This is a genomic window from Roseovarius lutimaris, assembly GCF_900115165.1.
Taxonomy (GTDB): Bacteria; Pseudomonadota; Alphaproteobacteria; order Rhodobacterales; family Rhodobacteraceae; genus Roseovarius; species Roseovarius lutimaris.
This window is the reverse complement of the sequence record NZ_FOVP01000008.1, coordinates 56,804-168,977: the sequence shown is the minus strand read 5'-3', so window position 1 is coordinate 168,977 and position 112,174 is coordinate 56,804. Positions and strand designations below refer to the sequence as shown.

The window sequence follows — 112,174 nt, the reverse complement described above, 5'->3', positions numbered from 1 at the left end:
ATGCATTCTGGAAGGAATACGGCTGATGCTTATCGGTGCACGAATTGCCAAGAATGCTGCGTTAACAATCAAGGTCCGCTATCACGAACCTGCATTGCAGCGTTGGATCGTTCGGCGAATGTCGGTAAAAGGCCGATCATGTTGTCGGCCAGGTATGAAAGTCTGGGCATCTCGCTGCACCGCAGAGGTCCGCTGAGTGCTTGAGCCCAAAATGTCTATTGTTGTTGTCGTGAATCTGCCAACTCGACACCCTCGTTTTCCAGTTGCATACTCTTAGACTAAGGCGATTTGGCAAAGTGGATCAATTATGACCGGCGAAACAAATCTGGATGAATTAATTAAGTCCCTATCTGCGGTTCTCGTCGAAGGTTTGTATGTTTTTGTGACGCTTAAACCCGATCAGAAACTGGCAAGTATTGAACCTCGGATGACCTTCAGAGAAGCAGAAGGTATCACCTATATCCTATTGAAGTCTGAAGCGGAAACGCATGGGCTATCATACGAGTTTCCGTGTCGGATGATAACACTAAACATTCATTCGTCCCTTGAAGCTGTCGGATTTATGGCTCGGATTTCAACAGAGCTTGCAAAGCATGACATGGGCGTAAATCCTGTCTCAGGCTTCTTCCACGATCATCTGTTTGTTCCAGAAGGCCGCCAGCACGACGCGATGAACGTTCTACGGAAAATGTCAGAAAGCTGACTTCTTACGCAAACGGCAGCTTCGTCCCGCTGACCGACGTCTAAGCCGACAAAATGCTGCGCGATGCACGAATGGCCGGTCTCGTGACGTTGCAACGCAGCGATAGACGAACTGGCCAAGGTCCGTTCTGGGCCGGTCACGTCGATAACAACGACCACGGTTCTCAAATTTGCAGCGACCGCTTCCTGCGCCTTGCAACTTTAGCATCTCCAGTCGCTCTTGGGCATTGACAGAAGCTATCATGGACGGGCCGGTTCCGTCCTACCCGCCTTCATCCTTATTTGACCAGCAAGCATGGACTGCACGCAAATGCCCACTTTTCACATCTGCGTTTCATCACTGTTGCGCCCCTTGGCGCGACCCTTGGATGAAGGGTCCAATGTCATGATTTTCGCAGTCAGCTTGCGGCGTGTTTTCGCGATGCGCTCACGCAGGCCTTTCGGCAGTTGTACCGCGATCTCGACAATGGTCTGATCCGCCTGCTTGATGTCCTCGACTGCCGAAGCAACCTGTGCTGCCGCGGTGGCTTCAGCTTCCTTGCGTGCCCGACGACGCAGGACGTTGAACGCCATACGGAACGCCTTTCGCGCTCTCGCGATGCCTTTTGACGGCTCGTGGCCCGGTCCTGTCGGTTCACGTAGCATTTCAGGCATGGCCGTGGCGTCGCCGTCACTGACAGGGTCATCCGCCGATCCCTTTGCAAGGGCTTCTGAAAACCGGATGATATCCCCGGCCTCGCGGGCGCGAGATGCTGTTTCACGGCGCCTCTTTTCCACTTTGGCGGCCTCTTCCGCCAGGCGCTTTTCCTCCATCTGACGCCATTTTGCGGGACGGACATGGCGGCGCTTGGCCGGTGGTTCTTTACCGTTGGCGAGTGCGTCACGAATAGCCTGCTTGCGCCGCTCACCTCGCACCAGCCCGATATCCTCAAACTGAGCGCCAACGCTATCCTGCGCTGTCTCATAGTTGCGGATCAGTGGATGAACGGAAGGTTGCAGCATACGACAATCAACGCCGTATTTTCGCACAGCCGCGCGCGGCAGGATCACGGCATGGATGTGATAGGCCTGCTCATCGCGATCCGCACGGGCATGTATCACATCATCGCCAAAGTTCGTTTGGAGCCAGTCAATCGCCAGGCGCTCGAAGTCGTCCTCGCGCTGCGTGTTGAAGAGTTCGTCGCTATCCTCGGTCGCTTCGAACCACTCCTTGTTCGCCGTCAGGATCACCTCACGTAGCGGCCCATGACGAGATGCGCGCCACGGGTCTCTCGGGCCTTCCGCAAGCCGTTGTTTGATAGCCTTACGATCCTTGCGCCGTTCCAGATAGTCGAGTTCAGCCGCAAACATCTCTTGCCTTATCTCCTGGATCTCCAGCTGCGCCGTCTCTGCCCAGTCGTTCTCGCCGAGCAGACGCTGGTTCAAACCCGAGCGCTTCCGATCGACATGACCGAGATCGCCGCCTTTCCGCAGCCGATGCGCTTCATAGCCTGCGAGATCGCCGGGTGTCATGCCCTCGAAACGCAGCACGACCGGATATTCCTTTTTCGACATTCCTGACCTCCAAAAGCTGAGGTTCAGGACTTGGTGCTATGTGGAATTTGTCGGAAGAAGATTTCAGGTGAAAGCGTTTGCGGCAGGTGCGGGGCCATTACTCACTAAACAGGACGAATTCTGGCACCTGCGGTGCCTGCCATTCGTCCTGCCCGTTCGCCCGGGGCTCCGCCCCGGAACCCCGCGCCTTCGGCGGGACCAAAGAGGCGCACCGCCCCCTCTGGACACCCCAAGGCAGGGTCGTCGTTCGCCACTCCCCCTGCACCCCCTGGCGCCTACCCGGCAGGCTTGGGGACCGTTCCGCACGCCCCAAGACCCCCTGATCCCGGGGGAGCGTCGTTCCGCACTCCTCCCCCAAGCCCCCACCTGCTCGCGCTGCCCACGCGGGATCGAAAGGGGGCTGCCCTCTCGACGCTCTCCCCCGAATACCTGGCAGTGGAAACACCACCCCCTTGGGGTTCGCTACCCAGAGGTTGAACCGCTCAAACATTAGAGGTTTGGCCGTAATCCCGTGCTGCACGCGCGTTGTTGACGCGCAGCACGGGATTACGGCCTTCCGGAATTGATCCAGCCGGGCGTCATCACCCTAACTCTGAATGGAGACGTCAATGCAATCCACATCAAACCTCACGTCCTGGCAGGTCGGCCTCACAACTGGCGATGTCGTCCGGTTCCGTTTTCCCGTCGATGATCCTGACAACCCCGACGCGAAGGCAAAGCGCCGCCCCTGCCTCGTGATGGGCGTTCGCTGGTTTGGCGGGCGAAAGTTCGTCGAGATCGCATACGGCACCGGAGCAATGACCCGGCAAATCGCGGCTTTGAGATTCACGTCAAGGGGGGACGGGCAAAGGCACAAGCCGGTCTTACCTGCCGTACCCGTTTCATCGGCACGCGCGCCATTATCGTGAGCGTTAATCACCCCGGATTTGAGCCGGACCCGGAAACAGGGACCCCCATCACGGGTCACCTTGAGGCAAAACTCGTGCAGCGACTTCTGTCCGTCAAAGCCACGCGACGGGCACACGGAAACACAGCACCATCGGCAATCAACGCACAACGTCTGCGGGATCAAAACCGGGAACGGCAACAAGCGGCGCGCGGTTTTCCGGAGCGGAACCGCGGTTCGCGTGTTGCCACCCCCTAAACCAAAGCAAGGAATATAAAATGCATCATCCAGACCCCCATACATGCGACACCATCGAGGGACGCGCAGCGCAGGCCTTCGCTGCCTCGCGCGACTGCGTTACCGCTCTGAACACGGATATCATCCCGAGCTTGCAGCCAAGGGAGCGAAGCGGCCCCAAGCGCCTGATCGCCGCCATCGAACACCGCCGCATCTTCGATAAGGAAACCCTGAGCGAACTCGATGTGCTTATCGAAAAAGTCTTCCGCCTGATCCTCGACGGCTCGACAAATGTCGAACAGTTCGTCGCCGATGAATGTCACACCGACGGCGGCGGCACGATAACGCAATTGCATCGGGCCCCAGAAGCAGAAGCGCTCGCGCGCGCTTTACCCTTTCTGCTTGAGTTCAACCAGGCGCTTTTGGATGTTCATGATCTGATGCACGCCATCCGCGCGGTCGACGAATTGCGCCAGCGTATCTGATCAAGATCTGTGCGGACGTCAGTCCGCTCAGGCGGGCACGCCAACGTTCAACTCTCTTTTTGTTGCTTTGTTGAAGGCGTGTCCGGCTCTGATCCTGCGCGGCCCTCTTTGCGAGGCCGCGCAGGACAGACCCGCGCCGCTATTCGTATCCGGAACAGGGGTTCTCTGACGCGGCTCATGGTGGGCCCGCGCACCACGAAAGGTGATCCCCAATGAAACACTCAACAAACATAAATGCCTTGCTCCGGCATATGAACAGAGCCAGCGATTTTTTGCGCTGGCTTCAGGATGAGGGCGATGCTCTCATCCTGAAGCCAGCCTCCTCGGCGGCGAGTCCTGGCAGAAGCGTGCCCTGGCGGTGGTCGTCACAGCGCGAAAGGGCGGTAATATTGCGGCCCGGCGTAACACCCTTGCTGCATTGAACCGCCTCTTAAATGGAAGTTACGCCAGTCTGCTTGAAGGCCAGGAGGCGTGGCTGTTCTCAACGCTGCACCCGGACGATCCGAGTGCAACCCGCGCGATGCTCTGTGCGGAAGCACTCGACCGCGGTCTGCGTGCGCTGGAAGCATTGCGTCTCGCAGGCATCACAACCCTCGGAGACGTGGCATGATGGCGGTCGCAGAGAAAACCACACTCCGCCAGGCCCGCGATCTCACGCGGCTTGTCGCACAATGGAACGCTCTATCCGCCACGATCATGGGTTTTTAAGGTGAGGGCGTGACAACATAAAATGTGACGGGGCCGCCGTTGGCGGTCCTGTCACTCACGGCCCCGAGCCGACCTTGGCCCCACTGTCCGAATGCTGCGGTGCGGCCCGTCGAAGCAGCCGTTCGCGCATGGCGCAGCATTTGCTCGACTAAAACGTCGGTGTGCGCACATAGCAGCCACTTACTTGCACGAAGTGAATGTCCGCTATGTTAGGATTTTTCCCTGCAATCATCCTTTACAGAAGATCGGAGGCCTTTGCATGCCAAAGTCTGTGGCCGCTTCAAAAGCAGCAGCCATCTGTAATAGCAACCCTTCCTGAAAATGGTCGCCGACAAGCTGAAGGCCGATTGGCATACCCTCGGGGGAAAAACCACAAGGTACTGCGACTGAAGGCAATCCGGTATAGCTAAATGGGATCGTGAATTGCCGACCACGGCCAAAGTCCTGTGCGGCGGCATTCAGAAGCGGTGCCGTTGTTGGCAGTGATGGTGTCAAAATGGCATCAACCGATTCGAATACCTCCTTGATCTCTGCCAGCACGCCGGGTCGCTCTGCGATTCGCGCCTCATACTGCTCTCGCGTTACCGCCGATCCATCCGCAATGTTGGACGTGACGATTGGTCCGAATAAACGTTCGGCATCAGGGGTCGAACGAAACTGATCGCCAAGTATCTGATTGAATTCGTAAAGCAGGATTTCGCTGAACAACGCAGCATAGTTAAGCTGGCCCTGAAGCAACGGAACCTTGATATTCACAATCTCAGCGCCAAGGCTAGCAAAGGTATCGGCTGCCGCGCGAACAGATTCTTCGACCGGCGCATCGATATCGGTAAGTGAATAGTTCTCTACCAAACCAATCCTCAGACCCTTCACGCCCTTGTCAAGGTTTTTAGTGTAGCTGAGCCGAGGTTGGGCGAGTGAAGAGTTTGGATCATTGGGATCAAAGCCTGCCATCACATCAAGAAAAATTGCCAGGTCGCGAATATTCCGCGCAAGCGGCCCGGCGGTATCAAGACTGTGAGAGCGAGGGTAAACGCCGTTGAGACTGACGAGACCGGATGTCGGACGAATGCCCGCAATTCCAAGCCAAGAGGCGGGAACTCGGATTGAACCACCGGTGTCGGTGCCCGGCCCCCCAAGGCAGAGACCTGCTGCGATTGCCGCTCCTGTCCCGCTTGATGATCCTCCGGGGGATCGCTCCAAATCCCAAGGGTTATGGACGTCGCCAAACGTCGAGTTTGTGCCTGACACACCTGCCGCAAAAGCATTCATGTTGGTTTTGCCAATGATAACGCAGCCAGCATCTTTCAATTTTCGGATGATCGTGGCATCGCTATCGGACATCCGGTCTGCAAATGCCTCAGATCCGACGGTGGTGAACGTCCCGGCGACTTCAAACAGATCCTTGACCACGATGGGTATGCCGTGAAGAGGGCCGCGGTCCTGACCTGCAGCAAGTTCAGCATCCCGCTCTTCGGCGGTCGCAAGGGCTTCGTCATTTAGGATTGATATGAACGCGTTCAGCTTTGGCTCAAACTCGGCGATACAATTAAGATAGGTTTGCGTCAGTTCGCGACATGACAGCGATCCTGAACGAAATGCCTCACCCGCTGCAGTCACGGACTGAGGCAGACCCGGGGTAGGCTGGGCATTTGCCGTCCCCGAAAGACCGAAACCTCCGGCTCCAACTGCAAGTGCTACTCCGCTGACCCCCGCCAACATCTCACGACGGCTCCATTCGTTGTTGCCATTGTCATTCATTCCCAGCTCCTCCTTTTATTTCCTTCGTTTTGGTTGTGTACCTGAGTTGGAGATTAGTTCACCTCGACGTCTTGATCTGTAAGCCGGCTGACACAACTGAAAATGTTTTCATCTCGCGCTCGCGTCTGATTAAAGAAATGCGATAGTCTTAATGTTAGTAGGTTTTTGCGCGGATCGCACAGCCCACTTAGCGGAGGCGAGGCTGCCAACCTCTGATCCGTTGAAGAAGGAAATATTGAGATGTGCGAATATACTCTGAACCCAGAGAACAGTCTTGGTCCAGTACTTAGCCCCAGTGATATCACAGCTATCGCGGCCATTGGTCGAGAGGCTGTGTTTGAAGCTGGCGACCCCATCGTCGAACAACACGAAACTGCCGCGCAGATCCACATCCTGATGTCGGGTCTGGTCAAAACCTCCTATGTCAACGCCGCGGGCGGCGAAACTGTCATCCGCATCCATCTCAAGGGCAGCATAATCGGACTATCGACACTTACGTCACTGCGGCACTTCGATGCGACTTCGCGGGCGATGAGGCTCAGCCGGACCATCATGGTGCCGACGTCGGCTTTCCTTTCATTGCTCGAAGTACGCCCTTCGCTTAGCGTCGCGCTGATTCGTCTGTTGGTGGGACGGTTGAGTGACATGCACTTCCGAATAGGGGAGCTTCAGCACCAAACCGTTGAGCGACGCCTGATACATCTACTCGTGGCACTAAGTAGTCCGAATTCGAGCACGCCTCGACCGCTGAAACGAACACTGATTCCATTCACTCATGAGGAATTGGCTCAGATGATCCAATCCCGAAGACCTACTGTCACCGCCACCTTGGCCCGGCTAGCCGATCGGCAATTGGTGCAGACGTTGCGGCGGTCGTTAGTGGTCATCGACCGCGCTGCGCTGATCGCATCACTGAATGGCGGGGAAAGCACCCCAGGATAAGGGTGGATAACGTCCTATATGCGGAATGATCTGTAGATTTAGCATCAGGTCGTTGTCGTGTCGGGCATTCCACGAACTGCTCAACGGCGAGTTGTTTTACACTTTACGCGAAGCCCAGATCTTGATCGAACGTTGGAGACATCACTACAACACAGTTAGACCGCACAGCGCCCTGCGCTACCGCCCACCCGCGCCAGAGAGCGTGATGCCGATAGGGCCAGAGGCCAGCCATGCACTACACCTAGTACCTGGAAAGCTGGTGGACTTCGCAAAGCCCGCTTCCTGCGCTTTGCTGCCTTTGGTGGACGGTGCAGCATGAGTGGGTGGGACTTTGATCCCCTGAACGGCCACTTTCCCGCTTCTGAGGCGAAAGCCGAGCACTTGCAACGAATTCACATTTCCCGCCCCGACCGACGTTCGCAGCGATGTGATTTCGCCAGCCTTGCATACGCCGCAACAGCGTTGAAGTCCCGCTTTTTGCAACGCCGGAGCCGGACGCAGCACCGGGCCGATTTCGATCACGCAGCACTTCACGATCTGTCTTTATCAAAAATGGCCCGCGTGGATATCACCACGCGGGCCTTAGATGTCGAACTTGCCGAGGCATCTGTCTTTCACGCTGTGGTTGTTTCGTGTCCACAGCCGAAGGAGACGAGAATGCACCTCACGAACCTGATCGACCTCATCGCCGAAGTTGCCGCCAAGCGGGTTGCCAAGGAAGGCAAGCAAGAGGAGGACACTCCGGACGCCGTGAGGATGTTATGGCGGATGATTCGGGCGGCAAGATGGAACGGATGTCATAATTTCACCCGTTTTCTCGGGTTTGGACGGGTGCTGGACAGGGCTGCATAAGATCCGCAAGATGACCTGCCTGCGCGATAGAAGGAGTGACGACGAATGATCGAGACGAAACAGCCCAAACGCGTGGCCATCTATGCCCGGTATTCCACCGATATGCAGAACCCCAAGTCGATCGACGATCAGGTCCGCGAGTGCCGGGCGCACGCCGAACGGGAAGGCTTTTCCGTCGTTCAGGTGTATTCCGATATGGCACTCAGCGGAGCCATCAAAGGGCGGCCTGGCGTTGAGGCCCTGCAAGCGGCCATGCGCGCTCAGCAATTCGATATCGTGCTCTTCGAACATCTCGACCGCCTGTCGCGCGACCTTGAGTTTCTGATGGGGTTTTACAAGGAAGCGCGTCACTGCGATACGGAGATGCACCAGTTGCGCCGCGGCAAGTTGGGCATTTTCGACATCGGCATTCTCGGCACTTTCGCGCAGATCTTCCTTGAGGAGCTTTCCCTCAAGACGCATCGGGGGCTTGTCGGCAGGATCGAAGCCGGCAAGAGCGCGGGCGGCTTGTCCTACGGCTACAAAACGCAGCGGGACGACGCCGGTAATGTGATCAAGGGCGAACTTGTGATTGATGCCGATGAAGCCGCGATTGTGCGTCGCATCTTCACGGAATACGCCGCAGGCAAGTCGCCGCAAAAGATCGCCGCTGATCTCAATGCAGAGGGCGTCGTTGCGCCACGCGGTCGCGGGGCCGGCAGCGGGCACTGGAAACAGAATACCATCTATGGGAACCGCGCGCGCGGCACAGGCATCCTCAATAACGAGCTTTATATCGGCAGACGCATCTGGAACCGCTCTCGATATACCAAGCATCCTGAGACCGGCAAACGCCTGTCGCGCCCGAACCCGCAGGATGAATGGAAGCTCTTTGAAGCATCGGATCTGCGTATTGTCGATGAGGGCCTCTGGACCGCCGTAAAGGCGCGGCAAGAGGCGATCGACCTCACCCGCAAAACGGCCGAACGCGAAGGCCGGTCCGGAGCCGGGGCCGCACAGAGCACCCGCCGCCGAAAGTATCTTCTGTCAGGTCTTCTGACCTGTGGGGCCTGCGGCGGCAATCTCACCGTGGCTGGCAAAGGCCACCGGCGACGCTATTATTGCGCCAATGCCAAGGAGAAGGGAGAGGCCGTCTGTCATGGCATGCCGGGCCTCAGCGAGACCGACGCCGCCGACGCGATCCTGAGCTGCCTGCGCAGCAGCCTTATGCAGCAGGAGGCCTATGAGCAGTTCCGCGCCCGCTTCACGGAAAAGATGCAAGCGCAAGAGCACGACAGCGGAGACGCGTTGCGTCGGCACGATGCGCAGATCAAGGCAAAAGAAGCCACGCGCGCCAATGTGCTCAAGGCCGTCGAGAACGGCGAATACTCGTCGGGGCTGATCGCGCATTTCAACACGCTCGATGCGGAACTCGACGCGCTCAAGGCCGGGCGCCCGGCACTGGTGCCCGTCCCGATCGATCTGCCCGACGATCTGCCTGGGCTTTATCGCAGCTATGTCGCGAACCTCACCGCGACGCTCACGGACGAGGAAGTTTCCGGTCCAGCAGCGGACGAACTACACAGCCTGCTCGAGGGGGTCGTGGTGTCGTGGAACGCCGGCGAGGCGGTTCATGAGCTTGAGCTTCGGGGTAAGCTATTGGAAATGCTCATAAAGACAAAGCCCGCCGGAAAGGCGGGCTTTATTGCGAATGCGCGTTCGCTAAAACTGGTTGCGGGAGTAGGATTTGAACCTACGACCTTCAGGTTATGAGCCTGACGAGCCGCTTTAGCCGAAAGCAATTTTCAGTCCAAACACGAGACGTTGATAGTAACGTAGATCAGATAACTGATGATACTACTATGGCACTGATAAATAGTCACTTTCTCAGTTGACAATACTCCCGCCGGAGGCGTCCGGCGGGACAGGCACGATCAACGGCCGCGAATGCGCGGATCAAGTGCGTCGCGCAATCCATCGCCTAGATAGTTGATGCTGAGCACGGTGAGCGAGATTGCAAGGCCCGGCCAGAACACCCGCTCGGGATAATCCTGAAGATAGACCGTGGCATCGTTCAGCAATCGCCCCCAGGTCGGGAAGTCGGGCGGAAACCCCAGCCCCAGAAACGACAGCGCGCTTTCGGTGATGATCGCATTGGCAATCCCGAGCGTGGCCGAGACCATGATCGGCGACATCACATTGGGCAGGATATGCCGGGTGATCAGGTTGTAATTCGTGGTCCCGATCGAACGTGCCGCAAGAATGAACTCGCGCTCCTTGAGGGCCAGAACATCGCCGCGCACGATCCGCGCCGTGGGCATCCAGCTTGTCACGCCGATGGCCACCACGATCAGGATGAAAATGCCTTTCTCCGGGCCAAAGGCGCCGTTGAGCGTTTCGCGAAACAACAGCACCATCACCAGCAAGAGCGGCAAGAGCGGCAGCGACAAAAACAGGTCGGTGAGCCGCATCAGCGGCCCGTCAAGCCGTCTGAAAAACCCGGCCAGCACGCCGACAAGGCTGCCAAGCCCGAGCGCCAGAAGCATCGCCGTCAAGCCGACTGCGATAGAGGTCTGCCCGCCCGCCATCATCCGCGCGAGGGTATCGCGGCCCAGTTGATCGGTGCCAAAGGGATGCGCCCAGCTTGGCCCCTGATTGCGCGCGCGGACGTCGATAAAGGTGGCGTCGATCCCCCAGAGCCAGGGCCCGACAAAGACCGCCGCCATGATGACGAAAAAGATGAACGTCCCGATAAGGGCGCCGCGATGGGTCTTGAACTGATCCCAGACATCGCGCCACTGGCTGTGCGGTGGGGCGGTCGGCTCCGGGTCGGTCAGGGCGGTGATGGGCTCGGGCGCATCAGTCATAGCGGATCCTCGGGTCAAGCACGCCGTAGAGGACATCGGCGACAATATTGAAAAGAACGATCAGCACCGCCAGCATGAAGGTGACGGTGTGTACCATCGGCAGGTCATTGGCCTGAATGGCGGTGATCAAAAGCTGGCCAAGGCCGTTTACCTTGAAAATCTGTTCGGTGATGATCGCCCCGCCAAAGATCTGGGGCACGCCAAGCGCGATCACCGTGATCACTGGAATCATCGAGTTGCGCAGCACATGCACCATCACCACGGTCATCTCCGACAGGCCCTTGGCGCGCGCGGTGCGCACGTAATCCTGATTGAGATTGTCGAGCATCGAAGCGCGCATGAAGCGGCTGATCTGGGCGGTGGTTTGCAGCGCCAGCACCATCACCGGCATCACCATCTGCATCAACTGCTGTTTGAACGTCGCCCAATCGACCACCACAAGCGTGGTGTCATAAATCGACGGTAACCAGCCAAGCTGAACCGAAAAGATCACGATCACCAACACCCCCGAGAAAAACGGCGGCACCGAATAGCCGACCATGGTGATGAAGGTGCCTGCCTGATCAAACAGCGAATATTGCCGATAGGCCGAGTAAATGCCGATAGGTAATGCAATCAGAACGCCGACCACATAGGACATCGCCACCACCCAGAGGGTCTGGGGCATGCGTTGCACGACCACATCCATGACCGGGCTGCGAAATTGCCAGCTGAGCACGCGTTGCTCGCCGCCCGCAAGATCTGTGCCAAACAGCCAGTCGATAAATACCATCGGCTCGATCACGAAAAACTGCCACATCCATTTGAAGAAACGGATATGCGTCGGCTCGCCCAGGCCAAGCGCAAGGCGCATTTTTTCCTTGACCTCGGGCGGCACCGTCAGGGGCACTTCCGCCATCGGATCGCCGGGGGCAAGTTCGAGCAACAGGAAGATGACAAGGCTGATGAACAAAAGCGTCGGGATGGCAAGGACAAGCCGTCGGATTGTATAGGTCAGCATGCGCGGCGCCTTTGTAATTCAGTCGTCTTCGGGGGGCAAAAGGGCAACCGCCCCGGCATTGCAACCGGGGCGGCGCAGGGTCAGGTCACTCTTTGATGCGATACCAGTCGGCGGCATTCCAAAGCTCGGTATCCCATGTGTTCAACTCGACGCCACCAAGCGTATTCGAGCGCGCCGAAACCCGGCCACGATCCACCAGCCCCAGGATGACATAGCTGTCCTTTGTCAGCATATCATTGAGCTTTTTGGCGATCTCACCGCGCTTGCCAAGATCTGCCGTGCGGCCCAATTCCTTGATCAGCTCGTCATAGGCCGGATCGCAATAGCGGTTGATGTTTTCGCCCTGCCATTGGCTTTCGGGGCGCGGCGCCTTGTTGCAGGTCCGCGAGGCCAGATAGGATTGCGGATCGGTGCCGTCAAAGTTGTTGGCGTACATTTCAACGTCGGCATAGAACTTCTGAAAGGTGTCCGGGCTGCCCGGATCACCGCCGAAGAAGACCGATGCCGAAATGTTGCGAAGCTCGGTTTCCACCCCGATTTCGCCCCACCACTGCTTGATTAGCGCCTGAAAGTCCTGACGCACAGCATTGGTCGAGGTCTGAAACAGCAGCGACAGTTTCTTGCCATCCTTGTCGCGGATGCCATCGCCATTGCTGTCGGTCCAGCCGGCCTCTTCCAGAAGCGCCTTGGCACCTTCAACGTCCTGTTCCAGGCAATCGGTGTTATCCGAGGCATAGGCCGCCGGGGCAGGCACAAGGTTACAGGTCGCGCGCCCGGCCTTGCCATAGCCGATTTCGACCAGAAGCTCGCGGTCGATCGCCTTGCTGAGCGCCTCGCGGACGCGCATATCGCTCAGGATGGGGTGCGGGTGCTTGGCGGTTGCGCGCTCGCCCTCGGGCAGATCCGGCGAGGGGTCGGTCAGGTTGATCTCGATTCGCTCGACCAGCGTGCCAAAGGCCGACAGGGCCACGCCCTTGCCGGCCGCTTCCATGTTGGCAATCACATCGGGGGCAAGTTGCAGGTTCCAGGCATAATCGAATTCGCCGGTCTCAAGCACTGCGCGGCCCGCCGCCGTCGCATCGCCGCCGCCCTTGAAGGTCATGGTGGCGAACCGCGGCTTGGCCGGGTCGCGGTAATTGGGGTTGGCCGAGAGCGAGATCACGTCATTGGGGCGAAACTCATCCACCTTGAACGGGCCGGTGCCGATAGGCGAAAAATTGGCATCGGTGCATTCGGGGGCCTTGGCGCCAAGACAATCGGCAAATTGTGCCGCCTGAATGATCGGCGCCTGACCGCCCATGAAGGGACCATAGGGGTTGGGCTGCGGTTCGGCGAAGTGAACCGTCACGGTCAGGTCATCGACCACCTCGACCGACTCGACGCCCTCAAATTTCGCCAGTTGTGCACAGCCGCCATCGGGGTGCATGCAATATTCGGCGGTAAACTTTACATCATTTGCCGAAAACGGGCTGCCGTCCGACCAGGTCAGATCCGGCTTTATCTTCCAGGTGATCGACTTGAGATCGTCAGAAACGCCGCCGTTCTCGACGGTGGGAATCTCTTCGGCGAGAAAGGGCACCATCTCTCCGGCCACGTTGTAGCGGCCAAGCGGCTCAAGAACGAGACTTGCCGCTTCGCGTTCCTTGGTGCCCCCCGTCAGATAGGGGTTCATGATCGACGGCGCCTGCCAGTAGATCAGGTTCACATGGCCGTCGGCGCCGCGCTCGGCCCAGCCCGCGCTTGCAAGGCAGGTGGTGGCGGTGGCGCCGAGTAAAAGGGATTTCAGGGTCATCGGGTGGTCAATCCTCCGTTGTTGGACAGCGCGTTCAATTGGCCGTCTCGTTAAGTCGCACCCTCCCGCAAGGCGGGGCGGGGGTGGCGGTCGTCACGGGGAACGGTCGCACCGGTTGTGTCCGGCGCTGGCGCTGCATCCCCAGACAGCAGGGGCATCACAAACCGGATCGGTATAAAAAGCAAGCACCTCTTCGCGCAATTGCAGAACTTGCCGGTATGTGTGCCTGTTCGTTTGACAGCGGGCGCGCAAACTGAGTAGCGTTTGTGCAATCTCCTTCCGAGTGCAAAGGGCAAGGCGCATGCTTGATCACCCAATCGCCCGAATTGAAAACCTGCGGGTCAGTTTTCTGACCAAGGATGGCCCGGTCGTGGGGGTCAAGGACGTCTCGTTCGATGTCAACGCGGGCGAAACCGTCTGTATCGTCGGCGAATCCGGCTCTGGCAAATCGGTGTCATCGCTGTCGCTGATGCGACTGATCGAATATGGCGGTGGTACGATCGCGGGCGGGCGGATGCTGTTTGATCGCAAAGAGGGCGGCGAGATTGATCTTGCCCAGACCGATCAGAGCCTGATGCGCACCATTCGCGGCAATGAAATCGGGATGATCTTTCAGGAACCGATGACCGCGCTGAACCCGGTGTTTACCGTCGGGCGCCAGCTTGCCGAGGGGCTTCGGGTGCATCGCGGCATGGACAAGGCACAGGCGCGCGCGCGCTCGCTTGAACTGCTCAAAGAGGTTCGCATCCCCGAGGCCGAGCGTCGCCTCGATCAATACCCGCACGAATTATCCGGCGGCATGCGCCAGCGGGTGGTGATAGCCATGGCGCTTGCCTGCGCGCCGCGCCTGCTGATCGCGGACGAGCCGACAACCGCGCTTGACGTGACCATTCAGGCGGAAATTCTGGCGCTTATGGATCGGCTCAAGCGCGAAACCGGCACCGCCGTCATTTTCATCACCCATGACATGTCGGTGGTGGCGCAGATGGCCGACCGCGTCGTGGTGATGTTTCGCGGCACCAAGGTGGAAGAAGGCCCCGTCGAACAGATTTTCGAGGCGCCGACCCATGATTATACCAAGGCGCTTTTGGCCGCCGTGCCCAAATTGGGCGAGATGCGCGGCACCGCCTATCCCGAACCGATGAAGCTTTTGGGGCATGATGCCAGTGCCGTCAAACCGATTGTTGGCAGCGAGGATTTGTTACTTGAGGTCAAAGGCCTGACCACGCGATTTTCGGTCAAGGGCGGGTTTTTCCGCCGCACGATCGCCAATGTCCACGCGGTCGAGGATCTGTCGTTCACCCTCAACCGGGGCCGCACCCTGAGCCTTGTGGGCGAATCCGGCTGTGGCAAATCCACCGCCGGGCGCTCGATCCTGCGGCTGGTCGAGCCATCAGCCGGCGAGGTTGATCTTGACGGCGTCGATATCATGGCGCTCGATGCGGCGGCCCTGCGCCGGGCGCGGGTCGATATGCAGATGGTGTTTCAGGATCCGTTTGCCTCGCTCAATCCCCAGATGAAGCTGGCCGATCAGGTGGCCGAACCGATGCGCAACTATGGTCTTGTCAGCCGCTCCGAGATGGATGACCGGGTGGCGATGCTGTTTGACCGGGTCGAGCTGCCGCGCAGCTTTCTGCGCCGCTTTCCGCATGAGTTATCCGGCGGGCAGCGCCAAAGGGTGGCGATTGCCCGCGCGCTTGCGCTCAACCCGAAACTTATCGTCGCCGATGAGGCGGTCTCGGCGCTGGATGTCAGCGTTCAGGCGCAGGTGCTCAACCTGATGATGGAATTGCAGGCCGAGCTGGGCCTGAGCTATCTCTTCATCAGCCATGACATGGCCGTGGTCGAGCGCGTCAGCCATGATGTGGCGGTGATGTATCTTGGCCGCATTGTCGAACGCGGCCCGCGCCGCGCGGTCTTTGAAGACCCGCAACATCCTTATACGCAGGCGCTGCTCAAGGCGGTGCCGATCGCCGATCCGCGCCGCCGCAAATCCGAGAAGGATCTGAATTTCAAACCGATCCCCTCGCCGATCCACCCGGTGGATCATGACCCGGGCCCCTCGGTCTATCACGAGGTGACGCCGGGCCATTTCGTATTGACCTCTGACAGCGGATATTAGAATGACAACGCGCCTAAGCCCCTATGAGTTAATGGAAAAGCTGGTCAGCTTTCCCACCGTCAGTCGCGACAGCAACCTGCCACTGGTGGATTGGGTCGAAGGCTATCTCAACAGCCATGGCATCACCGCGCATCGCCATTATGACGAGACCGGCGAAAAGGCGGCGCTGTTTGCCCATGTCGGCCCCGAGGTGGCGGGAGGCGTTGTCCTGTCGGGGCATACAGATGTGGTGCCGGTCGATGGCCAACCCTGGGCCGGTGATCCGTTCACGGTGGTTGAGCGGGACGGCAAATATTACGGGCGTGGCTGTTGCGACATGAAGGGCTTTGACGCGCTCGCGATCTGGGCGCTGGTCGAGGCACATCAGATGGGCGTCGCGCGGCCTCTACAACTGGCGCTGAGTTACGACGAAGAGGTCGGCTGTGTCGGCGCGCCGCCGATGATCGAGCGGATGCTTGAGGTGCTGCCAAAGGCAGAGCTGGCGATTATCGGCGAGCCCTCGATGATGCAAACGGTGACCGGCCACAAGGGCGGGATTGGCCATAATGTGCATGCCATCGGCTTTGAGGTGCATTCCTCGCTGATGCATACCGGGGTCAATGCGATCATGGCCTCGGCACCGCTGATTGACTGGGCGAACCGGATGAATGCCGAAAACCGCGCGCGCGTGCCCTCCGAGCTTGCCGCGATGTTCGAGCCCCCCTGGACAACCGTGCATGTCGGCATGATCGAGGGCGGCACGGCCCATAACATCACCGCCAAGGATTGCCGCTTTGGCATGGATTTCCGGGTGGTGCCGGGCGAAGACCCCGAAGAGTGGAGCGCGCGTTTCATGGCCGAGGTGGCCAGGGTCGAGGCCGCGATGCAGGCGGTTCACCCCGAGGCGCGGATTGATGTCACACCGAAATTTCTGGTGCCGGGTCTCAAACCCGAAGAGGGCGGCGCCGCCGAGGCGTTCGTCCGCCAGATCACCGGCGACAATGCCAGCCATGTGGTCAGCTATGGCACCGAAGCCGGGCAGTTTCAGGAGCGCGGCTATTCGGCGGTGATCTGTGGCCCCGGAAATATCGCGCAGGCGCACCAGCCCGACGAATTCATCACCAAGGCCCAGTTCGAGGCCGGGCACGAGTTCATGCGTGGCCTTCTGGCCCGGCTGAACCGGGCCGGGGCCGCCTAGGGTTTATTGCGCTTGGGGGGCGTAGAGCCGCCAAAGCCCGGACGGCCCTTGGGCGGGCCGCCTTTGCCAGCGGGCTTTTTACCCGGACCTTTGCCAAATGGCTTGCCGCCGCCCGGTTTGCCCGGTTTCGCGGCCGTGCCCGGCGGGGTAAAGCGGCGGCTGGAATCGGTTGCGGGGTTGTGCTTTGGTTTGGCGGGATCTGCGGTGCGATCCGCGGCTTTGGCATAGGGTTTTCCGGCGGGTTTTCCGGCGGGTTTGCCAAAGGGCTTTCCGCCAGCCTTGCCAAACGGCTTGCCGCCCGGTTTGCCCGCCGCCTTGTCATAGGGCTTTGACGCTGGTTTTCCCTTGGCGGCCCCTGCCGGTTTGCTGTCCCAGACCTTTTTGGCCGCCTTATGGGCGGGTTTGTCGCCGGTCTGCTTGCGCAGCGGCGTGACCGCGCCTTCTTCCACCGCCTTGGTCATCGGGGTGGATTTGGGCTTGTCAAAGCGCGCCTTCTCCGCGCGGGGCTTGTCACCAGATTTATCGGTCGCCGGTTTTTTATAGGCCGGTTTCTCCGAGGCGGGTCTTGCTGCGGGGGCCGCATCGGCGCGCGGTTTATAGCGTGCGCTGTCGCCGTCATTGTCACGTGCTGGGCGGGCATCGCGGCGCGGGCCACGGTCATCGCGCGGCGGGCGCGGGCCAGAGCTGCGACCAAGATCGGGCGCGCCCTCGACGCGGCGCACGTTCACGCCATCCTCAAGCTTGCCGTCGGCCCCAATCGCGGCCCAGAATCCTGTGGCGCTGGCCTCGGTCAGCTCAACAAATGTCTCGGTGGGCTGAACCCGGATCGCGCCGATGCAATCCTTGTCCAGATTGCCCGCGCGGCACAAAAGCGGCAGCAACCATCGCGCCTCGGCCCGGTCATTGGCACCAACCGAAAGGGCAAACCAAGTGCTCGGCCCAAAGGGCTTGTGCTCTTTGGCGGGCGGGCGGCTGTCGGGCGGGCTTAGCTCTTCGGGCGCGGACCAGCTTGACTGATAAAGCCGCAGATAGGCCGCCGCGATGCGCTCGGGGCTGTGGTTGGCCAAAAGCTGTGTGGCAAAGGCCGCCTCGGTGGGCGAGGGCTCTTCGGTCCAGACCGGATCGGACAACAGCCGCTCGTGATCGCGCGCCTCGATATCCTCGGGCGTCGGCGGGGTCGTCCACTCGGCGGTGATCTTGGCGAATTTCAACAGCCGCTCGGCCTTTTTCAGGGTCTTGGCCGGAACGATAAGGGCCGAAATCCCCTTGCGCCCGGCGCGCCCGGTGCGCCCCGAACGGTGCAAAAGTGCCTCGGAGTTGCTTGGCAATTCGGCGTGAATGACAAGTTCGAGATTGGGCAGGTCGATGCCGCGCGCCGCCACATCGGTGGCCACGCAAACCCGCGCGCGCCCGTCGCGCATCGCCTGAAGCGCATGGGTGCGTTCGCTCTGGCTTAGCTCGCCGGAGAGCGAGACAACCGAAAAGCCGCGATTGGCAAACCGCGCGGTCAGGCGCGCCACGGTGGCCCGGGTATTGGCAAAGACGATCGCGTTTTGCGCATCATGATAGCGCAGCAGGTTGATCACCGCGCTTTCGGCATCCTGCGGCGCGACGCGCAGCGCCTGATAGGTGATATCGGCGTGCTGCTTGGTGCCCGATTGGGTGCTCACGCGCACGGCGTCGCGCTGAAACTGTTGCGCAAGCTTGGCGATCATCGGCGGCACGGTGGCCGAGAACATCAGCGTGCGCCGGTCCTCGGGCGCGGCGGCCAGCATGAATTCCAGATCCTCGCGAAAGCCAAGGTCGAGCATTTCATCGGCCTCGTCCAGCACGACCGCGCGCAGCGAGGTCATGTCAAGCGAGCCGCGCTTGATGTGATCGCAAAGCCGCCCCGGCGTGCCGACGACGATATGTGCGCCCCGGTCCAGCGTGCGGCGCTCGTCGCGCATATCCATCCCGCCGACACAGCTTGCAACCCGCGCGCCGGCCTCGGCATAAAGCCAGCTCAGCTCGCGCATCACCTGAAACGCCAACTCGCGCGTGGGCGCCACGATCAGGGCCAGCGGCGCTGCGGCGCGGGGCAGGGTCTCGCTTTCGCCCAGAAGGGTCGGTGCGATGGCAAGCCCAAAGCCCACCGTCTTGCCCGAGCCGGTCTGGGCCGACACCAGCAAGTCAGAGGTGGCAAGGTCTGGGTCTGTGACCGCCTCCTGCACGGCTGTCAGGGTGTCATAGCCGCGCGCGGCAAGGGTTTTGGATAGGCTGGAGATGATCATTGATGGGTCTGCTTTGGTAGGGGGAAGGGGCGCATATGGGCGCAAGCCGCGACCCATAACGGACATGTGCGCGGATGTATATGGCCAAATGCCCGCAGGGGGCCCGCGCCCCCCTTGCCGCGACGCCGCGTTTGCGCCACGCTATGGGCAAACCTCACAGATATCAGGAGATCATGCGTCATGGCCGTCAAGAACCGCTTTGCCGAATTACACGATGAGATCACCGCCGTACGGCGCGACATTCACCAGCATCCCGAGATTTTGTACGACACCCATCGCACAAGTGCGCTGGTGGCCGACAAGCTTCGCGCCTTTGGCTGTGACGAGGTGGTGACCGGCATCGGGCGCACCGGTGTGGTAGGCGTGATCAAGGGCAACAGCACCGGGTCAGGTAAGGTGGTGGGGTTGCGCGCGGATATGGACGCGCTGCCGATCCATGAAAACACCGGCGTGGAGTATGCCAGCAAGACGCCCGGCGCGATGCATGCCTGCGGGCACGACGGGCATACGGCGATGTTGCTTGGCGCGGCGCAATACCTGGCGGAGACCCGCAATTTCGATGGCACCGCCGTGGTGATCTTTCAGCCTGCCGAAGAAGGCGGCGCAGGCGCGCGCGAGATGTGCGAGGACGGATTGATGGAGCGGTTCGGCGTGCAGGAAGTCTATGGCATGCACAACTGGCCGGGGCAGCCGATCGGATCTTTTGCCATTCGTCCGGGCAGCTTTTTCGCCGCCACCGATCAGTTCGATATCGAGCTTACGGGCAAGGGCGGCCATGCGGCCAAGCCGCATGAGACCGTCGATACCACTGTGATGGCGGCGCATCTTGTCACGATGCTTCAGACCATCGCCAGCCGCAATGCCGATCCGGTGGATCAGGTTGTGGTCTCGGTCACCTCGTTTCAGACCTCATCGAATGCCTTCAACGTTATCCCGCAAAAGGTGCATCTCAAGGGCACGGTGCGCACCATGAGCGCCGGGATGCGTGACCTTGCGGAAACGCGGCTTAAAGCGATTGCCGAAAGCGTGGCGGATGGTCTTGGCGGGCGTGCCGAGGTCAGCTATTACCGGGGCTATCCGGTGATGATCAACCACGAGGAACAGACTGAATTTGCCGCCCAAGTGGCGCAAAAGATCAGCGGCGCGTGCAATGAGGCGCCGCTTGTCATGGGCGGCGAGGATTTCGCCTTTATGCTCGAAGAGCGGCCCGGCGCCTATATCCTGATCGGCAATGGCGACACGGCAATGGTGCATAACCCGGATTACAACTTCAACGACGAGGCGATTCCCGCAGGCTGTAGCTGGTGGGCGGGCATTGTCGAAGACCGGATGCCCGCGACACATTGAGGGCGGGCAGGGGGCGCTGCCCCCAGCCTGAGAAAATTCGGCGAATTTTCTCAGGCTCCCCCGGAGTATTTCTGGAAAGATGAAAGTCGGGCGGGGGCTGTTGCAAGCTCCGGCCCGGGTTCAGGTGCCGAAAACGCGGGCGAAGATCGTGTCGACATGTTTGGTGTGATAGCCAAGGTCGAATTTTTCCTCGATCTCTGCGGCGCTCAGCGCCTTGAGAACGTCAGCGTCGGCCAAAAGCTCGGTTTTGAAATCCTTGCCCTCTTCCCAGACCTTCATCGCGTTGCGCTGCACCAGCTTATAGGCATCCTCGCGCGACACGCCGGCCTGGGTGAGGGCGAGAAGCACGCGTTGGCTCATCACCAAACCGCGGAATTTGTTCATGTTGGCCAGCATGTTGTCGGGGTAGATCACCAGTTTTTCGACAACATTTGTCAGCCGCGCCAGAGCGAAATCAAGCGTCACCGTGGTATCCGGGCCGATGGTACGCTCGACGGAAGAATGCGAGATATCGCGTTCGTGCCAGAGGGCGACATTTTCCATTGCCGGGATCACCGACATGCGCACCAGGCGGGCCAGACCGGTCAGGTTTTCGGTCAGCACCGGGTTGCGTTTATGCGGCATCGCCGAGGAGCCTTTTTGCCCGGCCGAGAAGAATTCTTCGGCCTCAAGCACCTCGGTGCGTTGCATGTGGCGCACTTCGATGGCGATGTTCTCGATCGAGCTTGCGATCACGCCAAGCGTGGCGAAAAAGGCTGCATGACGGTCACGCGGAATGACCTGGGTGCTGATCGGTTCGGGGGTCAGGCCAAGTTGGGCGCAGACATGTTCCTCGACCGCCGGGTCAATATTGGCGAAGGTGCCGACTGCGCCCGAGATCGCGCCGGTGGCGATCTCTTCGCGCGCGGTTTTGAGGCGGCGCAGGTTGCGATTCATTTCGGCGTAAAACCGTGCGAAGGTCAGGCCCATGGTGGTCGGTTCGGCGTGGATGCCGTGGCTGCGCCCGATGCGCACCGTGTCTTTATGTTCCTGAGCGCGGCGTTTCAGAGCGGCCAAAAGCCCCTCCAGATCCGCAATCAGGATATCGGCGGCGCGGGTCAGTTGGACATTAAAGCAAGTGTCAAGCACGTCCGAGCTTGTCATGCCCTGATGCACAAAGCGCGCCTCGTCGCTGCCGACATGTTCGGCAAGGTGAGTAAGGAAGGCGATCACGTCATGTTTGGTCACCGCCTCGATTTCATCAATCCGGGCGACGTCAAAGGTCACGTCCCTGGCTTTCCAGACCGCCTCGGCATTGGCGCGCGGAATGACGCCGATATCGGCCATCGCGTCGCAGGCATGGGCCTCGATCTCGTACCAGATGCGGAATTTGGTTTCGGGCGACCAGATGGCGACCATGTCGGGGCGGGAATAGCGGGGAATCATCGGCGATCCTTGCAAATACAGTGACAAACGGGGTTCGTCGCGCTTGTAATGCGTCAGGCTGCGCGCGGCAAGCCGGGCCTTGTGCGGCAAAGCGGCTGGGGAATGCAATTTGGGGATGCGGGCCGGATTCGCATCGGCTAAGACTGCCGCATGACCGAGATTTTACAGACAAGCCTGCCCTATGCGGCAAATCTGGCACGCCCCTTGCCGGGGATCGCCCCCCTGCCTTTGGCCGAGTGGCTGATGGTGGATGAGGCCTTTGGCGCGCAAATGCAAGAGCGCGCGCGGCTGTTGCGCGATCAGCGCGCCGATGTGCTTGCGGTAACGCCCCAAGGCGCGGCGGCGGCGCAGGAATTGCTGGACTATGTGCTGGCCTGGCTGGCCGAATATGCGCCGGGCTATGACATCCGCGCGGATCAGGCCACACGCCCCGATGGCATCAAGGTCAAGCTGGATCACGGCGATCCGATGGGCACGCTTGGGCATCTGGTGCAAGAGGATCTGTGCCTGTTGGAAAAACAGGGCGACGAGCATGTCTTGACGGCTGCCGTGCTGTGTTTTCCGGCAAGTTGGCGGCTGGCCGACAAGATCGACCGCCCGCTGACGTCGATCCATGTGCCGGTGCCCGAATATGACGCGGGCCTTGCGCGGCGGGTGCAGCGGCTTTTTGACGGGGTGCAGGTTGATCGCCCGCTCTGGCGGTTCAACGCCCTGCGCTACGCCGACCCGAAGCTGCATCAACCGCGCGCGCGTCTTCAGTCACGTGTCACGGGCGGGGCGGATTATCCCTATCTGCGCTCAGAGCGGCAATGCGTGTTGCGCCTGCCCAGGACACGGGCCTGTGTGTTCTCGATCCACACCTTTGTGCTGGACGAACGCCTTCAGGTGGCAAGCGGCGCGGCCTCGCGCAGAAACGTATAGGTCAGAAGCGCGGCGCCGATCGGGGGCGCGTGCAGGAACAAGGTCACCCCGAAGGTCACAATCGTCAGGCGTATCGGCACAGAGGCCTCTGGCAGGATCAGCTGTGCATCGTCCACATCATCCGGCGGGCGGCCCTGGCGCGGGGGCGCGGTTTTCGCAGATTTACCCTTGGTGGCAGCCTTTTTTGCCTTCGTGCGCGTCGCCCGGCGGGCGCGGTCCATGGGCATATCGCCCGAGGTGCTTGCCAGCAATTCGAATGTGTCATCCATCAACCCGCTGGCAATCGGTTGATTGGCTGCACCGCGCAGAACCGCATCAAAGGGCAGGTAGTCGCGCACCCGTTCAACGATGCGACGCAGCAGCAGGTCATAGGTCTCTGCCTTGATCGGGGTCGGGCGCCTTGCGTCTTTGGGGCCGACCGCGATCACAAGGTAGTGCGGCGCGTTTTCTGAGAGCGACGGCAACCAGCCAAGGGCGATGCGCAGGGTTTCGCGATCAATCAACGCAATATCCTCGCCATCCCAGGTCAGGCTTCGCACCTGCGTCGAGAGGTGTTGCAAGGCGATGTCGAATTCCTCGACGATGTCAGGGAAATCCATCCCTGGCAGGTCGTGATATTCCAATGCGGCAATCTGGCCGTGGGGGTGTCTGCTCATGGTGTGGCCTGTTGATCTTGGGGTTGAACAAGGGGAACCGGTCAAACGTGGCACAAAAGAGAACGTCTTGTGGCGAGGCGCGGCTAAGCGGAGGGGCGCCTAGCCCCCGTCGATGCGCGCCGCCATGATCGCAATCGCCTTTTGATAGACGCTTGCGGCATTCCATTGCTGGATGACGGCGAAATTGGGCTGGCCCTCGCGATAGCCCTGGCCGGGCTGCCAGCCCTTCTGGCGCAGGAAATTCGCGGTCGAAGCCATGGCGTCGGCAAGGTCATAGAAATCGATCCGCCCGTCGCCATTGGCATCAACGCCATAGGTCAGGGCGTTGCCGGGCAGAAACTGGGTATGGCCCAGCTCGCCGTGTCTGGCGCCTTTGGTCTGGGCGGTGATCGCGCCCCTATCGACCAGCTTGAGCGCCCCAAGGGCATGCGGGCGAAAGAAATCGGAACGGCGGCAATCATAGGTCAGGGTCACGATCGCCGAGACCACCTCGCTGTCGCCCATAAAGCCGCCAAAGCCGGTTTCCATGCCATGAATGGCAATCAACACGCCGGCCTGCACGCCAAAGCGCTTCTCAAGCGCGGCATAGAACGCCGCGTTGCGGGCCTTGCGTTTGCGCCCCTGGGCCACGATCGTGTCGGCGCCGCGCACTTTCATGAATTTATCGAGCGAGTAGCGAAAGCTTTTCTGATTGCGATCCGCCGCGATGGTGCGGCTGGCATAGCGGGCATCTGCAAGTGCCGCCAGGCCGCGTTGCCCGACGCCCTCGCGTGCGGCCTCTTTTGCAAAAGCGGCTTTCCAGCCGGAAAACCCGTCTGCCGTATTTCCACAGGGCGCGGCCGTGGCGGCCCCTGCAAGACCAAAGCACAGAGAGAGCCCCATCAGAACGGGCCGGATTATATAGTTTGGCGACATCACAACACTCCTGTAAAAACCAATCGCCGCAAGTCTAGCCGATTGCCGGGGTTGCACAATGGCTCTGCCTGGGGAAGAGGTCGCCATGGGTTATCCCAACAGGCTCTGAAGGGCGCTCATCGCACTTGCGGTGGTCCCAAAGGTCTGAAACGTGATGAACGTCCCGGTCAGCGCCGCCGTCTGCGCCGTCAACCGCAGGTTTTCACCGCGCAGCAGGTTGAAAACAGCAAGGGCGGCCGCCATCGGCAGGGCAAACAGCCCCAGAGTGATGGTCAGCAGCCAGACCGAGAGGCGCAAGGGCGTGGTCTTTTCACGGATATCATCGGTGCTGTCGGGCCGGGCAATCTGATCCTCGCGAAAGGTTGTGCGCAGAGCGCCCTCAATCGGGTCATCGCACGTCAGACGGGCCTGAAGCACATGGTTGGTTTCCTCGATGCCAGGCAGGGTGTGGCGCCGTGGCATGGCCTTTGGCGTCTCCATGACGACGTCGCATGCAAGATCCTCATTGGCCGGTTCTTCCTCGGGCAGGGTCGTGGCCATTTCAAAATCGGCGCTGCTCAGGAGAGCCCGCGGGTCAATCCACTGAACATAGTCGGGCGACAGGCTGCGGTGCAGGGTCTGAAGCACATGCGCCATGATCGACTGGTTGCAGCGCTGGTCCTGATCTTCATCCGGGTCAAACCGGGTCAAGGTCAGTGCCAGAAAATGCGCGGCAGGGCGACCAAGGGCGGCCACGTGGTAGTCGGCCTTGATATCAATGCAGAGCTCGAAATCAGCCGTGCGTATCGTCACCGTGTCATCCGAAAGGACCGAAAACCCGCCAACCTGCGCGTCAAGCCTGTCCAATGTGGCGCAAACTCGATTTCCGATCATCACGATGTCAAGTGTTCTCGTACCGAGAAATACTAGCCCTGACGTAACCCTGTGAGTGGTTCTGGTCATGGTACAATCCGTCCATAGGTTATCAACCCTTCAAGGAATAACCGCCAAAGTTGTATCTCTTTTGTTTCAAATATGAATAGTTTGAGGCAATCACCCGATTTTGGTGGTTTTGGATCGAATTTGGTAACAGTCCCGTGAAAAAAAGAGAGCGTCCCGTGTCGGGGGCGCTCTCAGGGTGTGATATCGCGGCTAATTTGTGGCCGCGGGCCGCCTTAGCAGCTGTAGTACATGCCGAACTCGACCGGGTGGGGTGTGTGCTCGTACTGATGCACCTCTTCCATCTTGAGGGCGATATAGCCGTCGATCTGATCCTTGGTGAACACGTCACCGGCCAGAAGGAAATCGTGATCGGCGGCAAGACACTCAAGCGCTTCGCGCAGGCTGCCACAAACGGTGGGGATGTCCTTGAGTTCTTCGGCGGGCAGATCGTAAAGGTTCTTGTCCATCGCTTCGCCGGGATCAATCTTGGATTTGATACCGTCAAGGCCAGCCATCAGCAGAGCCGCAAACGCCAGATAGGGGTTGGCCGCCGGATCGGGGAAGCGGGCCTCGACGCGCTTGGCCTTGGGCGATTCCGTCCACGGGATACGAACGCAGCCCGAGCGGTTACGGGCCGAATAGGCGCGCAGAACCGGGGCCTCGAAACCGGGGATCAGGCGCTTATAGCTGTTGGTCGCCGGGTTGGTGAAGGCGTTCAGCGTTTTGGCGTGCTTGAGAATGCCGCCGATGAAATACAGCGCTTCCTGGCTCAGGTCGGCATATTTATCGCCTGCGAAAAGCGGCTTGCCGTCCTTCCAGATCGACATGTTCACATGCATGCCTGACCCGTTATCACCATAGATCGGCTTGGGCATGAAGGTGGCCGATTTGCCATAGGCATGGGCGACGTTGTGGATCACGTATTTGTATTTCTGGATCTCGTCGGCCTGTTTGGTCAGCGAGCCAAAGATCAGGCCAAGCTCATGCTGACAGCTGGCCACTTCGTGGTGGTGCTTGTCAACTTTCATGCCAAGGCGCTTCATGGTGCTGAGCATTTCGGCGCGGATATCTTGCGCGTCATCCACCGGGTTGACCGGGAAATAGCCACCCTTAAGGCCCGGGCGGTGACCCGTGTTGCCCATTTCATACTCGGTATCGGTGTTCCAGGACGCATCAACCGCGTCGACTTCATAGGACACCTTGTTGATCGAGTTCGAAAAGCGAACGTCGTCAAACAGGAAGAACTCGGCCTCGGGGCCAAAGAAGGCGCTGTCGCCGATGCCAGAAGATTTGAGGTAAGCCTCGGCTTTTTCGGCGGTGCCGCGCGGATCGCGGGGATAGGATTCACCGGTGTCGGGCTCAACAACCGAGCAATGCACACAGAGCGTTTTCTCCGCATAGAACGGATCAACATAGGCGCTTTCGGTGTCGGGCATGAGTTTCATGTCGGAGGCTTCGATCGACTTCCAGCCGGCGATTGACGAGCCGTCAAACATGAACCCTTCGTCAAGGAAATCTTCGTCGACCAGATCGGCGACAATGGTGACGTGCTGCAACTTGCCGCGCGGGTCGGTAAAGCGGATGTCGACATATTCGATGTCTTCATCCTTGATCAGCTTGAGAACTGCGTCCTTGCTCATTCTCTTGTCCTTTTCTTACTGGAGTAGGGGTTACAGCGCGTCCGAGCCGGTTTCGCCGGTACGGATGCGGATGGCTTGTTCGACCGGGCTGACAAAAATCTTGCCATCGCCGATCTTGTCGGTTTTTGCCGCGTCGATGATGGCTTCGATCGCAGCATCGACCTGATCATCGTCAAGCACGACGTCGATTTTCACCTTCGGCAGGAAATCAACGACGTATTCGGCGCCACGGTAAAGCTCTGTATGGCCTTTCTGACGGCCAAAGCCTTTGACCTCGATGACCGAGAGGCCCTGAATGCCCGCATCCTGCAAAGCTTCCTTTACCTCGTCGAGTTTGAACGGTTTGATGATCGCTTCGATCTTTTTCATCGGCTCGGGCCTCCTCGGCTGTCGTTTCGCGATGTGCAGATCACTTCTCAGGGGTATGCTCAATCGGTTAGGGTCGGGAATGTGGGTGAAAACGGCGGTGAAAATCTACGTCGCCCAAAAAATAGGCAGTATGCGCATAAAATGCGCGAAATTGAATCGCAGGGATTGATGACATGACCGAATTACTCACCGCCGCCCAGATGCGCAGCCTTGAAACAGCCGCAATCGAGTCGGGTGAGGTGACCGGTCTGGAGCTTATGGAACGCGCCGGGCGCGGCGTGGTCGAGGCGGTGTTCGAGGAATGGCCAGCGTATCGCAACGCTCCTCAAAGTGTCGCAATTTTATGCGGACCCGGCAACAATGGTGGTGATGGGTTTGTCGTGGCGCGGTTGCTGTATGGAAAAGGCTGGCAAGTAGGTGTTTTTCTTTGTGGTGACCCCGAGAAACTCCCGCCGGATGCCAAAACAAATTACGAACTCTGGGTGGCCGACGGTCCGGTGGCGGAACTTTCGGAAAAAGCGCTCCGGGCGATGCCTTATACGCTTTACATAGATGCCTTGTTTGGCACGGGTTTGACGCGACCACTGGAGGGCGCCGCCAAGGATGTTATTTCACATATGGCGGGCCGCAATGGCGATGACTTCAGCGATGCTCTCATTTGCATTGATGCACCGTCGGGTTTGTGCACGGATAGTGGCCGTATTGTCGGGAGCGACAGCTCTGGCTTTGCAAATGATATCAATCGTTTTGCCAAACTCACGGTAGCTTTCGACAGTCCCAAAGCCGGGCACTTTATTGGCCATGGTCCGGGTTTGTGTGGCAAGCTTGTTGTCAAGGATATCGGGCTGCAGAACTGGCGGTGTTTCCAGCCAAGCAAGAATGCCAAGCCCGGCAGCAGGCCCTTTGTCCTGCGCGACGGGAAAGCCGTGGGCATACTTCGCCCGCAGATGTTGGAACTCATTGGGCCTGACCGTCTCGTCGATGATATTCGCTATCGGTATCAGCCTGGCTGGCCTTGGGACAGTTTGGGAAAAGCAGGATGGGGCAATCACAAATACTCTCACGGCCATGCACTGATCCTTTCCGGCGGTGCAGGCAAGACCGGCGCGGCGCGGCTGGCGGCGCGTGGTGCGCTTCGGATCGGGGCAGGGGTGGTGACGCTTGGCGTGCCGCCCGTCGCGCAGATGGAGGTGGCAGGGCAGATCACCGCGCTGATGTTGCGGCGGATCGAGGATGCGTCGGCCTTGACTGCGGTGCTGGCGGACAAGCGGATCACTGCGCTTTGCCTGGGGCCCGGGATGGGGATAGATCAGCGAGGCGAGGCACTGGTCAAGGCGGCACTGGAGGCGCGTGGGTTTCACCCACCCTACGAGGGACGGTCGGTTGTATTGGATGCGGATGCGTTGACGCTGATTTCGCAGGATGAGGCGCTGTTTGGGATGTTGCACGAGCGGTGCATTCTGACCCCGCATGCAGGGGAATTCGCGCGGTTGTTTCCCGATATTGCGGCGAAACTAACTGCACCTGCGGTCAGCGGACCGGCCTATTCCAAGGTCGATGCAACCCGCGAGGCGGCGAAGCGGGCGGGCTGCGTGGTACTATTCAAGGGGCCGGATACGGTTATTGCGGCCCCCTCGGGCGCGTGCAGGATAAGTTCGGCGCATTACGCGCGCGCCGCACCCTGGCTGGCGACCGCCGGCTCGGGTGACGTTCTGGCAGGGTTTATCACCGGGCTTTTGGCGCGGGGATTTGCGCCGATGCAGGCAGCAGAGACTGCCGCCTGGCTGCACGTGGACTGCGCGCTTGCATTCGGCCCGGGCCTGATTGCCGAGGATCTGCCCGAAACCTTGCCCGCAGTCTTGCGCGCGCTTGAGGTTTAGGGCGTGGCGCGTTCATTGGAATTCACGCGACATGCTCTGACGTATTGAGTTCGCATGTTCGAGGCGCTCAAAAGCGGGTCCGCTACGACAGCCATGAGCAGTTGCAGGCAGATCTCAACGACGTCTTGGCGGCATAGAATTTTGCGCGACGCCCGAAGACATGCGGCAGCCTCACCCCATACGAATACATCTGCAAATTCCGGACATCAGAGCCGGAAAGAGCCAAACTCGATCCACCCTATCAGATGCCGGGACTGAACACCTAGCGTTTGTGGCGGGTTTTCTTGATGGTCTTGTTGCCGCGCGGCCCGGTGGCGACCGGGGTGTTGACGCGGTTTTCCGTATCAAGCTTGCGCCAGCGTTCCAGACGGCCCGGATCAAGCGTGCCTGCCGCAACGGCGGCCTGCACCGCACAGCCTGGCTCATGCGCGTGGGTGCAGTCGCGAAACCGGCACTCTGGCGCAAGCTCGGCGATCTCGGCAAACAGCGTGTCGAGTCCGGCGCCGACATCGCTGACGTGAAGCGAGCGCATGCCGGGTGTGTCGATCGCCAGCCCGCCACCCTTGACCGCGTGCAGTGAGCGCGAGGTGGTCGTGTGGCGCCCCTTGGCGTCATCCTCGCGGATGCCGCTGGTGGGTTGCGCCGCCGCGTCGTCCTTGGCGGCAAGGGTGTTGAGCAGGGTCGATTTGCCCACACCCGACGAGCCGACAAGCGCCACGGTCTGACCGGGCGCGCACCATGGCGCGAGGGCGGTGGCGGCCTCGGGGTCTTTGGCGTTGAGCGTGACCACCGCGAGCCCGCGTTGCAGGGCCGCCGCGCGGCTCTGGTAGCTTGCGGCATCCTTTGCCATATCGGCCTTGGTCAAGAGGATCACCGGCGTCGTTCCGGCCTCATTGGCAAGGGCAAGGTAACGCTCAAGCCGCGCCGGGTTAAAATCGGCGTTGCAGGAGGTGACGATGAAGAGCGTGTCGATATTGGCGGCAATCAGCTGCGGCGCGCGGGTGCCCTCGGTGCGCCGCCGCAACAGTGATTTCCGCTCGAGTCGGCGGCTGACGGTGTCGGTCTCCGGATCGACAAGAACCCAGTCCCCGACGGCGAAATCGGTGGTGCTGGCATGGGCGGGCAGGTTGAGCTTGACAGCGCCCGAGGGCGAAAAGGCAGTGACCCGCGAGCGATGCACGGTCGCGATGCGCATCGGTGCAAGCGCGGTCTCATCGGGCGTTACCTGATCCTCAAACCCCTTTGACCAGCCGAGGGCGGCCAGGGAATTGGGAGAGGGGGGGCGGGTCTCTGTCATGTCTGATGCATGAATGCGGCGCCACTTGGATGCAAGCTTTTGTTGCGCAAGGGGCCGCAGGGCGCGGCGCATTCTGGCAGGTGTGGAGGCCTCCGGCGGGAGTATTTTGGCCAAGAAGAAGCCCGGGACAGCCGATTTTCTTTAATTTATCCGGGGTGCCCTTAAAATTGCATCTTTCTGTGGTATGTCATCTGGCAGAGGCAGGCAAAGGGAGCGATGCAATGAACGTCAATCAGATTGTCACGATGGTGATGCGCATGGTCATGCGCCGCCTGTTGCGCGGCGGCGTCAATGCCGTTGGCAAGAAGATGAACCGTGGCGGTGGCGCCGCCGCTGGCCCCGATGGTCGCAAAACCGCACAGCGCACGCGTCAGGCGATGAAGCTTGGCCGCAGGATCGGACGGTTCTGAGGCGCGCCTAGCTTTTGAAATGCTTGCTGAGCTTGAGGCCCTGACCCTGATAATTCGAGGCAATGCCCGCGCCGTAGAGCTGATCGGGGATCTCATACATTTTCTCATAGACCAGCCGCCCGACGACCTGACCATGTTCGAGCACGAAGGGCGCCTCGTGGCAGCGCACCTCAAGCACGCCGCGTGAGCCGCTGCCGCCGGCCGCATCATGACCGAAACCGGGATCGAAGAAACCCGCGTAGTGCACCCGGAACTCACCCACCATGGCCACATAGGGCGCCATTTCGGCGGCATAGTCCGGCGGGATATGCACCGCCTCGCGGCTGACAAGAATATAGAACGCGCCGGGATCAAGGATGATATGGCCCGCCTTGGCATGGACCTCTTCCCAATAGTCCGAGGGGTCGTAATGGGCGATCTTCTCGAGGTCGATCACCCCGGTATGGGGTTTGGCGCGATAGCCGACAAGGCTGCTGTCGCTGGGGCGCAGATCGACCGAAAAGCCAAGGCCCTCGTCGATCACGGCGGTGCCATCGACCAGCGGGCTTGCGGCATGAAGCGCGCGCAGGGCCGTATCATCCAGCGTCGCATGGCCCTGGCGAAAGCGGATCTGATTGAGGCGCATGCCGGGACGCACCAGCACCGAGAAGGAGCGCGGGCAGATTTCGGCGTAAAGCGGGCCGGCATAGCCCGGCGGCACGCGGTCAAATTCGACGCCACCATCGGTGATCATCCGGGTCAGAAGATCAAGCCGCCCGGTCGATGATTTGGCATTGGCCACCGCCTGCACGCCCTTGGGAAGGGCCAGAGACTCCATCAGGGGCACCACATAGACACAGCCCTTTTCCAGAACCGCGCCCTGGCTCAGGTCGACCTGGTGCATTTCAAACTCGGCCAGCCGCTCGGCCACGGTGCGCCCGGAGCCGGTGAGGAACGAGGCCCGCACCCGGTAGGCCACGGCGCCAAGACGCAAGTCAAGGCTGGCGGGTTGCACCTGTTCGGGCAGGATGCCGGGTCTGGCACCAAGCGCGCCATCGGCGATCATGGCCTTGATTTGCTGGCTGGAAAGAACCCCGGTCATCTTCGCCCCCTATGGCAGCCCCGCATCTTTGGCGCGGTGCCCTGGGGGGGGCAGATGGGCGGGATCGTCGGTTGAATTGGTCGGGCTAGCAGGACTCGAACCTGCGACCTTCCGTCCCCCAGACGGACGCGCTACCAGGCTGCGCCATAGCCCGACGATGTGGACGTCATACTGGTTTTCAGAGCGGGGACAAGGGCTAATTCCCACTTTTTAGTCCCGGAGTTGACCATCTTGCGATTTCGCAGCCCCAAGCGCCGAGAGCCGGGCCAGCACAGGCCCGAGACGTGCGGCGGTTTCGGGTGAAATCGGGTGTGGCAGGTCGGCCAGGGCGGCAAGCGGGCCGGGGTCGGCGCTGACCTTGTCTGTTGCATCCTCGGGCAGGTCCGGTTGGGGCAGGGGGGTGGGCTCTTTCAGGGCCGCAGCCTCGGGCTCCGGTTCTGGCTCTGCTGCCGGTTCCGTTGCGGCTTGTGCCTCTGGCTCCGGGGGCGCGGTTTCGGCTATGATCTCACGGTCGGGGTCGGTCACTTGCGGGGGTAAGTCTTCGGGCTGTTGCTCTGATCCCGTATCCGTAGTGTCGTGATTTGCGTCATCGAGGGCGTGCGGGGGCGTTTCATCGGGCAACCGCGCATCCTGCGGGATCGGGCTGTCGGTCTCGGCGGGCGAGGCGGTATCCTCTGCTTCGGCGGTCGCTGCAGTCTGGTCTTCCGGGGCGTCGAGGATTTCAGGCGGTGCCGGGGCGGGTACGGCAGGCGGCGCATTGCCCCCGCGTTCGAAATTCAGCACCTTGGCAGGTTCAGACCGCTCTGGTGCCACGTCGAGGGCGATATTGCTGGCTTCGCCTTTGGTCACCTCATCCAAGGGCTGCGACAGATCCGAGACATGGCGCACCCCCTGTTCGCGCAACAGCTTTTGAGCGCCCTTGATGGTCATGCCCTCATCGTGCAGCAACGCCTTGATCCCGCCCAGCAAAAGCATGTCGGCGGGGCGGTAATAGCGGCGGCCGCCCGCGCGCTTGACCGGCTTGATCTGCGAAAACTTGCTTTCCCAGAACCGCAGCACATGCGCCGGAACCTCCAGCCATTCGGCAACTTCACTGATCGTGCGAAAGGCGTCGGCGGATTTTGCCATCGGCTCTGTGCCCCTCAGCTTTTGTTGCCGGCCGCGACGCGATCTTTCATCAGGTGCGACGGGCGGAAGGTGAGAACCCGGCGGGGGTTGATCGGAACTTCTTCACCGGTCTTGGGATTGCGGCCAACGCGGGCCGTCTTGTCACGCACGGAAAATGTGCCAAAGGACGAAATCTTGACTTGCTCGCCGCTCACCAGAGCGTCCGACATGTGATCAAGCACGCTTTCGACAAGCTGTGATGCGTCGTTGCGTGACAGGCCGACCTCTCGGAAAATGGCCTCACTCAAATCCATGCGCGTCAATGTCTTATCAGTCATCAGGTCCCCCCTGTTTTTGAGCAACCTTAGGGCCGAAGGATTTTCCGAGTCAATGTCAACGACTTACACAGCGGGGTTAAAGCGCGCTTTTTTGCGCATTTTCGGTGATTTACAGGCGCAGAAGCACCGAGCCCCACGCCAGACCGCCGCCAATCGCCTCTGAGAGCACGAGATCGCCTTGCTTGATCTTGCCGCTCTCCACCCCCACCGACAGCGCCAGAGGGATCGAGGCCGCCGAGGTGTTGCCGTGATCCTGCACCGTGACGATCACCCGATCCATCGGCAGGCCCATCTTTTTGGCGGTGCCCTGGATGATGCGAATGTTGGCCTGATGCGGAACGATCCAATCGACATCGCTGCCGCTCAGCCCGACTTTGGCAAGCGCGGTTTCGGCGGTCGAGGTCAGCTTTTCCACGGCCTGACGGAACAGCGGATTGCCCTGCATGCGCAGCTTGCCCGAATCGCCGGTCGAGGACACACCGCCATCGACGTAAAGCATGTCGCGATAGCGCCCGTCGGAATTGAGATCAGCCGACAGAATCCCGCGATCGGCATTGCTGCCGGTGCCGTCCTGAAGGCCAAGCACAAGCGCGCCGGCGCCATCACCGAACAGCACACAGGTCGAGCGGTCGGTCCAATCCATGATCCGGCTGAAGGTCTCGGCGCCGATCACCAGAAGGCGCTTGGCCTGACCGGCGATCAACAGGGCGTTGGCATTGGCCAGCGCATAGATGAAACCGGCGCAGACCGCCTGAACGTCAAAGCCAAAGCCGCGCGTCATGCCAAGCTCTTTTTGCACCATGGTGGCGACTGAGGGAAAGGTCAGATCGGGGGTCGAGGTGGCCACGATGATGCCGTCGATGTCATCAGCGGTAAGCCCGGCGTGCTCAAGCGCGGCGCGCGCGGCGCGCACCGCCAGATCGGACGTGGTCTGGCCTTCGGCGGCAAAGCGTCGCCGCTCGATGCCTGATCGGGTGCGAATCCATTCATCCGTTGTGTCGAGGGTCTTTTCAAATTCCGAGTTGGGAACAATACGATCCGGCAGGTAATGCCCGACCCCTTCCACAACGGCACGTACAGTCATTCAGTCTCACCGTCGATTACATTATCCGAGGGCGCATCCTGATCCAGAGAGGCCGCAGATGCAACCCGCGCCGCAAGCCTTTCGGAAAACCCTGATTGCGCAAGTTCAAACGCCAGCTTGATCGCCGAGGACACGCCGGTCGCATCCGCCGCACCATGCGATTTCACAACCGTGCCGTTCAGCCCAAGAAACACGCCGCCATTGGCGCGCCGCGGGTCGATCCGCTTTTTCAGACGTTGCAGGACAGGGTAGGCGACCACAGCGGCCAGCCGCGACAGCAGGGAATGGGCAAACGCCTCGCGCATCAGATCGGCAAACAGCTTTGCGATACCTTCGCCGGTCTTGAGGGCCACATTGCCGGTAAACCCATCGGTGACAATCACGTCACAGGCCGTGCCCGGAAGGTCGCGCCCCTCGACAAAGCCGATAAATTCGAACTCCGACGTGCGGGCATTGGCTGCGATAAGGTCATAGGCCTCTTTCAGCTCGGTGCGTCCCTTGTGCTCTTCCGTGCCGACATTCAAAAGCCCGATCCGCGGCCTGGCAAGACCAAAGCCGTTACGGGCATAAGAGGCCCCCATCAGCGCGTATTGCATGAGATCCTTGGCATCGGCGCGAATATCGGCCCCGCCATCAAGCATGATGTTGAACGACTGCGGATTCTGCGAGGGCCACATGACCGCAATCGCAGGCCGATAGATACCGGGTAGCTTGCGCAGCCGCAGAACCGACATCAGCATCAAAGCCCCGGTATTACCGCAGGATACGCAAACCGTCGCCTCGCCCGCGCGCACACATTCAAGCGCCGACCACATCGATGTCTCGCGGCCGCGGCGCACAGCATGCGCAGGCTTGTCTTCCATCGTGACGACTTCGGGCGCGTCGCGTATCTCGACACGCGCGGCCAACCCTTTGCGCTTGGCAATAAGGTGTTCGAGGTCGTCCTTGGGACCGTGCAGGATAAAGCCGATATCAGGATTGCGTCTGGCAGAATCGGCAATACCGGCGACAACGGTCGCCGGCCCCTGATCGCCGCCCATGGCGTCAACCGAGATGATGGTGCGCCCTGCACCCGCCTTGGATTGATCCCTGCGAGCGGTCATGCAGCAATTCGCCTTTTTATCGCTTACGCCGCGTCGTCATCCAGATCGATTTCGTCGGCCATGGCCACGACTTCGCGGTCGGCATAGTGGCCGCAGGATGCGCAAACGTGGTGCGGGCGCTTGAGCTCGCCACAGTTGGGGCATTCGTTGGGGTTGCCTGCAACCAATGCGTCATGTGCGCGACGGTTGTTGCGGCGTGATTTCGATACTTTGTTCTGTTGGACAGCCATGTCTCAACCTCAATTCCTGTGGGCCGATCCGGCCCTGTTTCACGAGTGTTCGCGGCTCATAGTCTGTTACGAGCCGCCGGTTCAACCCTAAATTCCGATGAGAGCGCGAAAATACAGCGATTTGTTGCCGGAGCAAGCGATTCTTGGTGCTATTCGTCGTTTTCCATTTTGTCGCGCAGCGCGGCCAACCCGGCAAAGGGTTTGGTGTCTTCATCCTCAAGCGGGGTGATGCCATCCTCGGCCACGGTGATCTGGCCGAGTTCGGCGCCGTCGCTGCGCGGGTAATCCGGCAGCGAGAGCGCAAGCGCCTCGATCATCACGCGATTGAGGTCGATTTCGTTGCCAAGCGGTTCGATCGTGTCATCCTCGGGCATTTCCACCTCGTCGCCGGGGGCGACCTCGGGCTCTTGCAGTTCTGCCAGGAAACGGCGGGTGATCTTTTCATCAATCCGGCTTGTGACCGGATCGAGCGTGACAACACAGGGCTGCACCACCGTGGCGCCAAGATCGGCAAGCAGCAGCCAGTCGCTGCGCCCCTCGGCCGTCAAGGTGCCACGAAAGCGCAGCTTGCGCAGCGCCGACAGGTCCAGCTCTTTTGCGATAAGCGCCATTTCGGCCTTGTCCGGGGCCAGATCAAACGCCACGGGCCGCTTGATCGAGAGGTCAGAGACACGGAGCACGCTTTGTTTTCGAGGCGTTTGCGACATAGTCACCCTTGCTTCCTTTCTTGAACCATTGCACCACCTTGTTGTAAGCGGGATAAAAGCCGCGTTAGGCCAAGACAAGAGGGCAGAGATGACAGCTATCAGAAACCGGGTGGTCAGCGCCATGGCGCTTTGCTGTCTTATCGTTGTGACCGCCTGTTCGGCGACCTACAGAAACCATGGCTATGCGCCGCTTGACGAGGATATGCAAAACCTTGTCGTGGGCGTCGATACCCGTGCCACGGTGGACGATACGGTTGGGCCGCCGTCTCTTTCAGGGATGCTGGGGGATGGAAATTACTATTACGTCCGCAGCCGCGTGCGCGAATTCGGCATGTTCCGCCCCGAGGTGGTCGAGCGTCAGATCCTGGCGATTTCGTTCAACGAGGATGACACGATTGCCAATATCGAGCGCTTTGGTCTTGAGGATGGCAACATTGTGCCGCTGTCGCGCCGGGTGACCGATTCGTCGGTGATCAGCAACGGCTTCTTGCGTCAGATGCTTGGCAATATCGGCAATATCAACCCGCTTGACGGTTTGAACTAATCGCGGATCGGCATGAGAATGCGGTAACTGCTTGTGCTATGCCTCGTACCTGACGAGGATCAGACTGGCCTTAATGGGTGGGATCATGGCGCATTCTCAAAGCACAAGATACCGGGTGCGCGTGGCGCAGGATGGCCGCGATATCCGTGCTGCACAGCGCCTGCGCCATCTGGCCTTTGCCCCGGTGGTTGAGGCCGATCTGGATTGCGATGCGTTTGATCCGCTTTGCACCCACTTCCTGATCGAAGAGCAGAGCGGCGGGCGGCTTGTCGGTTGTTTTCGGATGTTACCGCTGTCGAGCGGCGTCGAAATCAACCTGAGCTATGCCGCGCAATTCTATGATTTGGCAAAGCTTTCCAGGTTTGTCGGGCCAATGGCAGAGCTGGGGCGCTTTTGCAGCCTCCCAGGGGTGCAGGATCCCGATATCCTGCGCCATGCCTGGGCGGCGATGACGCGCCATGTGGATCGCACCGGGGTTGAGATGCTGTTTGGCTGTTCATCCTTTCAGGGCACCGATCCCGCGCCTTACCGCGACAGCTTTGCCTTGCTGCGCGATCGCCACCTTGCGCCCGAGGTGTGGCGCCCTCGGGTGGGCGCGCCAGGCGTGTTCCGCTTTTGCGAGGGGCTCGGCGGGCATGAACCCGACCCCAAACAGGCGCTGCGACATATGCCGCCTTTGCTGCGCAGCTATCTGGCAATGGGTGGGTGGGTGAGCGATCACGCGGTTGTCGATGCGCGGATGAATACGCTTCATGTCTTCACCGGGGTTGAAATCAAGGCGATTCCGCCGATGCGCAAGCGGCTTTTGCGCGCGCTTGCCGCGACCTAGGGCGCGCTCGGCGCACAAAGCGCGCCGACCTCCGCCTTTCGCTTGACGCCCCCGAGGCCCCGAGATAGCCCGCACTCATGGCACGCGCACCTCTTCTTCAGCTCACCGATATCTCGCTTACCTTTGGGGGTGAGCCGATATTTCATGACCTTTCGCTTGTGGTTCAACCCGGCGACCGTGTGGCGCTTGTCGGGCGCAACGGCTCTGGCAAATCCACCCTTCTCAAGGTGATGGCGGGGCTGGTTGAGCCCGACAAGGGCGTGCGGGTCGTGACCCCGGGAATCAGCGTTGGCTATATGGAGCAAGAGCCTGATATGAAAGGCTTTACCACGCTTGGCGACTATGCCGTCAGCGAGTTGGATGCCTCCGAGATGTACCGTGTCGAGATGGCGGGCGAAGGCTTGAAATTCGACCCCGACCGCCCGGTTGCCACCGCCTCGGGCGGCGAGCGGCGGCGCGCCGCCCTGGCCAAGCTGATGGCCGAAGCGCCGGATCTCATGCTGCTCGACGAGCCGACCAACCATCTTGATATCGAGGCGATCGGTTGGCTTGAAGCCGAGCTCAAGCAGACCCGCAAGGGCTTTGTCCTGATCAGCCACGACCGCGCCTTCTTGCGTGAACTTACGCGTGCAACCCTCTGGATTGACAGGGGAATGACACGCCGTCAGGAAACCGGATTCGAGCATTTCGAGGCCTGGCGTGACAAGGTTTGGGAAGATGAAGACATGCAGCGCCACAAGCTTGATCGCAAGATCAAGTCCGAGGCCCGTTGGGCCGTCGAGGGAATCAGCGCCCGTCGCAAGCGCAATCAGGGCCGGGTGCGCGCCCTGCAAGACCTGCGCGCCGAACGCTCCAGCCAGATCAAACGTCAGGGCACTGCCGCAATGGCGCTTGAGGCGGGGCCGTCTTCGGGTCGCAAGGTGATAGAAGCGATAAATATTTCAAAAGGATACGGCGATAAGCTCATCCTGAAAGATTTCAGCATAAAGATCCAGCGCCGCGACCGCGTGGCCTTTGTCGGTCCCAATGGTGTGGGCAAGACAACACTTTTGAAAATGCTGCTGAAAGAGATCGAGCCCGATGAGGGGACGGTGACCACAGGCACCAACCTTGTGCCCGCCGTCTTTGATCAGGCCCGCGCGCAGCTTCACCCGGAAATGTCGCTTTGGGAAAGCCTCACCGGGGACGTGGATATGCGCGTTTCGGGGCAGGCGGATCAGATCATGGTGCGCGGTGTGCCGCGCCATGTGGTCAGCTATCTCAAGGATTTCCTGTTTGACGAACGCCAGGTCCGCGCGCCGGTCAAGTCCCTCTCGGGGGGCGAAAAAGCCCGGCTTTTGCTGGCCAAGCTGATGGCGCGGGAAAGCAATCTTCTGGTGCTCGATGAGCCGACCAACGACCTTGATATCGAAACGCTGGACCTGTTGCAGGAATTGCTTGACGATTATGATGGCACCGTTCTTCTGGTCAGCCACGACCGCGATTTTCTTGATCGCGTCGCCACCACCACCATCGCGATGGAGGGCGACGGGCGCGCCACCGCCTATGCCGGCGGGTGGAGCGATTATCGCGCACAGCGCAATGCCGGCGCATCAGGGATTACGGATAAAAGTCGCGATAAATCAAGGCAGAACAAGCCAGAGTTAAAGCAAGAGAAAGCCACCAAACCGCAACTGTCCTTCACCGAAAAGCACCGTCTTGAAGAATTGCCCGCCGTGATGGAGCGGCTTCAGGCCGAGATCGCCAAGCTGGAAGAGCTTTTGGCCGATGCCGAGCTGTTCACTCGCGAGCCGATCAAGTTCAAAAAGGCGACCGAGGCCTTGACCACACGCCAGGCAACATTGGCAGAGGCCGAGGAAGAATGGCTTGCCCTGGCTGAAAAGGCCGAGGCAGAGGGTTGATTTTCGCGTAGATTCCCTAGCTCTTGAAACGGAACAGACCGAAACAGGAGCCCGCGCAGATGAAAGACAGGATTCGCCTGCTTTACGAAGGCCGCAGCAAGCGCGCCACGCGGTTCCGCTATGCGTTGCTGATCTTTGACGCGGCCACGATCCTGTTTTTTCTGGCCACGGCCACCATGGCGTTCACGCCGGGGCTGCTGGCGATAGATGCGGTGGTGGCGATTCTGGTGCTGGCCGATATGATCTGTCGGTTCTGGATTGCGCCCAACAAGATACGCCACCTGCGCCAGATTTACGTGATCGTGGATATCGTCGTTCTGGCCTCGCTGATTGCGACGCCGTTTCTGGGGCAGGAGCTGGCGATGCTGCGGCTGTTGCGGGCGCTGCGGCTTGTGCATTCCTATCATCTGTTGCGCGATCTGCGCCGCGATTCAGCCTTCTTTCGCCAACGCGAGGATACCATCGTTGCCTTGATCAACCTGTTGGTCTTTATCTTCACGATGACGGCGGTGGTGTTCATTCTGCGTGGCGGTCAAGAGCCGGGCCTTGAGACCTATGTTGACGCGCTCTATTACACCGTCGCCACGCTGACGACGACCGGATTTGGCGATATCACCATGACAAGCGGCCTTGGGCGGCTTTTGTCGGTGGCAATCATGGTGGTCGGGGTAGCGCTGTTCCTGGGGTTGGCCAAAGCGATTTTCACGCCCGCCAAGGTGCGCTACAAATGCCCCGATTGCGGGCTGACGCGCCATGACCCGGATGCGATCCACTGCAAGCATTGTGGTCACGAGCTTAAGATCGAAACCGAAGGGGCCAGTTGAGCCGACTTATCGCATCCGCAATGCCCCATCCAGCCGGATCACCTCGCCATTGAGATAGCCGCATTCGACGATAAACCGGGCAAGCGCGGCATATTCCGCCGGATCGCCTAGCCGCTTGGGGCAGGTCACATCCTGCGCCAGGCCGTCCTGTACCTCTTGCGGCAGCCCCTTGAGCATCGGCGTGAGAAAAATCCCCGGCGCAATTGCCATCACCCGGATGCCGTCACGCGCCAGATCGCGCGCCATCGGCAGGCTAAGGCCCACGATCCCGCCCTTTGAGGCCGCATAGGCCGCCTGGCCCTTTTGCCCGTCAAACGCCGCAACCGAGGCGGTGTTGATGATCACGCCGCGCGCGCCATCGGGGGCGGCTACGTTTTGGGCGATTTCGGCGGCGGCAAGGCGGGCGACGTTGAAGGTGCCCACAAGGTTGATGTCGATGGTGCGTTTGAACGCCGCGAGGCTGTGCGGCCCGTCGCGGCCAAGGGTCTTTTCGCCGATGGCGATCCCGGCACAGTTCACGGCGGCGGTGATCTTGCCCATGGCGGCCTTTGCGGCGGCAATAGCCGCACTTACCGAAGCCTCGTCGGTGACATCGGTTTCAACGAAAGTGGCGCCGATTTCGGCGGCGACGGCGCGACCGCGCTCGCCGTCGCGATCAAACAGCGTCACCTGAGCGCCCATCTCGGCAAAGTGGCGTGCGGTGGCCTCGCCAAGGCCGGAGGCCCCGCCAGTGATGATTGCGGCTGTGTCCTGAATGCGCATGGCGGTTTCCCTTCAGTAAATGAACATATGTTCAGATAACGCTTGCGCGCGCCCCTGTCAAAGGCGGCGTTCGCGCAGGCGCGTGATCAGTCCAAGCCCCAGCACCGTGAGCAGGATGCGATAGATATGGTGCAGCGTGACAAAGGCGGGATTGGCATTGAGGCTAAGTGCGACAAGCGCCATTTCGGTCACCCCGCCAGGCGCAAAGCTGATCAGCAGAACATCGACCGGCTCTGCGGTGATCCGGTGCAGGACAAAAGCAAAGCCGCCGCCAAGCGCCAGCATCATCGCCACCGACACGACCGACAGGCCCGCGCCGCGCAGGATCATTGCGGGGTTTAGCCCGGTAAAGCGCATGCCAAGCGCCGTGCCAAGCACCATCTGCGCCATATTCACCAGCCATTGCGGGATATCGAGGCCAATCACCCCGGTCAGCGACAGCACCGCCGCAAGCGCCATCGGCCCGGTCAACTGCCCGGCGGGCAGGCGCAGCAGATGCCCAAGCCCAAGCCCCGCCAGCCCGGCAATCGCGATCACCGGCAGATCGGACCAGGGCACATCGGCGCGCGCCAGTGTCATGCCTGCAGAGCTTCCGACCGGGGCGCCAAGCCAGAGCGACAGGCCGATCGGCACCGCCGTCACCACCACGATGACACGCAGGAATTGTTGCAGCATCAGCCGGGTCATATCCGCGCCCGCCGCCTCGCCGAGGGCGATAGATTCGTATAACCCGCCGGGCGTGCTGGCGTAAAAGGCGGTCACCGGATCATAGCCGCCCAAACGGCGAAAAATGGCATAGCCCATGCCATGCGCGAGCGCGACAAACACCGTCAGCGCGGCAAAACTATAGATGAAATCATGCGCTTCGGTGAACAGCGCCGGTGTCACCTGCGCCCCGATCATCAGCCCGATAATGGCAATGAACGCCAGCCGAAGATGCTTTGGAAACCCATAGCCCACAGGCAGGCGATGCGGCAGCACCGTCGCCACAAGGGCCGAAACCGCCAGCGGCCCAAGCATGAAAGGCAAGGGCACGCCGATGATCTGTGCCAGCCCGCCAGAGGCGGTCGAGAGGCCGAGCAGGCCAAGGGTTGTGATCAGGTGGCGCATGGCCCCAGTTCAAGCATCGCGCGCGCGCCGCTGCAAGAGGGCGCGCGCCTGTCAGGCAAAATCGACAAACCTGTTGAACGGCATTTCACGCAGCCGCGTGCCGGTGGCGGCAAAGATCGCATTGGCCAGGGCAGGCGCGGCGGGGGGCACCGGCGGCTCGCCGATGCCACGGATATTGTCGGCGTTCTCAAGGCCGCGCACCACGATCTCGGGGCATTGATATAGCCGCATGCCGGGAAAGCTGTCGAAATTCTCCTGCTCGGCGGCGCCATCCGAATAGGTGATCTCGCAATTCATTGCATGGCCAAGGCCAAAGATCACACCGCCTTTGACAAGCCCTTCGAAATTGACCGGATCAAGGATACGCCCGACATCGGCGGCGACATAAACCCGGTCGATCCTGATCCCGGCATCGGTATCGCTCACCTCGATCACCTGCGCGCAGGGCACCCCGAAGGACAGGCAAAAGGCAACACCGCGCCCACGCCGCGGCCCAGGTGTACCACCCCAGTTCGACATTTCGCCAACTGCCTCAAGCACCTTGCGTGAGGGGGTATGATTGCACAGGCGCAGCCGTTCGGCCAAGGGATCGGCCCCCGCCGCATGGATCAGCTCATCAAGAAGACAATCGTGGAAAAACCCGTTTGACGAGGCCCCGACCGAGCGCCACGAACTGATCGGCGCCAATTCCGGCGCGCGGTATCCGGTGACGCGGTAATTGGGGATGTCAAAGGGCTGATCCCAGGCGCCGGCCACGATCTGAAGGTCGGGCCCCGGCACCGGCAGGCCTTGGCGGCCCATCTGCGAGGTCATGACCGAGGGCATGGCGATGCCAAGGTCAAAACTCTCGACCTGTCCGCCCTTGACCCGGCCCCGACCGCGCGCCATGGCGATCTGGCGCGGATAGTCATGGGTCATGTCCTCTTCGCGCGAATAGGTCAGCTTGATCGGCGTGCCGGGCATCGCCATCGCCAGCCTGGTGGCATGGCGCACCACGTCATCCTCTAGGCGGTGGCCAAAGCTTCCGCCGATCATCAGGGCGTGAATATGCACGTTCTCCGTCTCAACGCCCGCGATGTGCGCGACGTTTTTCTGAACGAAACGCGGGATCTGCGTGCCGGTCCAGACGTCAACCCGGCCTTCGCCGACAACAACCGTGGCATTGACCGGCTCCAGCGGGGCATGGGCAAGGTAGGGCGCGCGATATTCAAATCTCAGGTCGCTGTCTTCGGCCAATGCCGCGTCAACATCGCCGACGTTGCGAAACCGGCTGTCCTGCTGATCGGGCGTGAAGCTCTCGCTGAGCGCGCTCCAATGACCCGCCATGTCAGCGGGGTAGGGCGCGGGGCCCCAGTCGACATCCACCGCCAAGGCGGCCTGAAACGCGCGCCAGGTGTTATCGGCGATCACGCCGATGCCGCCGGGCAAGGGCACGATCTTGACCACGCCGCGCATTTTCTCGGCCTCGGTGGCGTCAAAGCCAAGCATCTCGCCGCCCTGTGCCGGGTTGAGCCTGATCGCGCCGTGCAGCATGCCGGGCGGGGATTGGTCGATGCCATAGTTCTGTGTGCCAGTGGATTTCGCCACGATATCAACGCGTTGCATCGGCTTGCCAAGCAGGCGCCACTGATCGGGCGCGCGCAGGGTGACGTCTTGCACCGGATCAAGCGTGGCGGCGGTGCTGGCAAGCGCCGTATAGGGCACGCGCGTGCCATCCGGCAAGATCACCGCGCCGCGCTCGGTGATCAAGGCGGCCACGTCAAGCCCGTGGATCTGCGCCGCTGCCGCCTTGAGCGTTTCGCGCGCCACCGCCCCGGCCATGCGCAGTTTTTCATAGCCATCGGGCACGGTGGTTGAGCCGCCGGTGATTTGCAACCCGAGAAACTTGATCGGCGCATCCATCACAGAGCGCGTCGTTGTCGCAAGAAGGCTGTCGTCGGTCGAGCGGAACGGCACCGCATCGCCCGCGAGCGCGGTGTTGTAATAGGCCGGGCTTGGCGCGCCGGGATCGGTCCTGATTTGGTCAAGTTCGACATCAAGCTCTTCGGCGATAAGCGCTGCCTGAACAGATGTTGCGCCTTGCCCCTTGTCGGCGCGCGGGGTGATCAGGGTGATGCTCTGCGCGGTGATCAGCACATAGGGCGTCAGCGCCGCCGCGCCCTCGGGCAGATCATTGAGCAGCGGATTGTCGTGCGGGGTCTTGTATTTATAGACGCCAAAGGCGACGCCCCCGGCAATGGCCGCAGAGCCGATCAGGAATGTGCGCCGGGCGATGGTTTTGAGGCGTCCCATGGCTTATCCCTCGCTCAGCTTGGCGGCGGCGGTCTTGACCGCCTCGCGGATGCGCGGATAGGTGCCGCAACGGCACAGGTTGCCCGACATTGCGTCGTCGATCTCGGCGTCGCTCGGGGTTGGGGTCTCGGCCAGCAGGCTGGCGGCCTGCATCATCTGGCCCGACTGGCAATAGCCGCATTGCGCGACCTGATGCGCGATCCAGGCGGCCTGAACCGGGTGCGGGGCCTCGGGCGTGCCAAGCCCCTCGATGGTGGTGATGGCGCCCCAGACACCGCCCGCGGGCACCTGACAGGATCGTACCGCCTCGCCGTCGATATGCACCGTGCAGGCGCCGCATTGCGCGATGCCACAGCCGTATTTCGGCCCTCTCAGGCCCAATTCATCCCGCAAGACCCACAAAAGCGGCATGTCGGGTTCCAGGTCGTTGATCTCATGCTCGGTGCCATTGACGGACAGCTTCATGCTCTTGCCTTTTCTCGCGGTCTCTTCACGGCAAAATATAAACTGTTTGGTTTAGGTGTCCAGCGTCGAAGGTCTCGCGCTGCCAGTGCCGGTGCCGGTGCTGTGCGCGGGTGGGGGGCTCTCGCGCCACGGATTTGCTCAGAGCTTTTTGCCCAATCCAAGCTCACCTGACGAGAGGACAGGGGAGGCGTCGATATTTTGCGCATCCAGCATGTCCGCGACGCGTTCAAGCGACGACACAAGTTGCGCCTGCTCCCAATCCGCAAGCCCGGCAAAGGCGCGGACATAGCGTTGTTGAAGCGCATCAGGCGCCTTTTCAAGCGTGCTATGGCCAAGGTCGGTCATCAAGACGTTGATCTGGCGGCGGTCAAGCTCGGAGGCTTCCCGTTTGACCATGCCGCGCGCCACCAGCTTGTCGACCAATGTCGTGATCGTCGCCTGGCTCACGCTCATCTGCTTGGCCAGGGTCTTGGGTGTGGCGCTGGTCTTGTCGTCGACGATCTGCATGACCCGAAGCTGTGCCGGTGTCACCCCCACGGCCTGCGCAAGATCGCGCGCATAAAGCTCTGTCGCGCGCAGGATGCGTCGCAGGGCGATCAGGCTTTCGTCGGTACGGTCGTATGATTTTTCTGTCATGACCTATCTTTGCACGAAGCCTCGAAATCCTTCAATCAGTGAAATACCTGCGTAGGTGTTTCGTAATTGTAAAGTTAATGCGGGAGTGATGATTTATTTAGTGAATTATTAAAATCGCCAATAATGCGCTTATAACGGCATAATGCCGCATTTCTGAGGAAAAGTAGTTTTACTGTTGAAGTAATTCGGAGGCTATACTATTTTATAAATCGTAATAACCAAGGAGCGCGCGAGCAAATGCCGAAAGACAGCTATACTGACCCAAAGTCTAAACCAAACCTGCGCAAGCCCGATGCAAGTGACGGCGCCGCAATTTGGGAGCTGATTCGTGCCTGCAAGCCACTTGATGAAAACTCGATGTACGCCAATCTGATTCAGGCCGACCATTTCAGCGATACCTGCGTGGTCGCCGAGCTGGACGGAGAGATCGTTGGCTGGATATCGGGCCATATGATTCCGGGTGAGGACGCCTTTTTTGTCTGGCAGGTCGCCGTGAGCGCCGATGCCCGCGGCATCGGCCTTGGCAAGACCATGCTTCTGGACCTCGTCAATCGCGATGAGACCAGGGATGCCACGACTCTCAAGACCACAATCACCAAGGATAATGACGCCTCCTGGGGGCTGTTTCGTAGCTTTGCCAACGACATTGGCGGTGAGCTGACGGATGCGCCCCATTTCAAAAAGGACGCGCATTTCGACGGCGCCCACGACACCGAACACATGGTGAGCATCACCCTGCCGCGCAGGATGAAGCTCAAGCGCGTCGCCTGAATACCCCCCCCCTCTCACGACGTACCCTCAAAAAGGGAAAGGACACCCCATGACCAAAGACATGGCACAGAATACATCTATCTATAACCGCCGCGAGAGCGAGGCCCGCTCTTATTGCCGCAATATGAAGGCGACCTTCACACAGGCGCGCGGTTCTGAACTTTTTGATGTCGACGGCAACCGCTATATCGACTTTCTGGCGGGCTGTTCATCGTTGAACTACGGGCATAATGATCCCGACATGAAGGCCGCCCTGATGGATCATATCGCTGGCGACGGCATTGCCCATGGGCTTGATTTTCACACCGATGCGAAAGGCGCCTTTCTCAAGGCGTTTGAAGAGAGCATCCTTGCCCCGCGCGGCATGGATTACAAGGTGATGATGACCGGCCCGACGGGGACCAACGCCGTTGAAGCGGCGATCAAGCTGGCGCGCAAGGTGACCGGTCGTCGTAATGTGATCGCTTTTACCAATGGGTTTCATGGCATGACCATGGGCGCTCTGGCGCTGACCGGCAACGCGTCCAAACGCGGCGGCGCCGGCACCGGCTCGCTCAGCGATGTCACCCATATGCCGTTTGAAGGCTCACTTGGTGAAGATATCGACACGCTGGAATTGATCGACGCAATGCTGTCGAACCCGTCGTCGGGCATCGACGCGCCTGCGGCCTTTGTGTTTGAGCCGATCCAGGGCGAGGGTGGGCTTAATGCCGCCTCCGATGCATGGATGCAGGGCATCGAAAAGATCGCCCGCAAGCACGGCGCATTGCTGATCGTCGATGATATTCAGTCGGGCTGCGGTCGCGCGGGCACCTACTTTTCCTTCGAGAGCGCGAAGATCGAACCGGATATGATCACCCAGGCAAAATCGCTGTCGGGCTTCGGCCTGCCGTTTGCGGCCTTGCTGATCAAACCCGAGCATGACATCTGGAAGCCGGCCGAGCACAACGGCACGTTCCGCGGCAATACCCATGCCTTTGTGACGGCCCGTGTCGCGATGGAGAAATTCTGGTCGGATGACCAGTTTGAAAAGGCGATTGCCGGCAAGGCTGTGGTGCTGACCACTGCGCTCAACGACATCGCCGGGCTTGTCGAGGGCGCCAGCCTCAAGGGCAGGGGCCTGATGCAAGGCATAGATGTCGGCTCGGGCGATCTGGCGGCTGCGATCTGCGCAAGGGCCTATGACCTTGGTCTTGTGATCGAGACCTCGGGGGCCAACGACGAAGTCATCAAGTACCTCGCCCCGCTCACCACCTCGCCTGAGATCATGCGCGAAGGCTTTGATATCCTTGCGCAAGCGACCAGCGACGTTACAAATGAAATGAAAATGGCTGCGGAGTGATAGCAAAATGATCGTACGTGATTTCAACAAACTACAGGGCACGGACCGCCATATCGCCGATGCAAAATGGACGTCAACGCGCATGTTGCTGGCGGATGACGGAATGGGCTTTTCGTTCCACATCACAGTTCTCGAAGCGGGCTCGGAACATACGTTCCACTACAAGCACCACTTTGAAAGCGTCTATTGCATGAAGGGTAAAGGCTCGATCACCGACATTGCCACCGGCGAGACCCATGAGATCAAGCCCGGTGTGATGTACGCCCTGAACCTGCATGACAAACACATCCTGCGCGCCGAAGAAGAGCTGCACATGGCGTGCTGCTTCAATCCGCCGGTGACGGGTACGGAAGTACACCGCGAAGACGGATCCTACGCGCCAGCAGAGGAGCTTGCCTACTAAACCGGCAAGACAGACTATGACCCATACTGTCGAGAAAATCGGCGGGACATCCATGTCCCGTGTGAATGAGCTAAAGGATACCCTGTTTATCGGGTCCCGTGAGAGGGACGACCTGTATGGTCGCGTGTTCGTGGTCTCTGCCTTTGGCGGGATCACGAACCTGCTCCTCGAACATAAGAAAACGGGCGAGCCCGGCGTTTATGCCCTGTTTTCCAATGCCGATACCGACCACGGCTGGCATGAGGCGCTGACCCGTGTCGAGGACGCGATGCACAAGCTACAGCGCGAGGTGCTGACCCATCCGGCCGACATCGAGCAGGCCGACAGCTTTGTGGCCGAACGTATCCTTGGCGCGCGCAACTGTCTGATCGATCTACAGCGGCTGTGTACCTACGGCCATTTCCGCCTGTCGGAGCATATGTTGCAGATCCGAGAGCTTTTGTCAGGGCTGGGCGAGGCCCATTCGGCCTTTGTCACCACGCTTTTGCTGCACCGCGCAGGCGTGAACGCCCGCTTTGTCGACCTGTCGGGCTGGCGCGACGAGGGCGATGTCACCTTGGAAGAGCGTATTTCCAAGGCGATGAACAACATCGACCCGCATACCGAAATGCCGATCGTCACCGGCTATGCGCAATGCGCCAAGGGGTTGATGCGTGAATTCGACCGTGGTTATTCCGAGGTGACATTTTCCAAGCTCGCCGCGCTGACAGGCGCGCGCGAGGCGATCATTCACAAGGAATTTCACCTGTCGTCCTGTGATCCCAAGATCGTGGGCGAGGGCGTTGTGTGCAAGCTTGGGCGCACCAATTACGACGTTGCCGATCAACTCTCGAATATGGGGATGGAGGCGATCCACCCGCAAGCCGCCAAGACCCTGCGTCAGGCGGATGTGCCGCTTCGGGTCACCAATGCGTTTGAGCCCGACGATTCCGGCACCCTGATCGACGACCAGCCGGCCGATGTGCCCGCGGTCGAGATCGTGACCGGCCTCGATATCGTGTCGCTGGAAGTCTTTGAACAGGATATGGTTGGCGTCAAAGGCTATGATGCGACGATCCTTGAGATCCTGACGCGCCATGACGTGCGGATTGTCTCGAAGGTCTCGAACGCCAATACCATCACGCATTACCTTGATTCCTCGCTCAAGACGATGCGGCGGGTCGAAAAGGATATCGCCAAGGCCTTTCCCGCCGCAGAGATTTCTACCCGGACGCTGGCGATGGCCTCGGTCATCGGGCGCGATCTGAGCGGTCTGTCGGTGCTGACACGCGGATTGGTCGCGATTGCCGATGCCGGCCTCTCGGCCATCGGGGCAAGCCAGGGGCCGCGCAATGTCGATGTTCAGTTCATCCTCGACCGCGACGCGCTGCAACCGGCCATCAAGGCCATGCATAGCGCCTTCATCGAGACCAATGAACCCTGCCTCACCCGCGCCGCCTGACAAGGCGGGCGGGATTTATCCGGATTGAGGGGCAACGGGCAAACCTTGCGCCAGGCGGCTGTTTCTGCGGGCGTTGCCCCCGACGCCGACCGTTTGATTATGGGCTGCCTCAAGCCTGTTTCTAACGATCTGCCTAGGGCCACTTGAAAGCTACCTGACCCCGGCGTTTAAAAGCGTTGGGTCTTTTTTTATGCGAGTGCCCGCAAAATTAGCCGAATAGCAATCGGAACGATTTGCAGCGCGGTTCCGCCTGCAATGAACAACAGGCCGCGTCGCGCCCCGCGCGAAGATGCAAGCAAGTTTTGCACCATTGGCAATTGAAGTTTCTCTTCATTGGTTCCGCCAACCACACGAGAAAGCCCAATATTAATTGCGTCGGCTTCCTTCAAAATGACTGCGCGGGCCGTTATCCAAGCCCCGGCCAGCGTAATCGCCAAACCTAAACCCGTAAGAATGTCCGAAGTAATGGTTTCCATGCTCAATTCCTTGTAGTTTCCGGGAACTATGTAGCGCAGCCGATGTGCCAGGGTCTTTCGCTAATGGTCGTTCGGCGGGTCGCTTCGAAGTTTTATCACAAGCTTCGCCATAACCGCAGTTAGTCCTGAAGCCATACGCCATACCTGAAAAAGTTCTTCATGAAGTTCTTCCAAGTCGGCAATCATCACGTCGCGGCCTTCGTCGGTTTGTATCTTGAAGTTGTGACGCTCATAGAAGCCGTGGTTTAGGCGGTTTCGCGCTTTCAAAGCCGACGCAAAGCGTTCCTCTAAGTGTTCATCGAAGGCAACTTTGCCTCTAAGAACCCCAAGTAACCGTCCAAGTGTATGCGCTTCGATTTGGTCAAGTGCTTTCCGGGCGTTCACCGGGTCGGGCGTCAAATGCCAACCGTTTTCTATCGCACTTACCGAAAGCAACAACGTTCCAAGTTCCGTTTCGAAAAGTTGCGCCGCTTCGGCGGTTATGCCGAATTTTGCATAGAGTTCGTCGCGTGTTGCCATGTTTGCCCCGATCACGTTTCGGCGATCTTAGCGGGCCGGAAAGCTTGTGGGCACCCTGAAATCATCGCGTGAAAACTGACATTAGATCGACAAAAACCCACTAATTGGGAGTTTATTCGGCAATTTTAATGGCAAGTGGCGGAGAGACAGGGATTCGAACCCTGGGATCCCTTGCAGGATCAACGGTTTTCGAGACCGCCCCGTTCGACCACTCCGGCACCTCTCCGCGGGGGTCTGGTGGGGGGCGTTTAATTGCCTTTGGCGGGGGGGGCAAGGGGTTTTGCGTTGTTTGTCGGGATAAATTGCCTAGGTTGGAGACAGCCGCATTTTCAGACTCCCAGAGAAGGACAGACCGCAATGCTTGTGACCCCGATACGCCAGATGCCGCGCCTGGCGAGGATCGTGTTTCTCGGGGCGCTGATCGTGCTGATCGGCCTTGTGCCGCTGCGCGCGGCCGACCGGGACCGGCTTGAGGCGTTTCTTGAGGTGACGGGATTTGGCGTGGCGCTTGACAGTATCGCGCTCGCCGCCGCCGATGCGCCTGCGATGCTTGGCCTTTCGGCCAGCGATTTCGGCCATGACTGGGCGCGGGTGGCCGGCGAGGTGTTTGATACCGGGCGGATGCGCAGCACTGGCCTTGATATCCTCTCCGAGACCCTGAGCGACGAAATGCTGATTCATGCGGCGGATTTTTACGCCTCTGACCTTGGCCAGCGGCTTGTGGCGGTCGAGAATGCCTCGCATCTGGTCGAGGATGACGACGCTAAGCGCGCCGAGGGCGAGGCCTTGCTCGCCGAGACCGAAGCGGCGCGCCTCAAGGTGCTGCGCGACATGAACGATGCCGTCGACGGGGCCGGGTCGGGCGTGCGTGCGGTGCAGGAAATTCAGCTTCGCTTTTTGCTGGCGGCCTCTTATGCGGGCGTGCTTGAGAGCGGGCTGGACGAGGGCGCCTTGCGCGCCGTTCTGGCCGAGGGCGAGGATGAGCTGCGCGAGGCCTTGCAGGCCTCGGCCCTGGCGAATGCGGCCTATACCTATCAGGAACTCGGCACCGACGATCTTCGCGCCTATGTCGAGGCGTTGCAGCATCCGCTTATGGCGCAGGTCTATGAGCTTATGAATGCCGTGCAATACGAGATCATGGCCGGGCGTTTCGAGGTTCTGGCGGCGCGGATGGCCGATATGCATCCCGGTCAAGAGCTATGAGACAGCTTGCGCGCATCACGCGGCGGGCACTTTTCGGGGGGCTGGCCGGTCTGGTTTTTCTGGCAGGCCCCGCTCTGGCGGACCGTGCCGGGGATGTAAGCCGCCTGATAACGGCGCTGCGGTTTGAGGAAACCATCGAGATCATGCGCGACGAGGGGCTGCGCTATGGCGGTGAGGTGGGCCAGGAAATGCTGGCCGAGGGCGAGCTTGCCCGATGGGATGCGATTGTCGCTCAGGTCTATGACCGCGATACGATGCAAACCAAGGTGACCGAGGGGTTTACTGCCGCCCTTGACGGGGTCGATCTGGCGCCGCTTCTGACCTTCTTCGAGGGGCCGGGGCAGGAGATCGTCGCACTGGAACTGGCGGCGCGCAAATCGCTGCTTGATCCGGAAGTCGAGACGGCGACCGAAAAGCTTTACAGCCAGATGGTCAAGGACGGCGATGTTCTGGTCGAGCGGGTGGATGTCTTTATCGACGACAGTGACCTGATCGAGCGCAATGTAACCGGGGCGCTCAACGCCAATCTGGTGTTTTACACCGGGCTTGCCGACGGCGGTGGGTTTGATCTGCCAGAGGCGGATATGCTGGCCGATATCTGGGCCCAGGAAGAGGACATGCGCAAACAGACCGAGATCTGGCTCCGCTCGTTTCTGGTACTGGCCTATCAGCCACTGGCGCGCAGCAAGCTTGAGGCCTATATCGCCCTTTACCAGAGCCCCGCCGGGCGCGATCTGAACCGGGCGCTGTTCGCGGCCTATGACGGGATGTATGAGGATCTGTCCTATCAGCTTGGTCGCGCCGTGGCGCTTCAGATGCAGGGCGAGGATTTATAGGCGATATCGCGCAAGGATTGGGGTGATGACCCTTGACTTTCACCCGGCTTTCCAGAATAAGCGCGCAACCCGGCGGGATGATCTTGCCGGGTTTGTTTTTGAATGACGCCCGAGGGGGCGCGCAGTTCGAGGTGGCCACAAGGCCAGAAACGCCCGGAATTTCGGGGACCACAGAGCGCGGAGACGAAAGAAGGAAATGCAATGTTTGCGGTCCTCAAGACCGGTGGCAAGCAATACAAGGTGTCCTCAGGGGACATGCTTCGTGTTGAAAAGCTTGCAGCGGATGCCGGTGAAAAAGTTCAATTTAACGAGATTCTGATGCTGGGCGGCGACGCACCTGTTGTCGGCGCGCCTTTCATCGAGGGCGCCGCGGTTCAGGCCGAGGTCGTTGATCAGGTCAAGGGTGACAAGGTCATCAATTTCGTCAAGCGTCGTCGTAAGCACGGCTCGCAGCGGACCCGTGGCCACCGTCAGCAGCTTACTCTGCTGCGCGTGACCGAGATTCTGGCCGATGGCGCGGAAAAGTCCGGCGTCAAAGCCGCCATGGGCTCTGGCTCGGTCTCAGCAACGGCACTGGCCTCGGCTGAAAAGCCTGCCAAGAAAGCCGCCGCGCCCAAGAAAGCCGCGAAAGCAGCCGCCGGGGGCGACGATCTGTCGAAGATTTCTGGCGTTGGTCCGGTGATTGTGAAAAAACTGCATGGTGAAGGCATCACAACCTTTGCTCAGATTGCCGAATGGACCGACGCGGACGTCGATGCAATCGAAGAGAAACTGTCGTTCAAAGGTCGTGTGGGTCGTGAAGACTGGATCGCACAGGCCAAAGAACTGGCTAAAGGCTAAGGAGAGACCAGATGGCACATAAAAAAGCAGGCGGTTCATCCCGTAACGGTCGCGATTCTGCCGGCCGTCGCCTTGGCGTCAAGAAATATGGCGGCGAAGCTGTGATCCCGGGCAATATTGTCGTGCGTCAGCGCGGCAACAAGTTCTGGCCGGGGCAGGGCGTTGGCGAAGGTAAGGATCACACGATCTTTGCCAAGGTCGAAGGCGCTGTGAAGTTTCATAAGGGCCTCAAGGGCCGCACCTTTATTTCGGTCCTGCCAGTGGCGGAGGCCGCTGAATAAGCTGACCTTAAGGTTGTTTTGAACATCAAGGGGATCGGCGATACCGCCGGTCCCTTTTCATTTTGCGCAGGAGGCAACCCGAGATGGGCGTTGCCGTGATCAGTTTTCTGGCGTTTGGCGCGTCTCAGGTGGGCACACCGGGGCCGGCCAATATGGCGCTATTGGCCACGGGCGCGCGCTTTGGCTTTCGCGCAGCACTGCCGTTTGTGGCAGGCGTGGCGCTTGGAAAACAGCTGATCATCTGGCCCATCGGCTTTGGCCTGATGGGGTTGGCGGCGCAGGCACCGGGCGTCTTCGCGGCGCTGAAATGGGTGTCGGCGGCCTATATCTGCTGGTTGGCCTGGAAGGTGGCGCATCTGCGTCTGGATGGTGGAAAACCGGTTGAAACGCCGCCAGGCTTTGTCGCCGGGTTGATTGTGCATCCGCTTAATCCCAAGGCCTGGGCGATGATTGTCACGGGATTTACCAATTTCGTGACACCGGGCACCCCGGCCTTGCAGGCGACTGCCTGGATTGCCATCTGTCTATTTGGCTTACAGGCCATTCTTCATCCGATCTGGACCTATGGAGGAGACCGGATCGCCCAGACCGTGGCGGGGACCACGGCTGAGAAATATCTGATGTGGACCTTGGCGGCGCTGACCGTTGCCTCGGTTCTATTCGTGCTCTTTGGAGGAGGAAGCGCATGAGGCTTGAGACGATTGTAAACCAGCCGGTGATCGAAACCGAACGGTTTGACCTGCGCCCGCTTCGGGTGTCGGATGCCGGGCTGATCGAGATGAACGCAAGCGATGCGCGCGTGGCGATGAACACCAGCAGCATCCCGCACCCCCTGCCGCCCGGCACCACCGAGGCGATGATCGCGCGCGCGCAGGCCCCCGACCGGACCGAGGATTTCTGGGCGATGGACGCCAGCAAGACCGGTGGATCAGAGCTTATGGGGCTGATAAGCCTTGTACGGGTCGATCAGGCGCAATCAGAAGTCGGATATTGGGTGGCGCCCGCCTATTGGAATACCGGCGTCGCCTCGGCGGCGGTCGAGGCGCTTTTGGCGGCCAATCCGCATAACGCGCGGATGACCTTTGCCAGCGTGTTTCAGGATAATGCCGCCTCGGCGCGGGTCTTGACCAATTGCGGATTTCAGTATCTTGGAGATGCCGAGACATTTTGCGTCGCCCGCGGCGCAAAGGTCGCGACCTGGACCTATAGCAGAAAAGCGGATTAAGGCCCCATCGGCCTTTGCGTAAGGATGACAGATGAAGTTTCTCGATCTTGCCAAGGTCTATATTCGCTCTGGCGGCGGTGGCGGCGGATGTGTCAGCTTTCGGCGTGAAAAGTTCATCGAATACGGTGGCCCTGATGGCGGCGATGGCGGCAATGGCGGCTCGGTCTGGGCCGAGACGGTTGACGGTCTCAACACGCTGATTGATTTCCGCTATCAGCAGCATTTCTTCGCCAAAAGCGGTCAGCCGGGCATGGGCCGTCAGCGCACCGGCTATACCGGCGATGACATCGTGTTGCGCGTGCCTGTGGGCACCGAAATCCTTGACGAGGATATGGAAACCGTCGTCGCCGACATGACCGAGGTTGGCCAACGCGTGCTTTTGGCCAAGGGCGGCAATGGCGGCTTTGGCAACCTGCATTTCAAGACCAGCGTCAATCAGGCCCCGCGCCGCGCCAATCCGGGGCAGGAAGGCGTCGAGCGCACGCTCTGGCTGCGCCTCAAGCTGATCGCCGATGTCGGGCTTTTGGGCTTGCCGAATGCAGGGAAATCCACCTTTCTGGCCGCCACATCGAATGCGCGGCCCAAAATCGCCGATTATCCCTTTACCACGCTGCACCCCAACCTTGGGGTTGTCGGTGTCGATGAGGTTGAATTTGTCGTGGCCGATATCCCCGGCCTGATCGGGGGCGCCTCCGAGGGCAAGGGGCTTGGCGATTTGTTTCTTGGCCATGTCGAGCGCTGCGCAGTTCTGTTGCACCTGATTGATGGCACCTCGGAAACCGTTGCCGAGGATTACCACACCATCATCAACGAGCTTGAGCTTTATGGCGGTGATTTGGCCGACAAGCCCCGCGTGACCGCGCTCAACAAGGTCGACGCGCTTGATGATGAGGAACGTGCCGGGGTCCGCGCGCTGCTTGAAGAGGCCTCTGGCGGGCCGGTCATGATGATGTCGGGCGTGTCGCGCGAAGGGGTTACGGATGTGTTGCGCGCCCTGCGTACGCAGATCGACGACGACCGCCTGCGCCACAAGATCACCACCGAAGAAGACAGCGCGCCGTGGCAACCGTAAGCAAGGCCAAACGACTTGTGATCAAGATCGGCTCGGCCCTGTTGGTGGACCGGGTCACCGGCGATTTGCGCGCCGATTGGCTGCGGTCGCTTGCCGAGGACGTGGTGCGCCTGCGCGCGCGCGGCACCGATGTCATTCTGGTCTCGTCGGGCTCCATCGCGCTTGGGCGCGGGGTGCTTGGCCTGCCGGCAACAGAGCTGTCGCTTGAACAAAGTCAGGCCGCGGCGGCGGTCGGGCAAATCCGGCTGGCAGGGGCCTATGACAAGGCGCTTGGCGCGCATGGCATCATCTCGGCGCAGGTGCTTGTCACGCTTGAGGATAGCGCGGATCGGCGTCGTTACCTCAATTCGCGCGCCACGCTGGAACAGCTTTTGCGCCTTGGTGCGGTGCCGATCGTCAATGAAAACGATACCGTCGCGACCGATGAAATCCGCTATGGCGACAATGACCGGATGGCGGCGCAGGTGGCGGTCACGGCGGGCGCCGATCAGCTTATCCTGCTGTCGGACGTGGATGGGTTCTATACGGCCAACCCTGCACAAGACCCCGACGCCACGCGCTATGACGTGATCGAGATGATCACCCCAGAGATCGAGGCGATGGCCGGTGATGCCGGGTCGGGCCTCTCGAAGGGCGGCATGAAAACCAAGCTCTTGGCGGCCAAGACTGCCACGGCGGGCGGTTGTGACATGGCGATCACTCAGGGCGCGGTTCTGCACCCGATCAAGGCGCTTGAAGAGGGGGCCGCCGCCACATGGTTTTTGGCCCAGGGCGACCCCCAGCAAAAGCGCAAGGCCTGGATCGCGGCGATGAAGCCCAGAGGCCGGGTCGTGGTCGATGCCGGGGCCGCAAAGGCGCTGCGCTCGGGCAGCAGCCTGTTGCCCGCCGGGGTGCTTCTGGTCAGCGGCAAATTCGGCCGCGGTGACCCGGTTGAGGTTGTCGATGAGGCCGGGCGCACGCTGGGGCAAGGGCTGACCCGCTACGATGGCGCGGATGCACAGAAAATAAGCGGCTTGCGCTTGGACCAGATCGAGCCGGTGCTTGGCCATGCGGCGCGTGGGCCCTTGATGCATCGCGACGACATGGCGTTTTAGGTGCCAAACCCCGAAGAGGAGAGTGTGACATGACAGAGCATCAAGATATTGCCGCGCTGATGGCCGATATCGGCGCGCGTGCCAAGGCCGCCGCCGCCGATCTGGCCGTGGCCAGCCCCGAGGCCAAACGGGCCGCGCTTGAGGCCGCCGCCGATGCGGTCTGGGACGGGCGCGCGGATATCCTTGCCGCCAATGAAAAGGATTTGGCCTATGGCCGCGACAAGGGGCTGAGCGAGGCGATGATGGATCGCCTTGCGCTGGACGAGAGCCGCATCAAGGGCATCGTCGAGGGCTTGCGCGCGGTGGCCGCCCAGGATGATCCGGTGGGCGAGGTTCTGGCCGAATGGGATCAGCCCACCGGCATTCATATCCGCCGCGTGCGCACGCCCCTGGGGGTAATCGGCGTGATCTATGAAAGCCGCCCGAATGTGACGGCGGATGCCGGGGCGCTCTGTCTTAAATCCGGCAATGCGGTGATCCTGCGCGGCGGGTCTGAAAGTTTTCACTCATCAGGCGCGATACACGCCTGCCTCGTTACGGGGCTGCGCGCCGTCGACCTTCCCGAGGATGCAATTCAGCTTGTGCCGACCCGTGACCGGGCGGCGGTGCAGGCGCTTTTGACGATGACCGATACGGTGGATGTGATCGTGCCGCGTGGTGGCAAGGGCCTTGTCGGCCTTGTCCAACGCGAGGCGCGGGTGCCGGTCTTCGCCCATCTGGAGGGCATCGTTCACATCTATATCGACAAGGAGGCCGACCCCGAAAAGGCGCTCCGCGTGGTGATGAACGCCAAGACCCGGCGGACCGGCATCTGTGGCGCGGCCGAGTGTCTTTTGATCCACCGCGATATCATTGGCACCATCGGCCAGGGCGTGGTGCGTGCGCTTCTGGATGCCGGGGTCGAGGTGCGCGCCGATGCGAGCCTGCGCGCCATTGAGGGCACGACGGCGGCCACCGAGGAGGACTGGGGGTGTGAATACCTTGACAGCATCATCGCCGCCAAGGTGGTCGATGATCTTGACGCCGCGATCGCCCATATCCGGCGCTATGGCTCAAACCACACCGATTGTATCATCACCGAGGATGACGCCACCGCGAACCGGTTCTTTGCCCGTCTCGACAGCGCGATCCTGATGCGCAATGCGTCGACCCAATTCGCCGACGGGGGCGAATTCGGCATGGGCGCGGAAATTGGCATCGCCACCGGCAAGATGCATGCGCGCGGCCCGGTGGGCGCGGCGCAGCTGACCAGCTTCAAATATCTGGTCGACGGCGATGGAACCACGCGCGCCTAGAACCGAAGCCGCAGCTCGGTCTCGCCGTGGTCCACCTGCGCCGAGCGCCCAAGCGCGGCCAGCCGCTCTGGCAACAACAGAAACTGCACCTGCGCCGGGGTCACCTCGGGCGCGGGCGCCATCGCCCCAAGGCTGTTCCACAGCTGGTCATTGATCTGAAGCCGCCCGCCGGTGGCGCTGATCTCGAACTGTCCCTCGTGTTGGGTGACCGAGAGGGTGCCGCCAAAGGGGATGGTCTGTTCCGCGCACAAAAGGCTTAACACTACCACCTGTGCAAGGGGCTGGGTCACTGTCCCCGACAGGCCATAGTCAAGTGCGATTCGCCCGGTGCGATAGACCGTGGCCAGAATAGCGCCAAGGTCTTCACTGCGCAGGCTCTGACGCGCAGAGGCGGTGCCAAAGGCCAGCCGGAACAGCCGAATGCGCGCATTCGCATCCGCCGCACTTTCCGAGATAAGCACCATTTCGGGTGAGGTGCCCATGCCGGAAAGTTCCAGCAATTCCAAGCCGTTGGTGACAGCCCCCATCGGGCTTATCAGGTCATGGCAGATACGAGAGCCTATCAATGCGGCCAGGGTCTGACTATGGTTGTTCAAAGCTATTCTCCGAAGCGAGGTACGACATGAGCGATATGAACTCGATACTGGAACCCGGGATGTTTGTCCGCCACCCCCAACAGCCTGATTGGGGCACCGGCCAGGTGCAATCGAATATCGCGGGCCGTATCACCGTTAACTTTCGCGAGGTCGGGAAGGTGGTGATTGACGGCGCGCGGGTGGAACTTGTTGTCGTCTTTGATCCCTGATCATGGTTAGCAAAAGGTTAACATCGCCCCGCCTTTTCGACCAGATGCGCCTTTAACGCGTGTTGTCATTGCTGGGGCGCTTGCCTAAACCCTCGCCAAAGCCACCAATCCGAGAGCGAAATGCCCGCCAGCTCCCCAATTTTTCGCGTCAAGCTCGCCACAACCCCGCAAGAGTTGCGGGCCGCGCAACGCCTGCGCTATGAGGTGTTTGTCGAGGAGTTGGGCGGCACCGGCCCGATGGTGGATCACGCCGCGCGGCTGGAACTTGATCGTTTTGATACCTATTTCGACCACCTGCTCTTGCTAGATGATGCGCAGGGCGGCGCTGTTGTCGGGGCGTATCGGTTGTTGCGCGATGATCAGGCCCGGCGCGCCGGTCAGTTTTATTCAGAGGATGAATATGATCTCTCGATCCTGCGCAACAGCGGGCGGCGGCTGATGGAGCTGGGGCGCTCCTGTCTGGCCAAGCCTTATCGCGGCGGGCCGGGCATGTATCATCTCTGGAATGGTCTGGCCGCCTATATCACTGATTATCAAGTGGAAATCATGTTCGGGGTGGCAAGCTTTCATGGTACGGAGCCCGCCACATTGGCGCGGCCGCTGTCGCTCTTGCATCACCGCTATCTTGCGCCGCCCGAAATCCGCGTGCGCGCCCGTCGCGAGTATTTCCAAAGCATGAACCTGATTCCCGCCGACGCTCTGGACCGGCGCGCGGCGATGCTCGAGGTGCCCGCCCTGATCAAGGCCTATCTCAGGATGGGCGGATATGTCGGCGAGGGCGCTTATGTCGATCATCAGTTCAACACCACGGATGTTTGCCTTGTGATGGACACAGAGCGGCTGAATAGCAAAAGGAAATCCATTTATTCCAAAGGGCTTGCACGGTGAGTTTCACCTGGAATTCGCCGGACCCGCCTGCGGTGGTCCGGCTTGGCCCCATGGGCGTTGCGCGCGCGGTTTTACGCGGTGCGATCCTGGTTTGCATTCTTCTCATCGGGGTCGTGCTAACTGCGGTGATACGGTCGATAGAACAGCCTCTTTACAAGCTGCACCGCCCCTGGACGCCCCATATCACCCAATCGGTGTGCCGGATGGCCTTTGTCGTGCTCGGCATGCGCCACGAGGTGGCAGGCGCACCGATGCGCCATGCCGGAGCTGTGGTGGCTAACCACGCATCATGGCTTGATATTTTTGCTCTCAATGCGCGCAAACGGGTGTATTTCGTCTCCAAGTCCGAGGTGGCGAAATGGCCGGGAATCGGGCTTTTGGCGCGGATCACCGGGACGGTGTTCATCAACCGTGATCCCAAACAGGCGCGTGCCCAGACCGAGATTTTCGAAAGCCGACTTCGGGCGGGGCACAAGCTGTTGTTCTTCCCGGAGGGAAGCTCGACCGATGGATTGCGCGTTTTGCCATTTAAATCAACGCTTTTTCAGGCGTTCTTTAGCAAGAACATTCGCCATGACATCTTTGTTCAGCCGGTTACGGTGATTTATCACGCGCCCGACGATCAAGACCCGCGGTTTTACGGCTGGTGGGGCAACATGACCTTTGGCGCTCACGCGTTACAAGTGTTGGGCGCGGCGCGGCAAGGAAAGGTGAAGGTCGTCTACCATGACCCTGTTAAGGTTGACGAATTTCCGGATAGAAAGGCATTGGCCGCGCATGTCGAAAATGCTGTGCGCGCGGCCATGCCAAAGGATCGGCAGGGCCGTTAAACCTCGGCCATTGCCGCGACCAGATTGCCAAGCGCCGCGACCGGATCGTCATGTTGCCAGATTTCATCGCCAAAGGCGAAAAAATCCGTGACCGGGGCAAGCTGTCGTACAAGACCCGCGTCAAGCGCGCCTTCGGCCACGACCGGCAATTCGATCATCTTCGACCACCAGTCAAAAAGCTCGTCCTCGGCCCGGCTGCCATCGCCCAGTGCCGAGGCGCCGACAGGGCCGAAACTGATGTAATCGGCGCCCGCTTCGCCGGCACTTATCCCGTCATGACGCGAGGTGCCACAAAAGCTTCCGATGATCGCATCCTCGCCCAACTCCTTGCGCGCAAACCGTACCGTGCGGGCGCCATCCAGCAGGTGCACCCCGTCAAGCCCAAGCCGTTCCACCATCAACACATGCGTGTCGATCACCAGGGCAATGTCGCGCGTGTGCGTCACCTCGCGACAGGCATCGGCGGCGCGCGCGATGCGATCTTCGTCGCGGCTCGCCAGGGCAAGGCGCACACAGGCCACCTCTTGCGAATCCAGAACCCGCGCGAGGGTCTCTGGAAAGCGGCCAAGCTCAAACTCGGGCGGAGTAATCAGATAGAGTTGCGGCTGCTCGGTCTCGGCCATGTTGGGGCTCCTCAAATTTCCGCCCGTATAGCGCGGAAAAATCGCTTTGGCTATCACCGGCATTGGCTTTCACCGTTCCAAAAATACTCAATCTCCCGCGCCATGCCCTGATCCTGACGTTTTGCGGGGAAAACCAGCGCGTTGCCCCCCTAGCAAGTGGCGGTCGGCGCGGCTATCTTGGGGCAAACCGGTGTAAAAGGGGCGGGTGTTTGGTGATTTCACAGCTGGCAGAGGGGCTGACGCGCGGGATCGAGGGGGTAGGCGACCGGGTGTCGGGCGCCCTGTTCGAGCCGGTGATACGCCTTGGCGTCACCGGGCTTGCACGCGCGGGCAAGACGGTGTTCATCACCTCGCTTGTGGCCAATCTGATGGATCGCGGCCGGATGCCGGGGCTTTTGGCCGCCTCTGAGGGGCGCATCAGTGCCGCCTTCCTTCAGCCACAGCCCGATGACACCCTGCCACGCTTTGATTTCGAGCATCATCTGGCCGCTCTCACCGCGACTGAGCCGCATTGGCCCGAAAGTACGCGTGCCGTGTCTGAACTGCGCCTGTCGCTGCGGGTGCGCCCGACCGGCCTTTTGGCGGGGGTGACCGGGCCGCGCACCGTGCATCTGGATATCGTCGATTATCCCGGCGAATGGCTGCTTGATCTGGCGCTTCTGGATAAATCCTATGACGCCTGGTCGGCCGAGGTTCTGGCGCGCCTCGCCAAGCGGCCAGAGGCGGCGGCCTATCTTGCGGCGCTTGGCGGGGTCGATTCCGCCGCCCCCCTGCAAGAGCCGGTGGCGCAGGGGCTGGCGCAGGGGTTTACCGCCTATCTGGATGCCGCGCGCAAGGCCGGATTTTATGACTGCACGCCGGGGCGCTTCTTGCTGCCGGGAGAGCTTGCCGGGTCGCCCGTGGTCACCTTTGCACCTTTGCCCGAGGGGCCTGCGGGCACGCGCAAAAGCCTGCGCTCCGAGATGGCGCGCCGCTATGACGCCTACAAGCGCGAGGTCGTGCGGCCGTTTTTCCGCGATCATTTCGCGCGCATCGACCGGCAGGTGGTGCTGGTCGATGCGCTCGATGCGATCCACAAGGGCCCGCAGGCGGTTGAGGACATGCGCCGCGCCATGGCCGAGATCCTTGCCACATTCCGGCCCGGCAGAAATGCCTTTCTGACCCGGCTCTTGATCGGCAAACGGGTCGAAAAGATCCTGTTTGCCGCGACCAAGGCCGATCACCTGCACCACAACCAACACCCGCAGCTGACCGCGATTATGGCGGCGCTGACCCGCGAGGCGCGCGATCGTGCCGATTTTGCCGGCGCCGACACCGAGGCCATGGCGATTGCGGCGCTGCGCGCCACCGTCGAGGAACAGCTAAGCCATGAGGGCCGCGATCTCGATTGCGTGCGCGGGCGGCTGTTGGAGACCGGCAAGCAGGCGGTGCTTTATCCCGGTGCCTTGCCGCAGGACCCCGGCGCGCTCTTGTCGGCCTCGCGCTCCGGCGCGACACGCTGGCTTGATGGCGAATATAACGTGATGCGCTTTGCGCCGGCGCGGCTAAACCTGCGGCCGGGCGAGGGGCCGCCCCATATCCGGCTTGACCGCGCCGCAGAGTTTCTGCTTGGGGATCGCCTATGAGTATCGTTGTTCCGGTAATGGAGCCGCGCCCGGCGCGGCTCTGGCATCTGCCGCGCCTCGCGGTGATCCTGTGGCGCTTTACCCGCGCGACGCCCTGGCTGCCACAGGTGCGCACGCGGCGCGAAGATCTCACCACCTTCGTCAAAGTGATCCGCTGGGGTTGGGTGCGGGTGCTCAAGGACGGGCGCGGCGTGGCCGGCTTTATTGTGCGCGACGGCCGCCGCATTCATGCGCTTTATGTCCATCCCGATCGTCGCAACCGGGGCATCGGGCGCGCGCTTTTGGCCGAGGCCAAGGCCGAGGCGCAGGCGCTCGATCTATGGGTGCTTGAGGCAAATACCGGGGCGCAGGCGTTTTATGCGGCCAACGGGTTTATCGAATACGGGCGCAGTCCGGGCTATGGCAATGACGAAAACCTGCCCGATATCCTGATGGTCTGGACCTCCGAGAAAGGCGCAATCCAATGAGCAAGGCAAAATCAACCGGCCCGGTGTTGATCGAACTCGATGACGGCGCCGACACGCTCGGCCCCGACCGCGCGCCGCCGATCCCCGAGCCCGACGCAGAAATGCCGCAGGGGGGCGCCATGCAGGCGACGATCAGCGGCGCAGCGCGCCCGCCCTCGCGCCTTGGCCGCGCCTTTTGGGCGCTTGCGCTTGGTCTTCTGGGGGCGGCTGTGTCGGTCGCGGCCTGGGATTTCGCTCTGAACCTGATCGACCGGGTGCCGATCCTCGGATATTTGGTGGCGGCGATGGGGATTGCCCTTTTGGGCATCGCCGTTCTGCTTGGGCTGCGCGAAATGGCCGGGTTTGTGCGTTTGGGGCGGCTAGACGCGCTTAACCGGGCGGCGGTTGGCGCTCTTGCGGGCGCCGATCTGGTTCAGGCACGTGGTGTAGTGGACCGTCTACAGGCGCTTTACGCCACCCGCGATGAGACCCGCTGGGGCCAAGAGCGCCTAAAGGAGCGCGCGCCTGAACAGTTTGACGCAGAGGCGCTGATCGGTCTGGCCGAGTCCGAGCTTTTGGCGCCGCTCGATGCGCTTGCCCGGCGCGAGGTTGAAACCGCCGCGCGGCAGGTGGCGACGGTGACAGCACTTGTGCCGCTTGCGCTTGCCGATGTGATCGGTGCTCTGGTGGCCAATCTGCGGATGATCCGCCGGGTGGCCGAGATTTATGGCGGGCGCGCCGGGGTTCTGGGAAGCTGGCGCCTGGCGCGTGCGGTCATGGCGCATCTGGTGGCCACCGGCGCGGTGGCGGTGGGCGATGACCTGATCAGCAGCGTGGCCGGCGGCGGGCTTGTCTCGAAGCTGTCGCGCCGCTTTGGCGAAGGCGTGGTCAACGGCGCGCTGACCGCGCGCGTCGGGGTTGCCACCATCGAGGTCTGTCGCCCCTTGCCCTTTGTGCGCCTGCGTCGGCCGTCTGTCACCGGGCTGGTCAAACGGGCGTTGACGGGGCTTTTCGCCCAAGGATAACACGCGGTCTTGCGGGTCGAGTAAACAGGTATGGAAATGGATACGATTGTGGTCATTGTTGCGCTGTGCATTCTCGCCCTTGTGGTGGTCGGGCTGCCTTATCTTCTGGTGTCGCATGCCCGCCTCAGGGCGCGGGTAACTGCGCTTGAGGTAGAGCTTGGCGCGGGTGAGCGGCCCCTGTCGGCCACCGCGATCAATCAAGAGCCTGCACCGAAGGTCGCTTCCACCGGCCCCTGGGTGCGCCCTGAACCGGCGCCGACGCCGCCGCCCCCCGAGGCAGGCCCTGCCGCAAACGATCCCGCCCCGCCGCGCGCCTTTGTTCTAAACGGTGACAGGATGGCCTCGCTGGTCCGCTGGCTGGGCGAGAATTGGGCGCTTGCGGTGGCTGGCATCTCTCTGGCGCTGGCCGGGGTGTTCATGGTGCAATACGGCGTTGAAAACGGTCTCTTGACCCCGTTCTGGCGCGTCATGGGGGCCTTGGCGCTCGGCGCCGCCCTCATTGCCGGGGGCGAGTTGATCCGACGCCGCCACGGCGATGAGCGCGGCGCAACGGCGGGATTGCCCTCGGTTCTGTCGGGCGCGGGCGTGATTACGCTTTTCGCCGCCGTTCTGGCGGCGCGTGCGCTTTACGGGTTGATCGGCCCCGAAGCCACCCTGATCGCGCTTGTCGGCGTTGCGGCCGTGGCAATCGGGCTTGGCTGGTTCTATGGTCCGGTCCTCTCGGCGCTTGGGTTGACGGGGGCGGGCGCCGCGCCGTTTCTTGTCGGCGGGTCGTCGGATGCGCCTTGGGTGTTTTACTATTACTACGCGCTTTTGGCCTTTGTCGGGCTTGCGGTGGATGCGTGGCGCCGATGGGCCTGGATATCTGTGCTGGCCCTTGCGGTGACGGTTGGCGGCGCGACGCTGCTTTATCTCGGCGGGGCAGGCGCGCTGCATTATCTGGCGTTCTGGGCCTTGGCGACGCTGTTTGCCGTACTGGTGCCAGAGCGCCGCCTGACCCCGCTGCATGCGGGCAATTCGCTAAGTCGGCGGATCATGGCGGGCGGCGATTTCCCGGAGTTCCCGACCCGTCTTGCGCTCGCCATGGTCGCACTCAGCAGTGCGGCCGCGGTGCTTGTCGCCATGGACGCGGGCGATGTGTTGACGATCTGGCTGTCGCTGGGGCTTTTGGCGGCGATGATTGCGGCGCTTGTGCTCGGCACATCGCGCGCGCCTGCGCTTGAGGATCTACCGGTGCTTCCGGCGCTTGCGGGCCTTGTCTTCGTCGCGGTTGAGGGGCTGGAGTCCGGTCCCCTCTGGGCGACATTCCGCGCAGGGGCCGCGCGTTTGCCGGAAACCCCCGCGCCGCTGGCGGCCAGCGTCCTGATGCTGGGCGGGGCGGTGACCTCAACCCTCTTTGCGCTTCGGATGCGGTGGTCTGGCGGCGTGGTGGCGATGATCCTCTGGGCGCTTGGCGCGGCTCTGGCCGGCCCGGCGATGGCCCTGATCCTGGAGCTGTGGTGGCAGCCCGGCGATGTGATCGGCGGTTACCATTGGGCGCTGCATGTGATTGCGATGGCGGGGCTCATGGTCTGGTTTGCGATGCGCGCCGCCAAGGCCCAAGGGCAAGAGGCGCGCTTGCACGTGGCCCTCTTTGCAGGGGCCGCGATTGTTCTTATCTCGCTGGCGCTTTTCGTGATGCTGAGCGCGGCGGCGCTTACGCTGGCGCTTGCGGTGATGGTGCTTGTGACCGCGCTGATTGACCGACGCTTTGACCTACCGCTTTTGGGCGGAGTAGCACAGCTTGGCATCGCCGTCATCGGCTATCGTCTTGTGCTTGATCCGGGCCTTCTCTGGGCGGTGAATAGGGCCAGCCTGAGCGATGTGATCCTGTCGCATGCCGGGCCTTTGGCCTTGCTGGGGGCGGCTTGGTGGGTGATGGCGCCGCGCGCGGGCCATGCCACGCGGGTTGTTGTTGAAAGCGCGATCTGGAACATCGCCGCCATTTTCGCGAGCGTTCTTTTGCAACGCTGGCTTGGCGGCCTCGGTGCGATGGGGCATGCCGGGCTTGGGCTGATGGCCACGGTCTGGCTTGTCACCGCGATGACACAGCTTTACCGGCTTCAGGTCGGTGGCAGGATCATGCGCGTGTTGCGCGTTACCCTGGCAGTAGGGGCAGGCGCGATTGGCGCGATATTGCTGGCCGCGCAGGCGGTGCTGACCAACCCGTTGATGCCCTTCATGTGGCGCAAGGAATGGGTCACCGGCCCGGCGATTTTCGACAGTCTGGCGGCGGCCTATCTGCCGGTTGCCCTTGTCTTTGCGATGGCCGCGTGGAGGCTTGGACATCTGCCGCGCCTGTTGCGGCGGGTCTTTGCCCTGTTCGCCTCGGCCTATGCCGCCTGGTACGGCGCGCTTGAGATCCGCCGCTTGTGGCAGGGGCGCGATCTGTCGGTGTCCGGCGTCAGCGATGGCGAGTTATATAGCTACACCATTGCGCTCATCGCGGTGTCGGCCGTGTTGCTTTTGCTGGCGCTGTTGCGCCGCTCAGAGACCCTGCGCCGTCTGGCTATGGCCGGGGTCGCGCTGACCGTGGCCAAGGTGTTTCTGGTCGATATGGCGGGTCTTGCCGGGCTGGTGCGGGTGGCGTCCTTCCTTGGGCTTGGCCTGTCGCTGGCGGGGCTTGCTTGGCTCAATCAACGTATCGCGCGCCATATGGCAGAGCCTTCGGCCTAGCGCAGCTTGGGGATGCCGCCGGGCAGGGTGGCGCGATCGACCACGCCCGCGCGCAGGGACCGCCCGATGCGATGCGCAAGCGCCGACCAGGCCGCCGCCTGTTCGCCAGTCAACTCGCGCTCAAGCGTGCGATCAAACAACGCCAGCCAGGTGGAAAACATCCCCGGCTGAACGTTGCGCGCCTTGACATGCGCCTCCATCGGGCTGCCGTCATAGACCCGCTCATGCAGGATCGCGTTGGCCCAGAAATCCGCGACCCGCGCCTCATGCGCGGGCCAGTCGGTGACATGCACCGCAAACACCGGCCCAAGCCCGGGATGCGCGCGCACGGCGGCATAGAACACGGCCACCACATGCTCGATCTCGGGTCGGGTGATGGGAAAGCGGGGGGGCAGGGCGTTTGTCATATGCCTTATGTGGCGTGCCTGTGCGCCCAAGGCAATCCCCCCTCTGGACGGGGCCGGGCAGCGCGCCTATAAGGCGGCCATGATGACACGCACTGCGATCATTATTCGAATTACATGCCCGGCGCTCTGATCAGATCGAGCCGCCGGGACAAGGCGTATGAGCAAGCGCGCCGCCCCTCATCCAGATTGATGCAAGACCAGTGACAAAGGACGCCCGCAATGTGCGCCGACACCGCCCAAACGCCCGACTATAAAGCCACGCTGAACCTTCCCCAAACCGATTTCCCGATGCGCGCGGGCCTGCCCAAACGCGAGCCGGAATGGCTTGATCGTTGGGCACGGCTTGAGATCTATGACCGCCTGCGCGCCAAGGCCGAAGGGCGCGCGCCCTTTACCCTGCATGACGGACCGCCCTATGCCAACGGGCATCTGCATATCGGTCACGCGCTCAACAAGATCCTCAAGGATATGGTGGTGCGTAGCCAACAGATGATGGGCCGCGATGCGCGCTATATCCCCGGCTGGGATTGTCACGGCCTGCCGATCGAGTGGAAGATCGAAGAGCAGTACCGCGCCAAGGGCAAGGACAAGGACGAGGTTAATATTGTCGATTTCCGTCAAGAATGCCGCAAATTCGCCGAAGGCTGGATCGACATCCAGCGCGACGAATTCAAGCGCCTTGGTGTCACCGGCAAGTGGGACAAGCCGTACCTGACCATGGATTTCCGCGCCGAACGGATCATCGCCGAGGAATTCCAGAAGTTCCTGATGAACGGCACGCTTTATCAAGGCTCCAAACCCGTGATGTGGTCGCCGATTGAGCAGACCGCCCTGGCCGAGGCCGAGGTGGAATATCACGACAAGGAAAGCTTTACGATCTGGGTGAAGTTCAGGGTTGTCGATCCGGCCGCTGGTGAGGGGGCCAAGCTTCAGAATCGGGACCTGATAGGCGCCCATGTCGTCATCTGGACCACCACCCCCTGGACCATGCCAAGCAACAAGGCCGTGGTTTACGGCGAAACCTTTGCCTATGGCCTCTACGAGGTCACCTCGACGCCCGATGAAAGCTGGGCCAATGTCGGCGATAAATTCATTCTGGCCGACAAGCTTGCCGGGGATGTAATGACCCGCGCCCGGCTTGAGGACGGCATGTTTACCCGTCTGCGCGACGTGAGCGCGGATGAACTGTCGGGCCTGTCGCTGCAACACCCGCTGGCCGGTGCCGAAGGCGGCAACGGCGAATGGAACGACCCCCGAGATTTCCGCGCCGCCGATTTCGTCACCGACGAAGAAGGCACCGGCTTTGTCCACTGCGCCCCCTCCCACGGGATGGAAGAATTCGAGCTTTATCGCGATCTCGGTATGCTGGAACAGGTGATCACCTATAACGTCATGGAAGATGGCCGGTTTCGCGATGATCTGCCGCTGTTTGGCGGTAAGGCGATCCTCAAGCCCAACGGCAAAGAGGGCGATGCCAACAAGGCGGTGATCGACAAGCTGGCCGAGGTTGGCGGCTTGCTGGCGCGTGGCAAGATCAAGCACAGCTATCCGCATTCCTGGCGCTCCAAAGCGCCGGTGATCTATCGCAACACGCCGCAATGGTTTGCTGCAGTGGATCGCCCCGTTGGCGACGGGCAGGACGACTACGGCACGACGATCCGCACCCGCGCGCTCACCTCGATCGACAAACTGGTAACCTGGACGCCGAAAACCGGGCGCAACCGGCTCTATTCGATGATCGAGGCGCGGCCCGACTGGGTGCTGTCGCGGCAACGCGCCTGGGGCGTGCCGCTGACCTGTTTTGTGAAAAAGGGCGCTTTGCCCACCGACCCTGATTTTCTTTTGCGTGACGCAACGGTGAATGCGCGTATCCTTGCGGCGTTCGAGGCCGAAGGCGCCGATGCCTGGTATAAACCCGGCGCCAAGGAACGCTTCCTTGGCACGGACCATGACGCCGACCAGTGGGATAAGGTCGATGATATCCTCGATGTGTGGTTCGATTCCGGCTCGACCCATGCCTTTGTTCTGCGCGATCGCGAAGATGGGTCAGAGGACGGCATGGCCGACCTTTACCTTGAGGGCACCGACCAGCATCGCGGCTGGTTCCATTCCTCGATGCTTCAGGCCTGCGGCACCATCGGTCACGCACCTTACCGGGGCGTGCTGACCCACGGCTTTACGCTGGATGAAAAGGGCGTGAAAATGTCCAAATCCATCGGCAACACCATCGTGCCCGAAGAGGTGGTCAAGCAGTACGGTGCAGATATCCTGCGTCTCTGGGTGGCGCAGACCGACTATACCAACGACCAGCGGATCGGGCCGGAAATCCTGAAAGGGACCGCCGACAGCTATCGCCGGTTGCGCAACACGATGCGGTTCATGCTTGGGGCCCTGGCGCATTTTGAAGAAGCTGACCGGGTTGACGCGGCGGATATGCCCGAGTTGGAACGTTGGGTGCTGCACCGTCTGGCCGAGCTTGATGCAAGGGTGAAGAGTGGTTTTGAAGCCTATGATTTCCAAGGGGTATTCCAGCAGGTTTTCAACTTTGCCACACTTGAGCTGAGCGCGTTTTATTTCGATATCCGCAAGGATGCGCTCTATTGCGATGGCGACACCGCGCGCCGCCGTGCCGCGCGCACGGTGCTTGATCTGCTGTTCCACCGCCTGACAACATGGCTCGCGCCGGTGCTTGTCTTCACCATGGAAGAGGTCTGGCTGGAGCGGTTCCCGGGCGAGGAAAGCTCGGTGCATCTGGTCGACATTCCCGACACGCCCGCCACCTGGCTTGATCCAGATCTGGCGGCGAAATGGGCCAAGGTGCGCGCCGCGCGCCGGGTGGTCACCGCCGCCCTTGAGGTGCAGCGCACCGAAAAAGTCATCGGCGCCAGCCTTGAGGCCGCGCCGGTGGTCCATGCCCGCGACGCAGAGATGCTTGCACTGCTGAAATCGGTGAATTTCGAGGATATCTGCATCACCTCCGACATCCAGCTTACAGGCGATCCGGCTCCGTCCGAGGCCTTCCGCCTGCCAGAGGTGGAGGGTGTCACCGTGGTATTCGAGCGTGCGGATGGTGAAAAATGCCAGCGCTGCTGGAAAATCCTGCCCGATGTCGGCAGCCACCACGCCCATCCCGGCACCTGTCAGCGCTGTAACGACGCGCTCGGTTAACCGCCAGCGGCGCGCCCGTTGAACTTGCGGGATTTGGATATTTAAAGCCAGAAGAAGACGGGCGATGCGCTTGGGTTTCTTCTGGCCGTAAATATCCCCGCCGGAGGCTCCCGCAAGAGCGGCAGTGCGGGCGGGCGGGGGTTAGCGCCGCTCTTCACTCTTGGCACGATCCCAGAGTGCATCCATTTCGGCAAGATCGGATTGTGCCGGGGATTTGCCCTGTTCGGCCAAAAGCGCCTCGACCCGACCGAAACGGCGGGTGAATTTGGCGTTGGCGCCGCGTAGCGCGGCCTCTGGGCAGAGATTCATATGCCGCGCCAGATTGGCCATCACAAAGAGCAAATCACCGAATTCTTCCTCGATCTTGTCCTGTGGCAGATCGGCCGCCGCCTCTTGCAACTCGCCGACTTCTTCGGTGATCTTTCCGAGCACTTGCGAGATTTCGGGCCAGTCGAACCCCACACGCGCGGCGCGTTTTTGCAGCTTGACCGCTCGCAGTAACGCAGGCAGCCCCAGGGCCACCCCATCAAGCGTGCCGGTCTGGGCCTGTGCCGCGCGTTCGGCGGCCTTGATCGCCTCCCAGTCGCGGGTCTGTTGTTCGGCGGATTTATCGCGCGATTCCTCGCCAAACACATGCGGATGGCGCGCGACCATCTTGTCGGAAATCGCCTTGGCCACGTCATGGACATCAAACAGCCCCCGGTCTTCGGCGATTTGTGCATGAAAGATTACCTGCAACAGCAAATCGCCCAGCTCGCCGCGCAACTCTCCCCAGTCTGCGCGCTCGATCGCATCGGCGACCTCATAGGCCTCTTCGATGGTATAGGGCGCGATGCTGGCGAAATCCTGTTCAATATCCCAGGGGCACCCTGTCACAGGATCACGTAGGGCCCGCATGATGGCGATCAGCCGGGGCAGGCCGCCTTGGGGATCGTGAATGAGGGTGTCATCAGCCATTGCGGTGCTCTCGTCTTTGGGGTTGAGTGGACCCTGACGCGTGAGCAAAAGGATGTCCAGAGATGGCCGTGATCAATCGCATTGCCGGGTTTGCCGATGAGATGACCGCCTGGCGCCGGCATCTGCATGAGACCCCGGAATTGGGGTTTGACTGTCATGAAACCGCAGGCTTTGTGGTCGAGCGCTTGCGCGAATTCGGTATCACCCAGATTGAGGAGGGCATTGCCACCTCTGGTGTGGTAGCGGTGATCGAAGGGCGCGGCGATGGCCCCTGCATCGGGTTGCGCGCCGATATGGATGCCTTGCCGATCATTGAGGCGACCGGCGCCGACTGGGCCTCGAAGCGGGCGGGCAAGATGCATGCCTGTGGCCATGACGGGCATACCACGATGCTGCTCGGCGCGGCCAAATACCTGGCCGAAACGCGCAACTTCAAGGGCCGTGTCGCGCTTATCTTTCAGCCTGCCGAAGAGGGGCCGGGCGGTGGTCAGGTGATGGTCGAGGCGGGCATCATGGATCGCTACGCCATTGATCAGGTCTATGCGCTGCATACCCTGCCGGGCGTGGCGGCCGGCACGTTTGAAACCACGCCGGGGCCGATCATGGCGGCGGTGGATACGCTTCATATCGAGGTCATCGGGCAGGGCGGCCATGGCGCCATGCCGCATGGCACCCGCGACCCGGTGGTCGCCGCCGTGGGGATCGTGCAGGCGATCCAGACCATCGTCAGCCGCAACCGCAATCCGCTGGATGATCTGGTGATCTCAGTCACGCAGATCCACACCGGCAGCGCCGACAATGTGATCCCCGAGACCGCCTATATCAATGCCACGATCCGCACCTTTGCCCCCGATGTACAGCAGATGGTGCATCGTCGGCTGCGCGAAATCGCCGAAGGGCAGGCGGCCTCTTACGGGGTGCGCGCCGAAGTGCGGATCGAGCTTGGCTATCCGGCGACCGTCAATGATGCCGCCAAAACCGGCTTTGCCGCCGAGGTCGCGCGCGATATCGTGGGCGACGCGTCGGTGACTGACGATCGCCCGCGCGAAATGGGGGCGGAGGATTTCTCCTATATGCTTGAGGCGCGGCCTGGGTCCTACCTGTTTCTGGGCCAGGGCGAGGGGCCGGGCCTGCATCACCCGGAATTTGATTTCAACGATGCGGTCGCCCCGGTGGGCGCCTCGTTTTTTGCGCGCCTTGTCGAGCGTGCGCAGCCGCTTGCAAAACCTTGATGAAAGAATTTTTATGGCTCTGGAAGATGCAAAAACACAAGTAGATCAGGCGTTTACAAGGAAAACCTTACGCGGTTTGAGCTATGAGAACACCTTTGGTGGCGCCACGTCCTTTATGCGACGACGCTATACCAAGGACCTGAGTGGCGTCGATGTTGCCATCACCGGGGTACCGTTTGATCAGGGCGTCACCAACCGTCCCGGCACTCGGCTTGGCCCGCGCGCGATCCGCGAGGCGAGCGCCCTTCAGGTGTTTGATCCGCCTTATGGCTGGGGCGGGTATGACCCGCTGAGCGCGCTCAACATCGTGGATTACGGCGATCTGGCGTTCGATTATGCCAATGTCCCCGCCTTTCCCGGCGCCTTGACCAGCCATATCCGGGGCATCCTTGATGCCGGTGCAGCCAGCATTGCCATTGGCGGTGATCATTATATTTCCTTCCCGATTCTAAAGGCTTACGCGGAAAAGTTCGGGCCCTTGGCCCTGGTGCAGTTCGATGCCCATTCCGACACCTGGGTCGATGACGATATAGACCGGGTCGATCATGGCACGATGTTTTACAAGGCGGTCAAGCTTGGCTTGATTGATCCCAAGCACTCTGTTCAGGTCGGCATTCGCACCGAGAATCCCGACACATTGGGCATCACCACGATTGATGCGCGCGAGGTTCATCTGGCTGGCCCGGTGGAAACAGCACGTAAAATCAAGGAAATAGTCGGCAAAGCTAATGTCTACATGACCTTCGATATCGACTGTCTCGATCCGGCCTTTGCGCCCGGCACGGGCACGCCGGTCTGGGGCGGGTTAAGCACGGCGCAGGCGGCGATCATCCTGCGCGACCTTGCGGGCATCACCCTTGTCGGGGGCGACGTGGTCGAGGTGTCACCGGCCTATGACACAACCGGCGCCACGGCAATTGCAGGCGCTCATGTGGCGATGGAAATGCTCTGCCTCTGGGGCTGGACCCGGCGCACATGAAAAGGCGGCCACCTCACACGAGGGGCCGCCTTCAAAAAGCCCTGAAACTCAGGCGTTGGCTTCGCGGATCTTGTCTGCGGCTTCCTTGTCATAACTGACGCCGGATTTCTCGAACAGGTCGTCCAACTCACCCGAGAGGGTCATTTCGGTAATGATGTCGCAGCCGCCGACAAATTCGCCTTTGACATAAAGCTGGGGCACGGTGGGCCAGTCGGAATAATCCTTTACGCCCTGGCGGATCGCCTCATCGGCAAGCACATTCACATCGGCAAAGTCGACGCCCATGAAGTTAAGGACACCGGCCACGCGCGATGAAAACCCGCATTGCGGCATGTCCTTGGTGCCTTTCATGTAAAGTACCACGTCGTTGGCTTTGACAGTCTCTTCGATCTGGGTTTTTGCATCGGTCATTTGGTAAGTCCTTGTCATCGGGCCGCGTCAGATGAAGCGGGAAAGGTAAAGCGCGCCTAGTCCGGCGCCTTGGTGGTCAGGGCAAGCGCGTGAATTACCCCGTTGGGGCCATCCATCTTGCCCTTGAGGGCGGCATAAACGGCACGCTGTTGCTGAACGCGGTTCATCCCGCGAAAGCTTTCGTCGATCACTTCGGCCGAAAAATGCACGCCATCATCCCCCTGAACGGTGATCGTGGCATCAGGCAGGGTCTGGCGGATCAGGGCTTCGAGGTCTGAGGCAAGTAGGGCCATGCGGGCGTCTCCTTTGGGCAGTTGCCACAGATGTAGAGCGCGCCATGCCCGAGTGCAAGATGCCTGGGGGGCTCATCCCACGCACAGGGTTTCTTCTGGCCAAAAATATCCCGGGGGGAAGGCCAAAGGCCTGGGGGGCAGCGCCCCCCTGACCCGCTTGCGGTCAGATTTCCTGACCTTTTTTCAAAAGATCGTCGATCAACTGGCGCTGCAAGGCGCCGCTATCGCCGCCGCCATACTGAAGCGCGCCGCCGGAATAAAGCGTCCCATAGCTCTGCGCGAGGTTGACCACCTGACCAAGGCCGGAAATGAATTCGTCCTTTTCCAACGCCTTCAACGGATGGATGAACGCCGACCAGAGCACGTCTTTGGCGATGGCATAGCGCGCATCGAGGGCAGAGTCGAAATTGGCCTGAAGAACGCGGGTGATATCCTCCTGGCTCATCTCTTCTATCTTGCGCACCGGGGTGATGGCGCGCATGCGGTCCGCAGATTCATCGGTGATGATCATGACCTGCACGTCGTTGATGATCAACTGCCACGCTCGGCCGTTTGTCTGGGCTTCGGGATCAAGCGCGCGGATGATCTCATCCAGCCGCGCAAGGGTCATCGGCGCCTCGCCATAGGTCTCATCGGGCGTTACCGCATCCGGCTCTGCGTCAGGGGCGGTCTCTTGCGCGGTGGCGCTCAGGGCGCCAAGGGCAAGGCTTGCGGCAAGCAGAAATCGGATCATCGACAGTCCTTTCAGGGGCTCTGGCGAGGATCCTGCCATAGCGGGCGCGGGGCCGCTATGGCACTCAGCAAAACGTGATCAGGCGAAGGTCTCGCCGAACGTGCCACGATAGATCGCCGAAAGCTCGGCCAGAGGCGCTTCGGTCGTGCCGTATTTCACTGTATGGCCGCCAAACTTGCCGACCGACTGCACCGGAACACCGGCCTGTCCGGCCGCAGTCATCAGGGCTTCGGCCTGATCGAAGTTGCAGGCAATCAGATAGCGCCCCTGATCCTCGCCAAAGAGCGTCGCAGTGTCGCCGCTGTCAAGTTGAACGCCGACGCAAGCCGCCTCGGCCAGCTCGAACGCCGCGAGCGCAAGACCGCCATCCGAGAGATCGGTGCAGGCCTTGATCAGCGCGTGATTGGCGCGGATGAAATCACCGTGGCGTTTCTCGGCGGCAAGATCGACCGCTGGCGCGTCGCCCTCAGGCCGGTTGAACACCTCGGCCAGCAGGGCCGATTGCCCCAGATGCCCGACCGTCTCGCCCAAAACAAGCGCGACATGGCCCTCGCGGACCTCGCCGGTGATCGCCAGATCGGCATTGGCAATAAGACCCACCGCGCCAATCGTCGGCGTCGGCAGGATCGCGGCGCCGTCGGTCTCGTTGTAAAGCGAGACATTGCCAGACACGATCGGCATATCAAGTGCGCTACAGGCCTCGCCGATGCCTTTGAGGGCGCCGACGAACTGGCCCATGATTTCCGGCTTTTCGGGATTTCCGAAGTTGAGGTTGTCGGTCGAGGCAAGCGGCGTGGCGCCAAGCGCCGTGAGGTTGCGATAGGCCTCAGCCACGGCCTGTTTGCCGCCCTCGTAAGGGTTGGCCGCGACATAGCGCGGGGTCACGTCGCTGGTAAAGGCCAAGAGCTTTTCGGTGCCATGCACGCGGATCAACCCGCCGCCCAAGCCCGGCGCGCGGGCGGTATCGGCCATGACCATGGTGTCATATTGCTCATACACCCATTCGCGCGAACAGTAATTGACCGAACCGATCAGCGCGCGCAGCCCGTCGATGGCATCAATCTGCGGCACGGCCTCGTCGTCAAGCGGCGTGGCGGGGGCGGTTGCAACCCAGGGGCGGTCATATTCCGGCGCGCTGCCCGCCAGCGTGGCCAGCGGCAGATCGGCCTTGACCTCATTGCCCTGCATGATCAGAAAGCGGTCTTCGGGGATGGTTTCGCCGACAATCGCAAAATCGAGGTCCCATTTGTCGAACACGGCGCGGGCCTCGGCCTCTAGCTCGGGGCGCAGCACCATCAGCATGCGTTCCTGCGACTCAGAAAGCATCATTTCATAGGCGGTCATGTTGTCTTCGCGCTGCGGCACGTGATCGAGCTGCAACTTGACGCCAAGCCCGCCCTTGTCGCCCATTTCCACGGCTGAGCAGGTCAGACCGGCGGCTCCCATATCCTGAATGGAAATGACCGCGCCGGTGGCCATCAATTCGAGCGTGGCCTCCATCAGGCGCTTTTCGGTAAACGGGTCGCCAACCTGAACGGTGGGGCGCTTTTCCTCGATGCTCTCGTCAAACTCGGCGCTGGCCATGGTGGCCCCGCCAACCCCGTCGCGGCCGGTCTTGGCGCCAAGATAGACCACCGGCATGCCAACGCCCGAGGCGGCGGAATAAAAGATCTTGTCGGTATCGGCGAGACCGGCGGCAAAAGCATTCACAAGGCAGTTGCCGTTATAGGCGGCATCAAAGCGCACCTCGCCACCGGCGCAGGGCACGCCGAAACAATTGCCATAACCGCCGACACCCGCGACCACGCCATGCACAAGCTGGCGGGTCTTGTGATGGGCGACCTCGCCAAAGCTGAGCGAGTTCAATGAGGCAATCGGGCGCGCGCCCATGGTAAAGACATCGCGCAGAATGCCGCCCACGCCGGTCGCAGCCCCCTGATAAGGCTCGATATAGCTCGGGTGGTTGTGGCTTTCCATTTTGAAGATCACCGCCTGGCCATCGCCGATATCGACAACGCCGGCGTTTTCGCCGGGGCCGCAGATCACTTGCGGGCCGGTGGTGGGCAGGGTGCGCAGCCATTTCTTGGAGGATTTATAGGAACAATGCTCGTTCCACATCGCCGAAAAGATGCCCAGTTCGGTGAAGGACGGCGCGCGGCCGATAATGTCGAGAATACGGGCGTATTCATCTGGCTTGAGGCCATGGGCCTCGATCAGTTCGGGCGTGATTGCCGGTTCCTGCATCTGAATGGTATCCCCTTTGGTCCGGTTGGCATTTCTTTAGGCGATTGCGCGGGCCGGGGGAAGGGGCCGTATCACCGGAGCAGGGGACAATCTGCCCCGGTGGGACATAAAAGTGGCCCGGCTCGAAGGCCGGGCCACATCGGGATCTAGGCATCAGGCCCGCAAGCCCGCAACAGATTGCTTCGTCTTATTTGGCAACCTGTTCGGCAACGGCGGCGCGAAGTTGTGCCAGCGACATGGTGTATTCCAGGCCACCGCCCTGTTCGACGCTGAGCGTACTTGCCCGAAAGGCCAGACGCTCGGTCATGATATCCGCGCTTTTGTCGACATCGACATAAATCAGGTGATCTGATCCTTCATTGCCGTGGTCCATAACGACCTTGCCAATCAATTTGTCATCAACCGACATCAGCTTGCTGCCCTTGTCGGCTTCAGCGAGGATGTTCTTGGTCAGGGTCTGCTCGGCCATGGTCATGTCCTTGCCCATCAGGGACATGCCCGCCGGTGCGGTGATGTTTCCATCCATATCCATTGACGCCTGGGGAGATTGCTCGCCAACGGGCTCGAGACCGTAGTCATCGGCGTGCTTTTCCGGGTTTGCCGGGTTGGCTGTATCGGTTGTCTCGCCGGTTTCAGCGACCGGCTGCAATTCATCGGTGTCGGTGTGCCCTTGAGTGTCTTGAGCCTGTGCGGACAGGGCTGTTACGCTTGTCAGGGCGGTTACGAGGGCAAGGTTGCGAAGTTTCATTTGTTTCTCTCCTTGTTTGTTCCGCAGACTGAACTGCGATCTTATCAAGAGACGTTGCGTCTCGTTGCGGTGTGAGAAGACAACGTCGAGGTGTGCGGGGCGTTCCAAAAAGAATGTCGCGAAGATAGGAATTGACTGTCGGCGTTCCGAAATGTCATTTATTCATAATGAGTTATAAGTAAATTTCTGTCCGCTGACGTTTTTGTGATAAGGATCGCCGGGACTGAAAAGACCTTGCCGGGCACGTCCTGCGTGCACGGCCAGAAAAGGAGTTGGGAATGGATATTGCGAAGAACCCCTGGCGGGGAGTCGGCCTGGCCGCAGAGGTGTTGTCAGGCGCCCCCGCGCCGAGTGTGGCGGCGGATCGGCCTTCGGGCTTGTTGAAGCAATGCCCGAAGGCCGCCGAGACGCCGTTGCGTGAACTGGAGGGGTTCGAGGCAAAGGTCTGGGCCAAGGATGAGCGCGGCCGTATGGGGCTTGGCAGTTTCAAGGCGCTCGGGGCGGCCTATGTGATTGCCCATGCAGCCGCCAAGACGGGCGCCGATGACCTGACGCAGGCGTTGCGCGGGCAGGTGTACGTGACCGCAAGTGCCGGCAATCACGGGCTTTCGGTCGCCGCCGGGGCAAGGCTTTTCGGGGCGCGGGCGGTGATTTACCTGGCCGAGACCGTGCCCGAAGGCTTTGCCGAGCGCCTGCGCGCCAAGGGCGCCGAGGTGGTGCGCGAGGGCACGAATTACGAGGCCAGCATGGCCGGGGCGATGCGGGCCGCGAGTGAGAATGGCTGGACACTGCTGTCCGACAGCTCCTGGCCCGGCTATTTCGAAATCCCGCACCGCCTTATGGAGGGTTATCTTGCCATGGCCGAAGAGGCCGCGCGCCAGATGCCCGCACCGCCGACGCATATTTTCCTTCAGGCCGGGGTCGGCGGGCTCGCCGGGGCGAGTGCGGCTTGGTTTCGCCATGTCTGGGGCGATGCGCCCGAAATCATCGTTGTCGAACCCGACCGCGCGCCTGCGCTTCAGGCCAGCATTCAAGCTGGCAAGCCGGTCGAGACCACCGGCCCGGTGTCCAATATGGGGCGGCTCGATTGCAAGGTGCCCTCATTGATTGCGCTTGCCGGGCTGGCGCGCGATGCCGATCTGTTCGTGACCATCACCGATGCCGAGGCCGACGCGATCCTGCCCGAACTGGCCGCGCAGGGGGCGGCAAGCACGCAGTCGGGCGCCGCAGGTGTGGCGGCGATGAAGGCAATGGCCCTGCCGGCAGAGGCGCGGGTTTTGTGCATTATCAGCGAAGAGGCCGAGGCGTGAAACGCGGTTTTTCGGTTGAGGAGTATCGCGCGCGTCTGGCGCGCGCGCAGGCGGCGATGGAACGCGCAGGCCTTGGCGCGATCCTTTTGACCACAGAGCCGGATATTCGCTATTTTACCGGCTATCTCACGCGGTTTTGGGAAAGCCCGAGCCGACCGTGGTTTCTTGTGCTGCCGCTCACCGGGGCACCGGTGGCGGTGATCCCCTCGATTGGCGCGGCCCTGATGGCAAAGACCTGGATCCGCGATATTCGGACCTGGTCGGCGCCGGACCCCGAGGATGACGGCGTGTCGCTTCTGGCCGACACCCTGCGCGGGACCGGCGGGCCGGTGGGGGTGCCTTCGGGGCCGGAAAGCCATTTGCGCATGCCGCTGGCGGATTTTGAGCGGGTCAAACGCGCAAGCGGTCTTGAATGGCGCAATGACGGTGGCATCGTGGCCGCCTTGCGGGCGGTGAAGTCAGAGGCCGAGATTGACAAGATCGCGCATAGCTGCGGGCTTGCGGGGCGCGCCTTTGACCGGGTGCATGAGATTGCCGCGCCCGGCGTGCCGCTCTCACAGGTGTTTCGCGACTTTCAACGCCTGTTGTTGGAAGAGGGCGCCGATTGGGTGCCCTATCTTGCCGGGGGGGCGGGGCCGGATGGGTACGGCGATGTGATTTCACCGGCCTCCGAGGTGCCGCTTGGCGGGGGGGATGTTCTTATGCTGGACACCGGGGCGGTCTGGGATGGCTATTTTTGCGACTATGACCGCAATTTTGCGATTGGCCATGCCACCAAGGCACAGCAGGACGCGCATCACCGGCTTGTCGATGCGGTGGCAGCGGCGTTTGACATCGCCCGCCCCGGTGCCAGGGCAAGCGATCTCTGGCGTGCGATGGCGGATATCGTCGGCGATGGTGACGCGGCTGGCCGTCTTGGTCACGGGCTTGGCATGCAGCTTACCGAAGGGCTGTCGCTGACGGCGAAGGATCACACAGTTCTTGAACCCGGAATGGTGATAACGCTTGAGCCCGGGGTCGCGCTCTTGCCGGGGCGGATCATGGTGCATGAAGAGAATATCGCGATCACCAAAGGCGCGCCGCGCAGGCTCTCGCGGTTTTCGGGGCGTGAGCTTGCCGTGATCTAAGTGCGGTAACTGGGTGCCCGGCAAAACGGCAATACAGCCGTCGCTGCCCAAAATCCGGGCAGGCCAAAAAAAAGGCCGAGCACTAAGCTCGGCCGAAGTCCAACAGGGAGGTATGATGGTGACCGGCCTTGCGGCTGTCACCGTCATGAGGTGGAATTAAGGGCGCCCTGACGCCCAATCAAGTGAAATAATGCCGCAGGTGCAGCATGCCCGCTATGCGAGAATTGCATAGCTTGTCCGATTGCCGCTTAATTTACTGGCTAAGGGCCTGTTCTTTCAACAGCTTACGATAGGTGAATATCTCTTCCTGAACGAAATCGCGAAAGGCCGAAATCCGTTTGGATTGGCGTAATTCCTCTGGATAGGCGAGGAAAACAGGCACTTCGACCGATTGCACCTCTGGCAGAACCCGCACGAGATTTGGGAAATCCTGGGTAAGATAGTCTGGCAACACGCCGATTCCGAGATTGTTCAACACCCCCTGAAGGACGCCAAAATAGTTGTTCACCGTCAGAACCGACTGAATGTCATTGGTCATCAGCTCATTGACCAGCATTGCCCCGGCGCCAACCTGTGTTGATCGTGGGTTCTGACATATCAGACGGTGGGCATGCAGGTCATCAATGATCTCGGGGATGCCACGGCTATCAAGATAGCCGGGGGACGCATAAAGCGCCATATGGACGCTCATCAGGCGCTTGCGGATCAGGTCGGCCTGGCTTGGCTCTTTCATGCGGATGGCGACATCGGCCTCGCGCATCGGCAGGTCAAGCACGCGCTCTTCCAGCATCAGGTCAATCTTGAGGTCGGGGTATTTTTCGTAAAGTTTGGTCAGCCGCGGCGCCAGCCAAAGCGTGCCAAAGCCGGTCGTGGTGGTGACGCGCAATTCGCCAAACACCTCTTCTTCGCTGTCGCGAATGCGGGCGGTGGCGGCGTCAAGCCGCTTTAACATGGCGCGGGTGGCATCGAACAGCAATTCGCCCTGTTCCGTGAGAATCAGTCCGCGCGCGTGGCGGTGAAACAGGGTGGCATTGAGAGATTCCTCAAGCGCGCGAATCTGGCGGCTCACGGCAGATTGCGACAGGTGAAGCTGATCACCGGCATGCGTCAGGCTGCCGACATCGGCGACCGCATGAAATATTCTAAGCTTGTCCCAATCCATCGCACTAACTTTCTGAGGAAACACAGGCGTGCCACGCAATAGCAGAGAAGTGGTTCGAAAACATAGGGCGTCAATGATTTTTTTATGAAAATCTCCTTGGTAGGTCACTAATTATGACCTAATATTGCCGTATATTGTGGCATAGTCCTCGAACCGCTGGGAGGCACGACATGACAAAGCAACAGGTATCCCTCAACGACCGTTTCGACCTTGAAAAATCGCCGGTTCTGCTTAATGGCACACAGGCGCTTGTGCGCCTGATGCTGATGCAATCGGCGCGGGATCGGGCGGCGGGCTTGCACACGGCGGGCTATGTCACCGGCTATCGCGGCTCACCGCTTGGGGCGGTGGATCTACAGATGGCCCGCGCCGCTAAATATCTGGCAAAGGCGGATGTGCTTTTCAAAGAAGGGCTTAACGAGGATCTTGCCGCGACCGCCCTTTGGGGCAGCCAGCAGGCAGAGTTGCGTGGCGAGGGCAAATATGACGGCGTCTTTGGCCTCTGGTATGGCAAGGGCCCCGGTGTGGACCGCTCGGGCGATGTGATGCGCCATGCCAATATGGCAGGCAGTTCGAAACATGGCGGCGTGTTGATGGCGATGGGCGATGATCACACCGGCGAATCCTCGACCGTGCTGCATCAGAGCGAATGGGCGATGGTCGACGCCTATATGCCGGTCGTTAGCCCGGCAGGCGTGCAGGAAGTGCTTGATTACGGCATCTATGGCTATGCCTTGTCGCGGTTTTCAGGGCTTTGGGTGGGGCTCAAGACGATGAAAGACACGGTCGAGGCCACATCGGTGGTGGATGGCCGCCCTGATCGGATGCAGCTTGTGACGCCAGAGTTCGAGATGCCCGAAGGGGGCCTCAATATCCGTCTTGGCGATACCCCGCATGCCCAGGAGGTGCGGATGATCGACCACAAACGCTTTGCCGCCGAGGCGTTCAGCCATGCCAACAAGATGGACAAACGCATGTGGGGCAAACCCGGCGCCAAGATCGGCTTTGTCGCGGCGGGCAAGAATTGGCTCGATCTTGTGCATGCTCTTGAACTTTTGGGGGTGGACGCGGCCGAGGCCGAGCGTCTTGGCATCACCACCTACAAGATCGGTCAGACCTTTCCGCTTGATATGATCGGCTTTCACGATTGGGCCGAGGGGCTTGATCTGATCGTCGTGGTTGAAGAAAAGCGCAAGCTGATCGAGGTGCAGATCAAGGAGGCGATCTTTAACGACCGTCACGGGCGGCGGGTTTATGGCTGGCACAAGGGCGGCGGTGCCGGGTCGATGCACGGGCCAGAGCTTTTCCCGACGCGCGGCGCGCTTGATCCGATCCTGATCGCTGAAAAGCTTGGTGAAATCCTGATCGGAGAGGGCCGTGACACCGATCGCATCAAGGCGGGTCTTTCGTCGCTGGCCGAGGCGCGGCGCAATGACAATGCCGAGGAAATTGCCACCCGGCTGCCGTATTTCTGTTCGGGCTGTCCGCATAACAGCAGCACCAAATTGCCCGAGGGCGCGCGCGCCTATGCCGGTATCGGCTGTCATTACATGGTGCAATGGATGGACCGCGAGACCACCGGCTTTACCCATATGGGCGGTGAAGGCGCCAATTGGATCGGCGAGGCGCCGTTTTCCAAACGCGGCCATGTGTTTCAGAACCTTGGCGACGGCACCTATAACCATTCCGGCGTGCAGGCCATTCGCGCCGCCCTCGCGGCGGGCACGACGATCACTTACAAGATCCTCTACAATGATGCGGTTGCGATGACCGGCGGTCAGGCCAATGAAGGCGGCCTTGATGCGCCCCGCATCGCCGCCGAATTGCATGCGATGGGGGTCAAGCACCTGGCCGTGGTCTATGACGAAAAGGAAGACATCGACCTTAAGTCCTTCCCGCAAGGTGTTGATTGCTTTGAGCGATCAGAATTGATGGATGTGCAGAAACGATTTGCCGAGACCGAAGGTGTGTCGGCCATCATCTATGTCCAGACCTGCGCCGCCGAAAAGCGCCGCCGCCGCAAGCGCGGCCTGTTCCCGGACCCCGACAAACGTGTGTTCATCAACACCGATGTCTGTGAAGGCTGTGGCGATTGCGGGGTTCAGTCGAACTGTGTCTCGATTGTTCCGGTTGAGACCGAACTTGGCCGCAAGCGCGCGATTGATCAGTCGAGCTGTAACAAGGATTTCAGTTGTCTCAAGGGCTTCTGCCCGTCTTTTGTCACGCTGGAAGGCGCGGTCATCCGCAAGGATCAGACCGCCGATCTGGTTTTGCCTGACATGCCCATGCCCGTCTTGCCCAAGATCAACGGCACCCACAACGTGGTGATTACCGGCGTGGGGGGCACCGGGGTTGTCACCATCGGCGCGGTGCTGGCACAGGCCGCACAGATTGACGGCAAAGGCGCAGGCATGATGGAAATGGCCGGGCTCGCGCAAAAGGGCGGCGCGGTGCATATCCATTGCCGCCTTGCCGAAACGCCCGAAGATATCAACGCGATCCGTGTTGCAACGGGGGAATGTGACACCCTGATCGGCGGCGATCTTGTGGTCAGCGCCGGGGCGAAAACCCTTGGTCTTACCCGCGCCGGGCGCACCGGGGCGGTGGTCAATCGTCACGAGATCATCACCGGCGATTTCACCCGCAACACCGAGTTTCACCTGCCGACAGATCGCCTTGAACTGGCGCTTGAGGCGCGGCTTCGCGAGGATGTGCAGCTTTTCGATGCCTCTGATCTGGCCAAGACGGTGATGGGCGATTCGATCTATTCCAACATGATGATCTTTGGCGCAGCCTGGCAGCGCGGTCTGTTGCCGATCAGCCACGACGCGATCACCCAGGCGATCACCCTAAACGGCGCGGCGGTCGAAAAGAACCTGCGCGCCTTTGAAATCGGCCGTTGGGCCGCGCTATATCCCGACGATGTTACGACATTCCTGACGCCGACTGTGGTGCAAAAACCCAAATCCCTGGCGGAAAAGATCGCCTTTCGCGCCGATCACCTGCGCGCCTATCAGGGCGAGGGCCTCGCCAAGCGTTATGAGGCGCGGCTGGCCGGGATTGAGGACAAGGCGGTGAAAGAGGCCGTGGCCAAGGGCTATCACAAGCTTTTGGCCTATAAGGATGAATATGAGGTCGCGCGCCTGCACCTTGAAACGGCGGATAAGGCGCGCGCCGAATTCGGCAATGATTTCAAGATGAAGTTCCACCTTGCTCCGCCGATCCTGTCGAAAACCGGCAGCGATGGCCGCCCGGTGAAGCGTGAGTTTGGGCCGGGCATCCTGCGCGCGTTCGGTATCCTTGCCCGCCTCAAACGCCTGCGCGGCACGCCGCTTGATCCGTTTGGGCGCACCGCCGAGCGCAGGATGGAGCGCGCGTTGATCAAGCAATACGAGGCGGATATGGACGCGGTCCTGCCCAAGCTCAGCGAAGCGACCCGTGAGGCGGTGATCGCATTGGCCGAATTGCCGCTGTCGATCCGGGGTTTTGGCCCGGTGAAACAGGCCAATGAGGCCAAGGCCGCCAAACGCCGCGAGGAATTGCTCGCGGTGATCCACGCCGGGGGCGCGCCGATGACGCAGGCAGCGGAATAAGCGCAGCGCCCTGACATCGCCGTGACCGGCCGCTTTCTCGGGGATGCGAAATTCCCTCATGGCGTTTTTGCGCCGCAAGACGTATGAGGTATCGCCAACCGCGGTGATCCTTTTCGATCCGAGGTTGGCTTTGGGCAACAAATGCGGACGGCGCAATATGGCGGTAGGGATTTTCGACAGCGGGCTTGGCGGCCTGACGGTTCTGGATGCGGTGCAAAGGCGGTTGCCGGATCTGCCGTTGGTGTATCTCGGCGACAATGCCCATGCGCCGTACGGCGTGCGCGACGCCGATGACGTCTATGACCTTACCACGACGGCGGTTGACCGGTTGTTTCAAGCGGGCTGTGATCTTGTGATTCTGGCCTGCAACACCGCCTCGGCGGCAGCCCTGCGGCGGATGCAGGAATCCTGGGTGCCCGCCAACAAGCGCGTGCTTGGCGTCTTTGTGCCGCTGATCGAGGCGCTGACCGAACGGCAATGGGGCGACAATTCCCCGCCCCGCGAGGTGGCCGTGAAACACGTGGCGCTGTTTGCCACCCCCGCCACCGTCAGCAGCCGCGCGTTTCAGCGCGAGCTGGCGTTTCGCGCGATTGGCGTCGATGTCGAGGCGCAGGCCTGTGGCGGCGTTGTCGATGCGATCGAGGACGGCGATCTTATCCTGGCCGAGGCTCTGGTGCGCAGCCATGTGGATGCGCTGCGGCGCAAGATGCCAACCCCCGAAGCGGCGATTTTGGGCTGTACCCATTATCCGCTGATGCAGGAGGTGTTTCAGGACGCGCTTGGCGCCAATGTGGCGGTTTATAGCCAGGCCAATCTTGTGGCCGAAAGCCTTGCCGATTATCTGATCCGGCACCCCAAAATGACCGGGCCCGGCGAGGTATCGCAATTTCTGACCACGGGTGAGCCCAAACGCGTTTCGTCGCGGGCCACGCAATTCCTGCGACGACAGATCATATTCGAGGCTGCCTGAGCGAGGCTGCCTGGCAAGGCGGACGAGCATTTGGCCGCATTGCGGGCTTGCCCGAAACGATCTACTTCTTCCCTTGAGATTTGAAAGCGAGGTCACCCATGACCCATAAAATCGCCATCCTTGGCGCCAGCGGCTACACCGGGGCAGAGCTTGTCCGGCTGATCGCTACCCATCCGAGCATGGAAATCACCGCCCTTGGCGCGAATTCCAAAGCGGGCCAATCCATGGCCGAGGTATTTCCACATCTGCGCCATCTTGACCTGCCGGATATGGTGACCATCGAGCAGATTGATTTTTCCGCCATTGACCTGTGTTTTTGCGCCCTGCCGCACAAGACCAGCCAGGAGGTGATCAAGGCCCTGCCGCGTGACCTTAAAATTGTCGATCTCAGCGCCGATTTCCGGCTGCGCGATCCGGCGGCGTATGAAAAATGGTATGGCAACCCGCATGCGGCGGTCGAGCTTCAGAAAGAGGCGGTCTATGGGTTGACCGAATTTTATCGCGACGAGATTGCGGGCGCGCGGCTTGTGGCGGGCACCGGCTGTAACGCGGCAACCGGGCAGTATATTTTGCGCCCTCTGATTGCGGCGGGGGTGATTGATCTCGATGACATCATTCTCGATCTCAAATGCGCGGTTTCCGGGGCGGGGCGCGCGCTTAAGGAAAACCTGCTGCATGCAGAGCTTTCCGAGGGCTATCACGCCTATGCGGTCGGCGGCACGCACCGCCATCTTGGCGAGTTCGATCAGGAATTTTCGGCAATCGCCGGGCGTGCCGTCAATATTCAGTTCACACCGCATCTTATCCCCGCCAACCGCGGGATTCTCGCCACCGGATACGTGCGGGGCGAGGCGCAGGTGATCCATGACACGCTCGTCGCCACCTATCAGAATGAACCTTTCATCACCGTCCTGCCAATGGGCGAAGCACCGAGTACGCGCCACATCCGGGGCAGCAACTTTTGCCATATCGGGGTGGTCGCAGATCGCATAGCGGGACGGGTGATCGTGATTGCCGCGCTCGACAATCTGACCAAAGGGTCAAGCGGTCAGGCCTTGCAAAATGCGAATCTGATGTTAGCTGAACCAGAGACCACCGGCCTTATGATGGCCCCGGTCTTTCCGTGACTTAAGGGGATGGCCATGAAATCACTCAAGAAAAAACGCCGCATTCAGGTTGTCGCGATTGCCGCCATCGCCCTTGTGGCGGCCACGGCGCTCATTGGCTATGGCATGCGCGACGGGATCAACTTTTTTCGCTCGCCGACGCAGGTTCTGGCCGAACCGCCCGCCCCGAACGAGGTGTTTCGCATTGGCGGGCTGGTTGAGGACGGCAGCCTCAAGCGCGGCGAGGGTGAGGTGATCCGCTTTAACGTGACCGACGGCAATGGCATTGTTGCGGTGACCTATCGCGGCGTTCTGCCCGATCTTTTCGAGGAAAACCAAGGCATGGTCGGGACCGGAAGCTATCGCGACGGGGTGTTTCAGGCCTCTGAAATCCTGGCCAAGCACGACGAAAGCTATATGCCCAAAGAGGTGGTTGACGCCCTCAAGGAGCAGGGCGTTTATAAAGACCCGAACGGTAGCTAAGCGCGCCGTTAACCAGGCATGGCCCAGCCTTCTGTACGAGATGTGCAAAAGGTGGGGTTCATGCAGACAGTCACGGAAATCGCAAAAGAAATCGTCGCCCGCGAGGGCGGATATGTCAACGATCCCGACGATCCGGGGGGCGCGACCAAGTTTGGCGTGACCATTCACACCCTGCGCCGGCTTGGGCTGGACCTGACGCAAGACGGGGTGGTGGATCAGCGTGATGTGCGCGCGCTGACCCGCGCCGATGCGGTCGAGATTTTCGTCGACCACTACTATCATCGCCCTGGCATCGCCCGCCTGCCGGACCCGCTTCAGGCCAGCGTGTTTGACATGTATGTCAACGCGGGCGCCAATGCGGTGAAGATCCTGCAACGGCTTATGCGCGACATGGGGCAGGAGGCGGATATCGACGGGGTGATCGGGCCGCAGACCGTCAGAGCGGCCGAGACCGCCACCCGCGCCGCCCCCGATCATATCGCCGATGCTTACGGGATCGCGCGGCGCAATTACTATTTCCGCCTTGCCGATGGTCGCCAGGCAAGCCGCAAGTTCGCGCGCACGAAGGCGGGTGGCAAGGGCGGCTGGATCAGGCGCGCGGAAGAGTTCATCGCGCCCCGGTTTCATCTGAGCACGGCAGAGTTCAACACACGGGTGGCAGCATGGTAATTGATATTCTGAGGGCGCTGTTTGGTGGCGGCGCAAACGTGGTGCGCGAAACCGCAGAGGTGTTTCGTGTCAACGCCGAGGCCGCCGATCAGCGCAGCATCGAGACACAGCGCGCCGCGCTTGAACAGATGGCCGGTGAATTCAAGCTTGAGAACCGGGGCGCGTTCGACCGCTTAATCGACGGGTTGAACCGCGTTCCGCGCCCGGCGATGGCACTTGGCACGCTTGGGCTTTTTGTGGCGGCGATGGTCGATCCGCTCTGGTTTGGCGAGCGGATGGCGGGGCTATCGCTTGTGCCCGAACCGCTGTGGTGGCTTCTGGGGGCGATCGTCAGCTTTTATTTCGGGGCCCGCTATCAGACCAAGGGCCAGGACTTTCAGCGCTCAATTACCGCGACAATCGCGCGCACGCCGCAGGTGGCCGAGACGATCACGACCCTGCGGCAATTGCGCGCCGATAGCCCCGGCATGGCCGAAACCCGGTCCGACGCGCCATTGGCGCTTGCGGTATTGGCCCCGGCGGACAACCCGGCGCTTGAGGATTGGAACCGCAGCCGCGCCTGAGACCCCCGCGACAATGTGATCCGCGCGCGCGGTTGATTACGATTGGCCCGCGCGCAGGCCTGGCCTATACTCAGGCCATGATTACAGAACTCGGACATTTCGCCCTTATCCTCGCCTTTCTGGTTGCCTGCTTTCAGGCGACCATCCCGCTTGTGGGGGCGTATAAACGATGGCCCGGCTGGATGGCCGTTGCCGAACCCGCCGCAACGCTTCAGCTTGTGCTGACTGGCGTGGCCTTTGGCGCCCTGATGTGGGCCTTTGTGACCTCGGATTTCTCGCTCCGGCTTGTGGTGCTCAATAGCCATACGGCCAAGCCGATGCTCTATAAAATCACCGGCGTCTGGGGCAACCATGAGGGCTCGATGCTGCTTTGGGTGCTGATCGTGGCGCTGTTCGGGGCCTCGGTCGCGTGGTTCGGAGGTAACCTTCCGCCCAGCCTCAAGGCGCGGGTCCTGGCGGTGCAGGCAATGATCGGAGTGGCGTTTTTCGGCTTTATCCTTCTGACATCAAACCCGTTTTTGCGCGTGGCGGTGCCGCCGTTTGACGGCAATGACCTTAATCCGCTGTTGCAGGATCCCGGTTTGGCCTTTCATCCGCCGTTCCTTTATCTGGGCTATGTCGGTCTTTCGATGACGTTTTCCTTTGCCGTCGCCGCCCTGATCGAGGGGCGCGTCGATGCGGCCTGGGGGCGGTGGGTGCGCCCCTATACCCTGGCCGCCTGGGTGTTTCTGACCATCGGCATCGGATTGGGAAGCTGGTGGGCCTATTACGAGCTCGGCTGGGGCGGCTTCTGGTTCTGGGACCCGGTTGAAAACGCAAGCTTCATGCCCTGGCTTATTGCCGCCGCCCTGTTGCATTCCGCCGTCGTGGTGGAAAAGCGCGAAAGCCTCAAGAGCTGGACCATCCTGTTGGCGATCATCGCCTTCGGATTCTCGATGGTCGGCGCCTTTATCACCCGCTCTGGCGTTCTGACATCGGTGCATGCCTTTGCCACAGACCCCGAGCGCGGTGTGTTCCTGCTCGCCATTCTGGCGGTCTTCATGGCCGGGGCGCTCACGCTTTTTGCGGCGCGCGCCAATGTGATGCAGGCCAAGGGCGTGTTTAGCCTTGTCAGCCGCGAATCGATGCTCTTGCTCAACAATATCCTGCTGGCAGTCGCGGCCTTTGTGGTCTTTGTCGGTACGATCTGGCCTCTGGTCGCCGAAATGGCGTTTGATCGCAAGCTCTCAGTAGGCGAGCCGTTTTTCAACATGGCCTTCACGCCGTTCATGGTGTTGTTGGGGCTTGTCCTTCCGGTTGGCGCGATGATGTCGTGGAAACGCGCAACGCTTGGCCGGGTGCTGCGGCAATTGCGCGGGGTGTTTGCCCTGGCCATCGCCATCGGCGCATTGGCCTTTGCGATGCAGACCGGCACATCTGCGCTTGGGCCGGTGGGGCTGTTCTTTGCGGCCTGGCTTGTTGGTGGCTCGGCGGTTGATATCTGGTCGCGCACCGGGCGCGGCGCTTTGGGCGCGCGGTTTGGTCGTCTGATGCGCCTGCCGCGCGCCGATTGGGGCAAATCGGTGGCCCATGCCGGGCTTGGCGTGACCATGGCCGGGATCGCCGCGATGATGGCCTGGCAGGTCGAGGATATTCGCGTGCTCAAGGTCGGTGAAGACCTTGAAATCGCGGGCTATGGCCTTCGCCTTGATCAGGTCGAGCGGCTGAATGGGCCGAATTACATCGCCACCAAGGCCACCTTCACCTTAAGCGAAAATGGCCGCGAGATCGCCACCATGTACCCGGAAAAGCGCAACTATCCCGTGGCGCAGATGCCAACCACCGAGGCGGCGCTGAACAACGGGTTCCTGCGCGACATCTATGTGGTGATCGGCGATCCACAACAGGGCGGGGGCTGGGCGGTGCGCAGCTATTACAAACCGCTCGCGAACTGGATCTGGGGCGGGTCGTTGCTTATGGCCTTTGGCGGGCTTTTGTCCCTTACGGACCGGCGTTACCGGGTCGCGGCGGGTGCACGACGGGCCCCCGCAACCGGGGTGCCTGCGGAATGAAGCGGCTTGTCCTTGTGCTCTGCCTGATGGCGGCGCCGCTTTGGGCGGTGCAGCCTGACGAGATCCTTGACGATCCGGCGCTAGAGGCGCGGGCGCGCGATATCTCGTCTGGCCTGCGCTGTCTTGTATGCCGCAACGAAAGCATCGACGATTCCAACGCCGAACTTGCCCGCGATCTGCGTCTTTTGGTGCGCGAACGGCTTGTGGCGGGGGACAGCAACGAGGAGACGGTGGATTTCATCGTTGATCGTTACGGCGAATATGTCCTGCTGAAACCCGGCACAGGGGGCGCGAATATCCTGCTCTGGCTGGCCGGGCCGTCGATGCTTGCGGTCGGGTTGATCCTTGGCGGGCTTTATCTGCGCCGCCGCTCCACCACGCCGGAACCCGACGTGGCAAAGCTGAGCGAGGCCGAGGAAGATCGGCTGCGTGAAATCCTGAAAGAGTGACGCGCGGTTTCGCTTGGCGCCGGGCCAATGCTGCGCTTTGATGCGCCTGAACATTTATGCCGGAGGCCGCACCCGTGAAAGACTATCAGACCATCACCCTTGAGATCGACGCAGATGTCGCGACCTTGCGCCTGAACCGGCCTGACAAGATGAATGCGCTCAACACACTGATGCGCGCCGAGATCACCGATGCCGTCACCTATGCCGGACGGCGCGCGCGTGTTGTGGTGCTCACGGGCAACGGCAAGGCGTTCTGCTCGGGGCAGGACCTGAGCGATGGCGGCAATGCCACCGCGCTTGATCTGGAACGTGTGCTGCGCGACGAATACGTGCCGATGCTGCGCGCGATCACCGATTGCCCGGTGCCAACCATTAGCGCCGTCAACGGGCCGGCGGCGGGGGCAGGGGCCAATCTTGCGCTTGCTGCCGATGTGGTCATCGCCACCGAGCGCGCCTATTTCCTTCAGGCCTTTACCCGGATCGGCCTTATCCCCGATGCCGGGGGCACCTATTTCCTGCCGCGTCAGATGGGCAGTGCCAAGGCTATGGGCGCCGCCCTTTTTGCCGAACCAATCAGCGCGCGTCAGGCCAGCGATTGGGGCATGATCTGGGAGGCGGTGGAGGATGACAGCTTCGAGGCCCATTGGCAGGCCCGCGCCGCGCATCTGGCGCAAGGCCCGAGCAAGACCTATGGCCACGTCAAAGCCGCCATTCGCGGCAGCTGGGACAATTCCATGGATAGCCAGCTTGACCTTGAGGCGAAATTGCAAGGCGCCTGCGGGCAATCGCGCGACTTTAAAGAGGGCGTGATGGCCTTTCTGGAAAAACGTCCGGCGAAATTCGAGGGGCGCTAGATACGCTCTGGCCAAAAAAGGCCCGAACCTGAGGCTCGGGCCTTTTGATTATCTGGCACGGCGGGCGTTAGCGATTCTCGATATCGACATAGTCGCGCAGGGTTGCGCCATTATAAAGCTGACGCGGGCGACCGATCTTGAGTTGCGGATCGCCGATCATCTCCTTCCACTGCGAAATCCAGCCAATCGTACGCGACAGCGCAAAGATCGGTGTGAACATCGAGGTCGGAAATCCCATCGCCTCAAGAATGATGCCGGAATAGAAGTCGACATTCGGGAACAGCTTCTTTTCGGTGAAATACGGATCGGCAAGGGCGGCTTTCTCAAGCTCTTTGGCGACCTGAAGGGTGGGATTGTTTTCCACTCCAAGCAGATCGAGCACCTCATCGGCCGATTGTTTCATGACCTTGGCGCGCGGATCAAAGTTCTTGTAGACCCGGTGACCAAAGCCCATAAGGCGGAAGGGATCATTTTTGTCCTTCGCGCGCGCGATGAATTCCGGGATACGATCCGGCGTGCCGATTTCCTGGAGCATCTCAAGACAGGCCTGATTGGCGCCGCCATGCGCGGGCCCCCAGAGACAGGCAATGCCCGCCGCGATACAGGCGAACGGGTTCGCCCCCGAGCTTGACGCGAGGCGCACGGTCGAGGTCGAGGCGTTCTGCTCGTGATCGGCATGCAGGGTAAAGATCCGGTCCATGGCGCGCGCCAGAATCGGGTTCACTTCGTAATTCTCGGCCGGCACGGCGAAGCACATGCGCAGGAAGTTCGAGGCGTAATCCAGATCGTTGCGCGGATACTCGAACGGCTGGCCGATGGTGTATTTATAGGCCATCGCCGCAATCGTCGGCATCTTTGCGATCATCCGGATCGAGGCGACTTCGCGCTGCCATGGATCGTTGATATCTGTGCTGTCATGATAAAAGGCCGACATCGCGCCGACCACGCCCACCATAATCGCCATTGGATGAGCATCGCGGCGGAAGCCACGGAAAAGATACATCATTTGCTCATGGATCATGGTGTGGCCGGTGACCCGGCCTTCGAAATCCTCTAGCTGTGCGGGGCTTGGCAATTCACCGTAAAGCAGCAGGTAGCACACTTCGAGGTAATGTGATTTCTCGGCCAGCTGATCAATCGGATAACCGCGATGCAAAAGCTCGCCCTTTTCGCCGTCGATATAGGTGATCGTGCTGTCGCAGGATGCCGTCGAGGTAAAGCCGGGGTCATAGGTGAACACGCCTGCCTGCGCATAGAGCTTGCGAATGTCGATAACATCGGGGCCCGCCGTCGGCGAAAAAATAGGAAGGTCATAGGTCTTTCCGCCAACCTCAAGCTTCGCCGATCTTTTGTCTTCTGCCATCAGGATTCTCCCTCTCAACGTCCGCGCAGCCTATGGCCCGGGGACTGGATAAACGTAATTGCCTTACCAGAGGGTTAATCCCCGCCAGCGGCTGCATCGGTCAGTCGGGCGATAGTTTCATCACGCCCGAGAACCAGCATCATGTCGAACACACTGGGTGTCGCACTGCGCCCGGCCAGCGCCGCCCGAAGGGGGCCGGCCAGTTTGCCGAACTTCATTCCGTTGTCTTCGGCGAATTGGGTCGCCAAAGCTTCCAAATCTCCACGCGCCCATTTAGCATTTTGCAACTGCGGCGTCAATTCACCCAGTATACCACGGGATACAGAATCCAGTTGCGCCGCGGCTTTCCCGTCTGGTTGGATCGGGCGATCGGATAGGATAAATTCCGCCTTATCAAGAAGTTCCGGGAAGGTCTTGGCGCGTTCTTTCAGGCAGTACATCGCGTCCGAAAACAGAGCTACCTTTGCCGCAGTTAGGGCCGGTTGGCCGGTTACAGCGAGGAATTCGGTCAATTCATGCAGCAGTGCAGCATCGGGCATGGCCGCAATGTGCTGACCACAGAGATTCTCGAGCTTCTTGAAATCCAGCCGTGCCGGGGCCTTGCCGATTCCCTCAAGTTCAAACCAGGCCTTGGCCTGCTCGTCGCTGAAGAATTCATCGTCGCCATGGCCCCAGCCAAGCCGCGTCAGATAGTTGCGAATGCCCGCCGCAGGATAACCCATCTTCTGGTATTCCTCGACCCCGAGCGCACCGTGGCGTTTGCTTAGCTTCTTGCCATCTGGCCCGTGAATCAGCGGAATATGCGCATAGACCGGCAGCGGCCAACCCATCGCGGTGTAGATCAACATCTGGCGCGCGGCATTGTTGAGGTGGTCATCGCCACGGATCACATGGGTCACGCCCATATCGTGGTCGTCTACCGCCACCGCCAGCATATAGACCGGATTGCCATCGCCGCGCAAAAGCACCATGTCGTCAAGCTGATCGTTGCGAATGGTGACATCGCCCTGAACGCGGTCGCGGATCACGGTGCTGCCTTCGCGCGGGGCCTTGATACGGATCACATGGGGCGCGCCCTCGGGGTGCATATCGGGGCTCGCGTCGCGCCAGGGGCTTTGAAACAAGGTCGATTTGCCCTCGGCGCGGGCGGTGTCGCGAAAGGTCTGGATCTCGTCCTGGGTCGAGAAGCATTTATAGGCCTTGCCCGCCGCCAGCAGCTCTAGCGCGACGGCGCGGTGGCGCCCGGCGCGCTCGAACTGGCTAATCACCTCGCCGTCGTGCTCAAGCCCAAGCCAGGCGAGCCCGTCAAGAATGGCCTGGGTCGCTTCGGGGGTCGAGCGCGCACGGTCGGTATCCTCGATCCGCAACAAAAACTTGCCGCCATGACCCCGCGCAAACAGCCAGTTGAAAAGCGCCGTGCGCGCGCCGCCGATGTGCAGATATCCGGTAGGCGACGGGGCAAAACGGGTCACGACCTGTTGGGACATGGGCAAGATTAACCTTTCGGTAACGATGAGGGGGCTAGCGTTGATCTCTGTTTATCGGCCCGCCACGGGGGTGACAAGTGTCCGGCGTCTGGCAAGTGATCGAGCGAAACTGGTTGATCCAGCGCGGCGCCCTGTTTGGCTGGGTGCCGGTGGCGCTTGCCTGTGGCATCGGCGGGTATTTCGGGCTGCGCACAGAGCCGTCGTTGACATGGCTTTTCGGGGCCGCCGTAGGGGCGCTTTGTCTTGCGATTCTTGGCTGGCGCGGCGCGGCATGGAGCGGCCCGCTGGCGATTGCGGGGGCGCTTTTGCTGGCGGGGCTCTGCCTGGCGGGGTTGCGGGCGCATCTTGTGGCGGGGCCGGTGCTTGGCTGGCGCTATTACGGCCCGGTCGAGGGTCGGGTGGTGGCGATTGACCGCTCTGCCTCGGATGCGCTGCGCCTGACGCTGGATCGGGTCATTTTGTCGAGAACCGCGCCGGATCGCGTGCCCACCCGCGTGCGCGTGTCCCTGCACGGCGATCAGGGGCATTTCAGCGTCAAACCGGGGCAAAGGGTGATGATGACCGCCCATCTTTCGCCGCCAAGTGGCCCGGTCGAGCCCGGCGGTTTCGATTTTCAGCGTCACGCCTGGTTCAAGCAGATCGGCGCGGTCGGCTATACCCGTGTGCCGGTCCTCGCGATTGCGCCTGCGCGCGGCGCGCAATGGCTGTTTCGCGCGCGCATGGCGCTCTCGACCCATGTTCAGGCGCGCCTTGCGGGGCAGGAGGGGGCGTTTGCCGCCGCCATCATGACCGGCGACCGCTCTGGCCTTGATCAAAACACCCTGGCGGCGATGCGGGTGTCGAATCTCGCGCATCTTCTGGCCATTTCAGGCCTGCATATGGGGTTGCTGGCGGGGTTCGTGTTCGCGGCGTTCCGGCTTGGGTTTGCGGCGATGCCAAGCCTTGGCCTGCGCCTGCCGGGTAAAAAGATATCCGCGGTCATGGCGCTTGTGGCGGCGGCGGCCTACCTTGGGCTATCCGGGGGGAATGTGGCCACAGAACGCGCCTTTGTCATGGTCGCGGTGATGCTGATCGCGGTGATGCTGGATCGACGCGCCCTGAGTTTGCGGGCGGTGGCGGTGGCGGCGATCATCGTGCTGTGTCTGCGCCCCGAGGCGCTGATGGGGCCGGGGTTCCAGATGTCGTTTGCCGCTACGGTCGCGCTTGTTGCTGTCTTCGGCTGGCTGCGAGATGCGCAGATCGCGCTTGGGCCCCGCTGGTTGCGCCCCATTCTGACGGTGGTGATTTCATCGGCCGTGGCGGGGGCGGCGACCGCGCCGGTGGGGGCCGCACATTTCAACCAATTCGCGCAATACGGGTTGATCGCCAACCTTGCCAGCGTGCCCTTGATGGGCGCTCTGGTGATGCCGGCGGCGGTGCTGGCGGCCTGTGTCTTGCCGCTTGGCCTTGACTGGATCGCGCTATGGGCGATGGGGCTTGGCCTGCGCTGGATCCTGGCGGTCTCGGATTGGGTGGCGTCGCTGGACGGCGCGCGTGCGCTTGTGCCCGCGCCGGGGCCAGAGGTCTTGCCAACCCTGGCGTTTGGCGCGCTACTGCTTGTGTTGTGGCAGGGACGGTTGCGGTTTGTCGGCGTCATTCCGATGGGGCTGGCGGCCTGGCTCTGGGTCGGGGCCGAGCGCCCGGTGATGCTGATCTCGGATAGCGGCTCGCTTGTGGGGGTGATGACCACAGAGGGCCGCGCATTGAACAAGCCGCGCGGCGGCGGGTTTGTTGCGCAAAACTGGCTTGAGAACGATGGCGACGCCACCGGGCAGGAGGCGGCCTATGCCCGCTGGCCCGCCAATTTACCGAACAGGCTTGCGGTCAAACTTGTTCAAGGCAAGGCTGCTGCGCGCCTGCCGCTCACCTGTGATGGCGCGACGCTGTTGATCATGACCTCAGACCCCGAAACAACGGTGCCTGCGGGCCTTGGGTGCGATATCATCAGTCCCGCCACCCTGCGCGCAACCGGGTCGCTGGCGTTTTACGATGGCGATAAGGGGCTGCGTGTCACAGGCGCGCGCGAAATCACCGGCGTGCGCCTCTGGAATAACGCGCAACGACGTCAATAACTGCGGATCAACCCGACAAGACGGCCCTGTACCTTGACCCTGTCGTCAGGCAAAACACGGGTTTCATAGGCCGGGTTTGCCGCCTCTAGCGCAATCGCGTTGCCCCTGCGGAAAAACCGTTTGAGCGTCGCTTCCTGATCCTCGATCAGGGCGACGACGATATCGCCATTATCGGCCACCGAGGTTTCGCGGATGATCACCACATCGCCGTCATTGATCCCGGCGTCGATCATCGAATCGCCTTTGACCTCAAGCGCATAATGCTCAGCCGAGCCCGAAATCATCGCGCCGGGCACGGCCACGCTGTGGCTGGCATGGGCAATCGCCTCGATCGGAACACCGGCGGCAATCTGACCCATCACCGGAAGCTCGATCGCATAAGCCGCCTCGACCGGCTGGGCATTGGCGGGCTGTGGTGCGCTCGGGCGATCGCCGTCGATCACGCGGGGGGTAAACCCATGGGTCGCCTCGCCACCAAGGCTTTCCGGCAGCTTGACGATCTCAAGCGCGCGGGCCCGGTGGGCCAAGCGGCGGATAAAGCCACGCTCTTCCAAGGCGGTGATCAGACGGTGAATGCCGGATTTCGACCTGAGATCAAGCGCTTCCTTCATTTCATCAAAGCTGGGTGGCACGCCATCGCGTTGCACCCGTTTATGGATGAATTGCAAAAGATCGAGCTGTTTCTTGGTCAGCATAGGACGCCCCTCAGGTTGCCGCGTTTCCTTTTGTTCTATGCATGTTCCCGTTTTGTGTCAAGCATCTTGGCCCGGACTTTAAAAATCGAGGTATTCGACCTTATCACCCACCGCGCGGGCGGGGTCGTTCACCGGGCGCACCAAAAGCGCGTCGGCCTCGGCCAGAACGCTAAGCAGCGAGCTGTCCTGTCGGGTTTCGGCGACAAGGCCCTCGGGGGTAAGGCGCGCGCGCATGTAATGCTCGCGCGGGCCGTTTTGTGGCAAAGGGGCTGCGAGGCGCGCTGTCAGGCGCGAAGAGCGCTGCGCGCCAAGCCCAAGCATCGCGCGGATCATCGGCGCCAGAAACACCTGGCCACAGACCATCGCCGACACCGGATTGCCCGGCAGACCGACCATCGCCGCGCCGCTCATCCGGCCCGCCATCAACGGTTTTCCCGGCCGCATCGCCACCTTGTAGAACGCGCGATCCATGCCCATCTGGCCCGCCACCTGACCGACCAGATCATGATCGCCCACCGAGGCCCCGCCGATGGTCACGACAAGATCGGCCCCCGCCGCAAGCCCGAAGGCCGTTTCAAGCGAGGGGATATTATCACGCGCAATCGGCAAAATCCGCGCTCTGGCGCCAAGGCCCTCAAGCAGCGCCTTGAGACCAAAGGTATTCGAGGCAATGATCTGATCCGGTCCCGGCGTTTCGCCGGGCATCACCAGTTCATCGCCGGTGGAAATAAGGGCCACCACGGGTCGTCGTGTCACCGGCACGGTGGCGTTGTTCATCGAGGCCAGAAGCGCGATATCGGCAGGGCGCAGAACGCGCGGCGCGCCCATCACCTCGCCAACCCCGAAATCACAGCCCTTGGGGCGGATATGGGGCTTGGGATCAAGATTATCGTTCAGGGTGATCTGATCACCGCTGCGGCTTACATCTTCCTGGATGATCACGCGGCTGGCGCCCGCGGGCAGAGGCGCGCCGGTAAAGATGCGCACCGCCTGACCGGGATTGACCACGCCGTCAAAGCCATGTCCCGCCGCCGCCTCGCCAATCACTTTGAGCCGCGCGCCGGGCTGCGCCTCATCCTCGCGCACGCCATAGCCATCCATCGCCGAGGCCGCAAAAGGCGGCTGATCGCGGCGCGCGGCCAGGTCGCATGCCAGAACCCGGCCCACCGCCTCGGCCAACGGCACCTCTTCGCTCTCAAGTGGAGCGACCAGCGTGAACAGTTTTTCAAGCGCTTCGTCAACGGTAATCATTCACCTATGCTCCGCTCCAATTGGGCTGCTTCCCATTCTGCATATGTGCGACCATCGTTAACAAGCTTCCAGGCCGTTCGCCCATTTGTTGATCTGCCATTTACGATAGCTCCAGCCGCGCTTGGACTGGAAAAAGCGTAATCCTTCGTAAAGCGCGAGTGATCGCCTGACGCCACCAATATACCAATCTCGCAAAGCTCTTCAAAAAGCTTGTGGTAATGGGTTTTAGATTTTGTATCGCCAACCCAAGAGGATCGAGCTAGAGATCCGGCTTGCACAATCATTTCACCGTCTTTTAGATGGGCCACCGCGTTGACACCAATTCTAGGGGAGGCAATTTCAAAAACCACTGTTTCTGCAATCGCCTTGTTATCCTCTGCGGTTGTGGCACGTGATTTGTCCAGAAACAAATCTACCCGGATCGCAGGCAGAACCATCTGCAAGGTTTCGAGGAATGACTCCATGTTGGCGATGTCCGCCTCCGAAAGGCTACTTCTTGCGGGGATGTTCGCGTTTTCCAAAGATGTAGCGCTGACACTCTTTGCTATCTCCACAAGGCGCGATTCCAGATACTTTACGTGCGCCTTGTGCAAGTTGTCGGCTGCGGTTGTAACCGCTATCACGGTTTCCCACCAATCTTTGTTGGCCGCGTGATTGATTAGACGTGTAGAAATTTCTTCGGCCTCACCGATGTAGGCAAGAGGTCTGCCACCTTTTTCACCGAGAAGAATGTAAACGCCCGTATGCTTGACTTCGGAACGTGAAAGCGCCTCTTTCAGTTGAGTGCGCGGACTACGCAGCACATGACCAGTCCAGTTGAACACCTCGGCCGTCAACATGCCGTCCGGGCGACCATCAATGAAGAAGAGTTGAAGAGATCGGCCTTTGATACTCACTTTGCCTCGTACCGCCCTGATTTCCCGCCATCTTTCAGGGTCACGCGGATACCGCCGATTTCCATCGCCTTGTCCACTGCCTTGGCCATGTCATAGACGGTCAGGGCGGTGATGCTGACGGCGGTGAGGGCCTCCATTTCGACACCGGTCTGGCCGGTCGTTTTTACCGTGCCTTCGATCCGCACCCCCGGAAGGTCCGGATCAAGCGTCAGATCGACCGCCACCCTGGTGATCGGAAGCGGATGACAGAGCGGGATAAGATCGGGCGTTTTCTTGGCCCCCATGATCCCGGCAAGCCGTGCCACCGACAAGACATCGCCCTTCTTGGCGCGACCTTCTGCAATGATATCAAACGTTTCTTTGGCCATTTTGATGTGACCTTCGGCCACGGCCACGCGCGATGTGACGGCTTTGTCGGAGACATCCACCATATGGGCATCGCCCTTGCCGTCAAAATGCGTAAGGCCCGATATCGTCGCACCCGCCATCACATGCCCCCGGCGGTCAGCGGGTTGGCCAGGATGGTGCGGGTCGCCGCCGCCACATCATCGGCGCGCATCAGGGTTTCGCCAATCAGGAAAGCCCGAGCGCCATAACGTGCCATATCGGCAAGGTCATCGGGGGTCGCGAGACCGCTTTCACAGACAATCATCCGGTCGACCGGCACCAGCTTGGACAGCTTGCGCGTCGTATCAAGAGTGGTCTCGAAGGTATTGAGATCGCGGTTGTTTATGCCAATCATCCGGGATTTGAGCGCGCCTGCACGCTCAAGCTCTGCTTCGTCATGCACCTCGATCAGGGCATCCATGCCCCAGTGCATCGCCGCCTCTTCAAGCTCGGAGGCCTGCGCGTCACTGACGCTGGCCATGATGATCAAGATGCAATCGGCCCCCCAGGCGCGTGCCTCGGCGACCTGATAGGTATCATAGATGAAATCCTTGCGCAGGATCGGCAGTTCACAGGCCGCCCGCGCCTCTTTGAGGTACTCGGGGGCGCCTTGAAAACTTGGCGTGTCGGTCAGCACCGAAAGACAGGTCGCGCCGCCCGCCTCATAGGCCTCTGCAAGGGCGGCCGGATCAAAGTCGGGCCGGATCAACCCCTTGGACGGGCTGGCCTTTTTGATTTCGGCGATCAGCCCATAACCCTGTTTTCCTGCATGCAAGAGGGCCTCGGCAAAGGGGCGCACCTTGGGGGCCTCATTGGCCAGAGTCTCGATATCTTCAATCGGGCGCTCGGCTTTGGCTGCTTCGACTTCTTCAAGTTTATAGGCTTTGATTTTTTCGAGAATGGTAGGGGTGGTCATTTAGCCTCCGATGTCAGGTTTGCCAGTGCGGTGATTTTGGCCAGTGCCGCACCGCTGTCGATGCTGGTCTCGGCCTGTTCCACGCCGGTCTTGAGGTCCGGGGCATGGTCCGCCACCACGAGGGCGGCGGCGGCGTTCAGCAAGACGGCGTCGCGGTAAGCCCCCGGCTTGCCGTCCAGAAGCGCGCGCATTGCGGCGGCGTTCTCGGCTGGGGTGCCGCCGATGATCGCCTCGAACGGATGCACCGGAAGACCGAAATCCTCGGGATGTACTTCAACCTCGCGGATCTGGCCATCCTGTTCAAGCGCCGCGACCCAGCTCAGGCCGGTGATTGTCAACTCGTCGGTGCCGTCGCTGCCATGCACAAGCCAGGCACGGGTTGCGCCAAGCTGTTTCAGGGTTTCGGCCATCGGGCGGATCAGGTCGCGTGAAAACGCGCCTGTGAGCTGGCGCTTGACGCCTGCCGGGTTGGTCAGCGGCCCGAGGATGTTAAAGATCGTGCGCGTCCCAAGCTCGGTGCGGACCGGCCCGACATGGGCCATCGCCGGGTGGTGCATCGGGGCCATCATAAAGGCAATGCCGACCTCGCGCAACGCGCGCTCGACCACCGGTACGCCAACCATCACGTCGATGCCCATCTGGCCAAGCGCATCCGCGGCGCCGGATTTGGACGACAGGTTGCGGTTGCCATGCTTGGCCACCGGCACACCGGCGCCTGCCACAACAAAGGCGGTCGCGGTCGAGATATTGAGCGTGCCCTTGCCATCCCCGCCGGTGCCGACGATATCCATGGCGCCTTCGGGGGCGGTAACCGCATTGCACTTGGCGCGCATCACGGCGGCGGCGGCGGCGTATTCATCCACCGTCTCGCCGCGCGTGCGCAGCGCCATCAACAAGCCGCCGATTTGGCTTGGCGTGGCCTCGCCCTCGAACAGGATCTGAAACGCCTCTTCCGCCTCGTCGCGGGTCAGGGCACGGTCAGCCGCGGCCCCGATCAATGGCTTCAGGCGGTCGCTCATGCCGGCACCTTCATCATATCGATGAAATTTTTCAAAAGGGCATGGCCGTGCTGCGAGGCGATTGATTCCGGGTGAAACTGAACACCGTGAATTGGCAGCTCGCGGTGTTGCAGCCCCATGATCGTGCCGTCGCTCAGTTCTGCGGTCACCTCAAGGCACTCGGGCAGGCTGGCGCGTTCGACCACCAGCGAGTGATAGCGCGTCGCCTCGAACGGCGAGGGCAGGCCCGCGAATACGCCCTGGCCGGTGTGATGAATGTGCCCCATCTTGCCATGCACGATCTCGGAATGGCGCACCACCTTGCCACCAAAGGCCTGGCCGATGGTCTGATGGCCAAGGCAGACACCGAACAGTGGAATCCCCGCCTCGGCGGCGGCCAGCGTCAGGGGCAGGCAAATTCCTGCCTGATCGGGATCACACGGGCCGGGCGAGAGCAGGATACCCGAGGGGTGCATCGCCATTGCCTCTTGCACATTGAGGGTATCGTTGCGTTTTACAACGGTTTTTGCCCCCAACTCGCCCACGTAATGGACCAGATTATAGGTGAAACTGTCATAGTTATCTATCAATAGCAGCATTGTGCCGTTCCTTGTGCAAAGGGGGCTGGAGGCCGGGGCCTCGGTCGCGGTATACTTGTTCAGGCTTGCGCGGCACCGTCAAGAGGCGGTAGGCCGGGAAAAAGGCAAAAACGGGGGCAATCGCAGTGGCACGCGGAATTTTGGCAGGTATGATCACGGGAACCATGGTTTCGACCCTGGTGTTGGGCACAGTGTCGGTGTTGACCGATGTACCGGGCGCAGGTGCGCCCGAGGCGACAAGCGTTGATGTGCCGGCCGGGTCGGAATTCGATCTTAATCGGGATGACACAAGGGCGGATCTCCCCGAGGCCGAGCCAAGCCCCGAAGCAAGCGATGCCTCGCAGGTCGCGGCCCCCGAGCCCGATGATCTCTCGGCGCTCAGCGTCGTTGATACCGCGCCCGCAAGCCCACCGGTTACCGGCGGTGCCGAGGGTCTGGGGCAGGCCCCGGTCGCGGGCGAGAGTGCTGTCGGGGTCAGCGTTGGCACCGACAGCCCGGTTTTGCCAAGCCCGCAAGCCGCCGCGCCCGCGGCGCCGTTTGACGAACAGGGCCTGTCGATTTCCACCGACCCGGCCCAGCCCGCGCCACCCGACCCCGGCGAAGACAGCGCAGGCCTCGGCGCCGCACTCAAGGATGTGTCAGAGGATGCCGCGCCAGAGGCCGGGACAGAGACTTTGCCCAAAACCGCCGAGGCCGCCGCGCCAGAAGAGGCCGCGCAGGATGTGACACCTATGGCCGGGGCCACGCCCGAGCCGATTGAGGATGCAGCCCCGCAGGTGGCTGAGCAGGCTGGCGAAGAGCCCGCCAAGACCCTGCCACCGGCCGGCACGATCACCAATCGCGCCGAAGGCGTGACCACCAACCGTTTGCCGGCGATTGTGGATGCGCCAGAGGCTGACGCGCCCGCAGAGGCCGAAGATCCCGCCACCGCAGAGGACGAGGCGCCGCAAGCCGCCCCCGGCGCGCTTGTGGCCAATGCGGTCGCCTTCGAAAACCCCGAGGCCAAGCCGCTTATGGCGATTGTCCTCGTGGACGATGGCACAAGCCCGATCGGCCTTGAGGCGTTGCAAAGCTTTCCCTATCCGTTGAGTTTCGCGGTTGATGCCAATTGGCCCGGCGCGACGGATGCAGCGGCGCGATACAAGGCGGCTGGTTTTGAGGTTCTGGCACTTGCCGATCTGCCCGCAGGGGCAAGTGCGACCGATACCGAAGTGGCCATGCAGGCCTATCTTGAGGCCGTGCCGCAAGCGGTTGCCATCATGGAGGGCACCGGCACCGGCCTGCAATCGGATCGCGCCGCCACCGAACAGCTTGCGCCGATCCTGCTAGAGACCGGACATGGGCTTGTGATGCATCCCAAGGGGTTGAACACCGCGCAGAAACTTATGGCGCGCGAAGGCGTGCCCTCGGCCAGCGTGTTTCGCGATTTTGATGCCAAGGGGCAAGATGCCAGCGTGATCCGCCGCTTTCTCGATCAGGCCGCGTTCAAGGCCGGCCAAGAGGAGACGGGCGTGATCATGCTTGGCCGTCTGCGCGCCGACACGATCAGCGCGCTGTTGCTCTGGGGGTTGCAGGACCGTGCCACCAGTGTCGCGCTTGCGCCTGTCTCGGCCATTCTATTGGCTGAATAGGGCGCTCTTCCGCCCTTGCAGGCGGCCTCGCGGGGCTTGATCCGGGCGCGTGAGTCGGTCAGACTGACCCTATTCTTTTGGTGAGGTACAAGGAGCGACAGATGAAAACCATTGCGTTGACCTGCGGGCTTATGATGGCGGCGAGCACGGCCATGGCGGACATGACCGCGCAATTATCCGGCGGCTGGGATGGCCGCAAGGTGCCTGCGGGGCAACAATGCAAGCTGCATGGCGGCAAGGGCAGCACCCCGCCGATGCGCGTCTCGGGCATTCCTCAGGGGGCGGTCTGGATCGTGGCCTATTTCAACGATAAATCCTATGGTCCGCTGTCGCGCGATGGCGGCCATGGTACGATTGCCTATCCGGTACGGGGCGCGACGACCGATCTGCCTGCGGTGCCGGGGATGAGTGCCAAATTGCCCGGCGGGGCGCGGGTGATCAAAGCGGCGCGTTCCAGCGGCGATTATGCCAGCCCCGGTTACCTACCGCCCTGTTCGGGGGGGCGTGGCAATCGTTATACGGTAGATCTCAAGGCGATCGACAAGGCCGGTAAGGTTTTGGACGAGATCACCAATTTCGACATTGGCAAATACTGAGGCCGCTCAGGCATCGCGCCAAGACCCCGGCGCGATGCCATCAAGCGACCATTCGCCAATCCGCCACCGCACAAGGCGCAGGGTGGGGTGGCCAATATGGGCGGTCATCCGGCGCACCTGACGATTGCGGCCTTCTGATATGGTGATCGACAGCCAGCAATCGGGCACAGATTTGCGATAGCGTACCGGCGGATTTCGGACCCAGAGTTCGGGCGCTTCGATGCGGGCCACCTTGGCGGGTCGGGTCGGGCCATCCTTGAGGGTCACGCCTTGGCGCAGCGCCGCAAGGGCGGCTTCATCCGGCAGGCCCTCGACTTGAACAAGATAGGTCTTTTCCGTTTTGAAACGGGGGTTTGCGATCCGTGCCTGAAGTTTTCCATCATCGGTCAGCAAGAGCAACCCTTCGCTGTCGCGATCAAGCCGCCCGGCGGGATATACCTTGGGGATGTCGATATGATCCGACAGGGTTGCGCGCGCGCTTCCGGCAGTGCCGCGGTCGGTGAACTGCGACAACACGCCGAAAGGTTTATTGAACAGGATCAGCCGGGTCATGGCCCCTGTGATGCCTGAGCGCGCGCGCGCCTGCAAGCCTCAGTTCTGGCCGGGCCAGAGGCCTTCGCGTACCTTATAGGTCCAGGGCAGGCCCGCATTGCGCCAGCCATTCACCGTGCGCGCGCCCGTGTCATCCTTGTCGCCCTCAAACCCGTCAACGACATTGTAAAGCGTGACATCGACCCCGGCCTTGACCAGCTTTTCAATCGCCGCCGCGCTGCGCGAGCCAGAGCGGCACATGACCAAAAGGGTGTCGACGCCCGAGGCGGCATCGCTGGCAAGCCAGGCCTGCACCCCGGCCACGAAATCGGGGTTGTCGATCATCTTGTAGACGCCCTTTTTGGGGTCAAAAGCCAGGCCGGGATCGACGAATTTGGACGGGATATTAGCCGCCGCCTGCGTTGCATAACCAATCAGCATGGTCTCGGATGGGGTGCGCACGTCGATCAGCGCCATGTTGGGGTGATCGGCCAGCACAGGCCCCGCATCGGCGGCGGTGATATAAAGACCGGGGGTGGTCTGTTTGCTTTTGCTCAGATCCGCCGTGATGACCGGAGATTGTAGATCAAGTGCGGTTTCGGCGGCGCCGATCTGCGGGCTGCATGCCAGCGTCAGGGCGACAAACGCAGGGGCGGCAAGGCGTGAAAGTCGGGTGATAGAAAACATGTTCAAGTCCTCTCCAGTTACATTCCGATAAGTGAATGTGATCTGTCAGACTTATGCCTGTCAAGCCTCCTGTGCCTTGACCTTTGTCAAACCGCCCTAGCTATTGCCATCCTTGGAAAACCGCGCCGCATCCGCCGCCGCGCGCCGTATCGCATTGGATTTATGAACTGTTTCCATATATTCGGCCTCAGGATCGCTGTCATAGACAACGCCGCCGCCGGCCTGAATATAAAGCTTTTCATCCTTCACCACCGCCGTGCGCAGGGCGATACAGACATCCATATCGCCGCCCGAGCTGAAATAGCCGACACCGCCGCCATAGACACCGCGTTTTTCCGGCTCAAGCTCGTCGATGATCTGCATGGCGCGGACCTTTGGCGCCCCCGAGACCGTGCCCGCAGGCAGACCCGCCAGAAGCGCCGAAAGCGCATCCTGATCCTCGGCCAGTTCGCCCACCACGTTCGAGACGATATGCATCACGTGGCTATAGCGCTCTATGATGAATTGCTCGGTCGGGCGCACGCTGCCGATCTTGCTGACGCGACCGGCGTCGTTGCGGCCCAGATCAAGCAACATCAGATGTTCGGCCAGCTCTTTCTTGTCGGCCAGAAGATCGGCCTCAAGGGCGCGATCCTCGACCGGGGTCGCGCCGCGCGGGCGGGTGCCCGCGATGGGGCGCACGGTGACCTCGTTGCCAAACACCCGCACAAGGATTTCGGGGCTGGCGCCAACCACCTGAAAGCCGCCGAAATTGAAATAGAACATGAAAGGCGAGGGGTTGGTGCGCCGCAGACTGCGATAGAGCGAAAACGGCGGCTGGCGGAAATCCTGGGTCCAGCGTTGGCTCGGCACCACCTGAAAGATATCACCGGCGCGGATGTAATCCTTGGCCTTTTCCACGGCGGCTTTGTAACCCTCGCGGGTGAAATTCGACATCGGAGGGGCGTCTTCACGGGCCTCGCCAAGGGTGCGGCTGGCCTGTGGCAGGGCGCGGTCAAGATCGCGCATCGCGTCCATCACCCGCTCGGCGGCCTGCGCATAGGCGGCCTTGGCCGATTGCCCGGAACTGACCCAGGCGGGGGCGACGACGGTCACCTCGCCCTTGACGCCGTCAAGCACCGCCACCACCGAGGGACGCAACATCACCGCATCCGGAAGCCCAAGCGGATCGGGGTTCACATCCGGCAGATGTTCGACCAGGCGGATCATGTCATAGCCAAGATAGCCGAACAGCCCGGCGCTTGAGGCCGGAAGATCCTCGGGCAGATCAATCTGGCTTTCGGCTATCAGCGCGCGCAGATTGGCGAGCGGATCACCCTTTTGATCCTCAAAGCTGTCCACGTCAAAGCGCGCCTGACGGTTGATCCGGCTGGTGGTGCCGTGACATTGCCAGATCAGATCGGGCTTCATGCCGATGATCGAATAGCGCCCGCGCACTTCGCCACCCGTCACCGATTCAAGCATGAAGGCATCGCGCGCCGCCCCCGTCAGCTTGAGCATCAAGCTCACCGGTGTGTCGAGATCGGCGGCCAGGCGGGCATGCACGACCTGGTTTTTACCGGCCTCATAGGCGCGGGCAAATTCGGAAAACGAAGGGGTCAGATCCAAGGCACGAGATCCTTAGTTGAAATTGGAATGCACGGCGTTCATCGCGGCCTGATCAAGGGTTACACCGGCGCGGTTGCGAATGTCATCGGCCAGCACCTGAAAGAGATCCTGGCTTAGATCCGCAGCGACCTGATCGCGCAGGGCCTCGCGCAGGCGCTGAAGGTCTTCATCCTCTTGCGCAGGGGGCAGGATATCGTCGAGCCTGAGAACAAACAGACGCCCGGCGCCTTCGATCACGCGGACCTCGCCCTTTTCCATGCCGAACACGGTTTCGATGAATTCGGCAGGGGCGTCGGCCTGATAGCTGCGGCGCGTGAGGTCATCGACCACTGTCGCCTCAAGCCCGAGATTGTCAAACGACGCGCCGGCCTGCAAGTCTGTCACCTGGCTTTCGACTTGGCTGCGCAGCGCCTCGATCGTGGCCTGCGCCCGCCAGCCCTGCACCACGGCGTCGCGCACGTCTTCCAGCGGCTGAATGCGCGGCTCTTCGATGGCATCGAGCCGGATCGCGAAAATGCCGTCATCCTCAAGCTTGGCAACCGCGGGATAATCCGCGTCGGTCACCTCGGCGGCGGCGGTGCGAAACGCGTCATAGGCGGCAATATCTTCGCTCAGGCCAGGGTGCCAGTCGATCTGGCCAAGCACAAGGTCGGTTTCATCGGCGATTTCTTCAAGTGTGGCGCCACCGGCCAGAAGGTCATCGACCGTTTCGATCTGTGCATCAATCACCCGGCGTGCCCGGTCGGCGGCAAGGGCGGCGCGCAGCTCGGGTCTGGCCTCTTCAAAGCTGGTGGTTTCGGCGCCGAGCACTGCATTCACCCGGAAAAGCGCCGGGCCAAGGCCGGTTTCGGCCGGGCCGACCACCTCGCCCGCAGTGGCGCCAAAGACCACATCCGCCGCAGGCCCGAGATCGGCAGCCGAGACATCGCCCATGTCGATATCGGCCAGTTCAAGGCCACGTTCGGACACCAGCATTTCAAACATCACGCCTTCGTCGATGCGTTTCATCGCGGCTTGCGCTGCTTCGGTATCGGAAAAAATCAGGCGCTCGACCAGACGGCGTTCGGGCCGGTTGAAATCCGAACTGCGGTCGTCATAGGCCTCGCGCAGCGTGGTCTCATCCACCTCGACCGTGTCCAGAATCATCGTCGGGGTGATCCAGGCATAGGTGATCTTTTTGGTTTCCGGTGTGGTGAAATCGGGCAGGTGACCCTGATGATAGGTTTTCAGGTCCTCTTCGGAGGGCACCGGAAGGCCGGTCGCAAGATCGCTGCGTTCAAGGGTTGCAAAGGCAAGGCTGCGCCGCTCGGACAGATAGCCAAGCATGGCATCCATGTAGGAGGTGGGCACCTGAACGCCCGACACCACCGCCGCCTGCAACAGGGTGCGGGCGGTCTCGGAGCGGATATTATCCTCAAAGCTGGCCTCATTCATGCCCGCCTGTTGCAGGGCAAAGGCATAGGCCTCGCGGTCAAACGTGCCGTCGAGGCCCTGAAAGGCGGGGATATCGACGATCTGGTCGCGCAGGTTCTCATCGCCGATGGAAATGCCGACGCGGTCGGTTTCATTTTCCAGCGCAGCGGCCGAGACAAGCCGTGACAAAACCTGCTGATCAACCCCGAGGGCCTGGGCGCGGGCAAAGCTTATGGCTTCGCCGCGTTCGGCCTCAAGCGCGCGAATTTCGTTTTGCAGGGCGGTGGCATAGGTGGTGACGTCGATATCGGTCTTGCCGACGGCGCCGATGCTGCGGACATGGCCCGACAGGTTGGTCGCCCCAAAGCCGCCAAGCCCGATGATCAACAGGCCCATCAGGATCCAGACCAGTGTTTTCGTGATGCCGTTGCCCGCCATGTGACCCCCTGTACGTCTTGTCTGAAACCGCGTTTGCGCGACTGTCTACGCGTTGACACCCGCCGGGGCAAGAGGCCAGCGTAGGGCTGCCAGCCGTTCGAACAGCGTTGCGATCCCGGAGCGGTCAAGATTGGCAAAGGCGATGCGCATTTCGCGTTGCCCTGACGGGTGTTCCTCGGGTTGAAACATTGTGCCGGGCAAGAGCAGGATACCGGCCTCGCGAACCAGTTTCGGCGCAAGCTGATCCGAGGGCAGGGTGAACGGATGCGCCATATAGGCAAAATAGGCGCCACAGCCCAGAAGCCGCCAGCCCTGCGCCAGCAGGATCGGCATGTTGTCATGAATCGCGGCGCGCCGGTCCAAAATTTCGGCGCGCTCGCCCGCAAGCCACTGGCCCAGGTTCTGCATCCCCCAGAGGGCCGCGATCTGGCCAAGCTGATTGGGGCAGATGGTGACGGTATCGAGAAACTTTTCCGCCTCGGCAAGGCGTGTGGGGCTTGCGACCATGGCCCCAACGCGGTGCCCGGTCAGGCGATAGGCCTTGGAGAACGAATACAGCTGAATAAGCGTATCATGCCAGTCGGGATCGTGAAAAAGATCATGCGGCGCGCCGGGGCGTGCATCAAAATCGCGATAGGTTTCATCGACGATCAGGGCAATGCCACAGGACCGCGCAAGCTCGAAAAACGCGCGCAGAAGGTCCGCCGGGTATTCGACCCCGCCGGGGTTGTTGGGGGTCACCAAAACAATGGCGCGGGTGCGCGAGGTGATCAGGCGGGCGGCCTGATCCGGATCAGGCAGCAATTCGGCCCCGGCGGGCAAAGGAACCGAGCGCACACCGGCCATGTCGAGCCACATCTTGTGGTTGAAATACCAGGGCGTCGGCACGATCACCTCGTCGCCTTCGCCGCAAAGCGCGGTGATCGCCGCGCAAAACGCCTGATTACAGCCCGAAGTGATGGCGACATTCTCGGCCGCAAGCGTGCCACCGTAAGAGGCGCTCCACTGCTGCGCCACTTCTTGGCGCAGCTCGGGCAGGCCAAGGACCGGGCCATAAAGATGCGCCTCGGGACGGCTGAGCGCGGCCTCGGCCACCACTTGGCGCAGGGCCTCGGGCGGGGGCTCGACCGGGGCGGCCTGGCTCACGTTGATCAGCGGGCGATCGGGCGGAA

Annotated in this window: 105 protein-coding genes, 2 tRNA genes and 1 pseudogene (2 of these 108 cut by a window edge); 55 read left to right on the top strand and 53 right to left on the bottom strand. The window is 61.2% G+C overall.

Annotated features, from left to right (window positions below; genetic code table 11):
* Both BMZ91_RS08995 and BMZ91_RS08990 read left to right on the top strand, forming a co-directional pair.
* A protein-coding gene (locus BMZ91_RS08995; RefSeq protein ID WP_177193825.1) for an RNA-directed DNA polymerase crosses the window boundary here: on the top strand, window positions 1-26 show its end. 1,057 nt of this gene lie to the left of the window's left edge; only the last 26 of its 1,083 coding nucleotides appear in the window; its start codon lies off the left edge, out of view; it ends in the stop codon at window positions 24-26.
* 281 nt (window positions 27-307) lie between these two features.
* Window positions 308-703 (top strand): ACT domain-containing protein, encoded by a 396-nt coding sequence (locus BMZ91_RS08990; RefSeq protein WP_092837305.1) that lies wholly within the window; start codon window positions 308-310, stop codon window positions 701-703.
* A 320-nt stretch (window positions 704-1,023) separates the two neighbouring features.
* Here BMZ91_RS08990 and BMZ91_RS08985 read toward each other — a convergent pair whose 3' ends face one another.
* On the bottom strand, window positions 1,024-2,256 hold the full coding sequence (locus tag BMZ91_RS08985; protein WP_092837302.1) for a plasmid recombination protein: 1,233 nt from the start codon (window positions 2,254-2,256) through the stop codon (window positions 1,024-1,026).
* A 608-nt stretch (window positions 2,257-2,864) separates the two neighbouring features.
* On the opposite strand from BMZ91_RS08985, the gene BMZ91_RS08975 reads away from it, so the two are divergent.
* Both BMZ91_RS08975 and BMZ91_RS08970 read left to right on the top strand, forming a co-directional pair.
* On the top strand, window positions 2,865-3,164 hold the full coding sequence (locus tag BMZ91_RS08975) for a hypothetical protein (RefSeq protein ID WP_143076318.1): 300 nt from the start codon (window positions 2,865-2,867) through the stop codon (window positions 3,162-3,164).
* A gap of 256 nt (window positions 3,165-3,420) precedes the next feature.
* On the top strand, window positions 3,421-3,864 hold the full coding sequence (locus tag BMZ91_RS08970) for a hypothetical protein (RefSeq protein ID WP_092837293.1): 444 nt from the start codon (window positions 3,421-3,423) through the stop codon (window positions 3,862-3,864).
* Window positions 3,865-4,800: 936 nt separating this feature from the next.
* On the opposite strand, the gene BMZ91_RS08965 is transcribed toward BMZ91_RS08970, so the two are convergent.
* Window positions 4,801-6,333 (bottom strand): amidase, encoded by a 1,533-nt coding sequence (locus BMZ91_RS08965; protein WP_092837290.1) that lies wholly within the window; start codon window positions 6,331-6,333, stop codon window positions 4,801-4,803.
* Window positions 6,334-6,573: 240 nt separating this feature from the next.
* Here BMZ91_RS08965 and BMZ91_RS08960 point away from each other — a divergent pair, with 240 nt between their 5' ends.
* The 4 genes and pseudogenes from BMZ91_RS08960 to BMZ91_RS08945 all read left to right on the top strand — a co-directional run bounded on the left by BMZ91_RS08960 (window position 6,574) and on the right by BMZ91_RS08945 (window position 9,879).
* On the top strand, window positions 6,574-7,275 hold the full coding sequence (locus BMZ91_RS08960) for a Crp/Fnr family transcriptional regulator (RefSeq protein ID WP_092837286.1): 702 nt from the start codon (window positions 6,574-6,576) through the stop codon (window positions 7,273-7,275).
* A gap of 73 nt (window positions 7,276-7,348) precedes the next feature.
* Window positions 7,349-7,594 (top strand): annotated as a pseudogene (locus BMZ91_RS21765) (integrase core domain-containing protein); the annotation flags it as partial.
* On the top strand, window positions 7,591-8,127 hold the full coding sequence (locus tag BMZ91_RS08950) for a hypothetical protein (protein ID WP_092837283.1): 537 nt from the start codon (window positions 7,591-7,593) through the stop codon (window positions 8,125-8,127). The pseudogene BMZ91_RS21765 and the gene BMZ91_RS08950, both read left to right, overlap by 4 nt.
* A 45-nt stretch (window positions 8,128-8,172) precedes the next feature.
* A complete protein-coding gene (locus BMZ91_RS08945) occupies window positions 8,173-9,879 on the top strand; it encodes a recombinase family protein (protein ID WP_143076319.1) in 1,707 nt (568 codons plus the stop codon).
* A 161-nt stretch (window positions 9,880-10,040) separates the two neighbouring features.
* On the opposite strand, the gene BMZ91_RS08935 is transcribed toward BMZ91_RS08945, so the two are convergent.
* From BMZ91_RS08935 to BMZ91_RS08925, 3 genes are all read right to left on the bottom strand, one after another.
* Entirely contained in the window at window positions 10,041-10,973 is a 933-nt protein-coding gene (locus BMZ91_RS08935; RefSeq protein WP_092837280.1) for an ABC transporter permease, read from the bottom strand.
* A complete protein-coding gene (locus BMZ91_RS08930) occupies window positions 10,966-11,973 on the bottom strand; it encodes an ABC transporter permease (protein WP_092837277.1) in 1,008 nt (335 codons plus the stop codon). Before BMZ91_RS08930 ends, BMZ91_RS08935 begins: the two co-directional genes overlap by 8 nt.
* 85 nt (window positions 11,974-12,058) lie before the next feature.
* Window positions 12,059-13,765, bottom strand: a complete 1,707-nt coding sequence (locus tag BMZ91_RS08925) for a peptide ABC transporter substrate-binding protein (RefSeq protein WP_092837274.1) — start codon at window positions 13,763-13,765, stop codon at window positions 12,059-12,061.
* 301 nt (window positions 13,766-14,066) lie between these two features.
* Between BMZ91_RS08925 and BMZ91_RS08920 the strand changes: the two genes are divergently transcribed.
* Together BMZ91_RS08920 and argE are read left to right on the top strand one after the other, a co-directional pair.
* Window positions 14,067-15,887 carry an ABC transporter ATP-binding protein gene (locus BMZ91_RS08920; RefSeq protein ID WP_092837272.1) on the top strand — a complete coding sequence of 607 codons (1,821 nt, stop codon included), beginning with the start codon at window positions 14,067-14,069 and terminating at the stop codon, window positions 15,885-15,887.
* A 1-nt stretch (window position 15,888) separates the two neighbouring features.
* Window positions 15,889-17,064, top strand: coding sequence for an acetylornithine deacetylase (gene argE / locus BMZ91_RS08915; protein WP_092837269.1), 1,176 nt, complete (start codon window positions 15,889-15,891; stop codon window positions 17,062-17,064).
* On the opposite strand, the gene BMZ91_RS08910 is transcribed toward argE, so the two are convergent.
* Window positions 17,061-19,337 (bottom strand): DEAD/DEAH box helicase, encoded by a 2,277-nt coding sequence (locus tag BMZ91_RS08910; RefSeq protein WP_177193824.1) that lies wholly within the window; start codon window positions 19,335-19,337, stop codon window positions 17,061-17,063. The genes argE and BMZ91_RS08910 overlap by 4 nt on opposite strands.
* A 180-nt stretch (window positions 19,338-19,517) precedes the next feature.
* Here BMZ91_RS08910 and BMZ91_RS08905 point away from each other — a divergent pair, with 180 nt between their 5' ends.
* Window positions 19,518-20,684 carry a M20 aminoacylase family protein gene (locus tag BMZ91_RS08905; RefSeq protein WP_092837266.1) on the top strand — a complete coding sequence of 389 codons (1,167 nt, stop codon included), beginning with the start codon at window positions 19,518-19,520 and terminating at the stop codon, window positions 20,682-20,684.
* 120 nt (window positions 20,685-20,804) lie between these two features.
* On the opposite strand, the gene purB is transcribed toward BMZ91_RS08905, so the two are convergent.
* The gene (gene purB, locus BMZ91_RS08900; RefSeq protein WP_092837370.1) at window positions 20,805-22,109 is read right to left on the bottom strand and encodes an adenylosuccinate lyase; all 1,305 of its coding nucleotides are present in this window, start codon (window positions 22,107-22,109) and stop codon (window positions 20,805-20,807) included.
* A gap of 150 nt (window positions 22,110-22,259) precedes the next feature.
* On the opposite strand from purB, the gene BMZ91_RS08895 reads away from it, so the two are divergent.
* A complete protein-coding gene (locus BMZ91_RS08895; protein WP_092837263.1) occupies window positions 22,260-23,030 on the top strand; it encodes a heme-dependent oxidative N-demethylase family protein in 771 nt (256 codons plus the stop codon).
* Here BMZ91_RS08895 and BMZ91_RS08890 read toward each other — a convergent pair.
* From BMZ91_RS08890 to BMZ91_RS08870, 5 genes are all read right to left on the bottom strand, one after another.
* Complete coding sequence (locus BMZ91_RS08890; RefSeq protein ID WP_092837260.1) at window positions 22,991-23,686, bottom strand: hypothetical protein; 696 nt, start codon at window positions 23,684-23,686, stop codon at window positions 22,991-22,993. The genes BMZ91_RS08895 and BMZ91_RS08890 overlap by 40 nt on opposite strands.
* 99 nt (window positions 23,687-23,785) lie before the next feature.
* Window positions 23,786-24,568, bottom strand: a complete 783-nt coding sequence (locus BMZ91_RS08885) for a lytic murein transglycosylase (protein ID WP_092837257.1) — start codon at window positions 24,566-24,568, stop codon at window positions 23,786-23,788.
* A gap of 123 nt (window positions 24,569-24,691) precedes the next feature.
* On the bottom strand, window positions 24,692-25,543 hold the full coding sequence (locus tag BMZ91_RS08880; RefSeq protein WP_245736275.1) for a hypothetical protein: 852 nt from the start codon (window positions 25,541-25,543) through the stop codon (window positions 24,692-24,694).
* A gap of 212 nt (window positions 25,544-25,755) precedes the next feature.
* Window positions 25,756-27,162, bottom strand: coding sequence for a type I glutamate--ammonia ligase (gene glnA / locus BMZ91_RS08875; protein ID WP_092837251.1), 1,407 nt, complete (start codon window positions 27,160-27,162; stop codon window positions 25,756-25,758).
* Window positions 27,163-27,192: 30 nt separating this feature from the next.
* Complete coding sequence (locus tag BMZ91_RS08870; RefSeq protein WP_092837247.1) at window positions 27,193-27,531, bottom strand: P-II family nitrogen regulator; 339 nt, start codon at window positions 27,529-27,531, stop codon at window positions 27,193-27,195.
* Between the two features lie 173 nt (window positions 27,532-27,704).
* Here BMZ91_RS08870 and BMZ91_RS08865 point away from each other — a divergent pair, with 173 nt between their 5' ends.
* Window positions 27,705-29,411: an NAD(P)H-hydrate dehydratase gene (locus tag BMZ91_RS08865; protein WP_092837243.1), complete on the top strand. Its 1,707-nt coding sequence runs from the start codon at window positions 27,705-27,707 to the stop codon at window positions 29,409-29,411.
* A gap of 262 nt (window positions 29,412-29,673) precedes the next feature.
* Here the strand turns inward: BMZ91_RS08865 and rsgA are convergent, their stop codons facing one another.
* Window positions 29,674-30,708: a ribosome small subunit-dependent GTPase A gene (gene rsgA / locus BMZ91_RS08860; protein WP_092837367.1), complete on the bottom strand. Its 1,035-nt coding sequence runs from the start codon at window positions 30,706-30,708 to the stop codon at window positions 29,674-29,676.
* Between the two features lie 221 nt (window positions 30,709-30,929).
* Here rsgA and BMZ91_RS08855 point away from each other — a divergent pair, with 221 nt between their 5' ends.
* Entirely contained in the window at window positions 30,930-31,118 is a 189-nt protein-coding gene (locus tag BMZ91_RS08855) for a hypothetical protein (RefSeq protein WP_092837364.1), read from the top strand.
* Between the two features lie 7 nt (window positions 31,119-31,125).
* Here BMZ91_RS08855 and BMZ91_RS08850 read toward each other — a convergent pair whose 3' ends face one another.
* From BMZ91_RS08850 to BMZ91_RS08815, 8 genes are all read right to left on the bottom strand, one after another.
* On the bottom strand, window positions 31,126-32,199 hold the full coding sequence (locus BMZ91_RS08850; protein WP_092837240.1) for a 2'-deoxycytidine 5'-triphosphate deaminase: 1,074 nt from the start codon (window positions 32,197-32,199) through the stop codon (window positions 31,126-31,128).
* A 77-nt stretch (window positions 32,200-32,276) separates the two neighbouring features.
* A tRNA-Pro gene (locus BMZ91_RS08845) sits at window positions 32,277-32,353 on the bottom strand.
* Between the two features lie 56 nt (window positions 32,354-32,409).
* Window positions 32,410-33,327 (bottom strand): MerR family transcriptional regulator, encoded by a 918-nt coding sequence (locus BMZ91_RS08840; protein WP_092837237.1) that lies wholly within the window; start codon window positions 33,325-33,327, stop codon window positions 32,410-32,412.
* A gap of 14 nt (window positions 33,328-33,341) precedes the next feature.
* Complete coding sequence (gene ihfA / locus BMZ91_RS08835; protein ID WP_092837234.1) at window positions 33,342-33,644, bottom strand: integration host factor subunit alpha; 303 nt, start codon at window positions 33,642-33,644, stop codon at window positions 33,342-33,344.
* A 109-nt stretch (window positions 33,645-33,753) separates the two neighbouring features.
* Complete coding sequence (locus tag BMZ91_RS08830) at window positions 33,754-34,728, bottom strand: beta-ketoacyl-ACP synthase III (protein ID WP_092837231.1); 975 nt, start codon at window positions 34,726-34,728, stop codon at window positions 33,754-33,756.
* Window positions 34,725-35,831: a phosphate acyltransferase PlsX gene (gene plsX, locus BMZ91_RS08825; RefSeq protein ID WP_092837228.1), complete on the bottom strand. Its 1,107-nt coding sequence runs from the start codon at window positions 35,829-35,831 to the stop codon at window positions 34,725-34,727. Before plsX ends, BMZ91_RS08830 begins: the two co-directional genes overlap by 4 nt.
* A gap of 23 nt (window positions 35,832-35,854) precedes the next feature.
* A complete protein-coding gene (rpmF, locus tag BMZ91_RS08820) occupies window positions 35,855-36,061 on the bottom strand; it encodes a 50S ribosomal protein L32 (RefSeq protein ID WP_073194000.1) in 207 nt (68 codons plus the stop codon).
* Between the two features lie 149 nt (window positions 36,062-36,210).
* Window positions 36,211-36,768, bottom strand: a complete 558-nt coding sequence (locus BMZ91_RS08815) for a YceD family protein (RefSeq protein WP_092837225.1) — start codon at window positions 36,766-36,768, stop codon at window positions 36,211-36,213.
* Between the two features lie 88 nt (window positions 36,769-36,856).
* Between BMZ91_RS08815 and BMZ91_RS08810 the strand changes: the two genes are divergently transcribed.
* From BMZ91_RS08810 to BMZ91_RS08795, 4 genes are all read left to right on the top strand, one after another.
* Window positions 36,857-37,312: an outer membrane protein assembly factor BamE gene (locus BMZ91_RS08810; RefSeq protein ID WP_092837222.1), complete on the top strand. Its 456-nt coding sequence runs from the start codon at window positions 36,857-36,859 to the stop codon at window positions 37,310-37,312.
* A gap of 85 nt (window positions 37,313-37,397) precedes the next feature.
* The gene (locus BMZ91_RS08805; protein WP_092837361.1) at window positions 37,398-38,141 is read left to right on the top strand and encodes a GNAT family N-acetyltransferase; all 744 of its coding nucleotides are present in this window, start codon (window positions 37,398-37,400) and stop codon (window positions 38,139-38,141) included.
* Between the two features lie 77 nt (window positions 38,142-38,218).
* Entirely contained in the window at window positions 38,219-40,042 is a 1,824-nt protein-coding gene (locus tag BMZ91_RS08800) for an ABC-F family ATP-binding cassette domain-containing protein (protein ID WP_092837219.1), read from the top strand.
* A 59-nt stretch (window positions 40,043-40,101) separates the two neighbouring features.
* The gene (locus BMZ91_RS08795; RefSeq protein ID WP_092837216.1) at window positions 40,102-40,866 is read left to right on the top strand and encodes an ion channel; all 765 of its coding nucleotides are present in this window, start codon (window positions 40,102-40,104) and stop codon (window positions 40,864-40,866) included.
* 6 nt (window positions 40,867-40,872) lie between these two features.
* Here the strand turns inward: BMZ91_RS08795 and BMZ91_RS08790 are convergent, their stop codons facing one another.
* The 5 genes from BMZ91_RS08790 to BMZ91_RS08770 form a co-directional block, all read right to left on the bottom strand.
* Window positions 40,873-41,628 (bottom strand): SDR family NAD(P)-dependent oxidoreductase, encoded by a 756-nt coding sequence (locus BMZ91_RS08790; protein WP_092837213.1) that lies wholly within the window; start codon window positions 41,626-41,628, stop codon window positions 40,873-40,875.
* Between the two features lie 57 nt (window positions 41,629-41,685).
* Entirely contained in the window at window positions 41,686-42,738 is a 1,053-nt protein-coding gene (locus BMZ91_RS08785; RefSeq protein ID WP_092837210.1) for an AbrB family transcriptional regulator, read from the bottom strand.
* Window positions 42,739-42,789: 51 nt separating this feature from the next.
* Window positions 42,790-45,030: a xanthine dehydrogenase family protein molybdopterin-binding subunit gene (locus tag BMZ91_RS08780; protein ID WP_092837207.1), complete on the bottom strand. Its 2,241-nt coding sequence runs from the start codon at window positions 45,028-45,030 to the stop codon at window positions 42,790-42,792.
* 3 nt (window positions 45,031-45,033) lie between these two features.
* Entirely contained in the window at window positions 45,034-45,495 is a 462-nt protein-coding gene (locus BMZ91_RS08775) for a (2Fe-2S)-binding protein (protein ID WP_092837204.1), read from the bottom strand.
* Window positions 45,496-45,633: 138 nt separating this feature from the next.
* Entirely contained in the window at window positions 45,634-46,131 is a 498-nt protein-coding gene (locus tag BMZ91_RS08770) for a MarR family winged helix-turn-helix transcriptional regulator (protein ID WP_092837201.1), read from the bottom strand.
* A gap of 237 nt (window positions 46,132-46,368) precedes the next feature.
* On the opposite strand from BMZ91_RS08770, the gene ectA reads away from it, so the two are divergent.
* From ectA to BMZ91_RS08750, 4 genes are read left to right on the top strand one after another with little or no spacing between them, the layout of a single operon-like run.
* Entirely contained in the window at window positions 46,369-46,902 is a 534-nt protein-coding gene (gene ectA, locus BMZ91_RS08765) for a diaminobutyrate acetyltransferase (protein WP_092837198.1), read from the top strand.
* A 49-nt stretch (window positions 46,903-46,951) separates the two neighbouring features.
* Window positions 46,952-48,244 carry a diaminobutyrate--2-oxoglutarate transaminase gene (gene ectB / locus BMZ91_RS08760; RefSeq protein ID WP_092837195.1) on the top strand — a complete coding sequence of 431 codons (1,293 nt, stop codon included), beginning with the start codon at window positions 46,952-46,954 and terminating at the stop codon, window positions 48,242-48,244.
* Window positions 48,245-48,251: 7 nt separating this feature from the next.
* The gene (locus tag BMZ91_RS08755; protein ID WP_092837192.1) at window positions 48,252-48,647 is read left to right on the top strand and encodes an ectoine synthase; all 396 of its coding nucleotides are present in this window, start codon (window positions 48,252-48,254) and stop codon (window positions 48,645-48,647) included.
* 16 nt (window positions 48,648-48,663) lie between these two features.
* Window positions 48,664-50,088 carry an aspartate kinase gene (locus BMZ91_RS08750; protein WP_092837189.1) on the top strand — a complete coding sequence of 475 codons (1,425 nt, stop codon included), beginning with the start codon at window positions 48,664-48,666 and terminating at the stop codon, window positions 50,086-50,088.
* A gap of 188 nt (window positions 50,089-50,276) precedes the next feature.
* Here the strand turns inward: BMZ91_RS08750 and BMZ91_RS08745 are convergent, their stop codons facing one another.
* The 3 genes from BMZ91_RS08745 to BMZ91_RS08735 form a co-directional block, all read right to left on the bottom strand.
* Window positions 50,277-50,564, bottom strand: a complete 288-nt coding sequence (locus BMZ91_RS08745; RefSeq protein WP_092837186.1) for a hypothetical protein — start codon at window positions 50,562-50,564, stop codon at window positions 50,277-50,279.
* Window positions 50,565-50,624: 60 nt separating this feature from the next.
* Complete coding sequence (locus BMZ91_RS08740; RefSeq protein ID WP_143076317.1) at window positions 50,625-51,083, bottom strand: hypothetical protein; 459 nt, start codon at window positions 51,081-51,083, stop codon at window positions 50,625-50,627.
* 136 nt (window positions 51,084-51,219) lie between these two features.
* Window positions 51,220-51,309 (bottom strand) — tRNA-Ser (locus BMZ91_RS08735).
* A 131-nt stretch (window positions 51,310-51,440) separates the two neighbouring features.
* Between BMZ91_RS08735 and BMZ91_RS08730 the strand changes: the two genes are divergently transcribed.
* The 9 genes from BMZ91_RS08730 (at window position 51,441) to BMZ91_RS08690 (ending at window position 58,929) form a co-directional block, all read left to right on the top strand.
* Window positions 51,441-52,286 (top strand): DUF2059 domain-containing protein, encoded by an 846-nt coding sequence (locus BMZ91_RS08730; protein WP_245736273.1) that lies wholly within the window; start codon window positions 51,441-51,443, stop codon window positions 52,284-52,286.
* Entirely contained in the window at window positions 52,283-53,122 is an 840-nt protein-coding gene (locus tag BMZ91_RS08725; protein WP_245736271.1) for a DUF2059 domain-containing protein, read from the top strand. The genes BMZ91_RS08730 and BMZ91_RS08725 overlap by 4 nt, the downstream gene beginning before the upstream one ends.
* Window positions 53,123-53,323: 201 nt before the next feature.
* The gene (locus BMZ91_RS08720; protein WP_092837180.1) at window positions 53,324-53,962 is read left to right on the top strand and encodes a 50S ribosomal protein L21; all 639 of its coding nucleotides are present in this window, start codon (window positions 53,324-53,326) and stop codon (window positions 53,960-53,962) included.
* Window positions 53,963-53,973: 11 nt separating this feature from the next.
* Entirely contained in the window at window positions 53,974-54,243 is a 270-nt protein-coding gene (gene rpmA, locus BMZ91_RS08715) for a 50S ribosomal protein L27 (protein ID WP_085825549.1), read from the top strand.
* Between the two features lie 83 nt (window positions 54,244-54,326).
* Entirely contained in the window at window positions 54,327-54,932 is a 606-nt protein-coding gene (locus BMZ91_RS08710) for a LysE family translocator (RefSeq protein ID WP_092837177.1), read from the top strand.
* On the top strand, window positions 54,929-55,468 hold the full coding sequence (locus BMZ91_RS08705; protein ID WP_092837174.1) for a GNAT family N-acetyltransferase: 540 nt from the start codon (window positions 54,929-54,931) through the stop codon (window positions 55,466-55,468). The genes BMZ91_RS08710 and BMZ91_RS08705 overlap by 4 nt, the downstream gene beginning before the upstream one ends.
* A gap of 31 nt (window positions 55,469-55,499) precedes the next feature.
* Window positions 55,500-56,540 (top strand): GTPase ObgE, encoded by a 1,041-nt coding sequence (gene obgE / locus BMZ91_RS08700; RefSeq protein WP_092837171.1) that lies wholly within the window; start codon window positions 55,500-55,502, stop codon window positions 56,538-56,540.
* The gene (gene proB, locus BMZ91_RS08695) at window positions 56,528-57,634 is read left to right on the top strand and encodes a glutamate 5-kinase (RefSeq protein WP_092837168.1); all 1,107 of its coding nucleotides are present in this window, start codon (window positions 56,528-56,530) and stop codon (window positions 57,632-57,634) included. Before obgE ends, proB begins: the two co-directional genes overlap by 13 nt.
* A 29-nt stretch (window positions 57,635-57,663) precedes the next feature.
* Window positions 57,664-58,929 (top strand): glutamate-5-semialdehyde dehydrogenase, encoded by a 1,266-nt coding sequence (locus tag BMZ91_RS08690; RefSeq protein ID WP_092837165.1) that lies wholly within the window; start codon window positions 57,664-57,666, stop codon window positions 58,927-58,929.
* Here the strand turns inward: BMZ91_RS08690 and BMZ91_RS08685 are convergent.
* The gene (locus tag BMZ91_RS08685; protein ID WP_143076316.1) at window positions 58,926-59,525 is read right to left on the bottom strand and encodes a histidine phosphotransferase family protein; all 600 of its coding nucleotides are present in this window, start codon (window positions 59,523-59,525) and stop codon (window positions 58,926-58,928) included. The two genes, BMZ91_RS08690 and BMZ91_RS08685, sit on opposite strands and share 4 nt — an antisense overlap.
* A gap of 26 nt (window positions 59,526-59,551) precedes the next feature.
* Here BMZ91_RS08685 and BMZ91_RS08680 point away from each other — a divergent pair, with 26 nt between their 5' ends.
* From BMZ91_RS08680 to olsA, 3 genes are all read left to right on the top strand, one after another.
* Entirely contained in the window at window positions 59,552-59,734 is a 183-nt protein-coding gene (locus BMZ91_RS08680) for a DUF3553 domain-containing protein (protein WP_092837159.1), read from the top strand.
* A 120-nt stretch (window positions 59,735-59,854) separates the two neighbouring features.
* Complete coding sequence (gene olsB / locus BMZ91_RS08675; protein ID WP_092837156.1) at window positions 59,855-60,622, top strand: L-ornithine N(alpha)-acyltransferase; 768 nt, start codon at window positions 59,855-59,857, stop codon at window positions 60,620-60,622.
* The gene (olsA, locus tag BMZ91_RS08670) at window positions 60,619-61,452 is read left to right on the top strand and encodes a lyso-ornithine lipid O-acyltransferase (protein ID WP_092837153.1); all 834 of its coding nucleotides are present in this window, start codon (window positions 60,619-60,621) and stop codon (window positions 61,450-61,452) included. Before olsB ends, olsA begins: the two co-directional genes overlap by 4 nt.
* Here olsA and BMZ91_RS08665 read toward each other — a convergent pair.
* Window positions 61,449-62,075 carry a thiamine phosphate synthase gene (locus tag BMZ91_RS08665; protein ID WP_092837352.1) on the bottom strand — a complete coding sequence of 209 codons (627 nt, stop codon included), beginning with the start codon at window positions 62,073-62,075 and terminating at the stop codon, window positions 61,449-61,451. The genes olsA and BMZ91_RS08665 overlap by 4 nt on opposite strands.
* A gap of 209 nt (window positions 62,076-62,284) precedes the next feature.
* Here BMZ91_RS08665 and BMZ91_RS08660 point away from each other — a divergent pair, with 209 nt between their 5' ends.
* The 4 genes from BMZ91_RS08660 to BMZ91_RS08645 are packed head-to-tail and all read left to right on the top strand — an operon-like array spanning window position 62,285 to window position 67,886.
* A complete protein-coding gene (locus BMZ91_RS08660) occupies window positions 62,285-63,700 on the top strand; it encodes a YcjX family GTP-binding protein (RefSeq protein WP_092837150.1) in 1,416 nt (471 codons plus the stop codon).
* Window positions 63,697-64,167 carry a GNAT family N-acetyltransferase gene (locus BMZ91_RS08655; protein WP_245736269.1) on the top strand — a complete coding sequence of 157 codons (471 nt, stop codon included), beginning with the start codon at window positions 63,697-63,699 and terminating at the stop codon, window positions 64,165-64,167. The genes BMZ91_RS08660 and BMZ91_RS08655 overlap by 4 nt, the downstream gene beginning before the upstream one ends.
* A complete protein-coding gene (locus BMZ91_RS08650) occupies window positions 64,164-65,171 on the top strand; it encodes a YcjF family protein (protein WP_092837143.1) in 1,008 nt (335 codons plus the stop codon). Before BMZ91_RS08655 ends, BMZ91_RS08650 begins: the two co-directional genes overlap by 4 nt.
* Window positions 65,172-65,207: 36 nt before the next feature.
* Window positions 65,208-67,886, top strand: coding sequence for a DUF2339 domain-containing protein (locus tag BMZ91_RS08645; RefSeq protein WP_092837349.1), 2,679 nt, complete (start codon window positions 65,208-65,210; stop codon window positions 67,884-67,886).
* On the opposite strand, the gene BMZ91_RS08640 is transcribed toward BMZ91_RS08645, so the two are convergent.
* A complete protein-coding gene (locus BMZ91_RS08640; protein WP_092837140.1) occupies window positions 67,883-68,293 on the bottom strand; it encodes a group III truncated hemoglobin in 411 nt (136 codons plus the stop codon). The two genes, BMZ91_RS08645 and BMZ91_RS08640, sit on opposite strands and share 4 nt — an antisense overlap.
* A 219-nt stretch (window positions 68,294-68,512) precedes the next feature.
* Here BMZ91_RS08640 and ileS point away from each other — a divergent pair, with 219 nt between their 5' ends.
* Window positions 68,513-71,461, top strand: a complete 2,949-nt coding sequence (gene ileS / locus BMZ91_RS08635) for an isoleucine--tRNA ligase (protein WP_092837137.1) — start codon at window positions 68,513-68,515, stop codon at window positions 71,459-71,461.
* Window positions 71,462-71,602: 141 nt separating this feature from the next.
* Here ileS and mazG read toward each other — a convergent pair whose 3' ends face one another.
* Window positions 71,603-72,418, bottom strand: coding sequence for a nucleoside triphosphate pyrophosphohydrolase (gene mazG / locus BMZ91_RS08630; RefSeq protein ID WP_092837347.1), 816 nt, complete (start codon window positions 72,416-72,418; stop codon window positions 71,603-71,605).
* Between the two features lie 62 nt (window positions 72,419-72,480).
* Between mazG and BMZ91_RS08625 the strand changes: the two genes are divergently transcribed.
* Both BMZ91_RS08625 and speB read left to right on the top strand, forming a co-directional pair.
* Window positions 72,481-73,650 (top strand): M20 aminoacylase family protein, encoded by a 1,170-nt coding sequence (locus tag BMZ91_RS08625; protein ID WP_092837134.1) that lies wholly within the window; start codon window positions 72,481-72,483, stop codon window positions 73,648-73,650.
* 13 nt (window positions 73,651-73,663) lie between these two features.
* Window positions 73,664-74,629, top strand: coding sequence for an agmatinase (gene speB, locus BMZ91_RS08620; RefSeq protein ID WP_092837344.1), 966 nt, complete (start codon window positions 73,664-73,666; stop codon window positions 74,627-74,629).
* Between the two features lie 48 nt (window positions 74,630-74,677).
* Here speB and grxD read toward each other — a convergent pair whose 3' ends face one another.
* From grxD to BMZ91_RS08595, 5 genes are all read right to left on the bottom strand, one after another.
* On the bottom strand, window positions 74,678-75,040 hold the full coding sequence (gene grxD, locus BMZ91_RS08615; RefSeq protein ID WP_092837131.1) for a Grx4 family monothiol glutaredoxin: 363 nt from the start codon (window positions 75,038-75,040) through the stop codon (window positions 74,678-74,680).
* Window positions 75,041-75,096: 56 nt separating this feature from the next.
* The gene (locus tag BMZ91_RS08610) at window positions 75,097-75,333 is read right to left on the bottom strand and encodes a BolA/IbaG family iron-sulfur metabolism protein (protein WP_092837128.1); all 237 of its coding nucleotides are present in this window, start codon (window positions 75,331-75,333) and stop codon (window positions 75,097-75,099) included.
* Between the two features lie 163 nt (window positions 75,334-75,496).
* Window positions 75,497-76,066, bottom strand: coding sequence for a YbjN domain-containing protein (locus BMZ91_RS08605; RefSeq protein WP_245736267.1), 570 nt, complete (start codon window positions 76,064-76,066; stop codon window positions 75,497-75,499).
* A gap of 78 nt (window positions 76,067-76,144) precedes the next feature.
* The gene (gene purL / locus BMZ91_RS08600) at window positions 76,145-78,310 is read right to left on the bottom strand and encodes a phosphoribosylformylglycinamidine synthase subunit PurL (protein WP_092837125.1); all 2,166 of its coding nucleotides are present in this window, start codon (window positions 78,308-78,310) and stop codon (window positions 76,145-76,147) included.
* 187 nt (window positions 78,311-78,497) lie between these two features.
* Window positions 78,498-79,058 (bottom strand): hypothetical protein, encoded by a 561-nt coding sequence (locus tag BMZ91_RS08595; RefSeq protein ID WP_092837122.1) that lies wholly within the window; start codon window positions 79,056-79,058, stop codon window positions 78,498-78,500.
* A gap of 278 nt (window positions 79,059-79,336) precedes the next feature.
* On the opposite strand from BMZ91_RS08595, the gene BMZ91_RS08590 reads away from it, so the two are divergent.
* Complete coding sequence (locus BMZ91_RS08590) at window positions 79,337-80,368, top strand: pyridoxal-phosphate dependent enzyme (protein ID WP_092837119.1); 1,032 nt, start codon at window positions 79,337-79,339, stop codon at window positions 80,366-80,368.
* Entirely contained in the window at window positions 80,365-81,495 is a 1,131-nt protein-coding gene (locus BMZ91_RS08585; protein WP_092837116.1) for a M24 family metallopeptidase, read from the top strand. Before BMZ91_RS08590 ends, BMZ91_RS08585 begins: the two co-directional genes overlap by 4 nt.
* 253 nt (window positions 81,496-81,748) lie before the next feature.
* Here the strand turns inward: BMZ91_RS08585 and BMZ91_RS08580 are convergent, their stop codons facing one another.
* The gene (locus BMZ91_RS08580) at window positions 81,749-82,657 is read right to left on the bottom strand and encodes a LysR family transcriptional regulator (protein ID WP_092837113.1); all 909 of its coding nucleotides are present in this window, start codon (window positions 82,655-82,657) and stop codon (window positions 81,749-81,751) included.
* Window positions 82,658-82,827: 170 nt separating this feature from the next.
* Between BMZ91_RS08580 and BMZ91_RS08575 the strand changes: the two genes are divergently transcribed.
* From BMZ91_RS08575 to BMZ91_RS08535, 9 genes are all read left to right on the top strand, one after another.
* Entirely contained in the window at window positions 82,828-86,250 is a 3,423-nt protein-coding gene (locus BMZ91_RS08575; RefSeq protein WP_092837110.1) for an indolepyruvate ferredoxin oxidoreductase family protein, read from the top strand.
* A 157-nt stretch (window positions 86,251-86,407) separates the two neighbouring features.
* The gene (locus BMZ91_RS08570; protein ID WP_092837338.1) at window positions 86,408-87,220 is read left to right on the top strand and encodes a glutamate racemase; all 813 of its coding nucleotides are present in this window, start codon (window positions 86,408-86,410) and stop codon (window positions 87,218-87,220) included.
* A 98-nt stretch (window positions 87,221-87,318) separates the two neighbouring features.
* Window positions 87,319-88,347 (top strand): N-acetyl-gamma-glutamyl-phosphate reductase, encoded by a 1,029-nt coding sequence (gene argC / locus BMZ91_RS08565; protein ID WP_092837107.1) that lies wholly within the window; start codon window positions 87,319-87,321, stop codon window positions 88,345-88,347.
* 15 nt (window positions 88,348-88,362) lie between these two features.
* Window positions 88,363-88,809, top strand: coding sequence for a cytochrome c maturation protein CcmE (gene ccmE, locus BMZ91_RS08560; RefSeq protein ID WP_177193823.1), 447 nt, complete (start codon window positions 88,363-88,365; stop codon window positions 88,807-88,809).
* 60 nt (window positions 88,810-88,869) lie between these two features.
* Window positions 88,870-89,478 carry a holin-associated N-acetylmuramidase gene (locus tag BMZ91_RS08555; protein WP_092837335.1) on the top strand — a complete coding sequence of 203 codons (609 nt, stop codon included), beginning with the start codon at window positions 88,870-88,872 and terminating at the stop codon, window positions 89,476-89,478.
* Window positions 89,472-90,041 (top strand): holin family protein, encoded by a 570-nt coding sequence (locus tag BMZ91_RS08550; RefSeq protein WP_092837101.1) that lies wholly within the window; start codon window positions 89,472-89,474, stop codon window positions 90,039-90,041. Before BMZ91_RS08555 ends, BMZ91_RS08550 begins: the two co-directional genes overlap by 7 nt.
* Before the next feature lie 77 nt (window positions 90,042-90,118).
* Complete coding sequence (locus BMZ91_RS08545) at window positions 90,119-92,092, top strand: heme lyase CcmF/NrfE family subunit (protein WP_092837332.1); 1,974 nt, start codon at window positions 90,119-90,121, stop codon at window positions 92,090-92,092.
* A complete protein-coding gene (locus tag BMZ91_RS08540) occupies window positions 92,089-92,541 on the top strand; it encodes a cytochrome c-type biogenesis protein (protein WP_092837098.1) in 453 nt (150 codons plus the stop codon). The genes BMZ91_RS08545 and BMZ91_RS08540 overlap by 4 nt, the downstream gene beginning before the upstream one ends.
* 56 nt (window positions 92,542-92,597) lie before the next feature.
* Complete coding sequence (locus BMZ91_RS08535; protein WP_092837095.1) at window positions 92,598-93,395, top strand: enoyl-CoA hydratase-related protein; 798 nt, start codon at window positions 92,598-92,600, stop codon at window positions 93,393-93,395.
* 67 nt (window positions 93,396-93,462) lie between these two features.
* Here BMZ91_RS08535 and gltA read toward each other — a convergent pair whose 3' ends face one another.
* Complete coding sequence (gene gltA, locus BMZ91_RS08530; protein WP_092837092.1) at window positions 93,463-94,758, bottom strand: citrate synthase; 1,296 nt, start codon at window positions 94,756-94,758, stop codon at window positions 93,463-93,465.
* A gap of 74 nt (window positions 94,759-94,832) precedes the next feature.
* Window positions 94,833-96,245 (bottom strand): glutamate--tRNA ligase, encoded by a 1,413-nt coding sequence (gltX, locus tag BMZ91_RS08525; RefSeq protein ID WP_092837089.1) that lies wholly within the window; start codon window positions 96,243-96,245, stop codon window positions 94,833-94,835.
* Between the two features lie 77 nt (window positions 96,246-96,322).
* Here gltX and BMZ91_RS08520 point away from each other — a divergent pair, with 77 nt between their 5' ends.
* Window positions 96,323-98,356: a ComEC/Rec2 family competence protein gene (locus BMZ91_RS08520; RefSeq protein ID WP_092837086.1), complete on the top strand. Its 2,034-nt coding sequence runs from the start codon at window positions 96,323-96,325 to the stop codon at window positions 98,354-98,356.
* Here BMZ91_RS08520 and lexA read toward each other — a convergent pair.
* The 7 genes from lexA to BMZ91_RS08485 form a co-directional block, all read right to left on the bottom strand.
* Window positions 98,350-99,051, bottom strand: coding sequence for a transcriptional repressor LexA (gene lexA, locus BMZ91_RS08515; RefSeq protein WP_092837082.1), 702 nt, complete (start codon window positions 99,049-99,051; stop codon window positions 98,350-98,352). The two genes, BMZ91_RS08520 and lexA, sit on opposite strands and share 7 nt — an antisense overlap.
* Window positions 99,052-99,129: 78 nt before the next feature.
* Window positions 99,130-100,302 (bottom strand): molybdopterin molybdotransferase MoeA, encoded by a 1,173-nt coding sequence (locus tag BMZ91_RS08510; RefSeq protein WP_092837079.1) that lies wholly within the window; start codon window positions 100,300-100,302, stop codon window positions 99,130-99,132.
* A complete protein-coding gene (locus tag BMZ91_RS08505) occupies window positions 100,299-101,198 on the bottom strand; it encodes a GIY-YIG nuclease family protein (protein ID WP_218145656.1) in 900 nt (299 codons plus the stop codon). Before BMZ91_RS08505 ends, BMZ91_RS08510 begins: the two co-directional genes overlap by 4 nt.
* Entirely contained in the window at window positions 101,195-101,686 is a 492-nt protein-coding gene (gene moaC / locus BMZ91_RS08500) for a cyclic pyranopterin monophosphate synthase MoaC (protein ID WP_092837076.1), read from the bottom strand. Before moaC ends, BMZ91_RS08505 begins: the two co-directional genes overlap by 4 nt.
* Window positions 101,686-102,501, bottom strand: a complete 816-nt coding sequence (gene trpC / locus BMZ91_RS08495) for an indole-3-glycerol phosphate synthase TrpC (protein ID WP_092837073.1) — start codon at window positions 102,499-102,501, stop codon at window positions 101,686-101,688. The genes moaC and trpC overlap by 1 nt, the downstream gene beginning before the upstream one ends.
* Entirely contained in the window at window positions 102,498-103,520 is a 1,023-nt protein-coding gene (trpD, locus tag BMZ91_RS08490) for an anthranilate phosphoribosyltransferase (RefSeq protein WP_092837070.1), read from the bottom strand. Before trpD ends, trpC begins: the two co-directional genes overlap by 4 nt.
* On the bottom strand, window positions 103,517-104,098 hold the full coding sequence (locus BMZ91_RS08485; RefSeq protein ID WP_092837067.1) for an anthranilate synthase component II: 582 nt from the start codon (window positions 104,096-104,098) through the stop codon (window positions 103,517-103,519). Before BMZ91_RS08485 ends, trpD begins: the two co-directional genes overlap by 4 nt.
* A 149-nt stretch (window positions 104,099-104,247) precedes the next feature.
* Here BMZ91_RS08485 and BMZ91_RS08480 point away from each other — a divergent pair, with 149 nt between their 5' ends.
* Together BMZ91_RS08480 and BMZ91_RS08475 are read left to right on the top strand one after the other, a co-directional pair.
* The gene (locus BMZ91_RS08480; protein ID WP_092837064.1) at window positions 104,248-105,729 is read left to right on the top strand and encodes a divergent polysaccharide deacetylase family protein; all 1,482 of its coding nucleotides are present in this window, start codon (window positions 104,248-104,250) and stop codon (window positions 105,727-105,729) included.
* Between the two features lie 101 nt (window positions 105,730-105,830).
* Window positions 105,831-106,325: a hypothetical protein gene (locus tag BMZ91_RS08475; protein ID WP_092837061.1), complete on the top strand. Its 495-nt coding sequence runs from the start codon at window positions 105,831-105,833 to the stop codon at window positions 106,323-106,325.
* A gap of 6 nt (window positions 106,326-106,331) precedes the next feature.
* On the opposite strand, the gene BMZ91_RS08470 is transcribed toward BMZ91_RS08475, so the two are convergent.
* From BMZ91_RS08470 to BMZ91_RS08450, 5 genes are all read right to left on the bottom strand, one after another.
* Window positions 106,332-106,877 (bottom strand): pseudouridine synthase, encoded by a 546-nt coding sequence (locus BMZ91_RS08470; protein WP_092837056.1) that lies wholly within the window; start codon window positions 106,875-106,877, stop codon window positions 106,332-106,334.
* Between the two features lie 39 nt (window positions 106,878-106,916).
* On the bottom strand, window positions 106,917-107,543 hold the full coding sequence (locus BMZ91_RS08465) for a rhodanese-like domain-containing protein (protein ID WP_245736265.1): 627 nt from the start codon (window positions 107,541-107,543) through the stop codon (window positions 106,917-106,919).
* 96 nt (window positions 107,544-107,639) lie between these two features.
* Window positions 107,640-109,151 (bottom strand): anthranilate synthase component I, encoded by a 1,512-nt coding sequence (gene trpE / locus BMZ91_RS08460; RefSeq protein ID WP_092837053.1) that lies wholly within the window; start codon window positions 109,149-109,151, stop codon window positions 107,640-107,642.
* Between the two features lie 12 nt (window positions 109,152-109,163).
* Window positions 109,164-111,002: a peptidyl-prolyl cis-trans isomerase gene (locus BMZ91_RS08455; RefSeq protein WP_092837050.1), complete on the bottom strand. Its 1,839-nt coding sequence runs from the start codon at window positions 111,000-111,002 to the stop codon at window positions 109,164-109,166.
* 45 nt (window positions 111,003-111,047) lie between these two features.
* Window positions 111,048-112,174, bottom strand: partial view of an aminotransferase gene (locus tag BMZ91_RS08450; protein WP_092837047.1) — the 3' portion only. The gene runs 76 nt beyond the window's last position; 1,127 of the gene's 1,203 nt are visible here — the last part of the coding sequence; its start codon lies beyond the right edge, outside the window; its stop codon occupies window positions 111,048-111,050.

What these genes read in the sequence shown, in the direction of transcription:
- BMZ91_RS08990 (WP_092837305.1), top strand. Translation starts at nt 308, where the DNA reads ATGACCGGCGAAACAAATCTGGATGAATTAATTAAGTCCCTATCTGCG.
- BMZ91_RS08985 (WP_092837302.1), bottom strand. Translation starts at nt 2,256, where the DNA reads ATGTCGAAAAAGGAATATCCGGTCGTGCTGCGTTTCGAGGGCATGACA.
- BMZ91_RS08975 (WP_143076318.1), top strand. Translation starts at nt 2,865, where the DNA reads ATGCAATCCACATCAAACCTCACGTCCTGGCAGGTCGGCCTCACAACT.
- BMZ91_RS08970 (WP_092837293.1), top strand. Translation starts at nt 3,421, where the DNA reads ATGCATCATCCAGACCCCCATACATGCGACACCATCGAGGGACGCGCA.
- BMZ91_RS08965 (WP_092837290.1), bottom strand. Translation starts at nt 6,333, where the DNA reads ATGAATGACAATGGCAACAACGAATGGAGCCGTCGTGAGATGTTGGCG.
- BMZ91_RS08960 (WP_092837286.1), top strand. Translation starts at nt 6,574, where the DNA reads ATGTGCGAATATACTCTGAACCCAGAGAACAGTCTTGGTCCAGTACTT.
- BMZ91_RS08950 (WP_092837283.1), top strand. Translation starts at nt 7,591, where the DNA reads ATGAGTGGGTGGGACTTTGATCCCCTGAACGGCCACTTTCCCGCTTCT.
- BMZ91_RS08945 (WP_143076319.1), top strand. Translation starts at nt 8,173, where the DNA reads ATGATCGAGACGAAACAGCCCAAACGCGTGGCCATCTATGCCCGGTAT.
- BMZ91_RS08935 (WP_092837280.1), bottom strand. Translation starts at nt 10,973, where the DNA reads ATGACTGATGCGCCCGAGCCCATCACCGCCCTGACCGACCCGGAGCCG.
- BMZ91_RS08930 (WP_092837277.1), bottom strand. Translation starts at nt 11,973, where the DNA reads ATGCTGACCTATACAATCCGACGGCTTGTCCTTGCCATCCCGACGCTT.
- BMZ91_RS08925 (WP_092837274.1), bottom strand. Translation starts at nt 13,765, where the DNA reads ATGACCCTGAAATCCCTTTTACTCGGCGCCACCGCCACCACCTGCCTT.
- BMZ91_RS08920 (WP_092837272.1), top strand. Translation starts at nt 14,067, where the DNA reads ATGCTTGATCACCCAATCGCCCGAATTGAAAACCTGCGGGTCAGTTTT.
- argE (WP_092837269.1), top strand. Translation starts at nt 15,889, where the DNA reads ATGACAACGCGCCTAAGCCCCTATGAGTTAATGGAAAAGCTGGTCAGC.
- BMZ91_RS08910 (WP_177193824.1), bottom strand. Translation starts at nt 19,337, where the DNA reads ATGATCATCTCCAGCCTATCCAAAACCCTTGCCGCGCGCGGCTATGAC.
- BMZ91_RS08905 (WP_092837266.1), top strand. Translation starts at nt 19,518, where the DNA reads ATGGCCGTCAAGAACCGCTTTGCCGAATTACACGATGAGATCACCGCC.
- purB (WP_092837370.1), bottom strand. Translation starts at nt 22,109, where the DNA reads ATGATTCCCCGCTATTCCCGCCCCGACATGGTCGCCATCTGGTCGCCC.
- BMZ91_RS08895 (WP_092837263.1), top strand. Translation starts at nt 22,260, where the DNA reads ATGACCGAGATTTTACAGACAAGCCTGCCCTATGCGGCAAATCTGGCA.
- BMZ91_RS08890 (WP_092837260.1), bottom strand. Translation starts at nt 23,686, where the DNA reads ATGAGCAGACACCCCCACGGCCAGATTGCCGCATTGGAATATCACGAC.
- BMZ91_RS08885 (WP_092837257.1), bottom strand. Translation starts at nt 24,568, where the DNA reads ATGGGGCTCTCTCTGTGCTTTGGTCTTGCAGGGGCCGCCACGGCCGCG.
- BMZ91_RS08880 (WP_245736275.1), bottom strand. Translation starts at nt 25,543, where the DNA reads ATGACCAGAACCACTCACAGGGTTACGTCAGGGCTAGTATTTCTCGGT.
- glnA (WP_092837251.1), bottom strand. Translation starts at nt 27,162, where the DNA reads ATGAGCAAGGACGCAGTTCTCAAGCTGATCAAGGATGAAGACATCGAA.
- BMZ91_RS08870 (WP_092837247.1), bottom strand. Translation starts at nt 27,531, where the DNA reads ATGAAAAAGATCGAAGCGATCATCAAACCGTTCAAACTCGACGAGGTA.
- BMZ91_RS08865 (WP_092837243.1), top strand. Translation starts at nt 27,705, where the DNA reads ATGACCGAATTACTCACCGCCGCCCAGATGCGCAGCCTTGAAACAGCC.
- rsgA (WP_092837367.1), bottom strand. Translation starts at nt 30,708, where the DNA reads ATGACAGAGACCCGCCCCCCCTCTCCCAATTCCCTGGCCGCCCTCGGC.
- BMZ91_RS08855 (WP_092837364.1), top strand. Translation starts at nt 30,930, where the DNA reads ATGAACGTCAATCAGATTGTCACGATGGTGATGCGCATGGTCATGCGC.
- BMZ91_RS08850 (WP_092837240.1), bottom strand. Translation starts at nt 32,199, where the DNA reads ATGACCGGGGTTCTTTCCAGCCAGCAAATCAAGGCCATGATCGCCGAT.
- BMZ91_RS08840 (WP_092837237.1), bottom strand. Translation starts at nt 33,327, where the DNA reads ATGGCAAAATCCGCCGACGCCTTTCGCACGATCAGTGAAGTTGCCGAA.
- ihfA (WP_092837234.1), bottom strand. Translation starts at nt 33,644, where the DNA reads ATGACTGATAAGACATTGACGCGCATGGATTTGAGTGAGGCCATTTTC.
- BMZ91_RS08830 (WP_092837231.1), bottom strand. Translation starts at nt 34,728, where the DNA reads ATGACTGTACGTGCCGTTGTGGAAGGGGTCGGGCATTACCTGCCGGAT.
- plsX (WP_092837228.1), bottom strand. Translation starts at nt 35,831, where the DNA reads ATGACCGCTCGCAGGGATCAATCCAAGGCGGGTGCAGGGCGCACCATC.
- rpmF (WP_073194000.1), bottom strand. Translation starts at nt 36,061, where the DNA reads ATGGCTGTCCAACAGAACAAAGTATCGAAATCACGCCGCAACAACCGT.
- BMZ91_RS08815 (WP_092837225.1), bottom strand. Translation starts at nt 36,768, where the DNA reads ATGTCGCAAACGCCTCGAAAACAAAGCGTGCTCCGTGTCTCTGACCTC.
- BMZ91_RS08810 (WP_092837222.1), top strand. Translation starts at nt 36,857, where the DNA reads ATGACAGCTATCAGAAACCGGGTGGTCAGCGCCATGGCGCTTTGCTGT.
- BMZ91_RS08805 (WP_092837361.1), top strand. Translation starts at nt 37,398, where the DNA reads ATGGCGCATTCTCAAAGCACAAGATACCGGGTGCGCGTGGCGCAGGAT.
- BMZ91_RS08800 (WP_092837219.1), top strand. Translation starts at nt 38,219, where the DNA reads ATGGCACGCGCACCTCTTCTTCAGCTCACCGATATCTCGCTTACCTTT.
- BMZ91_RS08795 (WP_092837216.1), top strand. Translation starts at nt 40,102, where the DNA reads ATGAAAGACAGGATTCGCCTGCTTTACGAAGGCCGCAGCAAGCGCGCC.
- BMZ91_RS08790 (WP_092837213.1), bottom strand. Translation starts at nt 41,628, where the DNA reads ATGCGCATTCAGGACACAGCCGCAATCATCACTGGCGGGGCCTCCGGC.
- BMZ91_RS08785 (WP_092837210.1), bottom strand. Translation starts at nt 42,738, where the DNA reads ATGCGCCACCTGATCACAACCCTTGGCCTGCTCGGCCTCTCGACCGCC.
- BMZ91_RS08780 (WP_092837207.1), bottom strand. Translation starts at nt 45,030, where the DNA reads ATGGGACGCCTCAAAACCATCGCCCGGCGCACATTCCTGATCGGCTCT.
- BMZ91_RS08775 (WP_092837204.1), bottom strand. Translation starts at nt 45,495, where the DNA reads ATGAAGCTGTCCGTCAATGGCACCGAGCATGAGATCAACGACCTGGAA.
- BMZ91_RS08770 (WP_092837201.1), bottom strand. Translation starts at nt 46,131, where the DNA reads ATGACAGAAAAATCATACGACCGTACCGACGAAAGCCTGATCGCCCTG.
- ectA (WP_092837198.1), top strand. Translation starts at nt 46,369, where the DNA reads ATGCCGAAAGACAGCTATACTGACCCAAAGTCTAAACCAAACCTGCGC.
- ectB (WP_092837195.1), top strand. Translation starts at nt 46,952, where the DNA reads ATGACCAAAGACATGGCACAGAATACATCTATCTATAACCGCCGCGAG.
- BMZ91_RS08755 (WP_092837192.1), top strand. Translation starts at nt 48,252, where the DNA reads ATGATCGTACGTGATTTCAACAAACTACAGGGCACGGACCGCCATATC.
- BMZ91_RS08750 (WP_092837189.1), top strand. Translation starts at nt 48,664, where the DNA reads ATGACCCATACTGTCGAGAAAATCGGCGGGACATCCATGTCCCGTGTG.
- BMZ91_RS08745 (WP_092837186.1), bottom strand. Translation starts at nt 50,564, where the DNA reads ATGGAAACCATTACTTCGGACATTCTTACGGGTTTAGGTTTGGCGATT.
- BMZ91_RS08740 (WP_143076317.1), bottom strand. Translation starts at nt 51,083, where the DNA reads ATGGCAACACGCGACGAACTCTATGCAAAATTCGGCATAACCGCCGAA.
- BMZ91_RS08730 (WP_245736273.1), top strand. Translation starts at nt 51,441, where the DNA reads ATGCTTGTGACCCCGATACGCCAGATGCCGCGCCTGGCGAGGATCGTG.
- BMZ91_RS08725 (WP_245736271.1), top strand. Translation starts at nt 52,283, where the DNA reads ATGAGACAGCTTGCGCGCATCACGCGGCGGGCACTTTTCGGGGGGCTG.
- BMZ91_RS08720 (WP_092837180.1), top strand. Translation starts at nt 53,324, where the DNA reads ATGTTTGCGGTCCTCAAGACCGGTGGCAAGCAATACAAGGTGTCCTCA.
- rpmA (WP_085825549.1), top strand. Translation starts at nt 53,974, where the DNA reads ATGGCACATAAAAAAGCAGGCGGTTCATCCCGTAACGGTCGCGATTCT.
- BMZ91_RS08710 (WP_092837177.1), top strand. Translation starts at nt 54,327, where the DNA reads ATGGGCGTTGCCGTGATCAGTTTTCTGGCGTTTGGCGCGTCTCAGGTG.
- BMZ91_RS08705 (WP_092837174.1), top strand. Translation starts at nt 54,929, where the DNA reads ATGAGGCTTGAGACGATTGTAAACCAGCCGGTGATCGAAACCGAACGG.
- obgE (WP_092837171.1), top strand. Translation starts at nt 55,500, where the DNA reads ATGAAGTTTCTCGATCTTGCCAAGGTCTATATTCGCTCTGGCGGCGGT.
- BMZ91_RS08690 (WP_092837165.1), top strand. Translation starts at nt 57,664, where the DNA reads ATGACAGAGCATCAAGATATTGCCGCGCTGATGGCCGATATCGGCGCG.
- BMZ91_RS08680 (WP_092837159.1), top strand. Translation starts at nt 59,552, where the DNA reads ATGAGCGATATGAACTCGATACTGGAACCCGGGATGTTTGTCCGCCAC.
- olsB (WP_092837156.1), top strand. Translation starts at nt 59,855, where the DNA reads ATGCCCGCCAGCTCCCCAATTTTTCGCGTCAAGCTCGCCACAACCCCG.
- BMZ91_RS08665 (WP_092837352.1), bottom strand. Translation starts at nt 62,075, where the DNA reads ATGGCCGAGACCGAGCAGCCGCAACTCTATCTGATTACTCCGCCCGAG.
- BMZ91_RS08655 (WP_245736269.1), top strand. Translation starts at nt 63,697, where the DNA reads ATGAGTATCGTTGTTCCGGTAATGGAGCCGCGCCCGGCGCGGCTCTGG.
- BMZ91_RS08650 (WP_092837143.1), top strand. Translation starts at nt 64,164, where the DNA reads ATGAGCAAGGCAAAATCAACCGGCCCGGTGTTGATCGAACTCGATGAC.
- BMZ91_RS08645 (WP_092837349.1), top strand. Translation starts at nt 65,208, where the DNA reads ATGGATACGATTGTGGTCATTGTTGCGCTGTGCATTCTCGCCCTTGTG.
- BMZ91_RS08640 (WP_092837140.1), bottom strand. Translation starts at nt 68,293, where the DNA reads ATGACAAACGCCCTGCCCCCCCGCTTTCCCATCACCCGACCCGAGATC.
- ileS (WP_092837137.1), top strand. Translation starts at nt 68,513, where the DNA reads ATGTGCGCCGACACCGCCCAAACGCCCGACTATAAAGCCACGCTGAAC.
- mazG (WP_092837347.1), bottom strand. Translation starts at nt 72,418, where the DNA reads ATGGCTGATGACACCCTCATTCACGATCCCCAAGGCGGCCTGCCCCGG.
- BMZ91_RS08625 (WP_092837134.1), top strand. Translation starts at nt 72,481, where the DNA reads ATGGCCGTGATCAATCGCATTGCCGGGTTTGCCGATGAGATGACCGCC.
- speB (WP_092837344.1), top strand. Translation starts at nt 73,664, where the DNA reads ATGGCTCTGGAAGATGCAAAAACACAAGTAGATCAGGCGTTTACAAGG.
- grxD (WP_092837131.1), bottom strand. Translation starts at nt 75,040, where the DNA reads ATGACCGATGCAAAAACCCAGATCGAAGAGACTGTCAAAGCCAACGAC.
- BMZ91_RS08610 (WP_092837128.1), bottom strand. Translation starts at nt 75,333, where the DNA reads ATGGCCCTACTTGCCTCAGACCTCGAAGCCCTGATCCGCCAGACCCTG.
- BMZ91_RS08605 (WP_245736267.1), bottom strand. Translation starts at nt 76,066, where the DNA reads ATGATCCGATTTCTGCTTGCCGCAAGCCTTGCCCTTGGCGCCCTGAGC.
- purL (WP_092837125.1), bottom strand. Translation starts at nt 78,310, where the DNA reads ATGCAGGAACCGGCAATCACGCCCGAACTGATCGAGGCCCATGGCCTC.
- BMZ91_RS08595 (WP_092837122.1), bottom strand. Translation starts at nt 79,058, where the DNA reads ATGAAACTTCGCAACCTTGCCCTCGTAACCGCCCTGACAAGCGTAACA.
- BMZ91_RS08590 (WP_092837119.1), top strand. Translation starts at nt 79,337, where the DNA reads ATGGATATTGCGAAGAACCCCTGGCGGGGAGTCGGCCTGGCCGCAGAG.
- BMZ91_RS08580 (WP_092837113.1), bottom strand. Translation starts at nt 82,657, where the DNA reads ATGGATTGGGACAAGCTTAGAATATTTCATGCGGTCGCCGATGTCGGC.
- BMZ91_RS08575 (WP_092837110.1), top strand. Translation starts at nt 82,828, where the DNA reads ATGACAAAGCAACAGGTATCCCTCAACGACCGTTTCGACCTTGAAAAA.
- BMZ91_RS08570 (WP_092837338.1), top strand. Translation starts at nt 86,408, where the DNA reads ATGGCGGTAGGGATTTTCGACAGCGGGCTTGGCGGCCTGACGGTTCTG.
- argC (WP_092837107.1), top strand. Translation starts at nt 87,319, where the DNA reads ATGACCCATAAAATCGCCATCCTTGGCGCCAGCGGCTACACCGGGGCA.
- ccmE (WP_177193823.1), top strand. Translation starts at nt 88,363, where the DNA reads ATGAAATCACTCAAGAAAAAACGCCGCATTCAGGTTGTCGCGATTGCC.
- BMZ91_RS08555 (WP_092837335.1), top strand. Translation starts at nt 88,870, where the DNA reads ATGCAGACAGTCACGGAAATCGCAAAAGAAATCGTCGCCCGCGAGGGC.
- BMZ91_RS08550 (WP_092837101.1), top strand. Translation starts at nt 89,472, where the DNA reads ATGGTAATTGATATTCTGAGGGCGCTGTTTGGTGGCGGCGCAAACGTG.
- BMZ91_RS08545 (WP_092837332.1), top strand. Translation starts at nt 90,119, where the DNA reads ATGATTACAGAACTCGGACATTTCGCCCTTATCCTCGCCTTTCTGGTT.
- BMZ91_RS08540 (WP_092837098.1), top strand. Translation starts at nt 92,089, where the DNA reads ATGAAGCGGCTTGTCCTTGTGCTCTGCCTGATGGCGGCGCCGCTTTGG.
- BMZ91_RS08535 (WP_092837095.1), top strand. Translation starts at nt 92,598, where the DNA reads ATGCCGGAGGCCGCACCCGTGAAAGACTATCAGACCATCACCCTTGAG.
- gltA (WP_092837092.1), bottom strand. Translation starts at nt 94,758, where the DNA reads ATGGCAGAAGACAAAAGATCGGCGAAGCTTGAGGTTGGCGGAAAGACC.
- gltX (WP_092837089.1), bottom strand. Translation starts at nt 96,245, where the DNA reads ATGTCCCAACAGGTCGTGACCCGTTTTGCCCCGTCGCCTACCGGATAT.
- lexA (WP_092837082.1), bottom strand. Translation starts at nt 99,051, where the DNA reads ATGCTGACCAAGAAACAGCTCGATCTTTTGCAATTCATCCATAAACGG.
- BMZ91_RS08510 (WP_092837079.1), bottom strand. Translation starts at nt 100,302, where the DNA reads ATGATTACCGTTGACGAAGCGCTTGAAAAACTGTTCACGCTGGTCGCT.
- moaC (WP_092837076.1), bottom strand. Translation starts at nt 101,686, where the DNA reads ATGGCGGGTGCGACGATATCGGGCCTTACGCATTTTGACGGCAAGGGC.
- trpC (WP_092837073.1), bottom strand. Translation starts at nt 102,501, where the DNA reads ATGACCACCCCTACCATTCTCGAAAAAATCAAAGCCTATAAACTTGAA.
- trpD (WP_092837070.1), bottom strand. Translation starts at nt 103,520, where the DNA reads ATGAGCGACCGCCTGAAGCCATTGATCGGGGCCGCGGCTGACCGTGCC.
- BMZ91_RS08485 (WP_092837067.1), bottom strand. Translation starts at nt 104,098, where the DNA reads ATGCTGCTATTGATAGATAACTATGACAGTTTCACCTATAATCTGGTC.
- BMZ91_RS08480 (WP_092837064.1), top strand. Translation starts at nt 104,248, where the DNA reads ATGATCACGGGAACCATGGTTTCGACCCTGGTGTTGGGCACAGTGTCG.
- BMZ91_RS08475 (WP_092837061.1), top strand. Translation starts at nt 105,831, where the DNA reads ATGAAAACCATTGCGTTGACCTGCGGGCTTATGATGGCGGCGAGCACG.
- BMZ91_RS08470 (WP_092837056.1), bottom strand. Translation starts at nt 106,877, where the DNA reads ATGACCCGGCTGATCCTGTTCAATAAACCTTTCGGCGTGTTGTCGCAG.
- BMZ91_RS08465 (WP_245736265.1), bottom strand. Translation starts at nt 107,543, where the DNA reads ATGTTTTCTATCACCCGACTTTCACGCCTTGCCGCCCCTGCGTTTGTC.
- BMZ91_RS08455 (WP_092837050.1), bottom strand. Translation starts at nt 111,002, where the DNA reads ATGGCGGGCAACGGCATCACGAAAACACTGGTCTGGATCCTGATGGGC.